The following is a 115343-nucleotide window of genomic DNA, read 5'->3' as shown; positions in this document are numbered from 1 at the left end:
CGTGGCGTGGCGGGTTTACGTCGGTCAGGGAAACCTGCATTTTGCCACCAGCGTCAACGGCGCTAGGGAAAGATTGGCCTATCATTTAACCTGGTACGACCCCCAGTTAGAAGGGGTCATCCCGAAAGGCTTAGAATCGGACTATCAATTAATTTGCCATTATTGGAAAACGGGATATTTCTCCTTACAAGAAACGCGAAAACTTTTATTTTTCCTCACCCAAGAAGCCTTAATGCACGTCTTGAGTTTGCCCAAGGCGATCGTCGAATTTGAAAAATTGGTCGGTTTAGACCCAATTTTGATCTCCGTTCCCTTCAAATCCGTTATTTTACCGATGCGCGGTTATCTCGGTTGCTGGGGAAAAATCGCGCAAGATATTCCCTCGCCGTTTCAGCGCTTCGTCATTGAAGATTTAGAGAAATTTGCGAAAACCCTGTGGAAAAGCGTGCAGAATCTCGACTTTATCCGAGAATTGGCTAAAGGGATTCGCAAACACTATTGTTTGTACGATCTCGCCCGCTACCTGAAAACCGATACCTTGGCGCTGGCGAACTTACTGGTTCCGGTGATTCGGGCGGGGATCGTGGAGATCGCCCCGTATCGGGAGGTGGAAAAACAACCCGGACCGCTTGTAGCGTGCATTGACGACAGCAAAACCACTCAACGTCACGTCAAATTAATTTTAGAAGCGGCGGGCTATCGGTATTTGAAATTAACCGAACCGGCGAAAGCGCTCTCTGTCTTAGCCAGACACAAGCCGGATTTAATTCTGCTCGATATTAATATGCCCGCGATCGACGGTTACGAACTTTGTCGGATGCTGAGACAGTCGCAACTGTTCGAGTCGATTCCGATCGTGATGTTAACGGGACGCGACGGGGCGATCGATCGGATGCGATCGCGCATGGTGGGGGCGAACAATTACCTGACCAAACCGTGCGAACCGCAAAAATTAATCGAAACCATCGAAAAAGAACGATTGGGAACCTCCGAAGGTACCGGGACTCCTCCGGTGGGAACGGAAGTGGCGATCCGGGGGGGCCGTCGCTTCGCGAACGCCGGATAGGGAAAATGTCGCATCCCCTCGCGAAGTGTCGCGTACAATTGAAACCGCAGGTTTTACGCTGGCGATCGCGACTCGAATTTCATGGGAGTTCCCTCAACGGAGTACGTCGAAATCCGACTGTCTACCCAGGTTCGCTTGGGAATTCCCCAAGACCACCTGGTAGAGATGACTACATTGAACCGCAAACAAATTTGTCCGATTCCGGGGGTGCTTCCGTCGCTGTTCGGCGTGGTCAAGCAATCGGGAAAGTTATTGTGGATCCTCGATTTAGCGCAATTTTTGAGCGATCGCCTCGGCGTCTCTCCGGCGAGTTGTCCCATTGGCGAGACCTTCCCGGTAGCGATTGTCGGCGATACTCCCCAGGAGAAGCGCCGCCCCGCCTCAGACGCCAGCGATAACGATTTAGACCGCTTCAACTGTCGTTATCTCGCCTGCGTCGTCGCCGGAATCGGCGCCACCCATTGTTTGAACCGCGACGAGATCCGCCCGTTGACTTCCCCGGAGTTCTCTCAAGTGTTAGACCCCACTCAGATCGGTGTTTTCAAGACCTTATTTTCCGGGATCGCGTGGGTCGAAGCGGGGGACGGCGAACCCGTCGCTTCGCGATCGCCCCTCGCCTTGCTCGATGTCGGCGCCCTCCTCGATGCGTTACAACCAGTCTGAACCATTCCCTCTCATCTCAAACTCCTCCTATGGCGACCAATCGGGTTCTCGATCGAGATAGTTTGAGCGCGATCGCCCAAGAAGCGCGCAACTGCTTTATTTACGAAGAAGCGCCGGAATACTTGCACGTCTTGCAAGGCGGAATCGCCCAGTTTCAAACTCAGGTGACCCGCGCCGATTTGGCCGATCCCATTTATCCGGAACTGATCCGGGCGGCCCATTCCCTCAAAGGGGGGGCGGCGATCGCCGGACTGACGGCCCTGAGCCGCTTGGCGCATAAATTAGAAGATTTACTCATTGCCCTGCACGAACGGCGCACGGTTCCGGGAAACGCCGCCCTCGAACTGATGGGACTCGGGTGCGACTTGCTCGACGATCTGCTTCTGGATGCGTTGCGCGGAAGCGAGACGGAGCAAGGGGAGACTCCTGGGGAGACCCTACGCGAACGCCGCATCGGTAACTTACTCGCCAGTCTCGATCGCTTTTTGCGAGATTTACCGCCGTCGCTTCCGCCGTCGCCGGACGCCGAGGACGCTACGAGTTCCGGCGCCAAACCCCTGACGGCGTTTGCCAAAACTGCGTTAACCGTCGATCTCGAAGACTGTTTGCAACGGTTGCAAGGTCATCTCGTTCGCGCAGGTTCGACCTTCGGGAAGCCACTCCAAACGAGTCAGGAGAATCCCCCGGTCTCTAAGGACGGCGCCGCTCTCGACAAGCCGCTCAATTTATTTTTAGAAGAATGTACCTTACTCGGGCAAACCTTGGGATTGACAGCGTTAACCGATCTCGCCGCTGAAATCGAGCAGTTGCGCGGTAAAAAAGAACCGATCGCCCTCGCCAAAGCGGCGATCGCCCGGGTTCGCGCCTGGAGAGACCAAATTTTAGCCCCTGCGACCCCCGCCGCCCCTCAAAAGGGGGAAAATCGGCCAACGCGCCAGCCGGACTCGAAAGAGCTCGCCGGGATTCCCGAACCGTTTTTAAAATATCTGGTGTTCAATCCCGGACGCTACACCGACGTGGCGAGTTTGAATTTGCGCGTTCCCGTCGCCCGCTTGGACCGCATGAGTCACACCGTGGGCGAACTGCTGATGACTTACGAACGTCTCGCCCTTTACCAACAACAGTTAGATCTGACCGGGGAAAATTTGCAACGGCGCACGGAAGATCTCGGCGCCATTCCACCGGGTCCGGTGCGGGAATTAACTAAAGAGTTGCAAGAATTGACCGTCCAGATCCACGAAAGTCGCGCCGACGTGGAGGCGATCGCCCGGGAACTGGATCGCACCCTGACCGATTTGCGCGGTTCCCTCGATCGCCTCCACCACGATTTAACCGAATCGCGTTTAATGCCGTTTGCGGCGATCGCCGAACGCTTTATCACCCCCTTGGAACAACTGAAAAAGCAATATCGCAAAGCGATTAAGTTGGTGGTCGAAGGTGGCGAAACGGCAGTCGATCGCGTCATTTTAGAACAGTTACAAGCTCCCCTCAACCACCTCTTTCGCAATGCTTTCGACCACGGCATCGAGTTGCCGGAAGAACGCCAACGCCTCGGCAAAGCCCCCGTCGCCACCATCACTCTCTCGGCGAAGGTGGAAGGGTCGCAAATGGCGATCGCCGTCGCCGACGACGGACGCGGGATCGACCCGCAAAAGGTGTACGATCGCGCCCTAGCAATGGGCTTGATTCCCCGCGATCGGGCCACGGGCGCCCTCGCCGAACTCAGTCAGGGGGAAATTTTGCAATTTCTCTTCAGTCCCGGCTTTTCCACCGCCGCCCAAGTCACCGATTTATCCGGTCGGGGGGTCGGCTTGGATATCGTCCGCCATCAGGTCGAACATATTGGCGGTACGTTACAAGTAGAAACGGCGATCGGTAGGGGAACAAAGTTCACTCTCAGCGTTTCGCTCACTTTAAGTGTAATCCCCGTCTGTTTGTGTCGCTGCGGTTCCCAAATTGTCGCCTTTCCCGCCGATAAGGTGGTCGGTACGATCGCCCGTTGGGAAGATGCAAGCGATACGCCAAACGCCAAAGCGTTTCCCTTAACCGAATTACTCCCCTATCGCGGGCGCTGTGCCGTGGCAGCACCCAAACCGCCCGCCGTCGGCTTGTGGTTGCAGGTCGAAGGCGACACGGTGGCGATCGGCGTTGACGAACTGCTCGGCACGCGCAAGGTGGCGATCGAGCCGTTAGATCCCTTGGTTCCCGTGCCGCCTTACGTGGCGGGCTGCACCGTTCTCGGTACCGGGGAAGTGGTGGCGATTCTATCGCCGTCTCACTTAAAGACGGCGATCCGCCGTTCTCCTTTGGAGACGCCGACCGAACGGAGTCGCCTCGCGGACGCCCCTGGATCTGACGATCGCGAAAGCGCCCCCAACGCCGATGCCACTCCCCCGGTATCCGCCCCCAGAACGCCGACGATTCTGGTCGCCGACGATTCGATCGCCGTGCGCCGCGCCTTAGAAACATTGTTTACTCGCGTCGGTTATCGCGCGGTTACTTGTGCGAACGGCGCAGAAGCCTTGGAGCAACTCCAGCGTTCGCGCGACCCGTTCGATCTGGTACTGTCCGATATTGAAATGCCGCAACTCAACGGTTTGCAACTGCTCAAAGCGATTCGCGGCGATCGCCGTTGGGACGCCTTACCCGTAGTCATGCTCACCTCGCGCGACGGTCGCGAACATTTTCACAAAGCCATGGAATTGGGGGCGAATGCTTATTTGACAAAACCCTTTCAACCGCAACCGTTATTAGAGGCGATCGAGAATGTTTTAGCCGGGGTGAAAACATCATAATCTTCGAGCAAAGATAAACCGCAATTAACGATCGCCGTGCAGAATTGAGCCAAACCGATCCGAAGATTGCCTCGGATCAATTTTGCCGCCTTGCATCGAGAGCCCAGCCTGTTTTCTCCGGAGTGCTTATTTCTATGAAACGCCGCCCCTTTCTCGGATACCTACTTTTATTCCTCGCAGGGTGTACCGGAGTCCAGACCGCGAACGGCGATCGCCTCGACCGCCAAAAATTACCCGATCCCGAACAATTACGTTTTGCCGTGACCGACGTGCGCGGCTTGGAAAAATTAACCGAAAATTACGATAACTTTCGCCAAAGTTTGGCAACCGTTTTAGGCGTTCCCATCACTTTTATTCCCGTCGAGAACATGTCCGATGCGGTGTTAGCCCTCCAGTCCAATCGCGTCGATCTCGTCTTAGCCGGACCGTCGGAATACGTCGCCATTCGCAGCCGTACCAATGCGATTCCGGCGATCGCCATTACCCGTCCCAACTACTACTCCACGATCGCCGTTCCCGGCAGCAGCCCCATCCGATCCTTAAGCGATTTAAAAGGTAAAACCCTCGCCCTGTCCGACATCGGTTCCACAAGCGGTCACCTCGGCCCGACCAAAATGCTCATCGATGCGGGACTCGACCCCAAAACCGATGTCACCCTGCTCATGTTAGGTGACGAAGGCAGCGTCGCCGCACTGAAAAACGGCGAAGTCGATGCCTGGGGTGGTTCGGCGGTCGATTACGAAACCTTTTTCGCCGCCGACAGCGCCACGGCGCCCCAGTTCCGACAAATCGCCAAAGGTCCGCCGCTTCCGAGTGATTTATTCGTCCTCAGCAGCCGTTTTTCCCCGGAATTGGTGGCCCAACTGCGCGATTTGATGTCAACCCATCAAGACCGTCTCGTTGAAGCCCTCGCCCTCGGCGAAAGTACGAGTAAATATCGCGGTTCCCAACTCGTCCCCACTCAAGATAGCGATTACGATCCCATTCGCGAAGTCTATCAGGCGATCGGACAAGGGGATTTTATTCGATAAATCGATCGGAAAAACCATCAAAATACAACCCAAAATGGCTCTTCCGAAGTTAATATGCAAAATCAATCTGAAAAAATCATAGAAAGCTGACTCCTAAGTTCAAAATTGCAGCAATTAGGAAACCCATAAGCCTTGTGCTCGATCGGGCTTTCAGAGGTCTATACTGACTTTTCTATCTGACTCAAAACCTCTTCAACCCAGGGTTTAGATGGTCTGTAATTTCTTTTTATGTGAGTTTTTTTAGCAAACCAATTAAATTTCCAGTATCCAGATTTACGAACACTGCGTAATGATTTCCTTGTCCTTTGACGACGGCAATTTCATCACTCTCCAACCGTTTCAGACCTTGAGGCTTTTTTTTTGAATCTTCGAGGATTAGTCATTTTTCGTTTCAATCCCTCAAAGGGATTTTAGGGAATTTCGAGGTTCGTTTAATAGGTCGGATATCGAGTATCTATACGTTTCAATCCCTCAAAGGGATTTTAGGGAATTTCGAGGCTCCGTGACTCAGGGAATGACGCTACCTCAGCTCGTCAACGTTTCAATCCCTCAAAGGGATTTTAGGGAATTTCGAGGCAATGGGTCGAGAAGTTGAAAGATCGCGCCAAGATTTTGTTTCAATCCCTCAAAGGGATTTTAGGGAATTTCGAGAAAAGAAAATATCATGTCACGAACTTACAGAGTGTTTCAATCCCTCAAAGGGATTTTAGGGAATTTCGAGGGATTTTTAGCCATGTCGTACCCCAAAAAGACTGTAGTTTCAATCCCTCAAAGGGATTTTAGGGAATTTCGAGGGGTGGAAGTAATTTATTTCCCTTGTAAAGGTTGATCTCTTCGTTTCAATCCCTCAAAGGGATTTTAGGGAATTTCGAGTTGCGCTCCTAAGCGCAATGATCAAAACCAGCCTGTTTCAATCCCTCAAAGGGATTTTAGGGAATTTCGAGTCGCCTCCAACCAAAAGGGGGTCTCACTGGGTTACAAGTTTCAATCCCTCAAAGGGATTTTAGGGAATTTCGAGTTTAGTTCGGTGGGATTCGGTAGTCAGAAAAGCTGCCGTTTCAATCCCTCAAAGGGATTTTAGGGAATTTCGAGCTTATGGATATAAACGAAGTGAGCCGATTTGTCGGTTTCAATCCCTCAAAGGGATTTTAGGGAATTTCGAGGCTGTTGTGAGATAGCGAGTTGCGCTTGTGCGGTTTCAATCCCTCAAAGGGATTTTAGGGAATTTCGAGTACATCTTGCTGCGCCTTATACGCATCGTTCCCTGTTTCAATCCCTCAAAGGGATTTTAGGGAATTTCGAGTGTAAGTCGCTGGCGCGACCCCCGCCGTACCAGGTTTCAATCCCTCAAAGGGATTTTAGGGAATTTCGAGTTCGACGCTCCCCCGAGCGTTTTGCTGTCCTTGAAGGTTTCAATCCCTCAAAGGGATTTTAGGGAATTTCGAGTACCGAGTCGTATGTGAGGGCTTCGTAAAATGTTGTTTCAATCCCTCAAAGGGATTTTAGGGAATTTCGAGATGAAAGTCCTTCGGGTCGAGTGCGTCGAATACCCGGCGTGTTTCAATCCCTCAAAGGGATTTTAGGGAATTTCGAGTTTCCTCACAGCAAGGTTATCTTTGTCCCGTATGGGTTTCAATCCCTCAAAGGGATTTTAGGGAATTTCGAGAAGCCCCTGGTCCCGGCATAGTTGCCGAAGTCCCGGGTTTCAATCCCTCAAAGGGATTTTAGGGAATTTCGAGGTGGTTCCTACCCCAAGAGTGCGGGTCGGATACTAACCTGTTTCAATCCCTCAAAGGGATTTTAGGGAATTTCGAGGAACAGTTCGCCGGGCAGGAGGCGCTTATTCTGCTCGTTTCAATCCCTCAAAGGGATTTTAGGGAATTTCGAGGGCCTCGAATGCTACAACAAAATCCTAAACCTGCCGGTTTCAATCCCTCAAAGGGATTTTAGGGAATTTCGAGTGGTCGCAGCGACCAACAAAAATCCCCAGGAGGTAAGCGTTTCAATCCCTCAAAGGGATTTTAGGGAATTTCGAGAGGGTGGCTGGCAGTGTTTCGGGCGGGGGATGACGGTTTCAATCCCTCAAAGGGATTTTAGGGAATTTCGAGCGAGGCCGACCTCACAGGCGCTGATATTAGCGGCGCCGTTTCAATCCCTCAAAGGGATTTTAGGGAATTTCGAGTTTCGCCCATCAACCAATCGAGCGCCGTCGGTTTGTTTCAATCCCTCAAAGGGATTTTAGGGAATTTCGAGTAAAAGAGTCTGTGGTGAAAATCCCTTGTGAGGTGTTTCAATCCCTCAAAGGGATTTTAGGGAATTTCGAGTCCAGATAAGTTCCTCTTTTTAGAAAAGAAGATTCCTCCTTAGTTTCAATCCCTCAAAGGGATTTTAGGGAATTTCGAGCAGATTCGACGGCAGCAAGTAATGAATCAAGATCGAGTTTCAATCCCTCAAAGGGATTTTAGGGAATTTCGAGGGCTGCTCCCTAGAGGGCGCCGATCTTGAGGGCGCTGTTTCAATCCCTCAAAGGGATTTTAGGGAATTTCGAGTTGAGCGCTTCTCGTCGAATCTTCCAGTCGGTCGAGTGGTTTCAATCCCTCAAAGGGATTTTAGGGAATTTCGAGCTACCGAGGCCAATGTCGGCGATCCGTCCGCTACAGCCCGTTTCAATCCCTCAAAGGGATTTTAGGGAATTTCGAGACAACACTAATGGATTACTACGGAATTCTTCAAGGTTTCAATCCCTCAAAGGGATTTTAGGGAATTTCGAGTGATTCTGTCTCGGGATATGTTTGCACCAAACAGGAGGTTTCAATCCCTCAAAGGGATTTTAGGGAATTTCGAGGAGGAGTGGGCGATCGAGTACGAAAAGTTCGAGTCCGGTTTCAATCCCTCAAAGGGATTTTAGGGAATTTCGAGGGGGGAAGAAGGGTACGCCGCCATACAAATACAAATCATCAATGTTTCAATCCCTCAAAGGGATTTTAGGGAATTTCGAGTAGAAGCGATTGTCGCTTCCTATGGGTGGTACGTACTCGTTTCAATCCCTCAAAGGGATTTTAGGGAATTTCGAGGTTACATATAGCACCCCCGAAGGGGTTTCTGCCCGCTTGTTTCAATCCCTCAAAGGGATTTTAGGGAATTTCGAGGAGGCGATCGCCGAAGGGTTGGCCGATAGCCGATAGTTTCAATCCCTCAAAGGGATTTTAGGGAATTTCGAGTTTCGAGGAAGGTCTCCCCGTTCTATTCCAGCATCAGCTTGAAGTTTCAATCCCTCAAAGGGATTTTAGGGAATTTCGAGGCAAGAGGCCGATCGAAATCGGCGCGGGCTAATTTGGGGAAGCCCGGTTTCAATCCCTCAAAGGGATTTTAGGGAATTTCGAGCAGTAGGGGAGTATGACCCGTACTATTACGTAGAGTTTCAATCCCTCAAAGGGATTTTAGGGAATTTCGAGATCTGGCAATTAGATCTCTGGCTCGGATCTCAGCAAGCAGTTTCAATCCCTCAAAGGGATTTTAGGGAATTTCGAGCATCGATACCTGCAGATCCCTCGGGAAGGTTGGAGGGGGGTTTCAATCCCTCAAAGGGATTTTAGGGAATTTCGAGTCAACCTGCCCGCCACTTGAGAATTGCTGAAGGATTGTTTCAATCCCTCAAAGGGATTTTAGGGAATTTCGAGGTACAAAGCGAGTACGCTTTCCGTACTTTTTAGGTGTTTCAATCCCTCAAAGGGATTTTAGGGAATTTCGAGGCGATCGGTTCCTCGTGGGAATGGCGCTAGGATTCGTTTCAATCCCTCAAAGGGATTTTAGGGAATTTCGAGAATTTGGATGGGCGAAAATGGCTCTCCCTGCCGCCAGTTTCAATCCCTCAAAGGGATTTTAGGGAATTTCGAGACATTATGCGCGGCAAGCTACACCGTTGGGCTACGTTTCAATCCCTCAAAGGGATTTTAGGGAATTTCGAGGGGAATTTTCTGCGGCCTGCCCGCAAAAGGTCGTGTGGTTTCAATCCCTCAAAGGGATTTTAGGGAATTTCGAGAATTTTGATAAACCAGAATTTCGGCGCCCTGGACAAACGTTTCAATCCCTCAAAGGGATTTTAGGGAATTTCGAGGGGTGATGGATGCGGGGAACTCCTTAAGAGTCCCGTTTCAATCCCTCAAAGGGATTTTAGGGAATTTCGAGCTTGCAGGGAGTTTGCGGAAGGCTGCTCGATCACCGAGTTTCAATCCCTCAAAGGGATTTTAGGGAATTTCGAGAGGTTTTGGAGCGGTAGCGCCAAAAATAAGTTCGGGGTTTCAATCCCTCAAAGGGATTTTAGGGAATTTCGAGTTTAGATTGTGAAAACTTTCCACAAAAAAGCCCCAGTTTCAATCCCTCAAAGGGATTTTAGGGAATTTCGAGCCAAAGTAAAAAAAATTGTGGAGGCTGGGATAGATGGCAGCGTTTCAATCCCTCAAAGGGATTTTAGGGAATTTCGAGAAAAGAGTTCCTAGCTTCCTTGGCTCCAGATCTGGTTTCAATCCCTCAAAGGGATTTTAGGGAATTTCGAGGGATCGCTAGCCCTGATCTTCAGCAAGATCCACGTTTCAATCCCTCAAAGGGATTTTAGGGAATTTCGAGCCGTTCCCGCTAGTCAGGTGACAGGAAATTTTCGGGTTTCAATCCCTCAAAGGGATTTTAGGGAATTTCGAGTTCCGAGAGCTTCCGCGCTTATGGCGGAAGCCTCGGGTTTCAATCCCTCAAAGGGATTTTAGGGAATTTCGAGAGCTGGAGAGAAGCGTGACGCCACGCCGGCCCTCAAAGGTTTCAATCCCTCAAAGGGATTTTAGGGAATTTCGAGGCCCCCCTTCTAGAACCTTGACAGTATGCAGTTTTCAAGGTGCATTTGCGCGAGACCTCCCAAGAATAACACCGATCGCCCAAAACGCACAACCCCCACCCCAAACCGAAAACCCCGAAACCCAGACTCCATAAGTATTACAGAGTTTGCGCGAGACCCCCCAAGCCGTAAAATACCCGAAACCGCGACTCCATCAGCCATCCCGCCCATTTTCAGTCGTGCCTCGTTCATACAACTACCCTCTCGCGCAAATCGCAACATTCCTTAACAAAAGAAGACCGTCGTATCCATCGGTGGCGGACAGCCAATCCGTTCGACTGTCCCCTGATGCTTCCCCCGGAGAAAATAGAAGAGGATATTGTCCGTCTCCGGCTGAATCAACCTCTCCAGTCGTCCCCGTAACCGGGCATACTGCATCTCCGTTAAATCACACTCAAAGACACTGAACTGCATCCACTCCCCATAAGACTTGAGAATCTTATGAATCTTCGTCCGGCGCTTGTTCTCAGAAATATCGTAGCAAACCACCACGTGCATAGCCCCAGTTTCCCCCTAACGCAACACCAACGGTGGATAAGACTCAATCTCTCCCATCAAGAACTTGGCCAACAGTCGTCCCTGAATCTCAAACGCCTCCTGATAGGTACATTTGCGCCCCATCACCGGATGCTTAAACGTACTCTGCTTTTTCTCCTCATAGGCCCGCAAAAATCGCTTCAACCCATCTCCCGTCAACGAAACTGCCCCATTGAGCGGTTCTTGCTCAAAATCCTCTAAACTTAAGCCATTGGGCTTCTTCAGCAGACTCAACACCATCGCATCGACCACCAGGGGACGAAACTCCTCCATCACATCCAACGCCAACGAAGGACGACCATAGCGTTCTGTGTGCAGATAGCCCAAATAGGGGTCAAAGCCAACAATGTTCAAGGCACTCTGAACGTCATGGCGCAACAGGGCATAGCCTAAACTAAGTAAGGAGTTGACTGGGTCTTTGGGAGGACGGCGGTTGCGATGAGTGAACTCAAACGGTGTTCCTTGCAATAACTCATTAAACACGCCGAAATAAGCGGCACTTCCAGCCCCCTCATAGCCTCGTAACTGGTCAATGGTGGGGGTTTTGGGTAAGGCGGCGATCGCCCCGTGCAACTGGTCAATGGCCCCGGTCACATCCAAACCATTACAATCGCGCTGCTTCCGTTGCAACAGACTACGATAGTTCTTCAACTTCCCACGCACAAACCCCCGAACCGCCACCACCGAGGTTGGGGTTTCCCCCGCCGCATTCCACTGTCCCCGACGCACAAAGATATTGCGCGTCACCTCCGGTTCTAACCGTCCCCGGTACTTCCCATAGCGAGTCAAAAAACTCAACGGGATATTGCGTTCGAGTAGCTCATCCACCACATAGGGGGACACTGTGGCACGTCCCAAAAGAACCACCCCATCCAACTTCAACAGAGGAACATCCGCAAGTCGTTTCCCCTGATGCTTAATCTGCAAGCGTTCATCCAACTTACCCAAAAACACATCTTCGTGGACTACATACATCGTACCCATGACTCCTTCTCCTTATGTATACAAATCTATTAGGCTTCGCGATATCGCGCCATTTTTGTCGCCGCCTGGGGAAGACAGCGATCGAACAAACTACAGCCGCGACAGGGTTTTTCATAGACGGCTGGAGGACAGTTCCCCGTAGTGAGAAGTTCTCGCACTGCCTCCAGAGTGGCGATCGCCGTCTGACGCAACTGAGGCGACAACTCCACCTCCCGCCGCCGTCGAGACTGCAAGGAATACACATAGCCCTTCGCCACTGGCGTTCCCGTCATCTCCTCCAAACACAACCCTTGCGCACAGACTTGTAAATCATCGTTTTCCCAAGGATTCTGTTTCCCCCGCTTATACTCCACGGGATAAAACTCCCCACTCTCTGACTCCACTAAATCCGCCTTTCCCACCAAGCCATAGCGTTGGGAACTCAGCCAAATACCACGAACTTGCCAAGCCTCCTCACGAAATCCCTCACCCACAGTATGGATGCGTTGATGTCCCGTGGTTCCCTCCACCGTATAAACATTGTCCACAAACTCCCCAGCACAAAACATTCGCCAGCAGCGATGGGGACAGTAGGCATAGTGATTCAACGCTGCAATGGGAATTTCTAACATCATGACCTCCGAAGTTAAATAGCGAGTGCCATGCCCATTCCCATGGTAGTTTTGCGACCAATTCCACAGTAAAGGGCATAGTGACTTAGGGTGTTTAAAGCTTTAATAGTGGCAGAGTTCACATCTCCTAAAATGCGAAAATCAATGCGCCCCACTGCCCCAATAAACTTACTCGATTTCCCCTTTTTACGAAAATCAAAGTCCAACATCTCAGTCCGAATATTGAAGTAAGAAGGAAAGACATTTTCCGTGGCAAAGTTCAACTCGATGTCGCTATACTTTTTCCAGGAATTATGTAAACTGCGAAACACGGAGTCCGGCGTGGGTAAAGCACTATCATATTTTTGCTGCCGGAAGGCCACCGGAGTCGCCAACTGAAACTGCAAGCGGCGATTGGAGTCAGACGCAGTTTCGTAGAGTTCTTCATAGGAACAAGCATTAGCCCAAGGCTGAGTCGATTGAGGGGTTCCTAAGATACTGGTAATATGTAGATTGGCCGCCCCCAAATGCCAAGGTTGACGAGGGTTGAGATTGAGCCATAATTGACTCAGTCGTCCAAAAAGTTGCTCGTCGAGTAGAGAAACACGCCACCAGCAAGGAGTTTTTGCTGGAATGGGAAGCTGATGTTGTGCTTGTAGAATTTCTGGAACCCGAGGGGGAAAGTCACGACGAGTGCGAGGCAATTTTTGCAGGGGAGAAATGGTAAAAGCTTTGGTTGTTTTTTGTTCGTGGAGAGTTGTGGCCAAGTCTGGATCGACGGAGTTCATGGCAGTAATAAATAGGGCGTTGAGATGTCTTCCAGTGGCATATTCAGGGGGTATTAAGGTTTCCGGAATGAAATTAAATACAAGACTATAGGGCATGGGTTAAATACACCAAAATTCTTCATTGTCTGGACATTTTAAGGCAAACCCGGCGGCGGCGATCGCCAAAATACCATCTAAACTGGGGAAGAAGGTATAGGTTGCCGTCTCGCCAAAGTCATCTTCAACGGTGATGGGATACGACCCCAATCCCTGTTTTTGCAGCTTACAAATTGCCCAACGATTACGACGATTTTCCTGGACAATTACCCCAGGCATTAAAGGCGGTGTGAGTTGAGAAAGAACCGCCGTTGGACGGGTCTGTTCGCCAAGAGTGCGAGCAATTTCACAGTTAGGAAATGCTGATAATTTGGCGAGTTGAGTACTTTTGAACTCCTCTAAATTCTCAACTTGGAGGTTGAAACTGAGCTGATAAGTTTCTTTGGATCGTTTTGTTAATACACAGCGATCGGCCTCACTGGCAAATTCATAAAATCGAAGCAAATGTAGGGGATCTAACTGGGTTTCTCCACAACTATCTAACAGAAATCCTTGGGGATCTTCAACCGTCACATTTTCCAACAGGCTATCCCGAAATCGAAACAGGGGAGCATAGCTAGTTTTTAGAACAATGGCATAGTCTTTAAGTTTTTGGATAACTCGTGGAGTTGCCAGGATTTGCTTTTCAACAACCTCTAAAGATCGATCGCCTCGTTTAACGTCCTCCCAATCTTCGGGATAATATGCCTGCAAAAAGCTCTTGACAAAATTGCGACCACCTTTGATGTATTTCCAATCTTTGGCAATTTTACCCGTCTCAGTTCGGGCGATATTTTCTGCCCCTTGCAAGATTTTCATCCGCCGACGATAATACTGCCAATCTCGACTCCCCCCGAAGACAACCTGAAGGGTTTCGTACAAGACAACAATTAAGTCAGCCCCCGGTGTCTTCTCTAAACTGGTTTCGAGTTCCAGAAGGGGACGGGCAATTTCTAAAAATGCCTCGGAACGCCAATAAATATCGAGAAAGGGTCGCTGTAAACAGTCGAGTTCTTCCAGAGTTTCTGTTAGCGGTTGCCGTCCAGCGAGAGAATCTATCTCATTTAAACCTTGGGACCAAGCCTCTTCTGGTAAGTAGGCGATCGCCTCTGAGGGAATCTCCGTTTGAGGCTTGCCTAAAACTCGTCCGACTCGTCCTAAGCGTTGCCAAAAGGAAAAGCGATCGCGCGCCGAAAAAATGAGCCAATCGAGGTTTTGGCGATCGCCCTCAATCTCCCGTTCAAAGTTAAAGCCAACATCCACGGTACTGGTGGCTAAAATTAGCGGTTTTTGTGCCTGTTCATGACGCATCTCCTTAGGAGTATCTCCCGTGATTTTTCCACAATCCTCCTGATAGCCTCGCGCCTTTAATCCATCATGAATGCGGTTGAGAGTATCCTTAGAATCCAGAATGACCGCCCCCTGTTGCTGAGGAAGATGTTGACGGCGATCGCATAGGTATTGAACCAGCGTCTCAATCATTTCCTCCTTCTCTAAATAGGGACGAATCTGCAACGCCACAGCGGTTTGAGAGGGGATTAACGACCCCCCATTTTTCTGGCCATCAACCCGATACACCCGAACCCCTGACTGCTGCAAAACCTTCAACGCTTCATCACAAGCGGGTTCCGGGGTCGCCGTCAGCAAAACCACTTTGCGGTTATGTTGGAAATAGCCAAATACCTGGGATACCACCAAATAAAACAGCAAACTCACCAACTGTTTGGCATCATACAGATGAAACTCATCAAAAATTACCGTGGCAAAACTGCTATAAAACACACTAGCAAGATTGCTGCGATCGAGAGGATTGTACTGAAAAAATGCCGCGTAATAAAAAATATCAGGATTCGTCACCAACAACAGCGGCCGACCCCCACCACATTCAGGAAACAAAATCGACGGTTCCCGCAACACATTGTAGAGTTTTTCCCCCGATCGTTTTCCCACACGATCATCCCGCCAACGACGAATCTGTTGGGCTGAGGCAGACTTTACCACATGGGGAAGTCCAGCCGCCGCCACAAATGCTTCCGCAGCGGCCGTTTGTTGGTCAATCAGGGCATTGGTGGGGGCAATATAGACCACATTGCCTTGAGGATTTTCTAAAATAACACTGAACGAAGCGTTGGTTTTTCCCGTTCCCGTGGGGGCTAAATCCAACAAAAGATCATGGCTTTTAGCCGCCTCATATAAATCCTGTTGATGCTGTAAGACCTTGCCCCCAAACACCCGTTTCAAGGCTTCAGGAAATGCAGCATCAGTTCCTACGGCAATTTGGGCCGGTTCGAGGGTGACATTAAGGGGTTTCATGGGAATTTCCTCCGCAAAAAGCTACATTAGCCGGACAAATCCAGTCCCCCACCTGCCAAGCCGGCCCGCGAAATTGCAGATGTTTGAGAAGGGGGGCCGGCGGAATCGACATCACATCAAACCGTAAGAGATCGAGATATCTGGGTAAGTCCGCTGAATTGAGATAGGTGTTACAGCAGTAGGTGTCCGTTGGTAGAACTTGGACGGGTAAGGGTTGACTGATATTCAGGCGAACTTTACTCATAAACTTACCCACCCGGATATACTCAGGTAACTCCACCTCGCCAAAAACCAGGGTTTGCAAGCGATTTCCCCGTTCCAACATCCGCAAACGCCCGGTTTGGGGAAAATTACTGGGACGATAGGTGTTGGGTTTCTTCCCCGTCCGTTTCAGGGGCAGATCTTCTCGGGCCGTGGCGACTCGGTTGTTGGTCATGGCATACCAGTAGGAGTCGGAGAGGGCGTTAAACCGTTCAAAACGGAAGCTGGGACGATGATCCAGAGGCCAGGCGGGTAGGATATACCGCTGTCCGTTGAGAGGGGTTAAATCCTCGATATAGCGGGGTCGTCCCGTGTCTTTACCCTGGAGGCGATAGGGCGATCGCGCCCAACCGAGGGCGTAGGCCAGGGCATAATTGCCAATAACTCCTTCGGTGTAGTAAGTATCCGAGAGTTCCCGGGAGGCGAAAAAGATGGGTTCGGCACACCAGAGTTCCACTAAACGGGCCTGGGAAAACGGGGAAACCTGGGGTGGAGGATTGGCTAAACTGTTGTCAACTTGGGTCATGATGGCAGTTTCCTTGAGTCTCGTTTCATCTCCGTTTAGGATTTAGCGTTGCGTCCTTTGTTGCTGGCCTTGGCTTTGGCTTTAATCTGACGATAGGGTTCGTAGGACTCATCGAGGCGTTGGAGAAAGTTGGCTTGTTCCTCTAAAGACCAATGGCGATCGATATCCTCAATCAAGTTATTGAGTTCGTCGGAGGAGAGTTTCATGGAAATACCGCGTTTCTGAGTCCAGGTGTCGAGAATTGCCTCGGTCGCCTGAGTTAAAATCTTGCTATCCAAGGGATGTTCTAGGGTGGCGTTTTTTGCGACGAGATGGTCATAGACCCCTTGCACAAGTTCCAGGGAACTCGGGAGTTCCACCATACCGCCAAAGACTCCCAACATCTGGTTATCCATCCGTCCTACACGGCTAGAAACTGCCCCGTAGCGAGTGGTGAGAAGGAGGTTGCCTAGGGCGTAGCGCAACTCATCGGCGGTGACATCTTTTAGGGTCAAAATGTCAAGAAAATGGGTTCCCGGCTTGATATATTCACTGGTGTTGAGGGCGGTAGAGGCTTTGTTTTGTTCGTCGCGCATGGTGCCATTTTCAAAAATAGCGTTGATGGTGCGATCGCTCACTAAGTCCGTCGCCGGTAAAACCGTAAAGGCATCTTCCGTCCAAACGCGACTTTTTTGCGCTCCTTCTCCCCCAGCGGCAAAGCCATAGAGAAAACAATCGATACACAATTCACAAGGGGCGTTGGTATTCAAAGAACAAATTGTGTTTCCTTTGGGTGCCGTCTTCAACAAGTCATGGTTACGCAAAAACTCCCGTCCCCGCCGCCGTTCTGGGGCGACTTGTTTACGCTTTGTCATCAACAAGCGCGGAATGGAAGTGGTGTCTTCTAAACCTGCTTGAACATACTCACTACACATGGGTTCTCCAGTGCCTTCGGTGCGAAAAATGGTCTCAGATTTGGTGGTTCGTAAGACCACAACACCGATAGTGCGTCCTTTGGGGAAGTTTTCGTACTCTTGAGCTAGAAATGGGGTTAAACGTTCGATAGACATGATGAAATCTCCAATTTTGAAGTTAATTGTTCTTATGCCATGGCTCTGCCGTGGCACAGTTTAGGGCGGCTCTGCCGCCAGTTCACGGGAGCAGGGGGAAGGAGGCAGAGCCTCCGGTAGAGCATTACTTGGCAGAGCCAAGTAACGAGGGAGATGAGGGAGTAATGAGGGAAATGAGGGAAATGAGGGTATCATTTTCTTAGGTTGAAACAGATTCAGAGGACTCTTTTGGGGAGTTTTTGTCTCGTTCTGCCTTAATCTGCTGACGCGCCTCTTGCAAGAAGAAAAGATAGGCGGCTTCCAAGGTTTTGCCATCAGTTAATAATCGTTCAGGACGGCAATCATAGACATCTTCAAACATCTGCTTAAGGACATCGTAAAAAGCCTTAACTTGCTCATACTTCGTTGCACCCACTTGATACTCACGAATCCGATCGAGACGATTAAAGTATTGCTGAACTAAGGCAGCAAACATGGTTTCCCAGTCCATGTGTGATTTTTTAGACCGCACTGCTTTGAGGAAATCGCTAAAGGGTTCGGTTTGGGCAGTGCGGCGAAAGGAACTGCCCCGTAGGGTGGCTGACTCCGCCAGATAAGCAGCTCGTTTTAGGTAGTCAGAAACCTGTTGATGTTCTTCGGACATAAGGCTCTCCAATAATTGATTGAGGGGGGTCGAAATTTTCTGCCATAGATGCTCTAAATGGGGGTCATCCTGTTCTCGTAAAATCCAGCGAAGGAGGACATGATAGAGCGTTAGGGGTCGGGCAGTAGCTCGGGCAAGCTGATAGAGACAGTCATCTTTTTTGCGTAAACTGGCCACGGCGATCGCCAACTCTCCTAAACAGCGCAAGCGCAGCAAAACCGTTTCAGCCGTTAGGTGTTGATGGTCTTCAGACTTTAACAACTGTCCCTGGCGATAATACTGCCCATCTCCTAACAACGGACGTAGAGAAGAGGGAATCCCATCCACGCTGGCAAAATAGTTCCAACTGGGTTTAAGTTCCAAGTTAGAACTAACTACAATGGGAAACCCCATATCAAACGCCAAACTCAGTTCCAACCCTAAGCGGAGGGACTTCAATAAAGCCAGAGAAGAATTCACTTCTCCCCAAAGAATGGGAATCGTCACCGTTCCATGGATAAATTGGGGACGTTTGGGAACCGCAAGACCAACAACGTTATGGGCTTGAAAAACTACTGCATTATCGCGATACAGTTGCAGTTCATCGACGCTAACGGTTCCATCTTCATTGATTTCGGCTCTCCGTTTCAGAAACTTCCGCCAAATTTGCCGCAGTGCCAGACTCGATCCTGGAGGGAGGGCAATATGCAGATAGAGGGGATCTTGTTTCACCGTTTTGGGAAAATTTGACCCTACCGCCATCAGTTGGTAACTCAAGGCCGAGAGGGCATCGGCCCGCCGTTTGGGGTCGCCACTCATACCGCCGGGCAAGCGATTGGAAAAGGATTGAACCTTTGTGCCTGGAGGCATTTGCGGAGATTTGAGTTCACCAATGTCGCCAGTCATGCTGCCCAGGGAACAGCGTTGGCGGGGGTTGGCTTGGATATAGGCGTTAAGTTGGTCGAATCCCCTGAACGGCTGAACCTGGGGCAAATTGAGTAGTTGTCTCACGGCTTGGATAAGATCCTCGGAGACGGTTTCCTCTCCCTGACTGCGACGCCGTTGAAAAGAATCTTCAATGGCACTGTAAATGGTATCTAAACCCCCAGTAACGGCCTTGGCGGCAAATAAACAACGTCCATATTGGGCGTTGAACGGTTCTAGGGCCTGACGCTGTTCGGGGGAAAGTCCCACGTTGGCGGCGATGCAATCCCAGGCGTCTTTGGGAGGGACACGAGCCTGGCGATAACTGAGATAGGCGCACTTCAAAGCTTCGGACTGGGCAAACTCTTCGGCGTTGGAGACAGGCTGTAATCCCAGGTTGGCGGCGGCGCTGACGGCTTCGGCATCGCTGCTATATTTATTGATATCTTGGGCGACTTTCTCGGCTTTGTAGCCTTTGGCTTTTTTCACCAAGAGGGCATCGATGTGTTCCAGGGCCGCTTCTGGGTTTTGTTGAACGGCCTGGTCGTCGATTTTGATACCGTCTTTGCTCGGTTTAACCAGTTGTTCGACGTTGGCGCCAAAGACAGCATCGATTTGACGTTGCCATTGGCGGGCAATGGCCGGGGCGAGATCCTCCTCGGGGAAGGTTTCCCCTAAAAACAGTTGACCATCGGGGTTAATGGCCAGGGGGATGAGGTGGCGATCGCACAAGACTTGTTCGCAAGCCCCCAACAACAGGGCGGTGAAGTAGCCGCGATCTTCGGTGAGTCTGATTTGGAACAAACGATAGGGCCGTTGCAGGGCGACGGTTAATTCGGTTTCGACTTTGCGAATCCGTTTCTCTTCTTCAATGCCCAAGTCAAACAAGTCTCCCGCCACCAACAGGGCGGCCTGGCGGTTAATGTCGGGGTCTTCGGGTAAAAACCGCATCCCATCGCTGACGCTATGGCCCGAATGCCGTTCAATCAGGCGACGGACGAGTTCTAAGTCGTCATCGCTGCGGATGAACTCAGCGACACAGGCGCGATCGAGTTGTTCTCTGAGAAAGGGGCGATCGCGGGCTAAGGTTTTGACGTTACGCCCCTGGTTATCGAGTTTGTTGAGGTCGTGAACGGCGGTGGCTGCCAGAATGAGCGATCGCGTCTCTTCAGTCCACCCTGCTAGTTTGCTGACGCTGAGAACCAACTGACAGGCGGAATCGAGATGTTCGGCCAGACTGCGCCGGGCGCGACTGCCATATTGGGCGTGTTTGCCGTGGTTTTCATAGAGTCGGGGGCGGATTTCCCTGAAATATCGCTCCTCCAAGTTGGGCGATCGCCCCTCAATGTCGTCACATAAACGTGCCATCGGTTTAGGTCTCCCTAGACTGCAAGTTTCAGTACAATTTTTTAAAAATCCTTGGTCTGTAACTGCACTTGATTTATAATGGCATATAAGACCCAAACTGTCAATACTGCACGTACAAATTAGTGAATGTCACGGAAAAAAGAGACAATTACACTGTCAATTTCCCCAGGAACCAAGGCAAAACTAGAGGCGATCGCCCGTCGCCTCGGGATTATGTGGGGCAAATCCCCCAGTATTTCAGGACTCATCGTGGCGATCGCCGAAGAAGACTACGAACTCGGCGAAAAATTTACACTCACACCCGAGCAAGTGGATGTGTTAGACCATGCCACCCAACTCCTGACTGACAAGGGATTCATCCACAAAGCCGAAACCCTACTACAACTGATGCTCGATCGCGGCAATCTCGATTCCCCCAGCCGTCAGGATTTAATGCGCAAAATCGGCAAAACGGGGCAAGCCTGGCGCAATCTTGTCGAAGACTATCGCCAAAAACGTCAACCGTTTCGGGTTCTCTATCGCAATGCCCAGGGAGAGGAGAACACGTACACCGCCCGTTACGTCCAGTTCGACTTTCACGAAAAACGCTACTATCTGCAAATTTGGTGTGACGAAACTGAGGATGTGCAAGGGAGTGATTTCCCGGAATTAAATCACAACCGATGTCTAAGGCTCGATCGCATTCAGTCCATCGTTCCCACCGATGTTCCTTGGCGAGATGAAGGCTTAGACCTCATCAAAGTACACTTACACTTTTATGGTGGACTGCTTAAAGCCTATGAACCCCGTAATGCGGTTGACATTGAGGATGAGGTGATTGGTGATGTTCGCCGGGTGGTGCGTCAAGTGGCCAATCCTTTCTGGTTGATGCGAGAGATTCGCCGCTATGGCAAGGACTGTGAAATTGTTTCACCGCCTCGCTTACGGGAGTTGCTGGCCCAAGATTATCGCCAGATGTGCGATCGCTACTCCAATCCCCCGCCGTCCGTTCCCTAATCCAAGATGGCATCCTACTCATCGCCGGGATACCAAAAATGAAGACGGTCTTCGATCTCTCTCATCGATCGCATTCGAGTTGTAGGTAAAGCGAACCTCATACCGATGCTTCAGTTCTGTCACAATGGTGGAGTCTAACGGTCTAAAACCATCGAACCAAGCTTTGAGTCGATCGATTTGTTCCAGCTTAGACCGATGATTCATCGCTAGATCGCTTCTGAACTCCAATGGATATTCTCGATATTCTCAAACAAGATTACCAAAACTTCCCCGAAGATCAGACCTACGAGATTTACGCCGAAGACGTTTACTTCCAAGACCCGATGAATCGTTTTCGGGGGCGCGATCGCTACCGCCAGACCATTAATTTTATCCGAACTTGGTTTAAAGACGTGCAGCTCGACATGCACCAGATCGATCGCCGGGGAAACACCATCACCACCCGATGGACCTTGCATTGGACTACCCCCTTACCCTGGAAACCGCGTATTTCCATCCCCGGATGGAGCGAACTCCAAGTGAACCCAGACGGTGCGATCGCCTCCCATATCGATTATTGGGACTGTTCCCGCCTCGATGTCCTCAAACAACACCTGTTCCCCAAGAAAAACCGCTAAAGTAAAGAGATGTAAACAATTCTCAGCCAGAGGACGATTTGCCATATGCGTTTGATCTTAATGACAGGTAAAGGCGGCGTCGGGAAAACCTCCGTTGCGGCTGCAACCGGGTTGCGCTGTGCCGAACTCGGTTATAAAACCCTCGTCCTCAGCACCGACCCGGCGCACTCCCTCGCCGACAGCTTCGATCTCGAACTCGGACACGACCCGCGTCCGGTTCGCGAAAACTTGTGGGGGGCCGAACTCGATGCCTTAGTCGAACTCGAATCGAACTGGGGTTCCGTCAAGCGTTACATCACCGAAGTCCTGCAAGCACGAGGTTTAGAAGGGGTACAAGCCGAAGAACTGGCGATTTTACCCGGAATGGACGAAATTTTCGGACTCGTCCGCATGAAGCGCCATTACGACGAAGGCGAATATGACGTTTTGATTATCGACTCGGCGCCGACCGGAACCGCCTTGCGGCTGTTGAGTTTGCCGGAGGTCAGTGGCTGGTACATGCGCCGCTTTTACAAACCGTTGCAAGGAATTTCCGTAGCGTTGCGTCCCTTAGTCGAACCGATTTTTAAACCGATCGCCGGATTTTCTCTCCCCGATAAAGAGGTGATGGACGCACCTTACGAGTTTTACGAACAAATCGAAGCGCTCGAAAAAATTTTAACGGATAATGTCGTCACTTCGGTGCGTTTGGTCACCAATCCCGAAAAAATGGTGATTAAGGAATCGTTGCGCGCTCATGCTTATTTGAGTTTGTACAATGTCGCGACAGATTTAGTGATCGCCAACCGGATTATCCCCGATGAAGTGACCGATGCCTTTTTCCAACGCTGGAAAGAGAATCAGCAAGAATATCGGCACGAAATTCACGAAAATTTCCGTCCTTTACCTGTAAAAGAGGTGCCGCTTTATTCTCAAGAAATGTGCGGGTTAGAGGCTTTGGAAACCCTCAAGCAGACGTTATATCAAGACGAAGACCCGACCCAAGTGTATTACAAAGAAACGACGGTCAGGGTATTACAAGAAAACAATCATTATAGTTTGGAACTCTACTTGCCGGGAATTCCTAAAGACGATATCAAATTAAGTAAAACGGCGGACGAGTTGAATATTCGCATCGGCAATCACCGCCGCAATTTAGTGTTGCCGCAAGCACTGGCGGCGTTGCAGCCTGCGGGGGCGAAGATGGAGGAAGATTATCTAAAAATTCGCTTTGCAGAAGCGGCCAAAGTCTAAGGTTTTGAGTCGGAAAGCAAGGCGATCGCGAAGCGTCTCCCAAGGAGAATCGCCGAGGGAGGTTCAATTCGATCGCCAAAGGAAAAGGTGCGTGAGGATCGTGGTTCTCAATGCACCTTTTCAATCTATTCCCCAGCGATCGCGAAAGCGTCTCCAAGGAAGAATCGCCGTACATTCTCGCAACTTCTAGCCTCTAAGTTGCTCTTGCCTCAAGCACCCTCGCGCAACTTATCTAAAACGCTACGGTCTTGCAACGTCGAAGTATCGCCGGAAATTTCTTCGCCGGAGGCGAGCGATCGCAACAAACGGCGCATAATCTTACCCGATCGCGTCTTCGGTAAATCGTCGGTAAAGCGAATTTCCGCCGGACGAGCCAGGGCGCCAATTTCACTGACGACATGTTCTTTAAGCTGGTTTTCCAAATCTTCGCTACCTTGGTAACCATCTTCCAAACTCACGAAAGCGACCACCGCTTCCCCTCGTAACTCATCCGGTTTGCCGACGACTGCCGCTTCCGCCACAGAGGGGTGAGACACCAACGCCGACTCGATTTCCATCGTTCCCAAACGGTGACCAGACACGCTAATTACATCATCGACACGACCCATTACCCAATAATATCCGGTTTCGTCCCGTCGGGCACCGTCCCCAGCAAAATAAAGGTATTGGCCGTCTTTCGGGGGAATGTGTTCCCAATAGGTCCGGCGGAAGCGATCGGGGTCGCCGTAAACCGTCCGCATCATCCCGGGCCAGGGATGTTTCACCACCAAATAACCCCCTTGATTTTCGCCGACAGAATTGCCGTCCAAATCGACGACATCGGCGAGAATTCCGGGAAAGGGCATCGTCGCGGAACCGGGTTTAGTCGGGGTCGCGCCGGGTAACGGGGTAATCATGAAACCGCCCGTTTCCGTCTGCCACCAAGTATCGACAATCGGACAGCGTTCGCCACCGATGACGCGGTGGTACCAGATCCAAGCTTCGGGGTTGATCGGTTCGCCGACAGTTCCCAACAGGCGCAGGGAGGACAGATCTCGGGCCTTGGGATGGTGTTCGCCCATTTTAATAAAAGCGCGGATCGCGGTGGGGGCGGTGTAGAAGATCGTGACGCCGTATTTTTCGACCACATCCCAGAAACAGCCGGGATTGGACGATCGCGGCGCGCCTTCGTACATCACCGTCGTGGCGCCGTTGGAGAGCGGACCGTAGACGATGTAACTATGTCCGGTAATCCAGCCGACATCGGCGGTACACCAATAAACATCCGTATCTTGGAGGTCGAAAGCCCATTTGTTAGTGACGTGGGTGTAGAGGTTATAACCGCCCGTGGTGTGGACGACCCCTTTCGGTTTGCCCGTGGTACCGGAGGTGTAGAGGATGAAGAGCATGTCTTCACTGTCCATCACTTCCGCATCGCAGTGACCGGAGACCCCCGCTTGCAGGTCGTGCCACCAGTGGTCCCGTCCGGGTTCCATGTGAGTTTTTTCGCCCGTGCGTTTGACGACGAGGACGTTATCGACGCTGGAGACGCCGTGTTCGAGGGCTTTATCGACTTGAATTTTGAGGGGAATGGCGGCATCTTTGCGGAAGCCCCCGTCGGCGGTAATCACCAGTTTAGCTTCCGCATCGACGAGACGATCGCGCAGGGCTTCGGCACTGAAGCCGCCGAAAACGACGGTATGGGGGGCGCCGATCCGGGCGCAGGCGAGCATGGCGATCGCCGCTTCGGGAATCATGGGCATGTAGATGCCGACGCGATCGCCTTTTTGCACCCCGAGTTGTTTGATGACGTTCGCCATCTGGCAGACTTCCCGGTGCAGTTGGGCGTAGGTGAGGGTGCGCGAGTCGCCGGGTTCTCCTTCCCAAATCAAGGCCGCTTTATTTTTGCGCCAGGTCGTTAAGTGGCGATCGAGACAATTGTAAGAAATGTTGAGCTGTCCGCCGAGGAACCACTGAGCGTTCGGCGGCTGCCAGTCGAGGACGCGATCCCATTTTTTGAACCAATGCAGTTCGCTTTCGGCGAGCTCGGCCCAGAATTGTTCGGGGTCGGCGGCAGCGCGTTCGTACAGCTTCTGGTATTCGTCTAAATGTTTGATATGGGCGGTTTGGGAAAATTCCGCCGAGGGGGGAAACAGGCGTTTTTCTTTGAGGATGGATTCGATCGTCGGTTGTGACATTGTTTTGAGATTTGGTAACTTCGGTTACGGAATTCCTTGTTTACTGTACTTCATTGGGTTGTTTGAACCCTAGAGGGACAGCCGAGTGTTTTTGTCCCCTTGGGGAGTTAGAACGAGGGGGCGATCGCGCGAGTTATGAGAGTCCCCGGAGGTCGGATTTAAAAGCGTCGAAAAAATGTCAACAAATCGCTAAAAAATAAGGAGTGAATCGCTTTAATTGCGATGGTTCGCATGGTAGCTGGCTCGCAACCCCCGTATCGCTGGCATCGATAGCGTCAAACCGAGAAGGCGTGCGGCGATCTCCAGGGGTCAAGAGGCATCCCAGGGCAAAAATAAGGCAATGGCTAGTCAGGAATCCGTCGCAAGTGCGACACTAGAAGCGAGTAGAGGCTCGCGCGATCGCCTCGACCCCGATGGAGTCGCGACCCCCCACTCGCACCCGTGGGACGCACCGCGCGATCGCGCCCGTCGAGTGACCGCCATTGTGTTAAGGAGTTGCGAAAATGGCAACCAACTTAGAAAAACTACAGCCCGCCGACAATCGCGAAGTGGGCGTTTACATGCCTTATTACCAAGGCAACAAACGGGCCGTTTTACCTCGGGCGATCGGCCTGTATCGTCAGGGAAGTCTCGAAGGCGAGCGCAAAATCGAAAATGGCGAAGACGTTCCCTTCGTCGCCAGTTGGCACGTCTCCACCCTCCCGGCAGACCTGACGCGCTGCCGCCTCCAGTTCGACGGGAATGCGGAACTCAGCTATGAAATTACGATGGCCAATTTCGAGTTTATCGATTTCTTGATCGACGTGATTATCGGCTTCAAGCGCTATCAAATTGTCGATTTTTCCAAACCTTTCTACCGCAAACTGTTACAGATGGATGCTTAGAATAGAGACTCGCCCGAGTTGACCGAATCGCCGCACGGTTTTTTGTCGAAAGCGAGTGGCTTCGGACGGTTCTAGGGCGATCGCAGTACCCGCAGGCGGGGAAATCCGGTTCTCGAACGGCGAACCTCGTTTCCCCGTAACTTGCGAATAACTTCTAAATTGATGCAATAGCTCGTAGTTGATGGAGTCACGGCGTGCCAACATTGGGTGAACAAACCGGATACAGTCGGCCAAAATATCTGATCGTCGGGTCGAGCGAACCGTATAGCGGCAAGACCTCGACGATTTTGGGTTTGGCTGAAAAATTACAGACGAGAGGGTTAAACATTGGCTATAGCAAACCTCTGGGAACCTGTCTCAATGCAACAGAAAAAGATGGAATTGATGAAGATGTTCGTTTTTTAGGCAAAACCTTAGATTTGCCACACAATAACCTGGGAGAAACGCTTTTATTTCTCGAACCCGACACGATCGCCAAGCAACTCCAAGGAGACGACCGACGCGATTACCCCGAGAGCTTTTTGCAATCGCTGCAGGGTTTGCAAGGGGATCTGGTGTTAGTCGAGGGACCGTCTACCCTCGATCGCGGGCGGTTGTTCGATCTGTCGGTCCCGCAAATGAGCGCCTTGCTCGAATCTCCGGTTTTACTGGTCACTCGCTTTCATTCGGTTCTCGATACCGCCGCTCTGATCTGCGTCAAAGAACGTCTCGGCGATCGCCTCTTGGGCATCGTTTTGACCGACATTCCCGCAGACGAGTGGGAACGGGCCTCTCATGTGGTCGCTCCCTTTCTCGAAGGTCGGGGAATCCCGGTGTTCGGCTTGTTACCGATGAGCAATCTGCTCCATAGCGTCTCGGTAGAACAATTGGTGCGCCGTCTCAAGGCTGAGGTGCTCTGCTGTCACGATCGCCTCGATTTGATGGTCGAAACCCTCCGCATCGGCGCGATGAACGTCAATTCGGCGTTGAAATATTTCTCCGCCGCCGACAATATGGCCGTGATCACCGGGGGCGATCGGACCGACATCCAACTCGCCGCCTTGGAAACCGCCACCAACTGCCTGATCCTCACCGGACATCTACCGCCAACCCCGATGATTATCAGCCGCGCCGAAGAACTCGAAATCCCCGTGTTGTCCGTGGATCTCGATACCTTGACGACGGTGGAAATTATCGAACAAACCCTCGGACACGTCCGCCTGTACGAACCGATTAAGGTCGAATACATCAAACACGCGATCGCCGAGCATTTCGCCCTCGATCGCCTCTTGGATGCCCTCGGTTTGGATCCCGTCGCGGTCTGAGTGACTCGCTCGATCTCGACCGCCCGCGATCGCCCCCGTTCCTGAATTCGGGGGCGATCGTCGTCTGGTTTCCCCGACTCGCCAGAGGGTCACCCCCCAACGATGAGATGTTTCAGCCGCTCTCAAATTCCCCCGCTCCTGTGCGAAAATCTCAAAAAATCTGTACCCTTATCGCTCAAATACAGATTTAAGGGGGATCGGGTTTGGTAGAATAGCTGGGTTGTCCTGTTTAGCTCTATAGCCTCTTTGACTCAATCGGTAGACATCTCCATAGATACGTTGGCGCAAGAACTGGCGACGATCCAGCAAACGGGCTCTAAGAGAATCGCTCTCTTGGGGTCGCGTCACGTTCCCATTACCCATCAGATCCTGATCGAGATGATGAGTTACGCGCTCGTCCTCTCGGGAAATCGTCTGATCACCTCCGGTGCGACGGGTACGAATTCGGCAGCAATTCGAGGTGCCATGCGGGCGGATCCCAACATGCTCACCGTTATTCTGCCGCAAAGCCTGGATCGTCAACCTCGCGAATCTCGCGAGCAACTCAGTAACGTGATGCATTTGGTGGAAAATCACAACAATAACCACCTGTCGCTGGCAGAAGCCAGTGCGATTTGCAACCGGGAAATTGTATCTCGATGCCAGCAGTTAATCTGCTTCGCGTTCCACGACAGTCATACTCTGCTCGAAACTTGTCGGGATGCAGAAGAACAACGCCGTGTGGTGACGTTGTTTTATTTTGATTGATTCGGTACTCGTCTCGATCGCCTCTGTGCGTTCGCGAAGGAGTGCGAGTCAAGTTCGGCGAATGCCGAGTGTCGTCGCGCCATTCACCTGCTCGAATCTAGCTGTTACCGGGAGGGTGGACTAGTGGCCCGACGCCTGTGGAAACCGTCGATCTTCGGTGTAGTAGACCCGGATTTGTTCTCAGCCTCACTGGCAGTAGTCGCTCGGACACCACTTAACCAAGGATTCATGGCTTCTACCTATTCTTTTGATATCGTCAGCGATTTCGACCGTCAAGAATTAGTCAACGCGATCGATCAAACCCAACGGGAAGTTAAAACCCGTTACGATTTGAAGACGACCGACACCGAAATCGAACTCGGTGAAGACAATATCACCATCAATACCGATAGTGAATTTACGTTGCAAACAGTTCATACGGTTCTGCAACAAAAAGCCGTCAAGCGCAATTTATCCCTCAAGATTTTCGACTACGGCAAAATTGAATCGGCGAGTGGTTCTCGGGTCCGTCAAGTCATTACCTTGAAAAAAGGGATTAGCAAAGAAATCGGCAAGGACATTACTAAGTTATTGCGCGACGAACTCAAAAAAGTTCAAGGGTCCATTCAAGGCGATGCGGTGCGCGTGTCGAGTAAGTCTAAAGATGACTTGCAAGAGGCGATCGCCCTGATTAAAAGCCAAGATTGGCCCGTCGCCCTCCAATTTACCAACTATCGCTGAGGACGATCGCCGCAACGATCGCCCGGAGTCCCGATTGAGTGCGAGTCCGCTTCCGATGGGGGCGGACTTCTGCTGTTGGGGGGTTGCGATCGCCTTTACTCCTGCATTCCAGACTCTCTTTCTCGTTCCAAATCCTCTCGCTGTCGGCGGATCTGGCGATCGTCGGGATCGAGTTCTAAAGCGCGGTCGTAAGCGGCGATCGCCTCGTCAAACCGTTCGAGATCGCGCAGGATATCCCCACGCAACCCCCACATCAGTGCGTCGTTCGGTCGCCGTCCGACCACGCGATCGAACGCCGCCAACGCCCCGTTTAAATCTCCCTTTAAATACAAATCCGTTCCCTCGCGTCCCCACTGTTGCGCTTCTAAGATTTCGATTAACTCCTGCGGATTTGTACGGTCAACTTGCAAGCGATCGGCAATTTGACGCACTAAGTCCGGATCTTGCTGCATCAAATCCCATAATTCCTCCAAACTGACCGTTTTAACCCCCGGATTGTCCGGCAATTCCAACCCTTCAAACACGGGTAAGCCTGTAGGGGGACTCGTGGGGGTAGGGCTTTGGGCGTTCGCGTCGCCACTCGGTCGGAGCATCGCCGCGTCCGAATCCGGCTCCGTGGGGGGATGGGTGGCCCTTTGGCGCACGCCGTCGGCCATTCGATCCAGGCGATCGGACCATTCCCCCTCGGTCAACTCACTCAACCGCTTCAGCGCCTCGCTGACCTCTCCTTCTCCCTCACTCGCCGTCAACCACTCCTCTCCCGTCCGGTCCAACCAGGCGATCCAATCGCCAACGGTTCCCCGCGATACCAACCCTTGGAAGAATTGGCGGACTTGCGGTTGTTCCCAACCGAGATTGACTTTTTCTAAAAGATATTCCCATAAAATTTGATAATCGCGATCGCTCAACGGTTGTGAGGAGCGATCGCGCAACTGCACCGCAATCCCCGCAGCAATTTCGCCCAGCTTCCCGCCCTGGATCTGCCCGAATCGTTCTAATTTCACGGTTAATTCCGGTTGCGGTAAGGGCGAATCGATCGACTTTTGACCGAAACGACGCAACCACGAATGGAAAAAGCGATCGTCCGCACGCCGTTCTAATAATGTGGATAACTCCTCTGGCGAAGCCCCCGCCGCCGCGCGATCGAGCAATCGCATGAAGAGGGATTCGTAACTGGCATCGCTGAGGGGTTTGACGGTCGGTGCTGGGGGTTGGGCCATCGGGTCGCGACTCCGTCGGAGGATCGCCGTGTCCCGATTGGCAAACCAACGTCTCACCCACTGCCATATTTTGGCCAACCATTGTTTAAGTAAAACCGAATCAGCCTCAACTCAACCTACAATAAAAGTTTAGACGACTTTCCTGCAAATCCAGTCAATCGGTGAGATGGTTTTCGATCTCGGTTTTGATTTTGGCACGTCCGGAGCCCGCGCGATCGCGATCGATCGTTCGGGGACGATCGTTGCAGGCGCCCAAACCCCGTTAAGCGCCCAAACTCCCGAAGGTTGGCGGGATGCTTTATTTTTTCTACTGGAACAAATACCGATCGCCGTGCGGTCTCAAGTCCGCGCGGTCGCGATCGATGGCACGTCTTCGACCTGTTTGGCGTGCGATCGCGCCGGAACGACGATCGCGCCGCCGATTTTATACAACGACCGTCGAGCTGCAGCGATCTTAGATCGATTGCGGGCGATCGCGCCGCCGAACCATCTCACGATCTCCGCCAGTTCCAGTTTGGCCAAACTGTTATGGGCCTGCGATTCGGGCTATTTTGCACAAAATACGCCGCTTTATTTCCTCCATCAAGCCGATTGGATTGCCTTTCTCCTCCACGGGCAACTGGCGATCGGCGACTATCACAATGCCTTAAAACTCGGCTACGACCCGGAAACCCTATGTTATCCCGATTGGCTGTTAGATGCGGTTCCTGGCACCATCCAGTTACCGGAGACCGTAGCCCCGGGGACAAAAATTGCAAAAATTCGCAAAAAGATCGGCGATCGCTTCCGCTTGCCGCCGGATTGCGCGATCGTGGCGGGAACCACCGACAGTATCGCCGCCTTTCTCGCCAGTCCCGCGCGCCAACCCGGGGAAGCGGTGACCTCTCTCGGGTCTACCCTCGTGCTCAAATTACTCAGCCGTACCCGCATCGACGACGCCCGTTTCGGGATTTACAGCCACCGTTTCGGGGATTTATGGCTGGCGGGAGGAGCCTCGAATGCCGGGGGCGCCGTGTTGCGGCAGTTTTTCGGCGATCGCCAACTCACCGAACTCAGCGAACGAATCGACCCGAATAGGGCCAGTCCTCTCGACTACTACCCCCTCCTCGAACCGGGGGAACGCTTTCCGGTCAACGACCCCGAGTTAGCGCCGCGACTGGCGCCGCGTCCCGAGAGTGACGTTGAATTTCTGCACGGGTTGCTCGAAAGTCTCGCCCGGATCGAAGCGCGAGGTTACCAGTGCTTGCAAACCTCTGGCGCCACGCCCCTCGCCCGGGTTTACAGCGCCGGGGGTGGCGCCCAAAACCCGACCTGGAGCGCGATTCGTCGGCGTTGTCTCGGCGTCGAGGTGGTGACGTCCCCGCAGACGGAAGCGGCTTACGGGACGGCGTTATTAGCCGCGAGTGGCGCGGGTTCCTAACCGCCGCTAATTTTGGCTTGATAGCCCAATTTGGTGAGGATTTCGAGGATTTTTTGTTGGTGTTCGCCTTGAATTTCGATCGTACTTTCTTTGACCGTTCCTCCGGTACCGCATTGTGCTTTTAACTGTTTGCTGATGCTGGCGAGGGTGTCGGGTTTACACTGAAAGCCCGTAATTTCGGTGACGGTTTTACCTTTACGCCCTTTACGAGAGGCTTGGATGCGGATTTGTTGCTGGTTGGGGGGCAGTTCTTGAATCGGGCGTGCGGTGGCGTCTGCATTGGGCGAGTTACCAAATTCTCGGTAAACGACGCCGTCGCCCTTGGATTTGCGTTTGGAAGCGGCCATCGGTTGTCTGTGGGGTGAGCTGCAAAGGGATATGGAGAATCATCGGAGGGTAAGGGCGAGGGGCGATTTTCCTGACTCCTTTGGAGTCGCTTCGCGGAGGTTGACGCTACGCGAATCGCTTCGACGCGCGCGATCGCCCATCGCTGTCTAGGTTAACAATTTTTGAACTTTTTTGATGAAATTTTTCACAATTTTGAGGAATTCTAGATAAAAAGGATCGATTTAAACGCTCGATCGATCTCAATTTGACAAGTACGAACTGAAGGATTCTAGATGCATGAGAAAGATTCACTGCCCGAATCCTGGAAAAACTGAAGAACGTTAGTTTGAAAGGGAATTGTATTGAAATGACCGTCAATTTCTTGAAATTTTTGGCAAATTTAACCTCGATTTTGCCTCTTAATGTTACTATTTTGAGGTTCCGAGCCAGTCCCTCGACGACAATGACTCAATGAAGGTAAAAATTAGGGGAATTTTTACGACCAGGCAGGCTTGGGGAACCTACGGCGATCGCCTGAAGGGGAGTCAGGAGATCTCACGGAACAGAATAACGATGAGGACGATCCCCGCCGCCAGCCGTCCCCTAGGGGGCGATCGCCATACCCGGCTCGTTCTGGACGGCGATCGCAATCAAAGATAACTTTCTCTGTAGAAATTCGATCGTCAAGTTAGAATAGATTTAGGAAATGGCACGAGAATTTCGCACAAATTGGGTTTTCTAAGAAGTGGTAAAAGCCATAGATTGGGCAATGGAGTGAGTCTCCCTTGTCCGATGCTTTAACCCCGGATTTGTAGGCTGAATCAACAAATTCATCTCGGATTCGTCCGATCTATCAAAGCGATTGAGAGAAGAGTTTGATTGAGAGAAGAGTCAGCCACCGTACCCTAAATAGAGGACACAGCTTGTAGGAGGCGATCTGACAACGCCAGTGCTGACTCGACCATCGAGATCCAGTTTGGCACGGACTTCCGGATGCTTCCCCAGTCCGGATTATCTCCAAGCTGGGAAGCCGCAAGGGCTTTGGGAAAGGACATCTTAATTGCATTGGCCGAGGGGACTAAAACTCCGAAAGGAGAACGATCTTATGCAAGTACCTGTCGTTTCAAAAGTAGGAAAGCCACTGATGCCAACTAAGCCGAGTCGAGCCAGACGTTGGCTTAAAGAAGGTAAAGCAGTTAAGCGGCGATCGAATGTTGGTATGTTCTACAGTCAGTTAATCGTAGAGATAGGAAAAGCTACCCAACCGATCGCTGTCCGAGTTGACCCCGGAAAAAAGTGTTCGGGGATAGCTATTCGATCGACAAGGGCAAGTCTATTTCAACTCCACCTCGTTTTACCTTTCGACACGGTTCGCTTTTCGATGAAACAGCGCCAGATAATACACAGATGGGGTCAGTTTTCGGCGGGTAAGGTCTCTTTGATGGCAAGAAACACGGGTTTGCTGGTTTCGGACTCAAGACCCCGCCTCATCTGTACCGAGGTGGGGCTGTCTTGGAGGTGATTTGATGAAAAACGTGCGACTTTTGCTCGTCGCTTCCGAACTGAGTACGTACAATGCAATCCGCCAGTTACTACCGAAGATCGAACTCTTTTCCGTGGAACTGGCGTGGGTTCGTAGCGATCGCGCCATGAGGGAAAAGTTGGTCGGTCGAGAGGCGATCGATCTCTACCTGATCGCGGCACCTCTCGGAGAAGCGCACGATTACTGGAATTTACTATCGCTCCCTAACAATGAGGGCGCGAATGCCTCGGCAGTGGTGGTGGTGGTAGAGACCGCCGCTCAGGGACGGGCATTGTTGAGCCGAGGTGCCGCCGATTATTTAGTGCCCGACGAACTGAGTGCGCCTGTTTTAGAACGATCGCTGCGTTTGGGAATGAGCGCTCGCGCCACGGGCGATCGGCGATCGCGAACCACGGTCGTGCGGGAACGTTCCTCGGTGGACGTTCGCGAAGCGTCTTCCCAGGAGAATCGCACTCTGCGTCCCATTTCAGCCAGAGTCGGCGACGGGCGATCGCCGAGCGAGGGCAAAGCCCTATCGAAGTTAAAACAGAGTTGGCCCCCCCTGCACTGGTTCAAACCCCGCGATCGCGAACGATACCATCTCAGCCAGCAGAGTGCTTCGCAATTGCTGCGCGAGCATTCGCTGACCGAAGATCTGTTCGATCGCGCCGCCTTCGGGCTGTTTATTTTAGATGCCAGTTTTCGCGTCGTTTGGATGAATCGAACCCTCGAACAGTTTTTCGGATTACCCCGGGAAGCGGCGATCGGGCGGGATAAGCGACGCTTAATCCGCGATCGCATCGCCCACATTGTGGAAAGTGGCGCCGCATTTGCCGAAAAAGTGTTCAAAACCTATAACGACAATACCTATATCGAACAATTTGAATGTCACGTGCTTCCCGGGGACAACCGAGCCGAACGCTGGCTGCAACATTGGAGTCAACCGATCGCAGAAGGATCGTATGCCGGAGGTCGGATCGAATACTATACCGACATCACCCCTTACAAGCGGGCCGAAGCACAGTTACGCGCCAGTCAGTGCTTTGTCGATCGCATGACCCAAGCGCTGCCCAACATTATCTATATTTACGACCTCGATACTCGTCGCAATATCTACAGCAATCACCGCATTTTGGATGTTTTAGGCTATACCCCCGAGCAAATACAAGAAGGCGGGGAGCAGTGGATTTTGGACACCGTTCATCCCGAAGATCTCCCGATGTTGCTCGACTTGCACCAGCGTTGTCTTCAACTCAAAGATGGAGAAATTTTAGAAAACGAAATCCGCCACAAACACGCCAACGGTCAATATCGAAGCCTGATCTGTCGCAGCGTCGTTTTTGCGCGCGACGAGAACGGACGACCGACCCAAGTGCTCGGAAGTGCCGAGGATATTACCGAACAGCAATCGATCGCCACTCAGCTTTGGGAAAGTGAAAGCCGCTTGCAGACGATCGTCAACAATACCTCGGATGGGATCGCGATCGTCGATTTGCGCGGGAAAATTCGGTTTATCAATCCGGCAGCCGCGCGCTTGTTCGGGCGAGCATTAGATGAAATGGTCGATCTCGAATTCGGGATTCCGATTTCCGAAGGTGTCTGCGAAATCGGCATTCTGCGCGATCGCGGCGAAGTCTGCATGACCGAAATGACCGTGGCGCGCACGGAATGGTCCGGAGAACCCGTCTCTATTGTTTGCTTGCGCGATATCAGCGAACGCCATCGCGCCGAAACGGCCTTGCGCGAGAGTGAGGAACGCTTCCGTCAGCTCGCCGACAATTTGCAAAGTGTTTTTTGGCTGATGTCCCCCAATTGGGAGACCCTGTTTTACGTCAGTCCCGCTTACGAGAAGATTTGGGGGCGATCGCTGGCGGCGCTCTACGAACGACCGGAACGATGGGTCGAAAGCGTGCATCCCGACGATCGCCACTTGTTGTCCGACCTGATTGCAGAGCATTGGTTGGGGCGATCGACCATCCACGAATATCGCATCGTCCGTCCCGATGGTGAAATACGCTGGATTTTGGCGCGTACCGTGCCGATTGCCGACGAACGCGGCGAAATTACCCAAGTGGCGGGAATTGCCGAAGATATTACCGATCGCAAACAAGCGGAACAACAGCTTAAATATCGGCTGTCTTTAGAAACCGTCTTGGCGGACATCTCCCGAGAGTTGGCGACCAGCGAAGCCGTGGATTTCGTCGATCTGTTCCGGCGCTTGGGCGAAGTCATGGGCGCCGATCGCGTCGAATTGCAGCAGTTGGCACGGCAGGGGGACGAGTCCCACTGCGTCGCTTCCTGGCAAAATGGAGCGACCTGCGAGGACGAGTCCGCTCTCGCCGAACCCACGACCCGGGCGGTTGGAAGGGAGGAAATGAGGGACAAACTGCTCGTTCCCATCCGCGATCGCCTCGGTCGGATCTGGGGCGAAATTGCCGTTTACCACCGTCGGAACCATTGGCAAGCTTGGTCTGAAGAAGACAGTCAGTTATTGCGCGTGTTAGGCGATACGATTTATACTTACTACGCCCGTCGCCAAACCCAAGAACAGTTACGCGCCAGTGAGGAACTTTATGCGGGGATTTTCCAGCATTCGGCGGCCCGTATTTTCCTGTTAAAACTCAGTACCCAAGGCCAGTGGGTTTACGAAATGGTCAATGGGGTGGATGAAAAAGCAATTGGCTTGAGTGTCAAAGCGTTGCAGGGAAAACGCCCCCGCGCAGTTTTGCCGACAGATGTGGCTCTGATTTTGGAACGCAACTGCCGGGTTTGTCTGGAACGCGGAACCCCGACGACCTACGAAGAAACGTTGACGACCAGTGGCAAATTACAAATGTGGCGCACGACCTTAGTGCCGATTCGCGATCGCACCGGGGCGATCGTTCAGGTGCAAGGGTCGTCCTACGACGTGACCGAAGAGAAACAGGCGATCGCCGAACAACTGCGCCAAACCCGCTACTATCACCTCCTCAGTTCCCTCAGTCTCAAAATTCGCCAGTCGTTGCAAATTGAGGAAATTTTGGCGATCGCCGTGCGCGAATTGCACCAAACCCTACACAGCGATCGCGTGGTCTTCTACCGGATCGAAGAAGACGAAAGCGCTAGCGTCCTTCACGAAGCGATTCGCCCCGGGTGGCCCCCCATGTTGGGCAACGCCAAGCTCACCCCCCAGTGGATTTCTCAATACTTGCGTCGTGCCAGCGATCGCGGGATTTATGCCTGTTCCGATATCGCTACAGTTCCCTTCTTACCCGCCCATCGCAACTTGTTGCACCAATATCGGATCCGCGCCCATATCGTCGTCCCCATCCTGCTCAATCCCTTACCTGGTAGAGAAAGCGAAGTTTCGGAAGATTCCGGCCCGACTACTTATTTATGGGGGCTACTGTGCGTCCATCAGTGCGAGCAAACCCGGGAGTGGACGACCTTTGAAATTGAGTTACTGCAACAGTTAGCCAACCAACTGAGTATTGCCTTATATCAAGCGCAGTTACTCGCCCACGAGATCCGACAGCGACAAGAATTAACCCGGTCGAATAGCGAACTCGAACAATTTGCCTATATCGCCTCTCACGACTTGCAAGAACCTTTGCGAACGATCGCCAGTTTTACCCAGCTACTGGCGCGTCGCTATCACGACCGCCTCGACGCTAAAGCCGAACGGTATATCAATCACATCGTCGATGGGAGTTTGCGAATGCAAACGTTAATCGAGGATTTATTGCAATATTCCCGGGTGAGAACTCGCGCCAAAGCGTTTGAGGAGATCGAGACCGACAAGGTTTTAGAAATTGCTTTGGCGAATCTGCAAAGCGCGATTGAAAGCAATCAGGCGACGATTTCCACCTCGACGTTACCTGTGGTTAAAGGCGATCGCGCCCAATTAGTGCAGTTATTCCAAAATTTAATTGGCAATGCGATTAAATATCGCCGTCAAGATCCCCCGGAGATAGCGATCGACGCTAAACGCGAAGGCGATCGCTATCGATTTTGCATTGAAGATAATGGCATCGGGATCGATCCGAAACACCGCGATCGCATTTTCCAGATCTTTCAGCGTCTCCACACGATCCAAGAATATCCCGGAACGGGCATCGGTCTGGCGGTCTGTCAGAAAATCGTTCAGCGTCACGGCGGTCGCATTTGGGTCGAGTCCGAACTCGGTCGCGGGTCGAAGTTCTATTTCACGTTAGCGGTTCCCTCAATCTAAATAGGTTCGATGTTGACCCAGTTTTTTCACGGCAATCACTAACGGAACGATATCTTGTTTCGTGACATATTTAAAATCGGTTCCTTTTAAGGAGGCGATCGCCGTTCTCAATTCTTCGATTTGTTGTTGCAAACTGGGATGAGATTCCGAGGGGAGTTCGCCAATTTGGGTTTGCAATTGCATGACCGTATCGCTGACTTGTCCCAGTTCTAGTTCTAAATGTTTGACTTTCGTTGCGGGGGGTAAATGTTCGAGGCGATCGCGCAAATTGAGGACGGACGCCAACAGACTGTCGTACAAATCTTGCAAGGTCGAAATGGTGGTAGAATTCATTTCTAGACCTCGATTGAGACGGGTGAGATCGACGTCTTGCAAGGTATTGAAACGGCGCTGCATTTGACTGTTGAGTAACGTCACTTCTTTAGACAGTTTCTCGATTTCGGCTTCGAGAGCCCGATCGTGCGCCGGATCGATGGGGGTTGCCCCACTGTCCAATCGTCGTTCCAGTTCGTTGAGTTGAGTCCGTAGGGCGTCTAATTCGTTGCGGACGGAGGCGATCGCCTCGTCGGACAAGGGGATGTTGACGTCTTGATTGAGTCGGTTGAGTTTGGCTTTTAAACTGGCAAGGGATTCACTTTTTTCTAATTTTTTGAGAGACTGACTCAAGCGTTTTAAATAGGGTTTGACAATGTCTTTGTTTTGCTGTTCGAGGTTTTTAATCCGTTGAAATAAGGGTTGGTTGTGCGCGACGATCGTCCGAATTTCGGTTTGCATTTTGATGAAATCCGCAGAGATCGAAGCGACTTCTCGCTGCCATTCATCTTCGGTCGATTCTGGAAGGGTATCGTCTCCTTCATTGTCGCGATCGATGGTATCTTCCAAACGGGCGATCGCCTCGTTCATTAACGACAAGCGGACGTTGAGAACCCCCCAATCTTCCTCGGTCAAGGCCGTGCGATTGAGGCGATCGGTCACGTGTTGTAATTGAGCTAGAGCAGTTTTAATCGCTTCGATATCGACGGTGTTGGGATGGCGTTCTTGTTGTTGGAAAGACCCATACAGGGTTTCGACGACTTGGCGGACGTCGGCGATCGCGGCTTGAGCTTGCTGGCGGGTTTGGCGGTCGAAGCGGCTGCGATTGGCGAGGTTGAGGGACAGGGCCACGGTTAACGGGGCTGCCGCATAAAGCAACTGACCGGAGAAAGCGGCGGCAACGGTCCCGACAGCCGATCCGGCGACGCTGGCGTATTCGGCCCATTCGCGCCAGGGGAACTGTTTGAGGATGGGGGTGACCCGTTCGCGTCTCGGTTCGATAGTTTCCATGATTTTTGGTAAAATGCCCTTCGATTGACGACAGAAACCCTTAGCAGCGCTCTGGCCGCTTTTGGGGAGCGTTTGGCGATCGATGGTTAAAAGTTAAGCCTGTTATGAGATCGGGGCGATCGCACGGACAAGCAGTCGTTTTTATGGTTAAATTCGCTTATTTTTACTGTAAATTAGCACGGGCGATCGCGGTCTGGACTCGGGGGCGATCGCTCGGGGGAAATTCCCGCAGATCTTGCCCCTCGATCTTTAAAAAAAGGGCGACCGACGGCTGATGAGAATTGCAGTTACATTCTATCCTATTTTTAACTTCAAAAGTGAAAATTGAGGCGATCGCGATCGCGCTTTCAATGGCGATGGAATCGGTATAATTCAAGTCAGGGAAACTTGGCAGAATATCGAAGATCGGCCATCGGGGAAACGAGCGGCGATCGCCCCCGATCCGTCGGGGTTCGGCGCGTCCGGGTCAAGAACTGCCGATAAAAATCTGCAAGAGGGACGGCACAAAAGAATTGAAATTCTTCGAGTTTTTTCCTCTTGCAGATAGAAATCCCGGGCAAAACCCGGGAGAAATTGAACAATTTAGAAGCAATTTAGACAGTGCCAACGACGCGACTTTAATTGTTGGTACTTCTAAGTTTGTGCAGGGCTTCTAAAGCTTGACGTTCGTTCGAGCGATCGCCTTGAGTGGCAAACAGTTCGGCAGCGCGTTGCAAGTCGGCGATCGCCCCTTGCAAGTCGCCAATTTCCGACCGGGCCAAACCGCGATTGTTATAGGCGCCCGCATAGTCGGGATGGACGCTCAAGGCGCGATCGAAATCTTCGATCGCCGCGCGGTAGTCGGAAATCGCCGAACGCGCCACCCCGCGATTGGAGTACGCCACCGCATCGTCCGGGTTGAGGCGGATCGCCTGAGTGTAATCGTCGATCGCCCCGTGATAGTCCCCTTGGTTGTAGCGGGCCAGTCCTCGGTTGTTGTACGCCACCGCGTCGGTCGGCGCCAGACGGATCGCCTCGCTGTAGTCGGCGATCGCCCGTTGGTGTTCCCCGAGTTGGTTGTACGCTTCGCCTCGGTAGAAATAAGCCCCCGTGACTTCCGGCGCCAAGCGCAAGGCATTGTTATAATCGGCGATCGCCGCTTCGTACTCGCCGCGATTGAAATAGGCAAACCCCCGATTGAAATAAACCACCGACTCGTTGGGATTGAGTTCGAGAGAGGCGCTGTAATCGGCGATCGCCCCGTCCAACTCCCCGAGGTGGAAGTGAGCCAAACCGCGATTGTTATACGCCGTCGCCTGTTGGGGGTCGAGTTCGAGCGCCTCGGTGTAATCCTCCACGGCGCCGCGATAATCCCCCATATCCAAGCGCTCGAAACCGCGATTGTAATAAGCTTGGGAGTTCCCCGGCGCCAGGATCGGCTCGTAGAAGCGCTCCACCAGTCCTTCGAGGATTTCCGGATCGGTGGTTTTCAAACCCACTTCCCGTTCGGGAACTTCGGCGCTGGCGCTGAGAAAATGATCGCTCGCCAACAGTGCAAAGCCTTGGGGTTCGTCGCTTCCCTCCGGCGATCCGTCGCAGACCAAGAAATTCTCGTGAGTCCCGAGAATCTTTAACTCGAACTGTTCCGGATAGCGGCGTCGCAGGGCTTCGAGGTCGTTGAGGGCGTCGTACAAACTGCGTTTGTCCGTCGGATCGCTTTGCCATTGCTGGTTGACGTGGACGGGGAATTCGCCGCGATCGATGTCGCGCAAGTGACCCCACCCGATGCAGATTTTGACGCCGCGATCGAGGGCCGCCTCGAATTTTTGCAGTAAGGACGCATCCAAACTGGCGCGACTGACCCAGGGACAGACTAAGATCAGACGATCGCGGGCCGTATCGAGGGCTTCTTCTACCGTCGCGCGGATGTTGGGGCGATCGAACACCAACTGATAGCGATAGGGTTGAATCGCTTGCAGGCGCTGGTTGATTTCGCCGACGTGACGTTCGATACTTTCGGCGATTAACTGCTGCACGTCGAGTTCTTCCCCGGTCGCGATCGCCGCCCCCTCGTTGCGGGCCAGCATTAAGATCTCCCGGGACAGGTGTTCGATTTGACCTTGAACCGCCGCGCGATCGCGCCCTTTGGCGACTTCGTCGAGTTTCGCTTGCACCTGCACTAACGCCCCTTCCAGGCGATCGACCCGACCCGGCGAGTTCGCCGATAGGGTTTCGACGCGATCGCTCAACTCCGCCACCGTCGAATGCAGTTCGGCGATCTGCGATCGCATCGGATCGAGCTGTTCGCCGGAGAACGATTCCCCTTGCAACTGATTCAACCGGGCTTCCACCGCCGCCACGCTCACCGAGAGGCTTTCGAGGGCCGCATCGATGCCGCCGCGTTCCGGGGGATCGCCGTCCGGGTCGCTTCCCCGCTCTAAGGTCGCAATTTCCAGGCGTTGGTGTACTTCGCTAATGCTCTGCATCAGCCCCTGGATTTGGTCGAGTTCCGGGCGGCTGTCGAACTTCTGAGCGATCTCGCCGATCTCACTTTCGAGAGCTTGGAGATGCTGCGGGTTCGGCAAGCTGCGGGCGAGGGTTTCGAGATGTTCGCGCAAGGTATGAACTTCTTCGACCACGGGCCGTCCGCCATTGCCGAGGGCTTTTTGGGTCCCTTCCCGAACCTCGACACTCAGGGCTCGTAATTCGGCGAGTTTTTCGTAAACTTCCTGTTTGGGGGCGAGGGTTTGGGTGGCCGCTTCCAAGGCGGCGACGGCTTCGGCAACTTGAGATAACTCTTGTTGGAGTTGTTCGATTCTCGCTTCCGAAACCACGGCGGTGGGGGTCGTTTCTCCCTCCTCGGGGGTCGTCCCGGATGGCGCCATCAGCCGTTCTTGGATGTGTACGATCGCCGTTTCCATGCGATCGAGGGTGGCGGGAGACAAATCGATCGCCCAATCTTCCAGGGTGTCATCGACCACGGCGAGGGATTGGCGCAACTGCACGCATTGTTCGCGCAATTCGGCGATCGCCGCCCCTTGACCGGAGAGTTGTTCGCGGACTGCCGCCAGATCGACCGCTTCCAACGGACTCAAGCGGCGGTTCATTTCCGCCAGCACTTCGCCCACGGATTCGGAGATCTTGGCCAAAGCCCGGTCTACGCCTTGCAGGTCTTCGATTTCGGAGAACGCCGCCTCGCCAGTCTCGTCCCCCGCCGGGGCGGCAAACTCGCCGCGTTCGAGACGCTGGTTGATGTCGGCGATCGCCCCGAGGGCGTCGGCGAGGGAGCTTCTCAGTTCTTCGATTTGCGCCCGTTCCGGCTGCCGTTCCCACTGCTGTGAGATCGCTTCGATCTGCGGGGCGACGGCTAGGAGCGGCGCCAGACGGCGATCGAGTTCGCCTTGCTGGCGTTGGAGGTCTTCGATCTGGGCGTCGAGGGTACTGAGATCCCCTCCGCCCCCTTGCGGCGCGCGATCGCGCAACTGCTCGAATCCGGCGCGCAGTTCGTCGAGTTGCCGCTCGAAACTCTCGGCAGACGGCGTTTCAATGCTTTGCAAGCGTCTTTCGAGCTGTTCGATTTGGGCGCTCAGCGCCGCGCGATCGCCGTTTTCCGGCACGCTGTCGAGTTTTTGCAGTTTCGCTTGCACTTGCGCGATTTTGCCCTGAACTTGGGCGATCGCACTTTCCAAGCGTTCCACTTTCGCCGGGGCGACGGCGACGCCCCCTTCACCCTCGACGAGATCGAGCCGTCGGCCCAACTGGGCGAGGGCATCTTGGAACGTCGTGCAATGCTCGCGCAAAACTGAAAGATCTTGCCGGATCGGATTGAGTTCGACGCCCTGCACCAGCGATTGGGCGTTTTGAACTTGATGCTGTACTCTCGCCAACTCTTCCGACAGTTTCGCCACCGATGCCAGAACTTGATTTAATTCCGTATCGTCGGGCATTCCCTGAATTCGCTCGCGCAAGGCGGCCAATTCGTCGGTCATTTGTTGTTTGAGTTGCACGATTTCCGTGGCGGCAGCAGGTTGCGAAAGCTGCAGTCTGCGCCGATTGGCCAGATTGAGAATCAGCGAAAGCGAGATCGGGGCTGCTGCCGCGAAGAGGACGGTTTGCTGTGACGCCACAGCGACGCCGGAACCGACGACGGATCCGGCTACAGATAAATATTCTGCAATGTCTAGCCAACTTCGCTTATTCAAGGTTTTAACTCTTCTAGATATTCAGATGGCTGTTTCTGTTTGCGTTGCTCCACCCAAAGGGTAGGACAACTGGGTTCTCCCGGCAATCCAAACGGTTGAGGACTGCACTGGGATCGGGGTATTTTTTCTATGGAAATGTAGCTCTGACTTGACTAAGGGAGTGGGTTCAATTTTAGCGTGGGTTTCCGACAATCGGATTGACTGTTCGGATTGACTGTATTGACCCGATCGCGAAGCGACGGTTGCCGACTCTCCCCCAGGTTTCCCCCTTACCACTCGACGAAAATCACGATCGATAATAAAAACGATGATAAAATAAAAGATAAAACAATCGTCAATCCCCCTAAAAAAAGCACCTAGAGCATCGTTCGATCCTCCAGGCGAATTTCGATGGGACGCGGCGAGCGATCGCGATCGCTCGCCGATCTTATTTTCCGATAACATCAGATCGATCGATCCGGTACGGGGGACTCGGGGCGATCGCTCGCCGCTCTTTTATAAACTCGAAGAACTATCCGGGGCAATTTCAATCCCCGCCCCTTTTTTAATTTGTTGGCGATCGGTGATTAAATCTCCCAAACTGTCAATTTCAATGCCAATTTTTTGACAAGCTTTTATCAATTCTGCCTCGAACGCTTCCGTATTCTCTCCATAACCGCATTGGCGTGCGGCAGTGGCCAGACCTTGATTGGCGCTAGCTTTCGCACAATCAATCAGTTCGAGTCCTTCTAATTTTTGAGGTAAAGTCATATCATTCCACCCGATTGTTTTGGTTGGACCTGCTCCCACTCTAGCAAATTGGCGGATTGACGCCGATTTTCTCCCTGAAAAACCGTGGCGATCCTCCTGCACAGTCGCGACCCGATCGCCCGGTTCGATCGCCGAGCAATGTTCGCCAACCGATCTCGTCAATCTTCATCGGCGAGGGTTTGCCAATACTTGTACGCCGCACTCGCCAGGGTCACCACCCCAGTGACGATCGCCGACTCGTCGATCTCGAATTGGGGATGATGTAAGGGATAGTTGGTTCGATCTGGATGACCGACCCCGAGACGGAACATGGTTCCCGGCGCCTGTTCCAGATACACCGAGAAATCCTCCGCCCCTAACGACGGTTCCGTCAAGTAGACGACGCGATCGCTCCCCAAACTTTCCTGGGCCGCCAATTCGACAATTTGGGTCAGCATCGGGTCATTGTGTACCGAAGGCACCCCCCGTTCGTAATCGATCTCGTAGCGGGCGCCGTAAGTCGCACAAATATGGGCGACAATATTTTCGATCCACTGGGGCAGATTGGCGTGAGTGTCGGGATAGAGCGATCGCACCGTTCCCACTAACTTGACGCAATCGGCGATCGCGTTGGGCGCCCGTCCCCCACTAATTTGCCCGATCGTCAACACCACCGGATGCAGGGGATTGTGGGTCCGCGCGATCGCCTGTTGCAAACTCGTCACCACTTGCGCCGCCACCCAAATCGCATCGATCGCCTCGTGAGGGCGCGCCCCGTGACCGGATTCGCCTAAAATCGTAATTTCCAAGCGATCCGCCGCCGCCGTCAATACCCCGTGGCGGATCCCCACCGATCCGGCGGGAATCGTCGGGAACACGTGAACCCCCAAAATCCCCGTGACCCCCTCCATCACCCCGTCCGCGACCATCCAACCCGCCCCCTGGGCGATTTCTTCCGCAGGTTGGAACAAAAAGCGCACCGTTCCGGGCAATTTTTCACTCAATCCCGACAACACCATCGCCGTACCCAAACCCAGGGTCGCGTGCAAGTCGTGACCGCAAGCGTGCATCACCCCGTCATTGCGCGAGGCGTATTCCAATCCCGTCCGTTCCGGAATCGGTAAGGCGTCCATATCCGTGCGAATGGCTAACAGGTGGCGATCGCCGCCCTCCCCGGGCAGATCCCCCACGACCCCCGTTTTCCCGATCCCTTCGCGAACCTGTAGCCCGCAAGAGGAGAGCACCCCCGCAATATAAGCCGCCGTCTGATACTCCTCGCCACTGAGTTCGGGATGGGCGTGAAAATGACGGCGAATTTCGATCAAACGCGGTGCTAATTTATCGGCTAATTCTCGGATCTCGCAGAGCATATTTTGGATCGCTGTTACTTGGATAGTCGCGCTTTCATTATCGCGTTTTCATTATAAAGAGCGGCGATCGCGCACCAGTCCGTAAAAACCGACTCTCGATCGCCATTTCCCCAATTCCTCTAACTCGTCAACCTAGGATCGAAGCCCTCGAATTGCTAAAGTAAATAGGCAATCGGGTTTCTCTGCCCTTCTTATCGGTCGGTTGACTTCTTCTGTATGAAAGCTACTATCGAACAACTCAAAAAGCGCGTCAGTGCTGCATTAGTCGCAGCCTTTGGTGACGAGTTAGCCGAAACCGACCCGTTGTTGGTTCCGGCGAGTAATCCTAAATTTGGCGATTATCAAGCCAACGTGGCGATGTCCCTGGCGAAACCCCTCAAGCAACAACCCCGGGCGATCGCCGAGCAAATTGTCGCCAACTTGGATGTCTCCGACTTTTGCGAAGCGCCCCAAATTGCCGGACCGGGCTTTATTAACTTCACCCTGACCAACGCTTACATCGAATCCCAACTCAGTTCCATTATCGGTTTCGCCCGTCTCGGCGTCGAAAAAATCGACAATCCCCAGCGTGTCGTCGTGGACTTCTCCAGTCCCAACATTGCTAAAGAAATGCACGTCGGACACCTGCGATCGACCATCATCGGCGACTCGATCGCCCGCATCCTCGAATTCCTCGGTCACGACGTCCTCCGACTCAACCACGTCGGCGACTGGGGAACCCAATTCGGGATGTTAATTACCTACCTGCGCGAAGCCTACCCCGACGCCCTCACCACCGCCGACGCCCTCGATATCGGCGATTTAGTCGCATTTTACAAAAAAGCCAAACAGCGTTTCGACGAAGACGAGCAATTTCGCGAAGCCTCTCGCCAAGAAGTCGTCCAACTGCAAGCGAAATCTGAGGATACCCTTCAAGCGTGGCAACTGCTGTGCGAACAATCCCGACGGGAGTTTCAGAAAATTTACGACCTGCTCGACATTCACCTCAACGAACGGGGCGAATCGTTCTACAATGCTTATCTGCCCGAAGTCGTCGCCGATCTCGATAAGTTAGGCTTACTCGAAGAAGACCAAGGGGCGCAATGTGTCTTTTTAGAAGGATTTACCAATAAATCCGGCGACCCCCAACCGCTTATCGTCCAGAAGTCCGACGGCGGTTATAATTACGCCACCACCGATTTAGCGGCCCTGCGCTACCGGATCGACAAAGATCGGGCCGATCGCATTATCTACGTCACCGATATGGGTCAGGCGACTCACTTCGCCCAAGTCTTTCAAGTGGCGACCCGCGCCGGATGGATTCCGGAAACAGTCGAAGTGGTTCACGTTCCCTTCGGTTTGGTGCAAGGGGAAGACGGGAAAAAGCTCAAAACCCGTTCTGGCGAAACGGTCCGCCTGCGCGATTTACTCGACGAAGCCCTAGGACGGGCTCGCGCCGATTTAGAACAGCGCCTCCACGACGAAAGCCGTCACGAAAGTGAGGAATTTATCGATCGCGTCGCCGAAGTCGTCGGGATTGGCGCGGTCAAATATGCCGACCTCAGCCAAAATCGCACCAGCAGTTATATCTTCAGTTACGATAAAATGCTGGCCCTGCAAGGGAATACGGCCCCTTATTTGCTTTACGCTTACGTGCGCATTCAGGGAATCAGTCGCAAAGGGGATGTCGATTTCGGTCATATCGGCGCCGGGGCTCAACTCAAGTTCCGCGAAGAAACTGAGTTGGCGTTAGCGAAGCACATTCTCAGTTTGGGCGAAACCATCGGCGCGGTGGAAGCGGATTTACTGCCCAATCGCTTGTGTCAGTACCTGTTCGAACTCAGTCAGAAGTTCAACCAGTTTTACGATCGCTGCCCGGTCTTGCAAGCGAAGGAACCGGAACGCACGTCTCGCTTAGTGTTGTGCGACTTTACCGCTCGCACGTTAAAACTGGGTCTGTCCTTATTAGGGATTCCCGTTCTCGAACGGATGTAGTTTAAATGTGAGAAAATGCCGGAACTGACAACCGAATTCACCTTATTTTGCTTCGGTATTGTCATCGGCGCGATCGGCGCCATGTTCGGTCTCGGTGGCGGTTTTTTAATCGTTCCCCTGCTCTCTATTTGGGGAATTCCCGTGGTTGAAGCCGCCGCCACGAGTTTAGTGGGCGTGTTACTCACTTCGATTTCCGGGACGGTGCGAAATTGGTGGCAGGGGGACGTTGACGGGCGATCGTGCGTTCAATTGGCTCTTTTTGGCATTCCGACGGCACAATTGGGTGCTTGGTTGGGCGATCGCCTCCCGGATCGGATACTCAGTATCGGATTTGCTCTCTTTTTGTTCGTCGCTTTGTTTTTACTGCACTGGCGACAGCAAAAATTGGCCGGAGTGGAACTCCCGGAGGCGATCGCGACGGATCGAGAAGGGGAAATAAGCGACAGTTGGGGCGATCGCCTGGGTCAATTTGCCCAAATTGGCGCGATCGCGGGCATTCTCGCCGGATTGTTCGGCGTCGGTGGCGGCATCGTCATCGTTCCTTTATTGTTGCTGTTAACGCGGGCAACTCTGCGATCGGCGGCGGCTACCAGTTTGGGGGCGATCGTCCCTATTTCCGCCTCCGCCTTAACCCTGCACGCCTTCAACGGGAATATCTTGTGGCTTCCCGGCGTCTGTCTCGGACTTGGCGGCATTTTCGGCGCCCAATTCGGCATCGCATTAATGCCCTATTTACCCGCAAAACTGCTCGATCGCACTTTCCAATTCTTATTATTGGCCCTTGCTTTATATATGTCGAGACCCGTGTTAGAGATTAGATTTTAAAGATTAGATTTTAAAGATTAGATTTTAGATTAACCATCTCGAAGCCAGCCGGATGTCTATCCTCACCCTAACTCACTAAATCCAGTGTCTACCATCCCTCCCTTTGCCCTCATTTTCCTCGGAACCGTTACCGGAATTGCCTCCGGTATTTTGGGAATTGGCGGCGGATTGCTGATGGTTCCCGTGTTGACTCTCACTCACGCTACCGTTTTGCAAGCCACCGCCACCAGTTTAGTCGGCGTCTTCCTCAGCGCCATTTCCGGGAGTTTCCGCAACTGGCGCGCCAACCAACTCAATCTTTGGGAACCCCTCGGTTTAGCCCTCGGCGGGATTCCCACCGCACAATTGGGCGCCTGGTTAGGCGATCGCCTCCCCGATTCTCACTTAGGGATTGCTTTTGCCGTGCTTTTACTGGTTTCGATGTACCTAATCGGTTTGCGGCGTCAGTTACAACAGCCAGATTCTGCCCGATCGCCGGAAATTGGCTCGAATAGGCGATCGATCGCCCTTCCCCTACTCGGAATCGGCACGATCGCCGGATTCCTCTCCGGTTTATTCGGTGTCGGCGGTGGAGTCGTAATGGTTCCCTTGCAAATGGTCGGGTTGAAAACAGCGATCAAACCTGCGGTTCGTAATAGTTTAGGGGCGATCGCGCCCATTTCCGCATCCGCTTTATTTCGCCACGCCGACCAGGGTAACGTTCTCTGGGTCAGTGGTTTATCTTTGGGTCTCGGCTGTCTTCTCGGCGCCCAAATCGGTACTCGTCTGTTACACCGTTTGCCCTCTCAACTCGTCACCTTATTATTTAGAATCCTGTTAGTTTCTTTAGCCGCTTATATGTTGTGGGAAGCCCTCAATTCTTAGTTCGGGAAGCAAACCCCTACTGCTCTAGGGTTTGGGAACCAAACCCCTACAAGATTTTGTGATATTTTCTCAATTTTTCTCAATCGACAGTCTCTTAGGGTTATCCACCTGAAATCCTTGGGAGTTCTAGGGTTTGGGAAGCAAACCCCTACAAGATTTTGTGATATTTTCTCAATTTTTCTCAATCGACAGTCTCTTAGGGTTATCCACCTGAAATCCTTGGGAGGGGGAGCATCTTGCTCCCTACTTAGGTTACCAATCATTGAAGATCGCTATAGCAATCCTCAATGTTCTTGTAAAATTCATCAGTTTTAGGAACACGGCATTGCCGTGTCCTTACGGAGATTTGTATCATAAAATATCCTCAAATATCCTCAAATATCCTCCCTCCAACCCAAGCCGCGACCATGAATCCCAAGCAACTGCTGCGACTCAATCAAGGACTTCTCGCCGGAACTGCCCTCCTCGGCTTATGTTCCATCGTCACCGGAGGGTTAGCGGATTCGGCGGCGGGGTTAGCGGTTCCCGTGTTCGCCGGGTTTTCTAACTTTTTCGCCGGGATGACTGGCAATAATTTAGGCACAGTAATTGAGCGATTCCGCAACAGTAGCGAGGTCCTGCGGAATGAAGATATCGCCAAAGCCGCCGGGCGCACCGTAGCCAAAGCCTTGATGGAAAAAATCAGCCCCAACTATTCCGACAAGGAATCCTTAGACGATTTCGCTAATCAAATCGAGGCATATTGGGTGGAATGGGCGGAACAAGCCAAAACCCTCAACCTGTTTGAAACCCTCCAGGAAGAGCAACTCTATCAGATTTTCAGCCAACCACCGGAACAGTTTAGCGAGTATCAGGTGTTACCGGAAGCCGAATGGCGGGAAGTGGTCACCTGGTTATTTCAACAGGGATGCGAGGAAGGGGTTTTGGGGGATACCCTGGAGAATTATCAAGATGTCATCGGCGATTTGGCGGCGGAATTAGCCAGCAACTTTAATAAACACCTGCGCCAAGTTCTGAAAGATGATGCCAACAAAGGGGGTCAAGCCTTTGTGGGGATGTTATTTGACCTGCATGGGGCGACCTTGGCACAAATTGCCGAGATTCGGGACTATTTACCCGAAATCGCCACTCGTCAGGATATGCGCCGGATATTAGCCGCCATTTCCCAAATTCAAAACCCCAGCCAACCTGCACCCGCCCCCCCTTGGCACGGTTTAGGGGCTATTGATACCGTTGAAAAATTGCCAGACCATTTTCTCCCCCGTCCAGAAGATATTGCCGCCTTAAAAGAACGACTGTTGACCCCCAACCATCAAACCCTAGTGATGACCGGACAGACGCAGAAAGTGGGGTTACAGGGGATGGGAGGCTTAGGGAAAACCGTCTTAGCCGCAGCCTTAGCGCGGGATAACGAGGTGCGGCGACAGTTTCCCGATGGGATTATCTGGCTGACAGTGGGGATAAACCCGGACTGTATCGCCCTGTATCAACGCATTGCCACCACCTTGGGGGAACCCAACGCCTATCAGGAAGGCGAACCCCAGTGGAATGCCTATCTCTCCAATCTGTTGCGAGAGAAGCGCTGTTTATTGGTACTCGATGATGTCTGGTCACAAGCCGAAGCCGAGCGATTTGTAGAGGTGTTAGGGCCCGACTGTCGCCTATTGCTGACCACGCGGGATGCCCGGTTAATTGCGGGTTTGGGGGCGAATGGGTATCAAGTGGGGATGCTGGATGATAGCCAAGCGCGACAATTATTAGCGAATTGGGCGAGAGTCCATATCGAAATGTTACCGCCGGAAGCGGAGGCGGTGCAGAAACATTGCCGGAATTTGCCCTTAGCCTTGAAGTTGGCGGGGGCGCAAGTGGGCATGGGCAACAGTTGGGCGGATTTGGTCACGGCTTTGGATGCGGCAGATTTGCGCTTTCTCGACCATCCCGAGGGCAGTATTTATAAAGTCATCGAAACCAGTGTGGAGGAGTTAGACCCACTCTTGCAACAGGCTTATTTAGACTTAGGGATTGTGGCGCCGGACGTGGAAGTGTCGGAGGCGGCGTTAGTCAAGTTGTGGGGAGGGCGGGGGGATGTGCCGGACTATCGGTTGCGGCAGTGGTTGACGCAGTTGGCGCAACGGGCATTAGTGTTTGTGTCGGGGGAGTCGCCCTCGCGGTGGATGTCGTTGCATGACGTGCCGCAGAAGTATTTACGGGAACAGGTGCAGAATCCGGCGGCGCGGCATCGGGACTGGTTGCGCAGTTATGGCGGCGGTAAGTTTCCCTGGACGGGGGCGGAGGTGGCGGCAGAGGTTTATCTGTATCGGCAGGCGCTTTATCATTTCCGAGAAGCGGGGGAAATGGAGGTGTTTCGGCGGTTGTTAGGGGATTTTGATTGGTTGCAAGGGAAGTTAGAGGCAACGGATATTCGGGCGCTGTTAGCAGATTTTGAGGCGGCGACGGTTGGGGAACCTCCGGACAGTGTGCTGAAACGGGTGGAAGGGGCGTTGCGGTTATCGGCTCATGTGTTGGAGTCCGATAGCAACCAGTTTGCAGGGCAGTTATTGGGGCGGTTGTTGTCCTTTGTGGACTCTCCCCAACTCTATCGCTATTTTTGGGAAAGAATCCCCGTGGTAGGGAAATATTTACCGAAACATCAGAGGTCTGCCCGGGTTCAGAAGCGTCAGGGGGAATCTTCTCCTGAGCTTGAGCAGCTATTGCACCGAGCCGGACAAGCCCAGAACCAACCCTGGTTTCGTCCTCTAACCGCCAACCTTACCCCTCCAGGGGGGCCACTGATTCGCACCCTCTCCGGGCATAATGGCTCGGTAAGAGCCGTCGCCCTCAGCGCCGATGGCCAAATCGCCGTTTCCGGTTCGGGGGATAACACCCTGAAAGTGTGGGACTTGGCTCGGGGACGGGAATTGCACACCCTCTCCGGGCATCATCGCTCGGTAAGTGCCGTCGCCCTCAGCGCCGATGGCCAATTCGCCGTTTCCGGTTCGTACGATAACACCGTGAAAGTGTGGGACTTGGCGACGGGGAAAGCGTTAGCGACGTTTACTGGTGAGGGTGCGATGAATTCCTGTGCCGTTGCACCGGATGGGGTGACGGTGGTGGCGGGGGATAGTTTGGGGCGGGTAGATTTTCTGCGGTTGGAGGGGTTGAGGGGGTAAAAACAGAGTTTAACTTTCTCCCTAAAGTTTCCTAAACTTACTCATTTTTTATGCTGCAATAAGAATTGGAGTCAGTTTAGAATCGCCGAAGCCGCAAAAATCGCCGATTCACCCTCTCCATGGTTTTCTGCTAGTCTTTAGGGTAGCCGAAGTGAGCCGAACCCAAAGAGGGTTGAGGAGTTAAAAAGTGAGTGAAAAGCTTGAAGACCAAGCTAGACTTAAATAACCGATAACGAACGCTGATGGCGAAACACGCAGGAGTAACTCGACCCGCTTGGAATTGGGGACTGGCTACCTGTCAGGAAATATTAGAAGCCGGAGATAAACTCCCGAGTGCCATAGACTTACACAAAAGATGAGTCGCCGAGGTAAAACGTCAGAATCCTTGGTCCGATGAAGTCTCCAAATGTAGCCCTCAAGAAGCGTTGCGTCACCTCAATCAAGCGTTTAAGCGAGTTGGGCAAGTCAAAGGAACAGGTTTCCCCAAGTTTAAGAAAAAGAAGGTCAAAGATAGTTTTTACCTGGAAGGAAACATTAAAGTTTCTGGTTATTGGGTGAAGCTCCCTCGGATTGGTTGGGTAAAAAGCCACGAACAGCTACCGGAAGCCAGGGCTGTACCCCTGGCGGTCGGCGTCGGGAGGAAGTCGCAGCAGAACAGTTGCTCCCTACTTGAGTGACAAATCATTGAGAGCGGCTGTACAGCATTTTCCTCTGCTGTGCAAGACATTTAGATCCCCCTAAATCCCCCTCGCCAGGTAGGAGTTTGGTTACCAAACCCCTACTTTGCTCGTTCCCCCCGAAATCCCCCTTCGCCCCCTTTTGAAAGGGGGGCGAAGGGGGGATGTTGCGGACACAAAGCTGATGCGATGCCGTTGCAGGTCAGAGAGTGGACTTGTCCCAACTGTGGGACGGTTCGCGATCGCGACATCAACGCCGCACAGCCTCTTTTGGTGGTGGGAGACAGGGTTACAGTAGGGGGGGTTCGCGAACCCCCCCTACGGCGAAAAACCCCTGAGCGTAGTCGAAGGGGACAGAAGCTCCGAATCTAAATCGCGAGGTTTAGGAATCACCGTCCTTGCTTCGGCGGTGAGGATGTCAAGAAACGCAACGAGAAACGGTCTGGAAATCTTGAATTTGTCAGTGGTTTCGCGGAGAGGGCGATCGCCCCTCACCCCCGAATTCAGTAGAAGAACGATTGTTGCTGGCCGTGGCTGTAGACGAGAATTAATTAAGATTTCGTTAATCTTTTAGCAAATCTCCAAGCGATCGCCCCTAACTCACTCGGGGATGACCTAATTTGAGGATTTACAAGCATGGCAGATCGATCCTCTGTACGCTCTAGAGGGATGGAACTTTTAATCGCCTACCACCACAATCCCTCCATTCAAATTCGCAATCAAATCGTGCGGTTGAATGTCGGTTTGGTTAGAAAAATTGCCCACCGCGTCAGTCATCAATGCGCGGAACCTTACGAGGATCTCGAACAAATCGGCTATTTGGGCTTGATTCGGGCGATCGAACGCTTCGACCCCACCCAAGGATGTGCCTTTAGTTCGTTTGCCGTTCCCTACATTCGCGGCGAAATGCTGCATTTTCTGCGCGATAAAGCCTCTACCGTTAGAATTCCCCGTCGCTGGCGCGAATTGCAAGCTCAAGGGCAAAAAGTTCGCGAAAGTCTGACCGTCAGCCTCGGTCGTCCGCCCAAAGACATCGAAATCGCCCAAGCCCTCGACGTTTCCTTATGCGAGTGGCGCGAAAGTAAATTAGCCCATCAAAACCGCACTCCGTTGAGTTTGGATGCGACGGTCGCCCATCAAGTCGATAGTACGGTGACCCTCGGCGATACGTTGCTCGATACCCATTACCAAACGTTACAAAGTCTGGAAGAAGAACGCCAGCAGTTGCAAGGGGCTTTAAACAATTTAGAAGAAAAAACGCGCTGGGCGATCGAATCGGTGTTTTTCCAAGAAATCCCGCGCAAGGAAGTCGCCCAACAAATCGGCGTCAGTCCGATGACAGTCACCCGTCGCATCAAACGCGGATTGGGCGAGTTGATGACGTTGTTAAAACCGTCGTTGGCCCAGGTCGAATCTTAGGGGAATCTTAGGGAAATTTAGAGTCGCAACAACTCCGAAACTACCTGTCAGACGATCGCCCCTCCATCCAAGCGACGAACCGCAACGATCGCGGGTTTGGGGGGCTTGTGCGTACCGGGATCGGGCCAGTTGGAACCGATGGGAACCTCGCGGGTTTGGACGAATGAGGTGCCATCGGTCGTTTTGAGTGTAAATTTACGGGTTTCGGCGCGATCGCCCTCCCGGATGCCGTTCATTTCGCCGGGATGCTGGACCGCTAAAAATAAAGTGTCCCGATTTTGGGTTAAAAACGGACCGCAAATTTCGCACTCCATCGGTCCGGTGGCGAATAAATAAGCATTTCCCGCGTCTTCTCCTCGGGTGGGAATCAGCCACACGGAATTATTGCCAAAACAGCCGCGACGGTCGGCGCCATCGGTCTTATTCTGTTGGTCAGTGGAAATATCCGTGACCATCCAGACGTTGCGATCGCCGTCAATCAATACGTTATCGGGATTGGAGAACCCCGCCCCCCCGGCGTCCGGTTCGCCCCCCATCGCCAGCATTTCCCACTCAAAACTCGTCGCCGCCGGATCGTCGTCCGTTTCGCGCAGACGCATAATCCAGCCGTATTCCCACGGTTCGCCGTCGGGTCCGTGAAAAATCCGCAAGTCGGGGCCGCCTTGTCCGTCTGCCGATCCGGAAGTATAAGCAATATAAAGATTGCCCTCGCTGTCAGTTTCCAAGTCTTCCGGACGGGCGCAAGCGGTTCCCCCGACCGCATTGGCGGCATAATGGGCGTCGATCAGGATCGCCCCTTGTTTTTCGATCGCGTTACCCTCATACAGGTCGCCGAGGGTTTTAAACTGCTGTTTGAAGGCGATCGCCTCGCGATCGGACGCGACCTCGAAGGTTCCCCCATCCGGACGTTGCGGCAATCTCACCCTCGCCCCACCCAAGTGACTGGGTAACACCGGATCGATCGCCGTTTCCGCTTTCAGGGGAATCCAGCGCCCGCTTCCTCCCGGCTCAAAAATAGCAGTGTAGAGCATTCCCTCGGCGAGGAATTGGGAATTCGCTTTATCCTTGGGATCGCGAACCGTTCCCTTACTGACAAATTTGTATAAGTGACCGCCCCGGCGATCGCAGCCGGAATAGAGGGCGAGAGGTTTCCCCGCCACCACCTTAAAGCCGACCGCTTCGTGACGGTAGCGTCCCAACCACGTATGCTTCGTCCCGTAATCCTCCGGGTTACTCGGATCGACTTCGACCATGTAGCCGTATTTATTGCCCGCCAACCGAAACACGTTCCCCTGTCCGTACAACCCGCCGATATGAAACGGGAGGTCACTCGGGTCGAAGGAGGAACCGTCGGGGTAAACGGACTCGGGAACTTGGGCTTGAAAATTTTCTTCCGCACTGAAGACCGTTCCCCAGGGACTGGTTCCCCCAGCGCAATTGCCAAAGGTCCCGACGATGCGATCGCCCAATCCATCCTCAAATCCCCGTTTTTTGGCCTTTTTAAAAATAGCGACCCCGGGCCCGGTGGCGTTGAGATAGCGCCCTTTCAAGCCGGAAATACCCGAAATTCGGCGGTTGGCGGGAGAGTCGGCCAATTTCCACTCGCCATTGTTGCTTTTGCGAAGGCGGACGACGCCGATTCCTTGATCTTCGAGGGCAGCTTCGCAGATTTCGCGGATTTGGGCTTTGAGGGGAGCTCGATCCGGTAACTTCCCCGCATCGATCTTGCCCCCTCGGGATGTTAACGCCGTTGCAACTTCCTCGAAGGGGAGCGATCGCCCGATCGCGATCGGGTAGGTCTGCCGCCAGGTACCGCCACTAATATACTCGAAGTTGGCCGTCAGCCAGCCTTCGTTGTCGCCGACGGGAACAAATGAGAGGTAATCGTTGTTGTAGCCGAATCGCGAATCGCCCAAGGGATCGCCCCAGGCGGCGATCGTGTAGTAGCCGTACCCTTCCGGTAAAACGAGATCGTCCGCGACCCGATAACGGCTGTAGGCTTCGATTTGCGCTGCGCTACTGCGGGGGTCGCCGTCTAGAGGAAAGGGGCCTTGAAGGGGTTTAAATGCCGTGTTGAAGGTTGCCGTAGACGGCGATCGCGGGGTAGACTGCTGTTTTTGCGCGATCGAGGTGCAGGCGGCGACACCCAATCCGGCGCCGATAAACATGAGAAAATGTCTGCGCTTGAGGGTCATGGCCCTAGTGAGTTGCTGCTGTGGGTTCCGGTTCAGTTCGACGAGATTCGACGAGCAAGGCTGCGGCCTAAGCCGAGTGGTACCTTGCTATGAATATCACAACCTAGAGAACTTTCAGTTTAAGAAAAGGTAATTTTTCGATTAAATCCTCGGTACGCTAGGTGCAGGTCAACAGGGGCGATCGCCATCCTAGACGATTTGGCAAATAAACCGGGAACTTCTTGCCGTCGATCGCTTCTGGAAATCGGGACGCTTCGAGTGTCTAGACTCTGGAAAAATTATTCAATAATTTTATATAAAAGGGCGGTTATTTTTGTTTTTCAATCGCGCTTATTTTTCGAGAGAAAAAGCAAATTTATTGTTTTTAAAGATAGATTATTTTTTAGAAAAACTCAGTCTAGATAGGCAGTTCAACTTCTATCTATAAGATTTTGCGAGAGATTCACGCCGAGAATATTTCTGCTATAAATAACTCTAGATTGGTGTCAGTTTTTTTGAGGGAAGAGGAGTCAATTACATGGGTCAGACACTCGGGTGGGTGAAGCCGAAAGTCTGGGGAATTTTCGCGGGCGTAGCGGCGATCGCGACCCAACACGCCCCACTGGCGATCGCGCAAGCTTCAACCGCCCTCCCGTCGGGAGGATCGATCGCCCAGGAGAACGAAGCTGCAACGACCGACGACCCCTCGATCTTCTGTCGTCGGGTCGATCTGCCCGATGGGTTGCTGGTTCACGAAAAACCGAATAGCAGTTCGGTGATTTTAGGGGCCTTGCGATTTGACAGCGAATTGACTCTGGTCGAAGATTTCGAGGCGATCGAAACCTCCGAAGATGAGATTTGGATCGAAGTCGCCGCCCCAGTTCCGGGCTACGTCCTCCACGGGTTGCCCAGTGACAGCAATCTCGGGTTTTGCGGATCGGCAACGAGTAACGCCGCCCTGGACGCTACAGAAAGCCTCTGTCGCCAAGTCAACCGCCTGACGGCCCCGATTGGCTTAAAAATTCGGGCTGACGCTTCCGGGCGATCGCCGTCTCCAGGGGGATTGGATGCGGGCGATCGGGTGCTGTTACTGCCCGGTTACACCCTCGTTGACGATCGCGAGGGCGGGCGTCACCAATGGGTGCGTTTGGCGTATCCGAGGGATGGATACGTCCCAGTTGCCAATTTAATTTACTGTTTTTAGCCCAGTTTTGGCTATCTCGGCGCAGATCGCCTCCCAGGCAATGGCGAGGGCGGTCTTTTTTGCTATAACTACATCATTCAATCGAGACCGCACGCGGATCGCGAGGAGTCGAAAGGAGTCGAACCGATGTTTACCAAGAAGCCCTGGCGCTACAGTACAACTTTAGTGACCCTCGGGGCGATCGTTCTCGGGGTCGTACCCGTGAGGGCGACGATCGCCTCTCGAACCCCCGGGCGATCGGCGATCGCCCAAGCGGAAACGAGCTTGTGTCGTCGGGTCAACGTCCGCGAAGGGCTGATCGTCCGCCAACGCCCGGATCCGAACTCCCCGCGCATCGGTAGCGTCGAGTATAACAGCGCCGTCTATCTCGTCGAAGGCTATCGCGGTATTCCCGGACCGGACAATCGGGTATGGTTGGAAATCGTCGCCCCCTATCCGGGGTATGTTTCTAACGGAGAAGTGAATGGGGAGGGCAATTTAGGCCCGTGTTCCCCAGGGGAAGCGACGGCAACCCCGCCGCAACTGTCCACCTCGCCTCTGTGCCGCAAAGTCAACGGCGAAGTGGCCCCGCAAGGGATTGCGGTTTACTCCGATGCGTCCCGGTTTTCGACTCCCCGAGGGAATTTACCGCCCAATGGGCTGGTGTTACTGCGGGCGAACAGTTCCGCCATCCCGGATAAAAACGGGGAGTCGCGATCGTGGGTGGAAATTACCTCCCCCGTTGAAGGGTTTATTTCCACGGAAAACTTGATCCTGTGTAGCGGTAGTCCTCCCGCCACCGGACAAACGCCCCCTGTGGCGCGACCCCAAACCAGTAGTGTCCCTCGCGGTCCGCTTTGTCGCCAAGTCGAACCTCGGGTGGCCCCGCAAGGTCTGGCTATTCGCGCCCGTCCTTCGGAGTTTTCCGAATATGTCGGGGGGGTCGAACCGGGAGGACGGATGACTTTGGTGGAGAATTATCGGTTAATTCCCGATCCGAATGGGAATTCGCGCAATTGGGTCGAGATTTTGGCGCCCTATCGCGGTTTCGTGTCGGCGGATAATTTGATTATGTGTCCGTAGGCGATCGCTGTCCGTCGTCGGCGATCGTAAAGTCTTGTTTTTCCCGTTCGGAAATATATCCTTCTCGGACGGCGATCGCGAGGAGGCGATCGAGAAAGTCGGTTAAGGTTTGAACGGTGCGATCGCGATCGAACTCGAATCGTTCTCCCTGGGATCGAGGGCGATCGTATTCGTAGACTGTACAGGTTAGGCGATCGCCTTCGGGTATCAGGGCGATCGTCACCCAGCTTTCTGGAAAGTCCAACTCTACACGATCGCCTTGTTTGAGACTGGCAATTTTCTCGGGAAATCCATCTTCAAGCAACATGCAAATATCGGGATCGAGGGAGAACGATAACTCGCGATCTCCTAGGGCGATCGAAATGACTTGATTTTTCTCAAAACAAAACTTTCTCAATCCCCATTCAAAATGAGAAAGTTCGTTCAATGGATCTTTTGGTGGATCTGCATAATTCGTTTGCGGGTCGTGGAATTCAATGACAAAATTTTTCAATCCTTGCATACAGCGTTTCTTAGTCTGACGAGGTACAAATTTATGACTGAAGTCCTTATGTACTAAGGGTTATCTGTACTTCCCCGGTTAGGGAAACGCTGTAATATATAGTCATCGTCAATAAATTATAAAATTCATGGGTTGTAAAAACACGGCAATGCCGTGTCCCTAATAGAACGGCCATAAAATCAATAAAAACATCAAAAAAAAGGGCAGACGATCGCCTGCCCTTTCTGTTATATCTTGTCAGACTTTATAAATAGTCCGACATTATCTATTTAGACCTTAGTAGTCGAAGTCACCGCCCATTCCGGCACCTGCGGGAGCATTTTCCTTGGGTTCCGGTTTTTCGACGACGATGCACTCGGTGGTGAGAACCATTCCGGCGATCGAAGCGGCGTTTTGCAGCGCGGAGCGGGTCACCTTGGCGGGATCCACGATTCCGGCTTCAAACATATCGACAAATTCGTTGGTCGCGGCGTTGTAACCGACGTTGAAATCTTTCTCTTTGACGCGCTCGGCGATCACGGCGCCATTTTGTCCGGCGTTTTCGGCAATCCGCTTCAGGGGAGCCGCCAGGGCACGGGCGACGATGTTGGCGCCGATGAGGGCTTCACCCGTCAGGTTGCTGCCGGCCCATTCTTCCAGAGTCGGAATCAGGTGAGCGAGGGTGGTACCGCCACCGGGGACGATGCCTTCTTCAACCGCCGCTTTGGTGGCGTTGATCGCATCTTCCAGACGCAGTTTGCGGTCTTTCATTTCAGTTTCGGTCGCGGCGCCGACTTTGATCACGGCAACGCCACCCGCCAATTTCGCCAAGCGCTCTTGCAGTTTTTCCTTGTCGTAGGAAGAATCGGTTTCTTCCATTTGACGGCGGATTTGTTCGCAACGGGCTTTGACGGCTTGCTCGTTCCCTTCGGCGACGAGGGTGGTGCTGTCTTTGGTGATCGTGACGCGGCGAGCTTTACCGAGCATGTCGAGCTTGGTGTTTTCCAGTTTCAAGCCCGCATCTTCGGTGATCAGTTGACCCCCCGTGAGGACGGCAATATCTTCGAGCATGGCTTTGCGGCGATCGCCGAAACCGGGAGCCTTGACGGCGGCGACGTTGAGGACGCCACGCAGGCGGTTGACCACCAGGGTCGCGAGGGCTTCTTTCTCGATATCTTCGGCGAGAATCAGCAAGGGTTTGCCCGCGCGGGCGACTTGTTCGAGAACGGGAACTAAGTCTTGAACCAGGTTGATTTTCTTGTCGGTGATTAACAAGAAAGGTTCTTCGAGAACGGCTTCCATCCGCTCCATATCCGTAGCGAAGTAGGGGGAGATGTAGCCTTTATCGAAGCGCATCCCTTCGGTAATTTCGAGTTCGGTGGTCATCGATTTCCCTTCTTCGAGGGAGATGACGCCTTCTTTACCGACTTTATCCATTGCTTCGGCGATCATCTGGCCGACTTCTTCGTCGTTTCCGGCAGAGATCGTACCGACTTGGGCGATCGCTTTAGAATCTTCCACGGAACGGGCGTGTTCTTCGATCTTGCTGACCAAGAACGTGGTCGCTTTGTCGATGCCACGCTTGAGGGTGATCGCGTTGGCTCCGGCGGCGACGTTGCGCAGCCCTTCTTTAACCATCGCGTGGGCGAGGACGGTGGCGGTGGTGGTCCCGTCTCCGGCGGCGTCGTTGGTTTTGGAGGCGGCTTGACGGATCAGGGAAACGCCCGTGTTTTCGACGTGATCTTCGAGTTCGATTTCTTTGGCGATGGTCACGCCGTCATTGACGATTTGCGGAGCGCCGAATTTCTTTTCGAGAACGACGTTGCGACCTTTGGGGCCGAGGGTGACCGCGACGGATTCCGCTAAAATATCCATGCCCTTTTCGAGGGCGCGGCGGGCATTTTCGTTGTAGATGATACGCTTAGCCATAGGTTGAAATTCCAGTGAGTAACAGGACTACGATCTAGAAAAACCGTGTATTGAAGAAAACGAGAAATGGGTTTGAGGAGACTCGCCCTTAGCCGACAATGGCTAAGATGTCTTTCTCGGCGAGCAGGACGTATTCTTCGTTACCTAATTTGATGTCGGTGCCAGCGTACTTAGAGTAGAGGACTTTATCGCCGATTTTGACTTCGAGGTCTTGACGGGAGCCATCGTCGTTGCGTTTGCCCGGACCGACGGCGACGATTTCGCCGACTTGGGGCTTTTCTTTGGCGGTGTCGGGGAGCAGGATGCCTCCAGCCGTTTTTTCTTCCGAGGCGCTTACTTTAACAAAAACGCGATCGCCTAAAGGCTTGACGGTAGAAACGCTTAAAGATACAGCAGCCATGCTTAATCCTCCTTAATTCGATACAGTTCGCTTCGAGGGTTGGGTGACTATCGACAATCGGCTCGCATTCTTTTCAAGCGACCCGATCGCCGCTCGTTCGCTTGTGGCGATCTCGAATTAGCACTCTCAACTCCTGAGTGCTAATTTAGCGGACGAGATCTCTCAAAGGCAACAGATAGAACTGTACGGGTTCCCGAACTCGCTGGGGTGGGGATGCGGACCTGGCGCGATCGCCCCTGCTTTAGGGGCTTGAGTGCTCCGGACTGGGGGCGCGATCGGCACCGATCGCACGAGGGGACGGCTTGAGGGAAAATAAGGTTGGGCGATCGTCTTCAAGATCGCCGCAGCCATCGGGCGATCGCGCCCTTGATTTGAGGAGGTAACTCATGAACCAGCCATCGACTTCGACCGGGACGAACGACTGCACGACCTTAAGCCAATGCGTCGAAAGCTTGGGACTCGATCGCATCGAACGCCACGTTTTAATCTGCGCCGATCAAACCGTTCCCAAATGCTGCGATCGCACCGTCAGCCTCGAAGCGTGGGACTACCTCAAACGACGACTGAAAGAACTACAACTCGATCGCGCCATTGCCACGCGCCCCTCCTGCGTCTTTCGGACAAAAGCCAACTGTCTCCGGGTCTGTTGCAACGGACCGATTCTCGTGGTTTACCCCGATGGGGTCTGGTATCATTCCGCCACCCCAGAGGTCATCGAACGCATCATCCAGGAACACTTAATCGGCGATCGCGTAGTCCGAGAATATGCCTTTTTAGAACGACCGTTAACCTTAGACCGCCCCCCCGCGCCCAGTGACGACGCCCCGCAGCAAAACGTCCCAGGGCAACCGCAACCCGACGCGGACGGGGAAGAGAGTGCTACCGAGTCCCCCGCTTGAACGACTCCTCAGAGACAGGCGATCGCCAGCAAAGAAGGTTCCCCCTTTAGCCCCTTGGCTGCCTCGATTGGACTGAGTAGTTTTGCACCTTTTGAACTCGGACTTTTTCAATTGAAACGCTATAGTACCATAGTGATTTATAATAAGTTGTTTTCTCGTGCTTTATCTCTTAGCAATTGATGAAGCCACAAACGAGCTTGCCAACGAAAGAATCGACCCCTGCCATTGCCAATATTTCCACGAGGAACTTGCTAAAGTCGGATAACTGGTATCGGCGAATCGGTCGGAAGGAACACCGATCTCCTAGACTCTGGATTTATTCAAATGCACTGAGTAATTAAATATGACTGAAACCACGGTAGGAACTCAAAAGCGGCTGCTGCTGATCGATGACGACCCGAATTTAATCTTGCTCGTCAAAGATTATTTAGAATTTCGGGGTTATATGGTCGTTACGGCAGAAAACGGTCGAGAAGCCCTCGAAATTCTCGAACGGGAAATTCCCGACATGATTATCTGTGACGTGATGATGCCGGAAATGGACGGCTACTCGTTCGTACAACACGTTAGAAAAGATCCGCGTTTCGACTGGATCCCCATTTTGTTTCTTTCGGCGAAAGGGCAAAGCGAAGATCGCATTAAAGGGTTGACGAAGGGAGCCGATGTTTACATGGTCAAACCCTTCGAGCCGGAAGAACTCGTCGCTCAGGTCGAGTCCTCCCTCAAGCAAACCGGACGGGTTCTGAGCCATAAAACCAAGATTCCCGATGGGGGACCGAAAATGCAAGTACCGTTAGATGTCGAACTGACACCGACGGAACAGAAGGTGGTTCGTCTCGTTTCTCAGGGCATGGCCAACCGAGAAATTGCCAGTGAAATGAATGTCAGCCAGCGCACCGTCGAAAGCCACGTCTCGAACATGCTGGCGAAAACGGGTTTACACAACCGAACGGAGTTGGCGCGCTGGGCGATCGAAACGAACATGGCGTGAGTGTTGGGGGACGCCGATCTCGAAGAAGGACAATCGTTGGCAGCCCAGATCGGCAGTGGGGTACGACGGGTCTGGTGGACTGAATTCAGTGCTGCTGGGGGAGTCGAAAGATGTCGGGCGATCGCCTGGGGAAGCGATCGGCGGGTTCTGATTGCTCTTGAGGGGATCTCTGGGGATCCGGACGGGATGAGGGGGCGAGGGACCCGTCAGTGAGCCGGAAGACGGGCGGACGATCGCTCGGGATTCGCAAGAAGCGATCGATCCAGCCACAACCCCAGATTTAGCGGTAAAGTTGATAGGGAAGGGAGTTTATGCTCCTTTCCTGGGGAAGGCGACCGCTAGGAGAATCCCGGGGGAGCCTCAACCCGGCGATTGGGTTAATTGACTATAGACAATTCCTACTCATTATTTCATCATTTACTCTTAGTAGAATGACTTTCTTAAAATTGAAAACTATCCCGAAAAATCGTTTATTTTTACAGTTTAAAAGTTTCTTCCATCCGGACAACAGCAAACAACTAAATTGGGCGCTTTCCCCGAATTTGCGGGTAAATTGGGCTACTGTAGTTTTGTTGGAAATGCAACTACAGCAAGCGTTTTCCACTGGATCCGCTCGGCGATCGCGATCGCCTAAAAACCATCCGGCGAGCGAGCGGCTCGGATTGATTTTTGCCGCTCTCGAAAGAGAGAATACGCTAATTTTTTAAAAAAGTGATTCTCTTTTTCGATTCGTGCAGCTTTTGTAAGATGAATGTCAGTTTTACCGCATAGAGCTGGGCAGTTTTAGGTGAAATCATTGACTGTCCAAAAATAAATTTATTCTACTAATTTTAGGTATTAACTTCTATGACGTGTTCCATGAACCGTCTGTCTATTTTTGTAGACGGAAACAATATGTTCTACGCCCAACAAAAAAATGGGTGGTTTTTCGATCCGCGACGAGTTCTCGAATTTTTCACGAAAGAACCGGGCGTGATGCTGATTAATGCATTTTGGTACACCGGATTGAAAGATCCGCAAGATCAACGGGGATTTCGAGACGCACTGATCAGCTTGGGTTATACCGTTCGCACCAAAATTCTTAAAGAATATTACGACGACGTATCCGGTCGCTACTCTCAAAAAGCTAACTTAGATATTGAAATTGTCGTCGATATGTTTAACACCGTCGATCAATACGATCGCGTCGTTCTGTTTAGCGGCGATGGCGATTTCGAGCGGGCGATCGAACTGTTACGCTCTAAAAATACTCATATTACCGTCGTTTCTACCGAAGGCATGATCGCCCGAGAACTTCGCAACGCCACCGATCGCTACATCGACCTCAACGATATCCGCGATCGGATCGAAAAACTCGATTACTAAACGCGATTATTCACCCCTACCGGAAGCGATCGCTTCTCAGCCACGAACCCCTAAACTATTCGTTAAACTAGCAATTAGTCATTGACCATTCAAACTGATAGAACATCGAACCCAAGTCCGTAGCAGACAGGAGTAAAACCTACATGAGTCCATCCCAAGATCGCATTATTATTTTCGACACCACCCTCCGCGACGGCGAACAGTCTCCCGGGGCGAGTTTGAACCTCGATGAAAAATTGACGATCGCCCGTCAACTCGCCCGCCTCAACGTCGATATCATCGAAGCGGGATTTCCTTACGCCAGTCCCGGGGACTTTGAAGCGGTGCAGAAAATTGCGGAAATGGTGGGGGTCGAAGGCGGTCCGACGATTTGCGGTTTGGCCCGGGCGACGCGCAAGGATATCGAAACGGCAGCCGAAGCCCTCAAACCTGCGGTTAACAAGCGCATTCATACCTTTATCGCCACTTCGGACATTCATTTAGAGTACAAACTCAAAAAAACGCGGTCCGAGGTCATTGCGATCGCCGAAGAAATGGTCGCCCACGCCAAATCTTTCGTGGATGATATCGAATTCTCCCCGGAAGATGCGGGTCGGTCCGATCCGGAGTTTCTCTATCAGGTTCTCGAACGGGCGATCGCCGCCGGGGCGACGACGATCAACATTCCCGATACAGTCGGTTATACAACTCCCCAAGAATTCGGCGCCTTGATTCGCGGGATTAAAGAAAATGTCCCCAATATCGATCGCGCGATTATCTCCGTCCACGGTCACAACGACCTCGGCTTGGCGGTCGCCAACTTCCTCGAAGCGGTGAAAAATGGGGCGCGCCAACTCGAATGCACGATCAACGGCATCGGCGAACGGGCGGGAAATGCGGCCCTCGAAGAATTAGTGATGGCGTTGCACGTCCGGCGCCAGTATTTTAACCCGTTCCTCGGTCGTCCGGCGGAGTCGGAAGAACCGTTGACTCAGATCGACACGCGCCAGATCTATAAAACGTCGCGCTTGGTGTCGAACTTGACCGGGATGTTGGTGCAGCCGAATAAGGCGATCGTCGGCGCCAATGCGTTCGCCCACGAGTCCGGGATTCACCAAGATGGGGTGTTGAAAAACAAGCTCACCTACGAAATTATGGAGGCGCAAACGATCGGGTTGACGGACAATCAGATCGTGTTGGGCAAGTTGTCCGGACGTCATGCGTTCGCCAGTCGCCTCAAAGAGTTGGGTTTCGACCTCGGCGAGAACGAACTCAATAAGGCATTTCTCAAGTTTAAGGCGATCGCGGATAAGAAACGGGAGATCACGGATTGGGATCTCGAATCGATCGTCAATAACGAAATTCAGCAACCCCCGGAATTGTTCCGGTTGGAGTTAGTACAAGTGTCTTGCGGCGATCGCTCCCGACCCACGGCGACGGTGACTTTGCGGACGCCGAGTGGGGAAGAGCTCACCGACGCGGCGATCGGAACGGGCCCGGTGGATGCGGTGTATAAGGCGATCAATCGGGTGGTCAACGTTCCCAACCAGTTGATCGAGTTTTCGGTGCAGTCGGTGACGGCGGGGATCGACGCCCTCGGCGAAGTGACGATCCGCTTGAAGTACGGCGATCGCATTTTCTCCGGTCATGCGGCGAATACGGATATTATCGTGGCTTCGGCTCACGCTTACGTCAATGCCATGAACCGCCTTTATGCATGGTTGGAAACTCAAGGTCAGGAACAAGGAGAGGCGATCGCTTCTGTAGCTGGTTCCTAATTTTGAGCGAAAGCTACAACTGAACCAAAGGCGCGATCGTGACGATCGCGCCTTTTTTGATGGGAGGGAGGGCGATCGTCTTCCAAAAACGATCGCCCACCAAAAGCGATCGCCCCTAAAAAACGATCGCCCACCTAAAAAGCGATCGCCCCTAAAAAACGATCGCCCACCTAAAAAGCGATCGCCCACCAAAAGCGATCGCCCACCAAAAAAGCGATCGCCCCCCAAAAGCGATCGCCCCCCAAAAAGCCTCGTTCGTAGTAAGGACTTTAGTCTTACTACACCCTTGAACCCACTCAGAAGACCTAGAAACCGGGTTTGTTTTATTACTTCCACAGTTAACTGTTATATCCACAGAAGAAACCCGGTTTCTTTGCTTGGGGTAAAAATGCGATCGCCCACCCAAAAAACCTCGTTCGATCGTTCGGAATTTAGTCTGACAAACGCGATCGCCCCAAAAACAGCCATTCGGTAGGGTGCGTTAGCGGGGAATTAACTTAGGGGAAAGTCGAGTAAACTTTATTCCCCGCGTAACGCACCACCACAGAGTTTATTATTGGCGTATTTTGGTGCGTTACGGCGGTATTTTGGCGTGAGTAAATTATTTTGGTAAATCATAGCCGCCTAACGCACCCTACCACTACTACTATGGTGGGAATTAAAAGCCCTTGCGCCCTCCCAAAAACAGCCATTCGGTAGGGTGCGTTAGCGGGGAATTAACTTAGGGGAAAGTCGAGTAAACTTTATTCCCCGCGTAACGCACCATCACAGAGCGATTTCGGTGCGTTACGGCGGGCTTTTTAATTGACTGATTAAGTTCAAAATTTATGCCCGACTAACGCACCCTACCAGTTGAATTGCAAGATATTACCTTACTTTAACCCCAGGAACACGGATATAGCGATCGGGATTGCTTGCTGTATAATCAACGATTCGGTGTAAAGTTCCTGCGCCACCACCATCATAATTACTGCGGTAGTGTGACTCTGAAAGAATTACTCGCTTAACGCCATTTTGGTAGTAAACTTTTTCAACCACAGCAACGTGATTTTGCCCATTTCTTGTCCACTGAGCAATATCTCCTGGTTGGGGATCGCTAACGATATATGCGCCATTAGATAGTTGGGTATGCCATTGATTAGCATTACCCCCCATTGAGTTTAAAGCTGCAACATTACCTCCTAATTCCTTCACTCGACCATGTGCATACCAAGTACAGTTGCCTTCAGTATAACCACGACCACCAACTAGACTAGAACCATAAACACCCCCTTGAGCAAAAATGTTACCAGTCGTATAGAACTGAGGACGAGCATTAAAGTAGCTTGCATTTTGTCGAGTCAGGAGTGGATTAGTAACACTACCCCCACTACCACCATTATCTGGAGGTTTAACTGTCCGTTTCACCTCACCATTCAAAACCAAGTGATAATTGCCGAGATTACCTGAGTGAGCTTTAAGCCGGACATAGTATTCACTGTTTGCCTCTAAATCGTATTCGCCATAGATTGACTTCTTGTTAGCCGAATTAACTTTCTTCAACTCCTTGCCATTCTTGTCATACAAAACAAACTCAACATCTCCCTCCAGAGGTAACGATCCATTCCCGCTAGGATGACGAACGGCAAACCGTAAAAGACGCTGATTTGAGTCAGTGGAAAACTTGTAGTAATCCAAATCTTCGATTGGCATTCCCACATGATCGTTGACGGTAAGCCGTCCCTTTTGATCCGTGAGTTTACCTAGATTCCGAGCATCAGATCGAGTCTGCCCTGCCTGATCTAAATTGAATACCGTCTTGTAAGAGCCTCCATTTTTACTGGAGTTGGTGACATTGACCTGGACTTGGTAATTACCGGGTGGTAGATCTGTGAACTGCAAGGGTTCATTAATCTGAGGTTTGAGGGTGCTGCCCCATTGGCGTCCATCTTTGTAAAGGGTGAAGTTAAAATCACCTTGCTTCAAGGTCGTATTACGAATTGCCCAGTTTAGTGTTCCTGTATTCTCTAGCTTGAAGTTGTAGGAATTATGCAGTTTATTTCCTTGAACATCATGGGTACTGATGTTGACATTATATTCATGCCGTCCTGGGGGAACCTGTAAAGAAGATGATTGCGCCAGCAAATTCGTCACCAGTTGGTAATTAGTAGATACTCCCGGCTGGGCCGTCATCTTAATGTAGTATTGACTGTTGGGCTTTAAATTGGCTTCGATTATGCCATTGACGACTTTGTAAGAAACTGGGCTGTTGTTGGCATCAAATAACCCAACAGTCACCTTGCTATTGACCAGTTCAGCACCTTTTTGATCCCGCACCGCCAACATCAACTGACGGGGAACTCCATCGGTTGTGAACTTGTAGGCATCAATGTCACCATTAGGCTCCCCTAAATGATCGTTAAATGTGACCCGATTGCCGCCGATATTCCCAAAATTATAGGGTAACATTCCTATAGGATCGGGCTTCGAGAAATAACTTCCAGCTTGATCTAAATTCACGACCATCTCATAGGGAATGTTCGCTTTGGACTGCTCAACATCCACTTTGATTAGATATTTTCCAGCCGGTAAATCTTGGTAATTTGTATAATTGTCGTCAGAATTAATGTCAGTCAGGGGAACTTGTTGCAGCCGACCACCGCCGAGGTCACGATAGACTGTGGTGCGTAAGTCTGGGTGAGTCAGCACTGTATTCCGCGCCGCCAAATTTATCACGTTTTTACTACCCTTTAAATTCACCCGGTATTCGCTAGTACCCAGCATATTAGGATAGGTGTGACGACCATCGGGAACATCAATACGATTGGCTTTCGGAGTTGGCTGCCAAATCGGAGCAACGGTTTCAGGTAAGTCAATATTAGGAAGTTTATGCCCTGTCCCAGTGAAATAAGGAATGGCACTCACCCCGTTCCAGATAATATAACCACCATCAAAATATTGAACGGCAGGCACATTTTTTCCGTCAAATGCTTTCCAGTGAACTTGGATGTCTTCCAAAGCGTTACCCAACTTTCCTTTCTGGGCTTCATAAGCTTTGGTGATTGCATTCTTGGCTCGATTCTCTGCCAGTTGTTTAATGGCATCCGGAATTGTGATAGGTATGCCTTCGACGGGAGGTTGTGCTGGTTGGGGACTGGGAAGATAGTCAACGATCGGCATTTCTTGCCCTACACTACCTTCAAGAAAGTTCATTACCAAGCGATATTCATCAACTTTGGAATGATTTCCCCGATCGACTGTTAGAACATAGGAACCCGGATCGAGTTTTCCGTTTGAACCAGCGTAAAGCGGGTTGTTTCCATCAGGTTTACCCTCTAGGACGACTTGGCCATTCTTGCGAAGAACGGCACTTCCTAGAAAATCCAGCGAAAACTGTAGCGGAGTTGGTTCATCAATCGAGAATGAGAAAGTGTCACTGGGATTATTATCATTGAGCCAGCCGTAATACCACCGCCGCTGTTCTGGAGGCACCATCACATTCTGAACTGCCCGTTCATCTGGCGTAAAGACACCCTCACCACTCCAGGTTTCAGGACTCAAGATAGCTGGTGTACTATGCTCCTCTGGCTTCGTCACTTTCGCCAAATGAACCGCCGCCGTCATATTCAACAAACCAGCCCCGGTCTCAGCATCATTACCCGTGGCGCCCAAATCCGTCGCCGTATCGCGGATAATATCCACCACCTGGCGGTAATTCAACTCAGGATTGGCCGCCCAAACCTGGGACACTGCCCCTGTCACCTTGGCCGTAGCTACGGAAGTCCCCGCCATACCACTGGTTCCTTCCCCAGCTAAGGACAATTGGGGATTTTCCATCGTTCCCCCATAGGCCATCACATCCAAACCCTGACCATAGCTAGAATAATCGGTGCGGTCAGCCCCCTTCCAAGCCGACGTTTCCGGGTCAAACTGTTCCGCTGCACCGACGGTAATAATGTTGTCGAATTCTTGCGAAGATTGACCCAAAACGGACATGATGCCACCGTCATTTCCTGCTGCCACGACCAGCATCACATTATTTTGTCGGGCATACTCGATCGCCGCTCGTTCCATCGGCGTAAACTCATAACGAGTCGTCACATTCCCCTCAGCATCAATCTGAGTTAAATCTAAACTCAAATTCACTACCGCATTCGGTTTTCCAGACTCCCGCGCTGCATCGACAAACTCAACTAAAGATTCTGCCCATTTCCCGGATCCAACAGCCCGTCCCGCCCAAATTGGTGCAGTGTTGTTAATCCCATCAATGCCGATTCCATTATTTTGGGTGGCGGCAAGAATTCCTAAAATATGGGTGCCGTGTTCGTTGCCTTCTCCTGTCGCTAAAGTGGGGTCATCATCTCCATCAACGCGATCTTCGCCCCAGGTAATCCGCGAGTAATCGATATCGGGATTATCCCCACTAAATCCCGTATCAATAATACCGACTAAAGGCTGATTTTCTAAGGGAAAATTAGGCTCGATCGCCCGTCCGCTAACAATCGCCTCCGGTGCGGACTGGATCGCCCATTCTTCTAACCGCGAAATGGCTGTATTTGCTCGTTCTTCAATCGCTTCAGTCGGATTTTCTAGACCTTGAGAAATGACACCCAAACGGGCGATCGCCGTTTCAATACTAGCCGTATCTGTGAAGTCGGGATCTCGCGATCGCTGCTGCAAAACCTCAATTAAATTATCCAGGCGATCGCGCAATTCACTGCCACGATTTTCAACAGTTACCTCACGGATTGGTTCCAACGATTCCAAATTAGAAAGGTCGGCAGGCGCGATCGTTGGAGGAGTCGTTACACTTGGTGGCTGTACTGCCAAGGAAGGGGGTTCACTGGTGTTAACTTTCTCGTCTTGATTTTCCCGATCTACCGTTCGATTTTCATCCGAAGTTTTTGCGATCGCCTCCGAAGTTTCCGTCACCGAAATCGGAATGTAAATTTCATCTTCAACCCTCTCAATTTCAGGCTGATTTTCGTTAGAATAAGATAACTCTTCAGCGCTATCTAACTCTGGCTCGCTCTCATCAACGGTTTCTAGTACTTCACTCTCGGAAGCTTCAACAGAATTGCTATTTTCAGAAGATTCATCGTCCAGATCGTCAGTATTTTCTGCTCCAATCGGTTCGTCATCACTCAGACGAGTGGGTAATAACGGATCGGGATCTTCAGTTTCGGGATCTTGCTCGTCCGAGTCTGGAGAATCAATAATGTCTGTTGGTGTTGCAACCGTTTCCCCCTCGTTAGAACTAGAATCAGAAACATTCTCTTCAGATTCGCTATTCTCAGAAGTTATAGTTTCTTCTTCTACATTTTCATCGAAATCATTCTCAGTTGTTTCATCAGCTTCCAACTCATTGTTAACTTCTTCAGAACCCGATTCTTCATCGTTCGAGTCTTCTAAATCGGTCTCAAAATCTTCCTCAAAGGTTTCCGATTCCGATTCTCCAAATAAGTCTTCTAATTCGGCGATCGCCTCGTCCAGGTCGTCATAATTAACCGTCGGTTGTTCGGGAGTGATATACGGCTGGATATAGTCGATCAACGCTTGTCCCATATCGGTCGTGCGCCAATCTTTCTGCGGATCGACCACATCATTCATGTGAGCTGCAACGCCTTTCGCTCCTCGCACTTGGAAGATAATATCGTTGTAGTCGCGATCGGTACCCGCATCGACGCGCAAATCTTCCCAAGCAAAAGCACTTCCATCTCCCGTAATATCGGCAATTTGGCCGACATGATACTCGTCATCGGGATTGGCGGTGGCGAGGGAAAATAGGGGACGACTGGCACCACCGATCGCCGGATCGTTCGCCACGCGCTCGATCGCCCCATTCGGAACCATCATGAGAAAAAACTTGTCTCCGGGGCGCATCGCAAAGGTTTTCACCCCTTGATAATCCCCCTGATTCCACTGGCGTTCGCCGAGGGAACCCTCGAATTTTGCCCCTTGGCTGAGGTCGTCGATCGCGATGTGACCCAATTCCGACTCACTTAAAGCACGGCGAGCCGCCTCTTGTATAAATTCGACCGAACCCGGTTCGTACTCTTCCATTCCGGACAAACTGACGATCGCCACCTGTCCCTGATAGCGTCCGCCATCGAAGAGGTAGTCAATACCGACCTCACCGCTTTCATCCACGGTAAAAGTGCCTACGTCAAAATTAATATCGGACTCACTGATATTGGGATCGACAACGGGATCGCTCTCACTTTCTCCGGTTTCCTCCGTCGCAACGTCCTCGTCGGCATGATTTTCGGTCGTATCGGTCGATTCAGCTTCCGTCTCTTCGTCGCCGTTGTCCGAACTGTCCTCGGTGTTGACTTCCTCATCATTTTCAGTGAGAGTAGCTTCAGTCGGATCGTTTAATTCGGCTTGCGTGTCCTCGTTGCTGCTGTCGGAACCCTCGTCACTGCTAGCTTCTTGATGTTCTGCTACTGGGTCATCGGCGCCGGATTCGATAGACGAATCGGGTTCATTATTTTCTGTGCTATTATTTTCTGTATCGTCAGTTTTGGTGAGATCGCTTGTCTCCTCTCCTTCATCTTCGGCGATCGGCTCTTCTCCTTCGCCGCTCTCACTTTCTCCTTCTTCCGAGGACTCGCTAACCGTCTCTCCAGCCATTTCATCAGTTTCGCTGTCAGACTCGACAGAATTCTCGGACTGATTTACCGTTTCAGTGGGAGCATCATCGCTACTATTTTCATCCTCTTGTTCGTTCACCGTAGAATCGCTGGATTCCCCAGAGCGATCGTCTGCTTCCGCCTCGGAATCGACAACATCAGTTGAGTCTAAAATGCTGGTTTCCGACTCATTCTCGGCATCGGAACGATCGTTATTTTCTTCGTATTCGGCAGTGATTTCGCGATCGCCTTCCTCGATTGTATCTTCATTAGATAGCCCGGAGTCATTCTCTTGCTCCTCAGATTCTTCCGAACTATTTGACTCTATATTTTTATCCTTATTCTCGTTAGTAACAGAGGTTTCATTTACGGTATCTTCGTCAGATTCTCTGTCAATCCCCGGATTGGTAATGGGGTCGCTTTCCGCTTCTTCTGTAAAGCTTGATGTCTCTTCACCAAAAGGTTCTTGGGTCACCGGATCGCGATCGGAATCCCTCGTTTCTTCATCCGTATCTGTCCCAGAAGATGAACTAGTTTCCATTTCATCCCATGAGGTTGCCGTCGGATAGGGATTGAGATTCTTGTTAGATTCTCCATCAAATCCAGCGCTTTTAGTGAATTGGTCTTCCGGTTCACTCGATCCGCTACTGGTCGGTAAAGATGAGAGAGGATCTTTTGGCAATCCATCCAGTAAAGGATCGCCGCCAAAATTTTCTTGGATAACATTATTGGTAGATGTACTATCGAAAGTCATGAGAATAATCCTTTCTGTGGGAAACCATTCGGAAAGTGAATTGGCGCAAACCCTAGCGGTCTAACGATCTCGAAAGCTCGGTAACGCTCTTGTCATCTTTAGAGGGGTCGTCGCGGGTAAATTATGCAGTCACTAAAAAATAAATCAAAAAAATTCCCTGAATCTGAAGGGACTCTGACGGAGAGGTTGTTACAATATGTGACTATATGTGACTTTGCATCGATCGAAAGTGTCGAGAGTTCAAGGGAGTTCGGCTATTGACTTCCTTGAGATCGGGGTTAGGTTAGTGAGTGGGGAAGCTGATGGTGCAGTGATGTTGTGGAATTGGCAAGCGTCGTGGTTCGATCGCTCGATTGGGATAATTTGGGCGATCGCTTTGAGTCCAAACGGTCAAACGATCGCCAGTGGTGGTTCGCAACAACCGATTCAGTTATGGGACGTGCAAAGTGGAAAGTTGCTGCGAAGTTTGACGGAACACGAAGATTCTGTTTTGACCGTTGCGTTCAGTCCGGATGGAAAAACTCTTGCGAGTGGAGGAAGCGATTGTACGATTCGACTGTGGAAGATCGATACGGGAGAAACGATCGCCCAATTCAAACATTTAGGAAGTGTCAAGTCCCTGGCGTTTAGTCCGGACGGTCGAACTCTGGTCAGTGGGAGTTGGGATCGTACGGTGAAGGTTTGGTCTTTTTCAATTTAATTTTGGGTTGAGTTTCGGTTGATTCGACCGACTAAACGATTGGTAACAATCCGCTTGACGCCTAATTCTCCTAACTGGCGCACGATGTCCGGGTCGTCTACAGTCCAGGCAACGATTTCGACTCCGGCGCGATCGCTCGCTTCTACTAATTGAGGATTCGCCAATAAAATTTTATACAAACTAATCATAACGGTATTTCTAGCTGAGGCAGCTTTAGCTAACTCCTGTTGGTAGCTGTCGGCGTCGGCGACGATATAACCGAGGGTAAAATTATAATTCCGTTGGCGGACGCGATTGACGAAAGATTCGTTAAACGATGAAATAATGCAGCGCGTTTCCCATCCTTCTCGGAGGAGGAGGGCGAGTAAATCGTCGATTTGGCGATCGCTCCAGTCGCAGTGAGGTTTGACGTCGAGATAGAGATGTTTGGGAAGGGAGGCGATCGCGGCTAACACTTGTGAGAAGGTGGGAATCCGTTCTCCGGCGAAGCGATCGCCAAACCAGGCGCCGACATCTAACCCTTGCAAGACCGCGATCGGAGTTTCCCTCACTTTATCCGGTTTTCCCGCAATCCGTTCTAAACTTTCGTCGTGAATGACCACGGGTATGCCATCGGCGGACAGTTGCAAGTCTAACTCGATCGAATCGGCGCCTTCGCGGAGGGCGCTGGAAAAGGCGGCGAGGGTGTTTTCCGGGGCGATCGCGGAAAAACCGCGATGGGCGATGACTTCAAATTCCACAATTAAATCCCCTACAATAATCCCATTTATTGTACGTAGCGGGGGGTCAGATGTCGCCATCGGCTGCCGACGAATACGATCGCGTGCGCGCAAAATTGCGCGAAATTTGGGGATACGAGGATTTTCGACCGCCCCAAGGGGAAATCGTTCGCACGTTGTTAGAGGGACGGGATGCGGCGATCGTGCTGCCGACGGGAGGCGGTAAGTCGATTTGCTTCCAACTTCCGGCGCTGTTGCAAACGGGGTTAACCCTGGTCGTGTCGCCGTTGGTGGCGTTGATGGAGAATCAGGTGCAAGAATTGCGAGATCGCCGTCTTCCCGCCGCCTTATTGCACGGACAACTCGATCGCCGCGCCCGTCGGGATACGTTAACGGCTATAGAACGCAACCGCTTGCGCTTGTTATACTTATCCCCGGAAACCTTGCTCAGTCCTCCGGTTTGGGAACGCTTGTGTCAGCCCCAAGTCGGGATTAATGGTTTGATCCTCGACGAAGCCCATTGTCTGGTGCAGTGGGGCGATACCTTTCGTCCGGCGTATCGGCGGTTGGGGGCGGTTCGTCCGGCGCTGTCGAACAGTAAGGCGGCGGGAACGAAAATCGCGATCGCCGCGTTTACCGCGACCGCCGATCCCGAAGCCCAGCAAACGATCGCGACGGTGTTGGGATTACAACGCCCCCGTCAGTTCCTGTACAGTCCCTATCGAGAGAATTTATACTTAGCGCTAAAAGTGGCTTGGACGCCGCGCGATCGCCGTCAGAAGTTATTCAAATTTATTCGAGCTCAGGGGAAAACCTCGGGATTGGTCTACGTTCGCACGCGGGGAGACAGCGAGAAACTCGCCCGGGAGGCGATCGCGCGCGGTTATGCGGTGGCGGCGTATCACGCGGGGTTGAGTGGGGAGGAACGGCGGGCGATCGAACGGGGTTGGATCGAGAATCAGTTGCAATTTGTGGTCTGTACGTCGGCGTTCGGGATGGGGGTCAACAAGCCGGACGTGCGCTGGGTGGCTCACTTTCAGGCGCCCGCCTTACTCTCGGAGTACGTGCAGGAAGTGGGACGGGCGGGACGGGACGGGCGATCGGCGCGGGCGTTAACTTTAGTGAGTGAATGTACGGGGTTGCTCGATCCCGAGGACAAACAACGGCGAGAATTTGTCAGGCGCCAGCAGCGAGAGATCTTTAAGCGATCGCGACAGTTGGCGAAGCAGTTCCCGCAACAGGGGGAGGTCGAGGCGATCGCGCGGCAGTTTCCCGAGGGGGCGATCGCCCTGTCGGTGCTCCATTGTTGCGCAGAGTTACAATGGCGAGACCCGTTTCACTATCAGATCGTTCCCGGCGGTGGTTCCGGTCGCGGCGTACCCGCAATCGATGCTACGGGAACGATGGCGCGTTATGTCAAGTGGCGCGGTTGTCGCTGGCAGTTTTTACTCGCCGCCTTTGGTTTCAAGAGCGAATCGGCGGTTATGCATTGCGGACATTGCGATAATTGTTTTCCGCATAAATTCAACTCTAGCTAAAAACAACTGACGAATTTTGTGGCGATCGCCGAAGTCTGATTTCAAGGTTTCTCGATAATTTTAAAAAATATAAAAAAATCTAGATTCGATCGCCGTACCCTCGGTGCGATCGCCCTTAGAACTCATTTTTAGTACCGGAATGATAAGTTTTTGTCAAGATTTCAAACAAGTTTGTAACACTTTGAAGAAAAAATAAACTGGAGCGGGGTAAATTGAGGGTCAAGCTAGCTCAAAGAGGGATTTGATTTTGTGTAATTTGTTGCTGAAATCGTAGAAAAGATCGGCTTAAACTATTAACAAGCGGTTAAGAGTTGGATTCGTGTTAAACCAATCGGCAGCGCTTGGGCCATCCCACACCAATACCATGCAGCAAGTGGGGAGATACCGAGGGACTCACGCTCGCATCTGTCAAGCGGGAAGTGCCTTGTGGAGAGTGTTAGAAAGTTCGTCAGACGGGTTATTCGTCGTCAACTTGGAGTCGGAGAGCGCTTCAGTCTGGGTTGATTCTCGACACGGCGATCGCGACCCGTTCCGATTCGCTGTAGCCAATCGAGCCTGTCGCGAACTGCTCGGATGCCACGACCGCACGGGAGAGTTGACCCGCCTGGGGGACTGTTTGCCCCCGACGATCGCCCATCGACTGCAACAAGCCCTCACCCGGTGTCTGAAAGAACGCACCCGGGTCGAGTTCCAACTGGTCGGCCCTCGCCACCGCAGCCAACCGACCGAACCCCTGCACGTCCGCCTCGAACCCGAGATCGGCTCGGGGGGCAAAGTCGTGCGGATTTTCGGGTGGTGTCAGGCGATCGCCGCCCCGGGAAGGCGCCCGGGACTCGCCAGCGATACCGCCCTCGCCCACCAGATCGCCGTCGGCGTCGCAGCTGCCCAAACCTTGGACGATGGGTTTCACTTAGCCTTAGAACAAATCGGCAAAACCCTCGGCTGGGACTACGGCGAAATCTGGATGCCGAGGAGCGACGGCAGTCATTTAGAATGCGAGCGAGCCTGGTACCGCAGCACCCGGGCCCTGCTTCAATTTCGTCGCATCGGCGAAAAACTCACCTTTCCCCCCGCGATGGGATTGCCCGGACGCATCTGGGTTTCGCAGCAGCCGGAATGGCATCCCGATGTCTCTCAAGTGAGTACGGCAATTTTCCATCGCAGCCAATTGGCGAAACGAGTCAAATTAAAAGCGGCGGTCGGCTTGCCGATCGTCTTTGAGGGTCAAGTTCAAGCAGTGTTCGTATTTCTGGGGTACGAACGGCGCGAAGAAGACCCGCAAACCTTGCAAACGTTAAAGGCGATCGCCGCCGAATTGGGATCGGTCGTTCGTCAAAAACTGGCAGACGATGCCCTGCGTCAAGCCGAGCAAAAATATCGAAGTTTGTTCGAGAACGCCGTCGAGGGCATTTTTCAAACGACCCCAGAGGGAAAATACCTAACGGTCAACCCCATGTTAGCTAAAATTTATGGCTACGATTCTCAAAGCGAACTAATTGGCGAGATTGAAGATATCGAGGTGCAACTCTACGTCGATCCGAACCGTCGCAGCGAATTCAAACGGCTGTTGGAAAAACACGATGCGATCTGGGATTTTCAATCGCAGATTTACCGCCGCGACGGGAGTATTATTTGGATTTCCGAAAATGCGCGCACCCTCCGCGATGCCAACGGCAAAGCGATCGCCTACGAAGGCACGGTGAAAGATATCAGCGAACACAAACAAGCCGAAGAACGGTTTGCCGCCTTAGTCCAGAACTCCTCGGACATCATTATCGTTCTGGAGGAAGACGGAACGATTCAATATGGCAGTCCTTCTTTAGAACGCATTTTGGGCTACGCTCCCGAAACCCTCTGCGGTCAAAATCTGTTAGATTACGTCCATCCTCAAGATCGGGTCGCCCTCGACGCAGTACTCGACGATCGCCCCACCCCCTCCCCGTCCCCGGTCGAGGCGATCGAATATCGTCTGCGCCATGCGGACGGAAGCTGGGTTCATTTAGAATCCGCCATTAACAACCGCTTAAACGATCCCAACATTGGCGGCTGGATCGTCAACTCCCACGACATCAGCCACCGCATCGCCACGGAAAACGAAATCCGCCACCGCTTGAGCGCCCAAGAAGCGCTCTCGCGGATTTCCCGCTTGTTCGTGACCGCCCAAGACCCGGACTGGAAAGCCCTGCTCGCCATTTTGGGCAGCGCCCTCGGCGTCGATCGCGCCTACATTCTCCAACTCAACGCCCAAGGTCGTTTGATGGGCCACCCCCACTGCTGGCCGTACCGACAAACGGAGGGATCCCCCGCCAGTCCATCCCTGCTGCTGCCGGAGTCCTCCCCCTGGATTCTCGGTTGCCTGCACTCCGGTCGCCTGTTGCGGATCGGCGATCGCGATCGCCTCCCCGGAACCCGTCACCTGGAAAAAAGCTTACTCGAACGTCACCAGATCCGCGCCCTGATCCTGATCCCGATCCACTCCCAAGACGGCAACCTACTCGGCTGTCTGGGCGCCGATCGCATCGACAAGCACCACCCTTGGAGCGACACCGACGCCCACCTGCTCCAAGTCGTCTCGGAAATGCTTTCCGGGTACTACCAGCGCAAACAAGCGGAAATCGCCTTGCGCCAAGCAGAGCAGAAATATCGCAGTATTTTCGAGAATGCCGTCGAAGGCATCTTTCAAACCAGTCCCGACGGCCAATATCTCACCGTCAACCCGATGTTGGCCAAAATTTACGGCTACGACTCCCCTCAAGAGTTGATGGCGTCCCTGACCGATATCGAACACCAGCTCTACGTCGATCCCGACCGCCGCGCTTATTTCCAACTGCTGATGCAAGAACGGGACGCCGTGTGGAACTTCGAGTCGCAAATCTACCGCAAAGACGGCAGCACGATTTGGATTGCCGAAAGCGCCCGACCGATTCGCGACGAGGCGGGCAACTTGCTCGGCTACGAAGGCACCGTGGTCGATATCACCCAACGCAAGCAAGCCGAACTCGAAGTGCAACGGCGAGATCGCCTCCTGCAGGGGGTCGCCGAAGCCATGAACCACCTGCTCACCGAAACTCGCCACGAAGCCGCTATTTCTAAAGCCCTAGCTACCCTCGGCGAAGCGGTGGATGTCGATCGCGTCTATATCTGTCAGTTGAAAAACGGCATCCGCTCCTTTCCCCAACCGATCGCGATCGCCCACGGCAACGGACACGGCGCCTTTCCGCGACCGGACGCCGGGCCCTCAGAAAACCCCTTCAATACGATCGCCCAAGTCAACGCCGACGAGGCCCGCGATCGCGAGGGCTGGGAATTTTATACTCAGTTCGAGTGGACCCGAGAAGGTGGCTCGCGCCTGTGCGGCGATCGCTGTTCCCTGCTCGCCGAGCGCCGCGCCACCGCCGAAGCCCTATTCGCCGGAAACGCCGTCACCATCGCCGCCGACAACCCCCCCATTCGCGGAGATCGCCACTTCGACGACGATCCGGCCCGCTCGTTTCTGCTCGTGCCGATCGTCCTGAGCGATCGAGTCTGGGGCTATATCGGCTTTGACGATCGCGGCAACACCAACACCAGCGCCGCCGATCCGACCGTTCGCCGTTGGACCGAGAGCGAAGAATCGATCTTGCTGGCGATCGCCGGAAGCCTCGGAGGCGCCCTCAAACGGCACAGCTACGAAGAATTCATGCGCCACCAAGCCTATCACGACCTGCTCACGGGCTTGCCCAACCGCCAACTGCTCGACGATCGCCTCCCCCTGGCATTGGAAATCGCCCGCGAACGCGGTCACCAACTCGCCGTCATGTTTCTCGACCTCGACCGCTTTAAAATTATCAACGATACCCTCGGTCATGCCGTCGGCGACGAACTCCTCAAAAGCGCCGCCCAGCGCCTGCGCGGGTGTCTGCGCGAAGAAGATACCCTGGTACGCTGGGGCGGTGACGAGTTTATCCTCATCCTCGATTCCCTCGTCGGCGAACGCGATGCCATCCACGTCGCCGAACGCCTCTTAGAAGTGCTGCGCCCGCCCTTCGAGATCGACGGACACCAACTCTACATCACCAGCAGCATCGGGATCGCCCTCTACCCGCGCGACGGTGACGATGCCGAAACCCTGATTAAAAATGCCGACATCGCCCTCTATGAAGTCAAACAACGGGGACGCAATAATTACCACGTCTACACCTGTGCTACGAATGCGGAAACCCCCCAGTTTTTGATTCTCGACAACTACTTGCATCACGCGTTAGAACGGGAAGAATTTGCCCTCGAATACCAACCGATTTTCGACACGCGGTCCGGCAGTATTTGCGCGATCGAAGCCCTGCTGCGCTGGCACCATCCCGACCTCGGACTCGTTTCCCCTCAAACCTTCCTCCCCATTGCCGAAGAAAACGGGGCGATCGTCGAACTCGGTCAATGGGCCATTGGCGCCGCTTGCAGCCAAACCCGCGCGTGGCAAGACGCCGGACTTACCCGGGTTCCCCTCGTCGTCAACCTTTCCACCCGCCAGTTTCAGCAAAGCGATTTAGTCCCGATGTTAGTCGAGATTTTGCAAGAAACGGGATTAGACCCGCGCTGGTTGGAATTGGAAATTACCGAAATGACCGCCATGCAAGATGTGGAACTCACCGCCCAACTGTTGGTGAAACTCAAGCGCGCAGGGGTTTCCCTGTCGATCGACGATTTCGGGATCGGTTACGCCTCGCTCAACTATCTCAAACAATTTGCCTTTCAAACCCTCAAAATCGATCGCTCCTTCGTCGGTAATTTAACCGTCGATCCCGCCCAAAAAGCGATTGTCGCCGCCACGATCGCCCTCGCCGATGCCTTGAATATCAAAGTGGTCGCCGAAGGGGTCGAAACTGAAGCGCAACGGGAGAGCTTGCAAAGTCTCGGCTGCGATCGAATGCAGGGCTATCTTTTCAAACCTCCAGTCAGTGCGGAGGCGATCGCCCCTTTACTCGTCCCGCAACTCCCCCGACCGTCCCCCCGTTCGAGCTTCGAGCTTTGACCTGCCGACCCTAACCCGTCGCTCTCCCCGTCGAATGGCACGCCGTGGCGCCCACGGGGATCGCAATTTCAAACTCCGTTCCCCACCCCGGTTCGGACTTTAAATTGAGTTGTCCGCCGTGTTTGTCTTTGACAATTTCATTACTGATCGCCAACCCCAAACCCGTCCCTTTTCCGACGGGTTTGGTCGTGAAAAAATTCTGAAAAATACGCTGTTGGATCTCCTTGGGAATCCCCGGTCCGTTATCTCTGATACAGACCGACACCCACCCTCGATCGTTATTACACTCCAGGGTTTTCGTCTCAATTTCGATCCTCGGCTTCCAAGATGAATTTTCTGGAGATGCGGCTTGAGTGGCTTCTAACTGGTCTAACAGCGCGTCGATCGCGTTACTGATAATATTTGTAAAAACTTGAGACAACTGCCCGGAATAACACTCGACTAACGGCAATTCGTCGTACTGCTTGACCACTTCAATCTCGTATTTGAGACGGTTGTCCAGAATTAACAGGGTGCTGTCGAGGCATTCGTGAAGATCCGCAGGTTTGCGAGTGGTTTCGTCCATGTGGGAAAAGTTTTGCATCCCCCCGACCATTTTCGTCAGCCGTTCCGCCGCCACCCGCACCGTGCCGAGAATTTTGGGCAAATCTTGTTTTAAAAAGTCGAGATCGACTTCTTCTTTCTTTTCGACGATCGCCTCAGTTTCGCGATCGATTTCCCCTTCGTAAACTGCTAATAAATCGAGCAAGTCTTGGGAATAATTGGCTAAAAATCCCATGTTTCCCCAAATGCAATTAATGGGATTTTTAATTTCGTGAGCCAGTCCCGCCACCATTCGACCCAAACTCGCCATTTTTTCCGTTTGAATCATGTGGGAACGGGTTTGTTCGTGGAGCATTTTCGTCGTTAATTCGTGGATTTGCGATTGAGCGACGAGCAGTTGATGAACGTCGAGCAAGCGATAATCGGACGAGTTGAGTTGGACGACGATCGGTTCGTAGAGCAGTTCCGGCGATCGTTCCAGCGATCGCCGCGCCGCCATCACCACTAAGGTATTGCTCGGGAAAATTGATAGCTCGGTCTCGACAAAATGATATAACTTTTCAAGGGGTCTTCGGGAAAATAATTCGATCCCGTAAGGACGACTGAGGTGTTCTAAAAAACGACGCCGCGAAATCATTCCCACAAACTTTCCGCTATCTTTTAAAATCGCGCCGGGCATCAGAGGATTGTTGGTAAATGCTTTCGCCAGTTCCTGACCGGGTGCGCCAACGTCAATTTCAAACTCGTAAAGCGTCAGATCTTCTAGGGTCGATTCTAAGTGCAGGTTGCGATTGGACGAATCGTTCCCCCGTGCAGTTGATAGTCCTGAATGCTTGTCTGTCACGGCTAACATGACCCATTCCCCCTACTTTTTAAGTATAGACGACAACGTTCTAGTCTCGTAATAATTTTACAAGAATGTTAAAACTTCGAGCTTAAAAATATTTACTATAGAAAGATTTACGAGAAGATAATCTATTGTTAACCTAATATTAACCGAGCTATCTGTTCGCTAACATCTGGCTTCCAGCGTCGATCGTTATTGTTGGTTGCCCTTCCCCTTACAACAACGACGAAATACACCAGTATTTATTTAAAAGTAATTATGATTTTCTCTATTGTATGGGTTCTTTGCTTAAAAGAAAGTAAATTTTATGTTAAAACTTTATCAAGATTCTTAGCAACCAGTGGCATCAATTTCGCTACAAAATTTGTCGAACTATTGCCTGGTAAGGGTTCGATCGAGGTTGGTTCGATCGAAATTCTATATTGGGCGCGATCGCCGGATCGATGGCGATCGAAAATGAATTTAAAAAGTTCCGATATTTGAAAAATAGAGGGTTAAAATACCGGGAGACGGGCGATCGCCCCCTTGCATTGCCCCCTCGAACAGTTACGCCGGGTGGTGGTGCGATCGTCCAAAACCAGCGATCTGTCGCAACGCGGCGATCGCGCCGTGAGTGGGATCGAAGGATCGCGATCGCCCTGCGCCGACCGCCGCCGCAATCGGGACGATTTCCACGACGCTATTACTGTAGGCGATCGCCTCGAACTCGCTCACCCGTTGCGCCGTCCAGGGTAGCTCGCACACCTTTTGACGTTGAGCGTGCAAGGTTTCGAGGAGGTGCGATCGCATCACCCCCGGCAAAATTTCCGCCCCTAACGGCGGCGTATACCAGCATCGATCCCGCCATCCCCACAGATTCCCCGTTGCCGTTTCCAGCCAGTTTCCAGCCTCGTCAACGAGAATCGCTTCCGACACCCCCCGCCGTTTTGCTTCTTGCAACGCCAAATAACACGGCAGGTAGTTTCCCGTTTTATAATGAGCCAAACTGCGCCGATATTGCGATCCATCCGCAATCCAAGCGCCAATTCCCCGGCGTTGGCGTTCCTCCAAATCCGGCGGTAACTCCCGTCCGGTAATCCATTCCCGTCCGTCGGGAAAAATCGTAAGGCGCAGAACCGGATAAGCGGCGAGCATCGTCTCGGCGCCGAGGCGAACCCGTTCCCAATCCGGCTGCGACCAGTGAAAAGCGGCGACGGTTCGTTCTACCCGCCGACAATGGGCCTCCCACTGGGTCAATCCCCCATCGAGGGAGCGATGGTACACCCGCAAGGTCGTAAACGCCGTGGCGCCGTAGAGCAAACCGGGATCGGCGATCGACAACTTTAAGTTTTCTGAAGTATTTAACTTGCCGTCATACCAGAACATATTAATTACTTAAATAAGTATCTCCATTCAAAATATAATTTATGGAAAATAGCAATTTAACGAGTTACCTAGATTATCTCAATAAAATTACAGGTTCCCATATCGGTTTAGACTTATCCGATCGACTCAGTTACATTTTTGAAAATACCGATTGGGACGAACCTCATTCAGGTGCAGATTTTAATAACTTTGCCGTCATGGCCTTAGTCGAGGCAGAAGACTGTGAAAACTCTGGGATGCGGCAAATGTATTTAGAAATGGCGATCGAGGCATTGCAAGAAGGAATAGATACACATGACGATCTTCTCTGTCAGGCTCATTTTGCCCTCGTTTTAGTCATGACTGGGGAAAAACATCAAGCCATGCAAATGGCTTTTTCTCTGTGGGTAGCTAAAATTCATGATTTTTATGAAGATCGAACACAAACACATCCCGCTCTGATTTATCTTCCTTCTTCTAAATGTTTGCTGAATATCGATCGCAGCAATTCTATAATCCTCAAGCTGTTATCAGCTCAAAATTCTGAAACTCAAGGATTTTTGCTGTTAATCGAAATTATTTGCCAATCTCAGACCATTTTTTACAACGCCGCAGGATTGAGAATTCTGCATCTCGCCGCTCAAATTTTTCCCGATCTCGCTTCTGTCAATCTCAAGCTCGGTATCGCCAGCTTGATGAATGGTCAGCCAGAAGGAATATTGTATTTACACCGCGCTCAGAAAAGCCTTTCAAATAATCCATCAGTGTTGCAGGCATTATATTTAGCGTACCGAGATTTGAAAGATGTCGATAAAGCCAGTTTTTGGCTTGAATACGCACGAAAATTTTATCGGGACAATCCCCAACCTAAAGATTGTTTGTGGACAGATGTATCGATTAATAGTAATTTTACTTATGTTTTATTTGATGATTTTAATATCGCACTAGAGCCGAGTTTTAACAGCATTGCTACTAGTGTATTAATTGCTGAAAAAGATTGGTTTGAGTCAGAAATGGAGTTTTGGCGAACTTCGTTAAAACCGGGAATGACGGCGATCGATGTCGGTGCAAATGTTGGTGTTTATACCTTCAGTGCCGCTCAAAAAGTAGGATCTAAGGGTAAAGTTTTAGCAATTGAACCTTTTTCAGGTTGCGTGCAATGCTTACAGGAAACCTGTAGGATCGATCGGCTCGATTGGGTCAAAGTTGTTGCAGCAGCAGCGAGCGATCGCCCCGGAACGGCTCGCCTATCTCTGTACTCAGCTAGCGAACTCAATCAACTGGTTGCAGACGATTCTAGTGCTTTACAACCTGGTGATTTTGAAGAAGTCGAATGCTTGACTTTAGATAGTTTAATCGAAGCCGAACAGCTCCAGCAAGTAGATTTTCTCAAAATTGATGCAGAAGGTCACGAGTTATCTGTACTAAGAGGTGCAACTCGCATTTTATCTGAGTTTAAGCCAATAATTCTTTATGAAAATATTGCAGGAAGCAAAGGGAGTAATCTACCTGTGGCAAAGTATTTAAGAGAGCATGGCTATCATCTTTTTTATTATAAACCTTATGTAAATGATTTGGAGTCTATTGAATCTGCCGAAGAGTTCAATCACCAGTTAAATATTATTGCTATTGCCAATGAGAACAGTTAATTACAAGCAGTTTACAAAGGATTGATACAGTATTTCAAGTAGCAATTTCAGATAAAATCTCAATAATGAGGAGTTTTGCATGGCAGTCTTCTTGAAGAGTTTAAAAAAAAGTGGACATTTAGAAAGAGTATACATAACTATTTGTAATGTAGGCTCTCGCAAAGTCAATCAGCAAGATGACTATGCTACCCAAGGCTGGGAAATTTTTGCTCCTCGACTGAGCATTTATGGATTTGATGCAGATCTTGATGCTTGCGATCGCGCAAATGGTGATTTAGAACACAGACAAGTGAATTGGAAAGAGAAACATATTCCAATTGCTTTAAGTAACTCAGTTGGTTTATCTACGCTTTACGTAACCCAACATCCCATGTGCAGTTCACTCTATCCACCCAATGAAATTTATCTAGATAGATTTATTGGACTTCCAGAATTAGTAAACTTGGATTTCAGTATCGAAATTGAAACAACTAGTTTAGATAATGTTTGTATTACTGAAAAAATTAGCGAAATCGACTTTTTGCAAATCGACGTTCAAGGTGCAGATCTTCAGGTTTTAGAGGGGGCATCAAAAATTTTGTCTAAAAGCGTTCTTGGCATTCAAGTTGAAGTCGAATTCTCTGAAATATACTTAAATCAACCATTATTTGCTGATGTAGATATTTACTTGAGAAAACATGGTTTTACCCTCTTCGATTTGACCAAAGCCTATCGTAGACGCCGACATTCTCCAATTCATTCAAACGTTCATCCAGGACAACTGCTCTGGGGAGATGCATTTTATTTCCGCGATCTTATTGCAGAAAATCTCAATACAGACTTAAAAAATCCTGAGACTATTCTAAAACTTGCTTGTATTGCCGATGTTCTAGAGTTTTCTGATTATGCCTTGGAGTTATTAGAGTATTTAACCATAAACTATGGAGACGATCCAAATTATAATTTTGCTTCTGATATAATTCAAAGTTTATCCCAATTCCCAGAATTAGTAGATCGGGGGTTAAATTCATTACCAATCGTTCAAAGAATTTATAAACTTTCAAATCTTGATAGTATTGAATAAAACTACGAATAGTAAGAATTAATTGAATTTTTTAACTATTTCACTTTTGCAAAAAAATATCCCACATTTGTTCGTATGCTTGCTCCATATTCCGAGTAAATTTTTCTGCATTCCATAACGGTGCAGTTTGGCGCGATCGCAACAACCGACAGGAAATATTTTGTCGTAAATTTGGATCCTTACCCAACTTCACACCCCATTCTACATATTCTTCATCGGTCCAAGCAATCCCCTCCGTTATCCCGGCATTCACCATCATCGTATAGCTGTTACGCGCTGCAAATTGCTCGCCGACTCGCGTGACCAGAGGAACACCCATCCAAAGGGTTTCTAACGTCGTCGTCGCGCCATTGTAAGGATAAGTATCGAGTACCACATCGGCAATCCCCAAGTTAGCGCGATGAATTGCTTCCGCCGAATCTCGCGGGACAAAAATTAGGCGATCGCATGATACACCTTCTTCTTCTGCAAGCTGAATGAAGAAGCTTTTAATCAGTTCAGGATCGGCCAAACCTTTAATCAAAAAGTAGCTATTCCGAACTTCCTTGAGGATTTTCATTTGCAATCGGGCTATATGGGGATGTCGCTTATAGCCCCGTTGACCGCTATAATAAATGACTGCATCGTTGGGAATTCCCAGGCGATCGCGCCGCAATGTCGGTACGCCGATCTCAAACCCATCGACGGCAATATACGTTTGTGGTAATCGCCAAATAGTTTCGCTGTAATAGTCTTGCGCTGATTCCGGTAAAACATACGGATCGGCAATAAAGTAGTCAATCGCTGGAATTCCTGAAGCATCCCACCCTAACCAGGTTGCTTGAACTGGAGCAGGTTTTTGAGCCATGATGCCACAGCTAATATCGAGGGTAATACTATCAAGATCGACTAAAATATCGATTTCATCTTTAGCAATCTGCTCGGCCATTTTGAATTTATCAATCGTGTAATGCGCTTCGGCAACATGATTGAGATACCATTTCTCTAAAGGAGTATTTTGATAATCCTTATTGGTAAAATAACCAACAATATAAAAACGTTCGCGATCGTGATGGTGGAATAGCCATCTAGCTAACCAACCCACCGAATGCTCTTTAAAGCAAGCAGATAAATATCCAATTTTAAGAACTTTCTTGCTTTGGGGAGGATTGTTATAATAAAATTTTCGTTGTAAATGCTTGTACTGAAAATTCGTAGAGTGATTTTGAAAATCTATCAATATCCTCTTCTGACAAAAGTCAGAAATTTTATTTTGTATGACTCTATTAATTTTAGGGTTATCTTGGATGTAAGGAGCAAAGTAAAACGAATTAACTAACTCTAAGGTTAATGATGAATTCGTATTTTCTTGATTGGAGTTAAACCATTCCCTTAGTAAATCCTGCTGTTTTTCAAAGAAACTTAAAGTTTCTGGATTTGCTCCTCCAGCACTCATCAAGCACTTAATTACTAAATAAGTAACAAAAACTTTATCAGCCAAGCGATCTGTTAAATCAAAACATAATTGAGCTGTTTGTATTCCTTGAGCGTAACGTCCAGCTTTTTCACAAAAAGCCGCTAAAGCACGCAAAATCTCCAAATTGGAACGATCTGCTGTTAAGCACAGTTCTGCAAATTTTATAGCTATGTCTGGTCGGTGTTGCGTATATGCCAAATCTAAACTGCTAGTGAATAAAACCTGAACCAGAGGGTTTGGATTAGGCAGTAAAGACAAACTTATTTCTGCTAATTGAAATACAGCAGGATGAAATGGAATATAGTCTAAAAGTTGATTTAAAGTGCCAATTAAAAGATTAGTGTTTAATTCACTCAAATCATCGATAGTTATTGCTTTAGTAAGATCGATTACTCCCCATTCTTCCAGCTCGTCCCCGGTAAGTTGGTCTTGTTCAAGAGTCGCTTGAACAAGACCTAATAGATTGTTGAGATCGTTAGGGTTAATTTCTCGAATCTGCTGACGGATGAGCCAGACAGCACGGTATTCTTTCGTTTTTTCTCTCTGTCGTGCTTCAAATTCAAGGATTTCAAGGATTTCTTGAGTCCATTTTTCGATTTGTGCAGCGTCCCCCTCCATCATCCCGACAAGCCAAGTCGTATGAGCTTCTGAAACTTGTTCTGCTAATAAAAGAGATAAACCCAAATACCAGTAATTTGAGTGAATCTCCGGTCGATCGTTAATTAGTGTTTCATAAAAATTAATCGCTTGTTTATACTGCTTTTCTAGCAAATATTGATATCCTCGTCTTTGCAGCTCTTCAAAGTCACCTAGCGCTCGATCTGAAACCATTGTTATCCATTTAAGTAGACAACTGTAAGAAGGAAAAAAAGAAAAACAATGACTGTACCAAAGAATAAAGAGTGAGCAACTAGAGTACTCACTCTTTATTCAGCTAATCAAAACTCAGCGTAAAATTACTAACATAAACTAGATGTTATTCACCTAATTTAACGTCATCACCACAATCCCCCGTATCATCACCACCTTTGGTAGCCGTGATTCCAGCAGCATCTTGATCGGGTAATTGAGATTCACAAACAATTGCACGAGCGACAGTCTCAGTTACTCCATCTTGCTCTAGTTCAATGGTAAAAGTATAGCCTTTATAAGATTTCAGCTTGGTGTCTCTTCGGTTAGCGAGATTGTTAGCATCACTAGCTCCCGAACCACCACCATCAATGCTATACTCATAGTTTGTGGTCTGCGAAGGAATCCCCAAACCTAACTTACCAATCTGATCGGCAAAGCCAGGTTTTTCTAAGTTATAAGCTTGTTGGGCGCGGTTCATGGCACCAATGTTGTTACGGGCTTCAACCTGCTTGGCTTTATTGGCTTGGCTGAGCAACGAAGGTAACGCAACAGCTGCCAAAATACCGATAATGATAACAACAACGAGAAGTTCGATCAGGGTAAAGCCTTTCTCTTGCTTTTTGTTGTTGAGGTGTTGGAGGAACTTCGCTTGAAAGTCGCGCTTCATAATTAACGTCTCCTTGAGGTGTGGGATGGTCGATGTCTAACTCCTGGATATAACTTACCCACACCTTTTCCATTTGATATCACCCCCACGCAAAAATTTTTGGCTTCGACCTAAGCCGAATTCTCCAAAAGCACGTATAGAAACGGTTCTAAACTGCTCAAGAGTTCTTTGACTTGCTCGAAAGCACGGTTTTCGCTGGTTGGTTCGAGGTTAACGGGGTCGATGGGTCGGGTTTTGAGGGCGCGTTGTGCAAGATGAGAGACGGTTTGCGCTCCCTCCCAGAGAGGAAGCAGACAGGAAACGAGGGTGCTTTCCATGAAAAAAGTATTCCGGGTTTGAGTGTTGAGGTACTTGCTGCACTCAAACGGTCTTTGTTCCTCGATGCAGCGAACTAAGTCAGTGCGTACTTCTTCTCTTCTGAGTTGGGGGTGGAGGTGAACTTTCGCGCTTTTCCACTGAGCGTCCGTCCATTCCTCAATCGGAACAAACGGTTGTTTCCGATCTGGATGGGCACACCAAAAATCGAGTAAGCGAGAGGGACAATGCAGCAGTTCGACGAAGCGTAGCTTGTCTTCGATCCCCAATTCTGGCAAACTCATGGCCAGGAATGCAGGTAAGTCATCTGCATCTTGAAAGAGATCGAGGGGTTCCCAGTAGCGCCAGTTGACCATACTGACAAATTCCAGGTCGGTACCTTGGAGAGCTTGGAATAATTCAGGAATTGTGAACCCTTTATCTCTCTGGAAGAGATAATTCATGAAGAACCACTCTTCATTATGTTCGTGTTTTGTTTTCCAGGTCTGCGATTTGAGCTGAACGTTATCCTTGAGAGATTTCATCAAGTCGCGAACGATACCAACTTCCAATTCTCCCGGGTTTTCATCCATTAATCCCATCATTTTGAACAGTTCTTGAGCGCGGTAGAAGAACACGCGCTGTATGGAACTGTGGAGATTTCCACGAATTAAACCCTGTGGGTTGAGGACTGCTTTTAAACTCGATAAGCCCGAGACGAGATCGTCGAGTAAATATAAAACATCATCACAGTTGATGTAATCGAATGTCATGCCTAATGTGGGCAAATCCTCGATCGCCATCACGAAGAATTCGGCGCGATCGCCTTTCCCTTGAAATTCTAAACGCTTTTTAGCCAGCTCGATCGACTGTGCGGATAGATCGATGCCGACGATCTTTGCTTCCGGGTTGGCTTCTGCGAGAGCGAGCATTTTGTAACCACTGCCGCATCCGACATCTAAAATTACTTTATTCCTACGATCGATAACTTTTTGATTCCTGAGATAAAAAGGAGTCGTGATATCGTGTAGAAATAATAAGTTATAGTCTGATTTTGGACTTTTTTCTAAGGGCGTTCTTGGATAAGGCGAACCGTCGAATTGTTGTCTGATTTTTTCAAGGTTTTCTGGATCGAGCATTGGGTTTTAGAAAGTTGAAGGATAACAATCTGTCGATCGCGCGCGATCGACAGATTGTACAGTGCTGTTCGGCCCATAAACAGAGTAGGGACACGACATGTCGTGTCCCTACAATAAAGCTTATTTGGTGCGGTGAGTTGATTTTTTTTGAAACGGAACACAACCCAACGATCGCCGAACGTCATATCACTATCCGATTCAATTATTGGGCAGCAAGTCGGCTTCGGGAGTCGTCGTATCCCCACCCCCCTCACTCTCTGCTGGCGGGTCGGGGAGTTGCAAGTTATCCGGACTCGGGGGTAAACCGAGGGGATTGAGGCTATCCGGATCGGGATTTTCGGGGATTTCGCCGGAACTGGGGATGGTGGCGAGGGCCACACGATCGCCTCCCACTTCGCGCAACAAATCCAACACCTGCACCACGTCATTGTAACTGGCCATCTTCGACGCATACAGCACCAACAAGCCGTCCGGTCTGGCTTTCTTGTAGGCGCGCAACCACTGGCTGAGTTCCTGACGATCGCGCGGTTGGTCGTCGATGTAAGTCTGTCCGAAACGATCCACGCTGACAATCAGCATTTCGCGCATTTGGGCGCTTCCCGTTTCCGCCTGGGGCAAATCGACGTTAATCGCTTGCTGGCGGGTAAGCTGCAAGGCGGCGAGCAAGAAAAAGGTCAGAATGCAGAAAATGACATCAATCAGGGGAATCAGTTCGATGCGAACTTCTTCGTCGGGGGAATCGAAGTTAATCTTCATCAGGTCAACGAGTCGGGAGGGAAGTGGAAACGAACACTAGGGTCACAGGCGATCGCACCCGATCGCCATCCGTACTACTCTGGACTATTGGAGCGATCGACTTTACCCGTTTCCTCAGCATCGGGAGGCGGGGGAGGCGGTTCGCTCGGGCCGAGATCGCGATCGCCTCCCATTTTATAAGATCCCTGGGCGATCGGTTCCGGCGTCCAGGGCGCTACCGTCGGCGCCGTTTCCGGCGAAGAATGAAGAACTTGAGACCAGTGCTGGCGGTAGAGCAATTCTAATTCACTGCCGCACTTGCGAAACACCTTCATCTGAGAAAACAAGAACGCCTGAAACACCCGATAAAACGCTAAAGTAAAAATCGCGACCGCCAGACCCGTCGCCGTACTGATCAGCGCTTCCCCAATCCCGAGGGTCACCCCTTGGGTGGAAGCCGTACCGATATCGCCGATGCGGATCGATCCGAGGGAATTAATCAACCCCCACACCGTCCCGAACAATCCCAACAACGGGGATAACGCGATCACCGCTTCTAAGACTTTATCTCCCCGGCGCATGGAAGCCAACTCGTCATCGGCACTGGCTTCGAGGGCCAGGCGAAACACTTCCGGGTCGGGCGTTTCCAGCTTTAACGGCGCGTAGAGAAACCGTCCTACTGGGGTTTTGCGCGCTTGTCGGGCAATTTCGTGGGCGATACGCCAATCGTAGCGCGCCGCTTCCAAAATTCGGTTGACCAGTTCTTTTTCTCTGCTCAGAACCGATCCCCAAAACCACAGGCGTTCGATAATCGTCCCGAGCGATAAGATCGACAGAAATAGCAACGGCCACATGGACACGCCGCCTTTCTGAAAAATCTCTTCAACATTCACGCGCTTCACCCTCCTCTATCAAGACGGTTCCCTTCTGTGACAATCGGATCTCTTTAACCCATCTATCCTAGGGTATTTTGATTCCATTCGTTCACAATGCTTTACAAGGGTAGCGCCACGATTCCGAAAATTCACAGGAGTCGATCGCGCCGTTCGCATTTGCCCACTCTGTCTAAAGGATCCATAAGGATCCATACAAAAACGGAGCAGTGTCTCTCTCGTCAAGTCAGACACTGCTCCGATCGAACCTAGAACTACGATTCCCTCGTCGAAGGGCGAACGACCGGAATCGAACCGGCGAATGGTGGAACCACAATCCACTGCCTTAACCACTTGGCTACGCTCGCCATCGCATTAGCTACTATAACATACCGATCCCCATCGATCTACCCTTTTTTCGGAAAAAACGAAATTTTTCCCAAGGCGGCAGGAATAGGGTTAAAAACAGGATTTAAATTTCTACCTAAAGTTTCTTAAACTTACTCACTTTTTGTGCTCAAATAAAGATTTGAGTAAGTTTAGAAGGACTAAAGCCGCAAACATCGCGGATTTCACCATCTCCATTGTTTTCTGCTAGTCTTTATGGTAGCTGAAGTTAGCCGAACAAAAAGATGGTTGAGGAGTTAAAAAAAGTCAGTGAAAGGCTTGAAGACCAAACTAGACTTAAATAACCGACAACGAACGCTGATGGCGAAACACGCAGGAGTAGCTCGACACGCTTGGAATTGGGGACTGGCTACCTGTAAGGAAACATTAGAAGCCGGAGGTAAACTCCCGAGTGCTATAGACTTACACAAAAGATTAGTCGCCGAGGTAAAAAGTCAGAATCCTTGGTACTATGAAGTCTCCAAATGTAGCCCTCAAGAAGCGTTGCGTCACCTCAATAAAGCGTTTAAGCGAGTTGGGCAAGTCAAAGGAACAGGTTTCCCAAATTTTAAAAAAAAGAATGTCAAAGATAGTTTTTACCTGGAAGGAAGCATTAAAATTTCCGGCGATCGGGTGAAGCTACCTCGGATCGGTTGGGTAAAAAGCCACGAACAATTACCGCCAGTTCATCCTAAAAACGTCACGATAAGTAAACGAGCAGGGGACTGGTATATTGCCTTCAAAATTGATTTTGAACCCCAGGTCACTTTAAAAGCAAGAGAGCGGATTGGGGTAGATGTAGGAATCAAAACTCTCGCCACCCTGAGCGATAGTAAAATCTATCCCAATCCGAAAGCTTATCGCCAGGCCAAGAAAAAACTGGCCAAACTCCAGAAAGAACTAAGCCGCCGTCAAAAAGGAGGTAAAAACCGAGAAAAAACTAAACTCAAGTTAGCTAAAGCCCACCGACGCATCGCGGATATTAGAGCCGACCATTTACACAAGTTAACAACTTACTTAGCCAAGAACCACGGCGAAGTAAAAATTGAAGACTTAAATGTGTCAGGAATGCTCAAAAATCACAAGCTGGCTGGTGCGATTGCGGATGGTGGGTTTTATGAGTTCCGTCGTCAGCTTGAGTATAAATGCGAGTGGTACGGGAGCAAATTAACATTGATTGACCCGTGGTATCCCAGTTCGCAGATCTGTTCTAACTGCGGACACCGACAAAAAATGCCCCTGGACAAAAGACAGTATGATTGTCCGAACTGTCACGCCTCCATAGATCGTGACTTAAATGCGTCAATTAATTTGGAAAACGCGGAGAGCTCAGCCGTGTAAGCCTAGTGATGGAAAGGTCTCGGAAGATCCAAGCTAGGAACTAAACATCAAATGATTAAGTTTGAGTAAGTTTTAGAGAGCGGCAGAATGGTTACCCTGGAAAGGATTGGTTCGCTAACTTGGCAAAAATCGTGTTGCTATGAAATACGTGCATGGGATAGCCTTACTCGGGGGGGTGGCCACGATCGCCCTAGGCGCCGCGATGGCGATCTCCAATCCGGGACTGGATCGCTACAACGAATACGCCACGGACGAAATTACCGGATATCTTCGAGAACAAGGCTGCGATCGCGTTCCCATCGCCCGCGATCGTTGCGAGTCCCTCCTCGATTCGGCGCGCCCGCAAATTGGCGAAATCGTCGAAGAACATACGGAACGAGCCAACTTTTTCGTTTTCAGTCTTTACAAAACTGAGTTTTCTCCCCAATTTTTGCCCTTTATTCCCTCTTACGAATTAGAAACCGTTGGCGCTTTCAATCGGTTTTACACTTATCGCGCCGGATCGGGTAATTAGACCAAAATTGTTCGGTTCATTCAATGGAGGCGGGGCGATCGCGCGTTCCTTTCACGAGTGTTCTTTCCCTTCCATGAAGACCCCTCTATAAAGAAATATTGCACAGCCGAGGGCAGCCCTTGGCGATCGCCCCTGGCCTACTATAATGCGAATAGATAAAAAGCCATAAAAATAAGCCATGCAACGACCGAGACCCCAGACGCCAATTCACTCTAAACTGACTAATATTCCTCGAAATAATACTGAGGCGGGTGAGCAATTGGAACTTTATAAACTGCTCACGCAACGCCAGCGCATCGAGCAAGAAATGAAGGTAATGCAGCAGCGCCTTCAGGTCTTAGAAGAACAATTAAAAGTCATCGATCGCCACATCGAAAATAGCGAACAGAAAGCTCGACAGTTGCGCCAGTCCTCCTCTTTAAAGTCGGGAAAACTCTCAGGTTCTCAACGGTCTACGTCTTCTCAACCCGGCCAACCTCAACCAGCCCCTATCTCTAGACCCCCAGGATCGCATTCTGGCGATCGCTCCCGTAATTTTGAAACCTTTTATCTGGACTATTGATCGCTGGATACACCATCGCCGATCGCCCTCAAATCGAGTTAAATTAGGCGGGAGAATCCGGGGGTGCTTCGCCGGGGGATGGTTCCGACGAGGGGCGATCGTCCGTGCTGAGTTCGACGGGGTTGGTCGTCAGCGATCGCAACGATCGCACTTCTGCTTCCAACTGGTTCAAGCGGTCTTGTAATTGTTGATTTTCCGAGATTAATGCTTGGGCTTTACTGCTGAGATAGGGGTCATTTTCCCACCAATTAATCCCCATTTCTTTCGCTTTATCGACGGAAGAGATTAACAGGCGAATGCGGATGTGCAGCAGTTCCGTGGTGGCGATCGAAATTGAAATATCCCCTGCAATCACGATCCCTTTATCTAAAACTCGTTCGAGAATATCGGCGAGGGAGGAACTTTGGGTAGAAGTCGAGATCGCGCGATGGGAGGAAGAGGGATAATTTTTGGGTTGGATGGGGGTAGAAGACACGATAAGTTAGAACGGGTAAAATGGACAAAACAATTGTCGGATTTGCTAAAATTTAACAAATTGTTTGCGATAATCTTTCAAGGCTGACCGAGGCAGTGAATTCGGGGAGGTTATCGATCGCCGTTCGGGTTTCGGCGACGGGTTTCGAGAGAACGGACTTGGCGATCCTCTCCTTGGTTTTATTCTTGTTTTACTATAGATCGGGTTCGGCTTTTTTGAAATGGAGAATCGCTCAATGAGCAAGGGAGTAGAAACACGGACGATCGCTCGAAATACACCGTTTTTTGGATAGGGGAGCGATCGTCGGTCGGTCGATCCAAAATCTCTAGAAAATTGCCAAAAGATCGGCGAAGCCGTACCGAAGACACCGGGGATTTGGGCGATCGCTACTGCACGAAATCACCGAGCGATCGCCACAATTGTTAATGTTTGTAATGTTTTAGCTAATGTTTATAGACAGGTGCAGCCAGTAGAGCTACGATGACAAAGAATAGACTGACTCGCCAGCTTCCAAATCTTATCAGTCAAATTCACATTTATAAATAGAGTGGCGATCGCGTTTGAGCGGCTTCGTTCGGGCGGTTCGCAGTTACAATTACGGGATCGAAATAACCGAAATTTGCCAAAATAGAGTAGAATGAGAGCTTGAGTGTTTGGGGGAGCGATCGTCAAGAAAACTCAAAAACGGGGATCGATTATGCCCCGCGTCGATTGTACGATAATGGCAAAAGAAACCGGGCAAAATCCCTAAAAACGATCGCCCCAAATGCCAAAGATCTATCCGCTCGAACCGATTCGATCGTATTGGACGGGTCGAGCTATATAGACTGGGTTTAGCAGATCGGGGGAAGCAATCGAAGCACTGAACCACGAGGATTTTTCTTCAAAACGTAGAAAAACCTCAAATCGAGCTTGTGAGCGAATTGATAAGGAGCAACTATCATGGCTGTTGAAAAAGTTAACTCATCTTCCAGTTTGGCCGAAGTGGTCGATCGCATTTTGGATAAAGGCGTCGTGATCGACGTGTGGGCGCGGGTTTCCTTGGTGGGGATCGAGCTGCTGGCGGTGGAAGCGAGAATCGTCGTGGCCTCGGTGGAAACCTATTTGAAATATGCTGAAGCCGTAGGCTTGACCGCACAGGCGGCGGTTCCTGCAGTGTAGGGATCGAGACCGGGGGGCGATCGAACCTGCGGGGTGCTTGAGGACCGCCGCAGGTCTTTGCCCCGATCGCCGTGGAAAAAAAATTGGCAACAACAACCCTAGCAACGATCGTGTAATTATTAAGTAGATCGGGAGGACTCAGGCGTGTCTTTGCGAGAAGAATGGTACGCAGCCCGAGAGCGGCGTCAAGAAGAAGTCCAGTTACGCCAGCAGCAAGTTGCAGACGAGTTATCCGAGTTAACGGCGCAACGGTCGGCGATGGGGGCGAGTTTGAGACAGTCCCTCAGCGAGTTTCACGGGAATTTACAAACCGAGGTCGCCACGTTTCTAGAGGAGACGCGATCGCGGCAGCAGGAGATCTGGCTCGAAGAACGCGATCGGCGCCGGGCCTACGCAATCGGCCTCAAAGAGTACGTTTGGGGAAGTTCTGCACCGCCTGCACCGAAAGCCACGGCCCGTCCCCCTGCGATCGCCAAACCCACCCCCAAGCGTTAGGGTCGGGCCGTTTGATGCGCAGAATTTTAGAAGAGACCGATTGAATCGTGACCACTATTTTGCAAGCTAACTCGCAAAATTTTGTCGATACCCCCAGCATTCAGCGACTGAGCAGGCGCGCCTTACGCTACCTGCAAGCCGGATTTTCCGTTCACCTGCGCGGTCCGGCAGGAACCGGAAAAACGACCTTGGCGGTTCATCTGGCCAATCTGTTAGCCCGTCCGATCGTCTTGATCTTCGGGGATGACGAATACAAATCGTCCGATCTCGTCGGCAACCAACGGGGCTACAACCGCAAGAAAGTCGTCGATAACTTTATCCATACCGTGGTTAAAGTCGAAGACGAATTTCGTCAATCCTGGGTCGATGCACGGCTGACGACCGCTTGTCGCGAAGGATTTACCCTAATTTACGACGAGTTCAACCGATCGCGACCGGAAGTAAATAACGTGCTGCTGTCGGTGTTGGAAGAAAAACTGTTAGTTTTGCCTGCCAGTGTCCGACAACAAGAGTACATCCACGCTCATCCCGAATTTCGAGCGATTTTCACCTCCAATCCCGAGGAATATTGCGGCATTCACGAAACCCAGGACGCCTTGATGGATCGGCTGATCACGATCGACATTCCCGAACCGGACGAACTGACGCAACAGGAGATCGTCGTTCAAAAATCGGGATTGAGTCGCCCTCATGCTGGGACGATCGTCAAATTGGTGAAAGGATTTCGCGATCGCACCCCCACCCCGGAAAACTCCTCCGGATTGCGCGCTTGTCTGATCGTCGCGACGGTCTGCGAGCGCAACGAGATCGCCGTAGACCCCGCCCACCAGGACTTTCGGGAGATTTGTACCGACGTGTTGCTGTCGCGGTCTAAGGGGTCGGCGAGCCAAGGACGGGCAATTCTCGACGAACTCCTCGACGAGGCGATCGCCGCCGAACAACTGTCTGCCTGACATGGGCCAACCTTCCCCACCGAGTAGCGAACTAGGGACAGCGATGGTTTTCCAATCCCCTCCCCTCGGGCCCGAACCCAAAACAATCGACCTCGGGGCGACGCCGCCGGGGATTGTCTACTTTAATGGCAGTAGTGACGAGATCCAACGCCATCACTCTCAGGATTTCAATCCCGCCAGTTTTACCGTCGAGGTCTGGGTAGAATTCCACGGGGGACTCGGCTATCGAGCACTGTTGACCTCCGTAAGCGGATCCGCTGCCGAAGGCAGACGGGGCTATCTGTTCTGTGTCAGTGCCTCCGGACATTGGCAATTTTGGCTCGGTGGCGGTCAGAAAAACGCGCCTTGGGTGACCCTCTCCGGACCGACGGCCCCGGCGAAGACCTGGACCCATTTAGTCGGGACTTACGATCGCGCCTCCCGAACTGCCGTATTTTACGTCAACGGGGCGATCGCCGCCCGCCTCAACGACGTGGACTTTCAGCCCAACGATCGCCATCCCCTCCATGTCGGAGCAGGAGCCACCCACCAAGCCGGAGCCAATCCGTGCTTTTTCCACGGTCGGATCGCTCGAGTGCGGATCTGGAAACGGGCCTTAGCCGAAACCGAAGTCGAGACCCTGAGCCGATCGCGAACCCCCGAGACGCCACCGACCGACAGCGCCCCATCGGGCTCTATTCCCGAACTAGACGGCGAACGCCCCCCCGCCGTCCTCCAGTCCGTGTTAGCCTTCGACGGCATCGACAATCGCCTCGAAATCGCCTATCCGTTTAAAAACAACACCACCTTTACCCTGTCCCTGTGGGTCAAACCGTCCCAGCTTGATGATGGCTGGCGGCTCCTCTTCGGCGAAGCCGGGGACGAACGCGGCGACGACACCCCCCACGGGCCGGGACTGTGGATCGCCCCGAGGGAACGGGGTTTATACTACGATTCCTTTCGTGCGGACGGCAGCGCGCGCCACGCGGGGAGCCTGGATCGCTTCTTTCCGACGGGCGATCGCTGGGTTCAAATCGCCTGGGTGAAAGACGGCAGCGAATATCGCTTTTATCGTAACGGCGAACGGTTCGCCACGGAAGCCGCCCCGGAAAATTTTTATGGCAATCCGCAGATTTTATACAACATCGGCGGAAACGATACCTTCTTTCGCGGCGCGATCGCCCATCTGAGCCTCTGGACCGTCGCCCTCAACCCGAACGAAATTCGAGACCGCGTCACTCGCCCGCCCCACGGTGACGAACCGGGATTGTGCTATTACTGGCCCTTGGACGAAGGCCGTGGGGCGATCGCCCACAACCGCGCCCGTCGCCACAACCCGGCCACGATCTACGGCGCGACCTGGGGGGAATCCGACCTGGCGATCGCCGCAGACGACAGCGACGAAAAGCCCTTGCAGACAGTCTTGTGCTTCGACGGACAAGACGACTATCTCGAAATCGACGACCCCTTCGACAATCCGGAGAACTTCACGATATCCCTGTGGGTCAAGCCCGTCCTCGACCGTTCCGGCTACTCCTACGTGATGGGGAAACGCTGGTGGGCGTCGGCGTTAAAACCGGAATTGTTTATCGCCAAACGGATTAAATCGCTCTTATCGTATAGTAGCGCCGTTCGCGGCGATTCTCCTGGGGAGACGCTGGACGAATGCCGTCCCCAAGCGGTCATTTTATCTAACTTTTTTGACGGACTCGAACAGCAATGGGTTCACATTGCCTGGGTCAAAGACGGGGAAGAATATAGATACTATCGCAACGGCGAACTCGTTCGCACTCAACCCGCCCCGGAGCGAATTTATACAGAAAAAACTACCTATTGGTTCGGCAAAATCGGCGGCGGCCAACCCCTCGAACCGCCCAATATTGGCTACTTTGAAGGCCAAATGAGCGAGATTCGCATCTGGAGCGTCGCGCGCACCGAGGCCGAAATTCGCGGCGATCGCGAGCGGCGCTTGACCGGGAACGAGCCGGGATTGGCCTATTATTGGCCGTTAAATGACGGTGACGGCGATCGCGCCGACGACTGCGCCAACCCGCCCAACGACGCCAAAATAATCGGGGCAAGCTGGCAGCAAAGCGAAGGCCCGTTTTCAGAGCGTCTGCCCAGGGGAATCGCATCCCCGGACGCCGGAGGTGAGATCGAGGACGAGATCCAAGCGGCGGTCAGTTTGGACGGGGAAGACGACGCGATCGCCATCGACAACCCCTTTGAGGACGATCGCCAGTTTACGATCGCCCTGTGGCTGAAACCGTCGGCGATCGAGGACGAAACGTGGCACGGCATTTTAGGCGATCGTCGCTACGGCGATCGGTGTCAACCCGGCTTGTCCCTCTGTCCCTACGACGGCACCTTGTTATATCATTCCCGCGCCGCCGAGAGTCACAGCGATAGCAGCGATCTGTTATGCAACTTCTTGGAAACGGGCGATCGCTGGGTGCATCTGACCTGGGTGAAAGACGGCAGCGAATACCGCTTTTATCGCAACGGCGAGCCGTTCGCCACCCGTCGAGCGCCGGAGCGCGTGTATATCCGAGGATCGGTTTATTACTTGGGGAAAGTCGCCATTTCCGAAACCCTCAATACCTTCTTTCGCGGTCAACTCGCCGATGTGAGATTTTGGAGCGTCCCGCGCACCGACGCCGAAATTAGGGCCGACCTGCACCGACGCTTGCGAGGAACCGAACCGGGATTGAGCTATTATTGGCCGTTGAACGAAGGACGGGGAACGGAGATCGGCGATCGCGGACCGCAGCGATCGCGCGGGGAATTGTGCGGCGCCACCTGGCAACAGCTCCCGATCCCGATTGCCAGGGCGATCGCCCCTGCAAAAGCCCTCAACCAGTGGGTTTTACGCTTTGACGGTCGCGACGATTATCTCGCCGTTCCCGACTGTCCCGGCTTGCAGGTCGAGGCGTACACCGTCGAAGTCTGGCTCAACGCCGACGGGAAACCCGAGGAACCCGCAACGGGAATCGTCGGCAAACCCGGACGCAATTTTAATATTTGGTTGCACGATAACGGCGCGATCGCCCACCGCTTCCACAACGGCGCCGCCACCGACGCAGGCATCCCGGACACCCCGCCGGGGGCGATCGCCTGGAACCAATGGCATCACGTCGCCATCACCAACGATGGAACGACGGCTAAAACCTATATCGACGGTCAATTGATGGCCGAAGGCGCCAGTGACGGGCCTTTAATTGTGGATCGAACCCCGCTTTATATCGGTCGCCATTTAGACGGAGAACCGCGCGGTTATTTGAACGGTCAAATGAGCGAAATTCGGATTTGGAATCGCGCCAGAACGGCTGTAGAAATTGAAGCGGAAATGTCCTCGCGCTTGACCGGGGAAGAAGAGGGATTAATCGCCTATTGGCCATTAGATGAAGGCAGTGGCGTCCTGTTGCGCGATCGCACCGGGCGCAGTGCCTTCGCTCAGGCGATCGGAGGAACTTGGGAAGAAGTCGAGTTACCGATTGTTTGAACGAAGTCCGGGTTTTAAATCCTGTGAACGAAACGGTAAAATCTTGGAAAAAGAGAAGCCGGAGGGCGGATGAATTCGACTGCCAAACTGTTTGAGACCCTCGAAATTTACGATAACATTCACTTGGTTTTGTTGAGCGGCAAAGGGGGCGTGGGCAAAACCACCCTTGCTTGTGCCTTTGCCAGAGAGTGGGCGAAACGTTTCCCCGACGAACGAATTTTATTAATTTCGACCGATCCGGCTCATTCCCTCGCCGACGTGCTGCAAACTCCAGTAACGGATACGGGTTTGCCGTTAGCCGACTTGCCCAATTTGAGCGCGCGATCGCTCTGTGCGAAAACATTACTGTCAGAATTTAAAGCCAAATACGGCAACTTTTTAGAAATCTTGGTCGAACGGGGGAGTTTTGTTGAGGGAGAAGATTTAACTCCCGTTTGGGATTTAGAATGGCCCGGATTGGACGAAATTATGGGACTGCTCGAAATCCAACGGTTGTTAACTGAAGGAGAAGCCGATCGCATCGTCGTCGATATGGCGCCTTCCGGTCATACGTTAAATTTATTGGCGATTAAAGACTTTTTAGATGTTGTTTTAAATTCTTTGGAATTATTCCAAGAAAAACATCGCGCGATCTCCCACAGTTTTCGCAAAACTTATACCCCGGATGAGATCGATCGCTTTTTAGTGGAGATGAAAGCGGACTTAAATCGCGGGCGAGAATTATTACAAGATCCGACCTTCACCACTTGCTCGGTGGTGGCGATCGCCGAACCGATGAGCTGGTTGGAAACGCGCCGATTTGTAGAAAATTTGCACCAACTTTCAATTCCCTTTTCTGGATTGTTTGTCAATCAAATTGTCCCAAAAAACGAACTCGATCCCGATCGCTATAGCGAACAGCAGCAATTACTCGCCAAATTTCTCGATTTAAGCGCACAAAAAACGATGTTCGCGATTCCCGAATGGCAGTCCGAACCCGTGGGAGGGGACGCTTTAGATGCACTGTTTTCACAAATTAGACCGATCGAGCGCGTGGCGATCGCCCCCGAGGCGATCGTGGAATGGCCCGAACCCGTCCCGCCTCAGTTCGACGATTTCATCGCTGAAGGTCGCCAACTCATTTTAATTGGCGGAAAAGGAGGGGTCGGAAAAACCACCGTAGCGGCGGCGATCGGTTGGGCGTTAGCCAATCGATATCCCGATAAAAAGATTCGTATCATTTCCATCGATCCGGCTCATTCTTTGGGGGATGCATTCGGTCGAGAAATGGGTCACGAAGCCCGGGAAATTCTGCCGAATTTAAGCGGTCAAGAAATCGACGCCCAAATGATGCTCGAACAATTTAGAAATGATTATTTGTGGGAATTGGCGGCGATGATAAGCGGCGAACCAGCCGAACCGGGAGCGGTACAGTTAGCTTATACGCCGCAAGCTTGGCGGCAAATTGTGGCGCAAGCCTTGCCGGGAATTGATGAAATGCTGTCTCTGATTGCGACGATCGACTTATTAGAAGAACATCGGCAGGATTTAATTATTTTAGATACGGCACCGACAGGTCATTTACTGCGGTTTTTGGAAATGCCTTCGGCGTTGGCGGATTGGTTGGCTTGGATTTTTAAACTGTGGATGAAATATCAAAATGTTTTGGGTCGGGTGGAATTGATGGGACGGTTGCGAACCTTACGTCAAAAGGTGGTGAAAGCCCAGAAAAAATTAACCGATCCGAGTCATACGGAGTTTATCGGCGTGACCCAGGGGAGATCGGCGATCGTGTCCGAACATTTACGCTTGAGCGAAGCGTTAAAAACAATGGGGGTTTGTCAACGCTATCTCGTTCACAATCGCTATAGCGATTTGGGGGAAATTAATGCTAATTTATTTCCAGAACAAAAGATTATTCGGCTTCCGGTTTTACCGCGATCGGTCGAACCGATCGCCCGCGTTCGAGGGGCGGCAAAATTGTTGTTTTAAAAAGGGGCTGGAGGGCAGATCCATCGGGGGCGATCGCACGCCGATTGATACAGAGGGATATTCGGGGGAGTGAAAAAATTCTCTACGAACTGAGCGTGATGCTACTCGATTGAGCCTCACCAATCATTGACAATGCAAGATGGAGTACAACCCCGAATGCTCGATATCACCTTTTGTCCCGGCGAAGACTGTCCGATTAAAGAGCAATGCTATCGCTTCACCGCCGAACATTGGGGACGAGTCGATTATTTTGCGATCGCTCCTTACAACTTCCAGCGTCAAAGCTGCGATTATTTCATGACTCCCTACAGGCCGAGTGACGCAGATCTTCGCACGAGAGCGTATCATATTTGGCAAAGCTGGGGCTGTCCCGACCACAAGGCCGATGAGTGCTGGTTCGAGGCCCAACGGCAACTGCGCCGCCAATAATGGGGCGATCGCCTCTCACGCTCAACTTCACAAGATCCAATGGTTTATTGTATCAAACCCGGGTGTTCCGATCCCGATCGCAATCCAGACGGGGCGATCGTCTGCCAGTGTTGCGGTTCTCCCCTGTATTTGCAAGATCGCTATCGCGCGATCGCCCCCTTGGGACAAGGCGGTATGGGTCGCACTTTTCTGGCGATCGACACCCAACGCCCCTCACAACCCCAATGCGTCATCAAACAACTCTACCTCCCCCAAGCCGATCCCGCCCAACTCCAAAAAGCAGTAGAACTGTTTGAACGAGAAGCCCTACGCCTCGACACCCTCGGCGTTCATCCCCAAATTCCCCAATTACTCGCCCATTTCGAGCAAGATCGACAACTCTATCTCGTCCAAGAGTTTATCGAAGGCTTGCCCCTCGATCGCGAACTCCAGCAACAAAAATTCTATTCAGCCGCCGAAATCTGCCAACTCCTGCGCGACCTGTTACCCGTTTTAAGCTTTATCCACGATCGCAACATCATCCACCGCGACCTCAAACCCGCCAACCTGATCCGACGCGGCGACGGTCAACTGATGTTAATCGATTTTGGCATTGCCAAAACCATTTCCACCGTCACCGTCATGCAAACGGGGACGATTGTCGGTACCCCGGAATATATGCCCCCGGAACAAATACGCGGCAAAGTCGTTCCCGCCAGCGACCTCTACAGTTTGGGCGTCACCTGCATCGAATTACTCACCGGAGTCCCCCCCCGCCAACTGTTCGATGCGGATGAGGATCGCTGGATCTGGCGCCAGTTTTTACCCCCTCAAAATCCCGTGGGCGATCGCCTCGGCGCCCTCCTCGATCGACTGTTGCAAAATGCCCCCAAGCGTCGCTATCCATCCGCCGCCGCAGTCCTGCACGATCTCGATCGCGCCACAGTTCGACCCGTCCCGTCGCCTCCCGTCCCCACCCCAGTCATCGCGCCCCGGAAACCGTCTCTCATCCAAGCCATTTGGCGATGGCTGACCGGGGCGCCCTCGCCGACCGACGGCGATCGCCTCGATTCCGCCGTCGGCGTAGACTATACTCGTTTACGCGATCTACTGGCCAAACAACAGTGGCAAGAAGCCGACCGCGAAACCCGGGTTTTACTGTGCCAAGTCGTCGGAAAACCGCCCCTAGGCTATCTCGACGCGAACGACTGGCAGAAATTCCCCTGTCCCGACTTAAAAACCCTCGATCGCCTCTGGGTGAAATACAGTGGCGGACGCTTTGGCTTCAGCGTACAAGCGCGCATTTTCTACACTCTCGGCGAAGATTACGGCAAATTTTGCGATCGCGTCGGTTGGCAAAGTTACAATAGCGTGCGTCCTTACACGGGGGTCGATTTCTCGCGAACGGCCCGGGTCGGACATCTCCCCTATCGCACCTGGGCTAGTGGGATCCATTGGTGGCGTCATTTAAGTGCGTTGTGCGATCGCTGGTATCGATGCGAAGGAGGGTGGGAACCGGGAATGGGAAGTGGGGAATGGGAAGTGGGGAGTAGGGAGTAGGAAAGAAGAAGAAAAGCATCTCCATCTAAAATCTAAAATTCATCGGCTTCAGATGCGGGTAAATATCATTTTTCAAAAATAACGAGAGAGATCGAGGGTAGGGACACGGGACTGCCGTGTCCTTACAGGCGATCCATCTAAAATTAAAATGGGCTAAAATGACGATCGCTTGTGATTTTAGCCGCAGTTTATCTCAGGGTATCCGTGCCATCGATCGCTCCAACAATTCCTCTCCATTGCCTCGATCGTGCCTATCTCTTAGTCATGCATGGCAGTCGCGATCCGCGTCCGCGACAGGCGATCGATCGCCTCGCCGACCGCTTGCGCGATCGCCTCGCGGACTCGCTCAATTCTTCTACCCCCAATCTACCGAAAACCGATCGCCGACCCTATATCGAAACGGCTCAATTAGAATTACATCCCTTACCTTTATCCGAGCAAATTTGTCAGGTTGCCGATCGCGCGATCGCACGGGGTTATCGGCGGATTCAACTCATTCCCCTGTTTCTTTTAGAAGGAGTTCACGTTCGCGAAGATATTCCCGAACAAGTTAAAAAAGCGCGCGCCCTTGTCGGCGATCGCCTCGCGATCGAAATGAGTCCGGCGATCGGCTCTCGTCTCGATTCCATGTATCATTTATTAGCGGCAAAAATTGACCGTTTTGCTTCTCGGCAATGGATTCTTTTATCCCACGGCAGTCGTCGGGAAGGGGGCAACCGACAGGTTGAAGAACTCGGCAAGAAATTAGGGGTTTTTACAGCTTATTGGTCCGTATCGCCGAGTTTAGAAGAAACCATCGCCCAATTGCGCGATACGCCTCCGGCGTCGCTAGGCGATCGCGGCGCGCGCGAAATCGCCATTTTTCCTTATTTTTTATTCGTCGGGGGCATTACCGACGCGATCGCCGATTTAATCGGCGAATTATCGCTCAAATTTAGCGATTTACAGTTCCATTTAGCCGACCCTCTCGGAGACAGTGACGACCTCGCCCAAATCATTTTCGAGTTGATGGCAACCTGCGCCGCTTAAGGACTGAAAAACTGGCTCGGTCGTGCAGATTTTGTTTTTATTTGTCTCTACATTCAAGCTCAATCATTAATCTTGAGGATAGGGAGGAATGGAAATAACGAACTCCGTTCCTTTCCCTTGTTCCGAGATACATTCGAGTTGTCCTCCGTGTCTTTCGACGACAATTTGATAGCTAATTGCCAAGCCCAATCCGGTACCTTTTCCGGGGGGTTTCGTGGTAAAGAACGGGTCGAATAATTTATTTTTAGTTTTCTCGTCAATCCCGCCAGCATTATCGGCAATCCGAATTTCAAGCCGATTATCGTCGAGCATTTGAGTACGAATCCAAATCTTAAAGGAATGCCGTTCGCTGTCGAATTCGGCTAACTCTTCCAAGGCATCGATCGCGTTGCCCAAAATATTCATAAATACTTGGTTCATCTGTCCGGCGTAGCATTCCACCAGAGGCAATTTGCCGTATTCTTTGATAATTTCGATCTTGCACGAATTCCCTTTAGATTTGAAGCGATGTTTCAACAACAGTAAGGTGTTTTCAATTCCTTCATGGAGATCGACCACTTGGCATTCGGCGCGATCGGAACGGGAAAAGTTGCGTAAACTTCTGACAATTTCGCGAATTCGCTCGGCGCCAACTTGCATGGAAGCGAGCATTTTCGGTAAATCTTTTAAAATAAAGTGGAGGTCGATATCATCGGCGAGTTCCTCAATTTCTGCGATCGGTTCCGGGTAATACTTTTGATAGAGTTCGATGGTTTTGAGCAAATCTTCCATATATTGTTTGGTATGGTTGAGATTGCCGTAAATGAAATTAACCGGATTGTTAATTTCGTGGGCGACTCCGGCCACCAGTTGACCCAAACTCGACATTTTTTCGGTTTGAATTAACTGAGCTTGAGTATTTTTCAACTCTTCCAAGGTATGTTTTAACTGTCGGTTTTTTTCGCGCAAACGGGCTTCGGATTCGCGCAAGGCGGCTTCGGCGTCTTTGCGATCGCTGATATCGTGATTAATTTCTAAAATAGCGCTCGGATTGCCGTCGTCGTCGTATTGCAAAGTCCAGCGACTTTCGACGACGATGCGGCTTCCATCGCGTTTGCTGTGAACTAATTCCCCCTGCCAGTAGCCGCGATCGAGTAAAGTGCGCTTAATCTGTTCGGGAGGGTAGGGAAATTCCGTTTTCAAGAAATCGTGAACGGGTTGAGAGAGGGCTTCCGTGCGCGTCCATTTATACAAGCGTTCGGCTCCGTGGTTCCAATAAACGATGCGATAATTCAAATCGAGAATCATAATCGTATCGTTTGCCAGATCTAGCATTTGGGCGTGTCGCCGTAAGGCGATCTGGTCTTGTTCGTGGGCGCGGATTTCGTCGTGCAGTCGGCTGTTCGTCTGTTGCAGTTGGCGATTGCGCTCTTGAAAGCGCTTGTCCAACTCTTTATACAAACGTAACAAGGAAGAATAGGCGGCGTTGGCATTGTCGCGGAAACTCGGCAAGGCACAGCGATCGCCCATCCCCGGATTCAACACCTCGCGATAGACCACCACCCCTCTCACGTTTCCCCGTTCGTCGAACCAGGGCTGCATTTGCCAGCGAACCCAATTGGTTGTCTCTTCATCGTGCTGGTCGGGAATCAGCTCGCATTGTTCCTGACCCGATTCGAGACAAGATTTATACATACCCTGCCATTGCGCGCCGAAATCGGGCAAGTCCTCCTCGTCGTCCCTCGTGGGAGCTCCCTCATCCCCGGATTCCCTAAGATAAAGATCTCTCGTCCAGGAACGAGACACCGCTAAATAACTCATTTGCTCGTCGAGTAAGGCGGCGGGAATCGGCAGCGATCGGACAAAGCGACAGAATTGCTCGCGACAGCTACATCGGGAATCTGCATTGGCTTGAATGGACTCCACTGATGCCGAGAACCCGATAAGATGTTCGGAGCTTTTGTCGATTTTGGGGTTAGGATTTTGCATGATCGATCGAAAAAAACGGGGGTGAATCTTCGAGCCTATTTCTTCAAAAAGCTATTTTCTAAGTTAACCGATAAGCTTTATTTTTTATGAGATGATTCTCGATGTTGTCTGAGTTCTCAAACAGTCATCTCAATTCTTTTTCCTCCAAAAGTAGAATAAATCAGGGGATCGAGTCCAGTTGAGATCGGTAAGGGTTTTTAACCGCAAACAAACGGGCGATCGCCAAAGTTTACCCGTTTTTTTCGTTCGATTTTTGCATTAAACTCAAATGCGTAGACCCGATGGCTGAGGAACGATCCCGGCGGCGGCTCTACGGCTTCTTCCCGGCGAGATCCCGTCGGAGACGGATGACCCAGTTGGGTTGGACTCGCCTCAGCCGCCGTGCTTTAACGCTCCGGGATCCGATCTCATTCTAGTTTAAATGAAAAAATCGTGTTTCGAGATTCTAGAAAAAGTTTTAAACGCGATCGCGAAGCGCTTCTCGAATTAGTTGCTCGCCCTGGGTTTATTCGTTTCATTTTACCTGAAATCTGCGGACAGCCTAGATTTATGATACACATAAGAAAGCCTGACCATTTTGCCCGATTTCATCCTAATTTTCTCGAAAATGGCCTAAAAGCGATCGCCCCAACCGATCGAGTTCCGGTGAAATTCTCAAACAGAAGGGGTTAAACCTTAGACCGCTTTTAACGAGGGCTTGACCCCCACGGGAGCGACAAAAATCGCAGTAGCACTTGATGACAATCGTCACGATCGGATTTTAGATTTTAGATTGTAGATTTTAGATTGTAGATCGGGAGTCGGGAGTCGCAAGAAAAATCGATGAGAATCTGGAAAACTTTAGGAGTGCTAGCCCTCATACTGAGTGCGATCGCCTCTGGCGGTTGCGGATCCGACGCGCGAGGGGATCTCGGGGCACAAACCGAGACCCTGCAAGGGCTGCGCGATCGCAGTATCGACCTCGATCGCCGTCCCGAACTCCCGTGGCAAGACCCCTCTGAAGCGGGCTTTCGCCGTCGCAGTCGAGCCATCCGGGAAAAACTCGCCCGCGCCGATTTGAGCGAACTCGATCGCTGGTGGCGACGGGAACAGATCGGCGACCCTCACAAATACCTCCTTCCGGCGATCGTCGCCCGTTTGAGCTTGAGCGATCTCTACGGTCGCGGAGAGTCTCTCCAGGAGAATCGCCCCTCCCCTTGGGAAGCCCTTCTCACCTTAGAGCGCGATCGCCCGGACCTCTATCACTTTCGCAGCATTTTCGACATCCGCCTCTTTTTTCTCCACCGTGAAACCATGCCGCCAGCCGTGCGGGAGTCCTATCGCACCATGACCGTCAAACCCCGCGTCGAAGAATGGCTCGAAGGCGGCACCGAAAACCATCTGTTCATGCAGTACGCCTCCGGATTGGCCTTTCTCAAAGGCAGTCAGTGGCCCCCGGATTTGCCCCACATTCAAGCCGTCCAGGAAGGCTGGTTGCGATTGCAGCTCAAAAAATTTCTCACGATCGGACAAGGAGAATTTCACTCCTCCACCTATTACGGTTACAGTATCGCCGGACTGCTCAATCTCTACGACTTCGCCCCGACCCCGGAACTGCGATCGCTCGCCACCGCCCTGTTAGATTGGTATGCGGCGAATATGGCCGTGCGCTTCAGTTGGGGAACCGCCGGAGGGGCCGAAAGTCGCAAGTTCGATCGCGGTACCTGGGACAGTGGGTTGAGTTGGATCGCGTGGCTGTGGTGGGGAGACGAGGACGACCCGCGCGCCAACGTCGAAGAGGGGATCGACAATTACCTGCGCGTCGCCTTATTGCCCGCCCTGAGCGACTATCGACCGCCGCCGCACTTGCGCGCGATCGCCCGCAAAGAAATTCCCCTCCCGTTCGAGTTGCGCGCCAGCCATCCGGCTTATTACAGTTATTCCGAAGATAACCACCTGTGGGAGAACTTTTACGCCACCGAAGACTATACCCTCGGTACGTTACTCGAACCATCCCGCTCCTATCAAGTCGAAGGCACGATCCGCGCCCAATACGCGACCTACAAACTCGTCATTCGCGATCGCAACGGTGGCGATAACGCGATCGTCAGTCTCGCCGGAACCTACCACACCCCAATGGCGACCGGGCGATCGCCTGCGGACCAATACCTGCAAGATCGCGGTACCGTCCTCTACCAGCAAGTGCTTAACGCCGCCGATCGCGCCGCCGGAGTTCCCGCCCGGTCTCACCTAGTGCTGCCCCGCCGCTACGGCGAACCCCGATCCTGGCAAGGATGGCAAATTTGGAAGATCGAGAACGTCTGGCTGGTGGCCCGTCCCTGGGGCGATCTCCTCTGGTGGAACCCCTCGATCTCCGAAACCGATCCCGAGTACGCCGCCTTCGTCGCCGAAGGGGAACGGACCGCCTGGATCGCCGAAGTCGCCCGAGTGGCGGATTACCCGACCTGGGAAGCCCTCACCCGGGCTTTGGCAAAAACCGAGATCGACGATCGCGCCTGGAACGACGAGCATACTTTGATGTATACCAACTTGGCCGGACGATCCTTGCAGATGACCTACAACCGCCACGGGGCGATCGCCGCCGCCCAAATCGACGGTCGCGATCGCGTTCTCGACGACTGGCCCGTGTTGGAGAGCCCTTACCTGCGCGTTCCCCTCGATAGCGGTCTGCTCGAAATCGACCATCCGACCTTGGGACGCTGGCAGTTGAGCACGATCGGCAGCCGACCCGAATGGAAGGCGATCGCCGAATAAGAAGCGATCGGATAGGATGGGAGGGGCGGAGAATTCCTTCCCGATGGCGAATGGGTTATCTTGTCTCAAAGCTGTGGAGGCGATCCAAACATGAGCCGAATTCATCCCAACTTCGAGGGCAATCCTCCCTCAGTTCTCCTGGTTCACGAAGACGAGGCAGTGAGAGCGCAGTTGCGCCAACCGATCGACAATCGGGGCTATTTGACCGTCGAAGCGGCCACCGACACACAATGTTTACAATTGTGCGAACAGGTGACCCCGGATCTGATCGTCCTTCCGGCGAAGGGAGCCGGGATCGACGGATTCGCCTGTTGCGAGCAGTTACAGCAATTGTTAGGCGATCGCCGTCCCCCGATTTTAATGGCGATCTCCGCCGCCGACGACGCAACCGTGCGGCGGGCTCTTGCCGTCGGCGCCAGCGAGTGCATCTGCCAACCGATCTCCCCAGTCCTTCTAGAACGGCGCGTCCATCATTTACTCACACTCGGTTGGGCCGCCAGACAACTCGACGATCTCCGCCGCCGGGAACGACAACTCAACGATGCTTTAACGGACCTTCAAGAAGAGTTGGAACTGTTCGTCATCGACCCCTCTACTCAAATTCCCCATCGCCGTTATTTTGACGAGTATTTGGAGCGGGAATGGAAACGTTTGGCGCGGGATTTAGAACCGTTATCTTTAATTTTAGGGGCGATCGATTGCTTCCAACTTTATAACGAAGTTTACGGCACAGAGGCGGGAGATGAATGCTTGCAACAAATTGCCCGGGCGATCGCCGCTACGGTCAAACGTCCGGCGGATTTAGTCGCCCGTTATGGCGGCGATTCTTTTGCCGCAATTTTGCCAAAAACGGATGGCAAAGGTGCCACCGATGTTGCTGGGAAAATGCGCCGACAAATTAAGGATTTAGCGATCGCCCACGAACGCTCTCCGGTGAGTTCTTTGGTCACCGTAAGTTTTGGGGTGGCTAGTGTTATTCCCCGTCCGGCGTTATCGAGCGATCTCGATCGCGACGAGCCCCGAGAAGGACAACTGATCGAGGCGGCAGAAAATGCCTTACAAGAGGCGAAAGAACAGGGGCGCGATCGCATTATCTTTCAGCAAGTTCACCTCAGCCCCAGGGACTAATTATCATTCGCTTATTGTTCAGCTCAATATCATTAAAGTGGGGGGCGAGATCGTTAAATCACGATAGCCTTCCTCAATTGAGTCGGGGTAGTTTACCTGAATCCTTTCATCCCTTCTCTGCAAGCGAGGAAGGGGAATTCACGCTCGTGTTAGTTAAATCAATGTTCACTTTTAGAAAAGCCGATGTTCTGCTCTCTCTGGCGCTGAGGCGAGTGATTTTACTCCTCCACGGCGCGATCGCCGCCAGTGTATGCTACGGCGTGCTACCCACAGCCGCTCAAATCATTCCCGATAGTACCTTGCCGAACCCTTCCCGGGTCGTTACCGGCGATCGCGCCGTCGAGATTGAAGGGGGAACCCAGCGCGGCGGCAATTTATTTCACAGTTTCGCAGAGTTTTCCATACCGACCAACGGCGAAGCCATATTTAGCAACCCGGAAACCGTCAACCAGATCGTCACGCGGGTGACCGGGGGGAAACGGTCTGATATTGACGGCGTGTTACGGGCGAACGGAAGCGCGGATTTAATTTTCATCAATCCGGCGGGGATTCATTTCGGTGTCAACGCTCGCTTGGAGATTGGCGGCGCCTTCCTGGGAACCACGGCGCGATCGCTGGAGTTTGCCGACGGGACGAGCTTCGACGCCGTCAACCCGCAAGAGCGACCGTTATTGACCGTCAACGCGCCGATCGGACTCAATCTGGGAGTCGAGTCCGGAAACATCGAGATTGACGGCTCCGGACACCAGCTCGCGCGGGTCGTACCGGGGATGTCCCCCGCGATCGAAGGAGCGGTAACCGAGGGGGGATTGAGGGCGCGATCGCTCGCCTTCGTTGGGAGTGAAATTGCCTTGTCCGGGGGAATCGTCCGATCGTCGGGAGGGGCGATCGAATTGGCGAGCGTTCGCCGAGGGACGATCGCCTTAAACCCCGATGCTACGGGCTGGAATTTAGGCACGGGGGCGATCGCCGACTACGGAGACGTCACCTTAACCCGGCGGGCCTTAGTCGATAGCAGTGGGGCGCCGTCCGGGTCGATTCGAGTCGTAGCGCGTCGGCTCAATGCGGAAGACGGCTCGGTATTTTTAGCCCAGAATCGAGGCAGTGAGGCGAGTGGGGCGATCGCCTTACACGCCGCCGAAGCGATCCGACTGTCGGGATCTATTGCCGGAGATAACATCGGCAGTGGGGCGATCTCCGAAACCTTCGCTACAGGTTCCGGGGCCGACATTTCCCTATCCAGTCCGATCGTGCAGTTGGTCGATGGCGGTAAAATTGAGAGCTTTAGCTTCGGTTCGGGGAGTGGCGGGGCGATCGAGATCGTAGCCTCGCAACAGATCGACTTGTTTGGTACCTCACCCTTGAATCCGTTGGCCACTAGCCGAGTGATGACGATAAGTGCGGACATGGGAATCGCCGGAGCCATCGATCTGATTAGTCCTCGCTTGAGTTTGTCGGATGGAGCGGTCATTTCCTCCATCGCCAGGGGATCGGCCTCTTCAGGAGCCTTACGAATCCATGCCTCTGAAAAGATCTCTATTAATGGGTTCAGTGGTTTCAATCGCAACAATTTCCAGCCGAGCATCCTCGGGTCTTCTACCTTTGGAGAATTCCCAGAGAGTGATTAACTGACTTTGCGTTAACCTAGCGGTAGCAGGGCTAACCGACAATCAAGACCCGCGAGGGTCTTTTTGTCGCTACCTACTACCCCGGTGGG

81 protein-coding genes, 1 tRNA gene and 1 CRISPR repeat array (1 of these 83 running past the window's edge) are annotated in these 115343 nt (G+C 51.9%); of the genes, 48 read left to right on the top strand and 34 right to left on the bottom strand.

What is annotated here, in order from left to right:
* The 4 genes from JJD41_RS20325 to JJD41_RS20310 all read left to right on the top strand — a co-directional run.
* Positions 1-1066, top strand: partial view of a response regulator gene (locus tag JJD41_RS20325; protein WP_200669355.1) — the 3' portion only. The gene continues 173 nt to the left of window position 1, outside the view; the window shows 1066 of its 1239 coding nt (coding positions 174-1239); its start codon lies beyond the left edge, outside the window; the stop codon is at positions 1064-1066.
* A gap of 81 nt (positions 1067-1147) precedes the next feature.
* On the top strand, positions 1148-1729 hold the full coding sequence (locus tag JJD41_RS20320) for a chemotaxis protein CheW (RefSeq protein ID WP_200669354.1): 582 nt from the start codon (positions 1148-1150) through the stop codon (positions 1727-1729).
* A gap of 29 nt (positions 1730-1758) precedes the next feature.
* Complete coding sequence (locus JJD41_RS20315; RefSeq protein WP_200669353.1) at positions 1759-4524, top strand: hybrid sensor histidine kinase/response regulator; 2766 nt, start codon at positions 1759-1761, stop codon at positions 4522-4524.
* Positions 4525-4658: 134 nt separating this feature from the next.
* Entirely contained in the window at positions 4659-5555 is an 897-nt protein-coding gene (locus JJD41_RS20310) for a phosphate/phosphite/phosphonate ABC transporter substrate-binding protein (RefSeq protein ID WP_200669352.1), read from the top strand.
* Positions 5556-5943: 388 nt separating this feature from the next.
* A CRISPR array of direct repeats spans positions 5944-10401; the repeat unit is 37 nt; unit sequence GTTTCAATCCCTCAAAGGGATTTTAGGGAATTTCGAG.
* Between the two features lie 264 nt (positions 10402-10665).
* Here JJD41_RS20310 and cas2 read toward each other — a convergent pair.
* From cas2 to JJD41_RS20270, 8 genes are all read right to left on the bottom strand, one after another.
* Positions 10666-10938, bottom strand: a complete 273-nt coding sequence (gene cas2 / locus JJD41_RS20305) for a CRISPR-associated endonuclease Cas2 (protein ID WP_159790247.1) — start codon at positions 10936-10938, stop codon at positions 10666-10668.
* Positions 10939-10953: 15 nt separating this feature from the next.
* Positions 10954-11961 carry a type I-D CRISPR-associated endonuclease Cas1d gene (gene cas1d, locus JJD41_RS20300; protein ID WP_200669351.1) on the bottom strand — a complete coding sequence of 336 codons (1008 nt, stop codon included), beginning with the start codon at positions 11959-11961 and terminating at the stop codon, positions 10954-10956.
* Positions 11962-11990: 29 nt separating this feature from the next.
* Positions 11991-12575, bottom strand: a complete 585-nt coding sequence (gene cas4, locus JJD41_RS20295) for a CRISPR-associated protein Cas4 (RefSeq protein ID WP_370583907.1) — start codon at positions 12573-12575, stop codon at positions 11991-11993.
* An 11-nt stretch (positions 12576-12586) separates the two neighbouring features.
* Entirely contained in the window at positions 12587-13435 is an 849-nt protein-coding gene (gene cas6 / locus JJD41_RS20290; protein ID WP_200669349.1) for a CRISPR-associated endoribonuclease Cas6, read from the bottom strand.
* 3 nt (positions 13436-13438) lie between these two features.
* On the bottom strand, positions 13439-15727 hold the full coding sequence (cas3, locus tag JJD41_RS20285) for a type I-D CRISPR-associated helicase Cas3' (RefSeq protein WP_200669348.1): 2289 nt from the start codon (positions 15725-15727) through the stop codon (positions 13439-13441).
* On the bottom strand, positions 15714-16514 hold the full coding sequence (gene cas5d / locus JJD41_RS20280) for a type I-D CRISPR-associated protein Cas5/Csc1 (RefSeq protein ID WP_200669347.1): 801 nt from the start codon (positions 16512-16514) through the stop codon (positions 15714-15716). The genes cas3 and cas5d overlap by 14 nt, the downstream gene beginning before the upstream one ends.
* Before the next feature lie 35 nt (positions 16515-16549).
* Entirely contained in the window at positions 16550-17563 is a 1014-nt protein-coding gene (cas7d, locus tag JJD41_RS20275; protein WP_200669346.1) for a type I-D CRISPR-associated protein Cas7/Csc2, read from the bottom strand.
* A 199-nt stretch (positions 17564-17762) separates the two neighbouring features.
* On the bottom strand, positions 17763-20477 hold the full coding sequence (locus JJD41_RS20270; RefSeq protein ID WP_200669345.1) for a CRISPR-associated protein Csc3: 2715 nt from the start codon (positions 20475-20477) through the stop codon (positions 17763-17765).
* Positions 20478-20603: 126 nt separating this feature from the next.
* Here JJD41_RS20270 and JJD41_RS20265 point away from each other — a divergent pair, with 126 nt between their 5' ends.
* From JJD41_RS20265 to JJD41_RS20255, 3 genes are all read left to right on the top strand, one after another.
* On the top strand, positions 20604-21473 hold the full coding sequence (locus JJD41_RS20265; RefSeq protein WP_200669344.1) for a helix-turn-helix transcriptional regulator: 870 nt from the start codon (positions 20604-20606) through the stop codon (positions 21471-21473).
* 227 nt (positions 21474-21700) lie between these two features.
* On the top strand, positions 21701-22090 hold the full coding sequence (locus JJD41_RS20260) for a DUF2358 domain-containing protein (protein WP_200669343.1): 390 nt from the start codon (positions 21701-21703) through the stop codon (positions 22088-22090).
* Between the two features lie 45 nt (positions 22091-22135).
* Positions 22136-23323 carry a TRC40/GET3/ArsA family transport-energizing ATPase gene (locus JJD41_RS20255; protein ID WP_200669342.1) on the top strand — a complete coding sequence of 396 codons (1188 nt, stop codon included), beginning with the start codon at positions 22136-22138 and terminating at the stop codon, positions 23321-23323.
* 209 nt (positions 23324-23532) lie between these two features.
* Here JJD41_RS20255 and acs read toward each other — a convergent pair whose 3' ends face one another.
* Positions 23533-25500, bottom strand: a complete 1968-nt coding sequence (gene acs, locus JJD41_RS20250) for an acetate--CoA ligase (RefSeq protein ID WP_200669341.1) — start codon at positions 25498-25500, stop codon at positions 23533-23535.
* Positions 25501-26003: 503 nt separating this feature from the next.
* On the opposite strand from acs, the gene ebsA reads away from it, so the two are divergent.
* From ebsA to JJD41_RS20230, 4 genes are all read left to right on the top strand, one after another.
* The gene (ebsA, locus tag JJD41_RS20245) at positions 26004-26384 is read left to right on the top strand and encodes a type IV pilus biogenesis protein EbsA (RefSeq protein ID WP_200669340.1); all 381 of its coding nucleotides are present in this window, start codon (positions 26004-26006) and stop codon (positions 26382-26384) included.
* Between the two features lie 194 nt (positions 26385-26578).
* On the top strand, positions 26579-27688 hold the full coding sequence (locus JJD41_RS20240; protein ID WP_370583906.1) for a phosphotransacetylase family protein: 1110 nt from the start codon (positions 26579-26581) through the stop codon (positions 27686-27688).
* 246 nt (positions 27689-27934) lie between these two features.
* Positions 27935-28435 carry a DNA recombination-mediator protein A gene (locus tag JJD41_RS20235; protein WP_168570590.1) on the top strand — a complete coding sequence of 167 codons (501 nt, stop codon included), beginning with the start codon at positions 27935-27937 and terminating at the stop codon, positions 28433-28435.
* Positions 28436-28663: 228 nt separating this feature from the next.
* A complete protein-coding gene (locus JJD41_RS20230) occupies positions 28664-29155 on the top strand; it encodes a YajQ family cyclic di-GMP-binding protein (protein WP_200669339.1) in 492 nt (163 codons plus the stop codon).
* 95 nt (positions 29156-29250) lie between these two features.
* On the opposite strand, the gene JJD41_RS25805 is transcribed toward JJD41_RS20230, so the two are convergent.
* Complete coding sequence (locus JJD41_RS25805) at positions 29251-30432, bottom strand: tetratricopeptide repeat protein (protein WP_200669338.1); 1182 nt, start codon at positions 30430-30432, stop codon at positions 29251-29253.
* Between the two features lie 109 nt (positions 30433-30541).
* On the opposite strand from JJD41_RS25805, the gene JJD41_RS20220 reads away from it, so the two are divergent.
* The gene (locus tag JJD41_RS20220; RefSeq protein ID WP_200669337.1) at positions 30542-31795 is read left to right on the top strand and encodes an FGGY-family carbohydrate kinase; all 1254 of its coding nucleotides are present in this window, start codon (positions 30542-30544) and stop codon (positions 31793-31795) included.
* Here the strand turns inward: JJD41_RS20220 and JJD41_RS20215 are convergent.
* The gene (locus tag JJD41_RS20215; protein ID WP_200669336.1) at positions 31792-32142 is read right to left on the bottom strand and encodes a translation initiation factor; all 351 of its coding nucleotides are present in this window, start codon (positions 32140-32142) and stop codon (positions 31792-31794) included. The genes JJD41_RS20220 and JJD41_RS20215 overlap by 4 nt on opposite strands.
* Positions 32143-32593: 451 nt before the next feature.
* On the opposite strand from JJD41_RS20215, the gene JJD41_RS25025 reads away from it, so the two are divergent.
* The 3 genes from JJD41_RS25025 to JJD41_RS20205 all read left to right on the top strand — a co-directional run bounded on the left by JJD41_RS25025 (position 32594) and on the right by JJD41_RS20205 (position 37854).
* Positions 32594-32782, top strand: coding sequence for a hypothetical protein (locus JJD41_RS25025; RefSeq protein WP_234489025.1), 189 nt, complete (start codon positions 32594-32596; stop codon positions 32780-32782).
* Positions 32783-33227: 445 nt separating this feature from the next.
* The gene (locus JJD41_RS20210) at positions 33228-33644 is read left to right on the top strand and encodes an RRXRR domain-containing protein (protein ID WP_200669335.1); all 417 of its coding nucleotides are present in this window, start codon (positions 33228-33230) and stop codon (positions 33642-33644) included.
* Positions 33645-33648: 4 nt separating this feature from the next.
* Entirely contained in the window at positions 33649-37854 is a 4206-nt protein-coding gene (locus tag JJD41_RS20205; RefSeq protein ID WP_200669334.1) for a PAS domain S-box protein, read from the top strand.
* Here JJD41_RS20205 and JJD41_RS20200 read toward each other — a convergent pair.
* From JJD41_RS20200 to JJD41_RS20180, 5 genes are all read right to left on the bottom strand, one after another.
* Positions 37846-39177 carry a coiled-coil domain-containing protein gene (locus JJD41_RS20200; RefSeq protein ID WP_200669333.1) on the bottom strand — a complete coding sequence of 444 codons (1332 nt, stop codon included), beginning with the start codon at positions 39175-39177 and terminating at the stop codon, positions 37846-37848. The two genes, JJD41_RS20205 and JJD41_RS20200, sit on opposite strands and share 9 nt — an antisense overlap.
* Positions 39178-39340: 163 nt before the next feature.
* Positions 39341-39553, bottom strand: a complete 213-nt coding sequence (locus tag JJD41_RS20195) for a hypothetical protein (RefSeq protein WP_200669332.1) — start codon at positions 39551-39553, stop codon at positions 39341-39343.
* 241 nt (positions 39554-39794) lie between these two features.
* Complete coding sequence (locus tag JJD41_RS20190) at positions 39795-43358, bottom strand: tetratricopeptide repeat protein (RefSeq protein WP_200669331.1); 3564 nt, start codon at positions 43356-43358, stop codon at positions 39795-39797.
* 495 nt (positions 43359-43853) lie between these two features.
* Positions 43854-44108, bottom strand: coding sequence for a hypothetical protein (locus tag JJD41_RS20185; protein ID WP_200669330.1), 255 nt, complete (start codon positions 44106-44108; stop codon positions 43854-43856).
* Between the two features lie 158 nt (positions 44109-44266).
* The gene (locus tag JJD41_RS20180; RefSeq protein ID WP_200669329.1) at positions 44267-45457 is read right to left on the bottom strand and encodes a M20 family metallopeptidase; all 1191 of its coding nucleotides are present in this window, start codon (positions 45455-45457) and stop codon (positions 44267-44269) included.
* A gap of 216 nt (positions 45458-45673) precedes the next feature.
* Between JJD41_RS20180 and argS the strand changes: the two genes are divergently transcribed.
* The 7 genes from argS (at position 45674) to JJD41_RS20145 (ending at position 54386) form a co-directional block, all read left to right on the top strand.
* Positions 45674-47431 carry an arginine--tRNA ligase gene (gene argS / locus JJD41_RS20175; protein WP_200669328.1) on the top strand — a complete coding sequence of 586 codons (1758 nt, stop codon included), beginning with the start codon at positions 45674-45676 and terminating at the stop codon, positions 47429-47431.
* A gap of 15 nt (positions 47432-47446) precedes the next feature.
* Entirely contained in the window at positions 47447-48256 is an 810-nt protein-coding gene (locus JJD41_RS20170; RefSeq protein ID WP_200669327.1) for a sulfite exporter TauE/SafE family protein, read from the top strand.
* Between the two features lie 84 nt (positions 48257-48340).
* Positions 48341-49120, top strand: coding sequence for a sulfite exporter TauE/SafE family protein (locus tag JJD41_RS20165; protein WP_200669326.1), 780 nt, complete (start codon positions 48341-48343; stop codon positions 49118-49120).
* Positions 49121-49527: 407 nt separating this feature from the next.
* Positions 49528-52290 (top strand): NB-ARC domain-containing protein, encoded by a 2763-nt coding sequence (locus JJD41_RS20160; RefSeq protein WP_200669325.1) that lies wholly within the window; start codon positions 49528-49530, stop codon positions 52288-52290.
* Between the two features lie 242 nt (positions 52291-52532).
* The gene (locus JJD41_RS25020; protein ID WP_234489024.1) at positions 52533-52649 is read left to right on the top strand and encodes a helix-turn-helix domain-containing protein; all 117 of its coding nucleotides are present in this window, start codon (positions 52533-52535) and stop codon (positions 52647-52649) included.
* 507 nt (positions 52650-53156) lie between these two features.
* Complete coding sequence (locus JJD41_RS25015; protein ID WP_234489023.1) at positions 53157-53339, top strand: transposase; 183 nt, start codon at positions 53157-53159, stop codon at positions 53337-53339.
* 264 nt (positions 53340-53603) lie between these two features.
* On the top strand, positions 53604-54386 hold the full coding sequence (locus JJD41_RS20145; RefSeq protein ID WP_200669324.1) for an RNA polymerase sigma factor SigF: 783 nt from the start codon (positions 53604-53606) through the stop codon (positions 54384-54386).
* Between the two features lie 47 nt (positions 54387-54433).
* Here JJD41_RS20145 and JJD41_RS20140 read toward each other — a convergent pair whose 3' ends face one another.
* Entirely contained in the window at positions 54434-56581 is a 2148-nt protein-coding gene (locus JJD41_RS20140; protein ID WP_200669323.1) for a PhoX family protein, read from the bottom strand.
* A 517-nt stretch (positions 56582-57098) separates the two neighbouring features.
* Here JJD41_RS20140 and JJD41_RS20135 point away from each other — a divergent pair.
* Together JJD41_RS20135 and JJD41_RS20130 are read left to right on the top strand one after the other, a co-directional pair.
* Positions 57099-57764, top strand: a complete 666-nt coding sequence (locus JJD41_RS20135) for a hypothetical protein (RefSeq protein WP_200669322.1) — start codon at positions 57099-57101, stop codon at positions 57762-57764.
* A 126-nt stretch (positions 57765-57890) separates the two neighbouring features.
* Entirely contained in the window at positions 57891-58826 is a 936-nt protein-coding gene (locus tag JJD41_RS20130; protein WP_200669321.1) for an SH3 domain-containing protein, read from the top strand.
* Here the strand turns inward: JJD41_RS20130 and JJD41_RS20125 are convergent.
* From JJD41_RS20125 to JJD41_RS20110, 4 genes are all read right to left on the bottom strand, one after another.
* Positions 58813-59328, bottom strand: coding sequence for a hypothetical protein (locus tag JJD41_RS20125; protein WP_200669320.1), 516 nt, complete (start codon positions 59326-59328; stop codon positions 58813-58815). The two genes, JJD41_RS20130 and JJD41_RS20125, sit on opposite strands and share 14 nt — an antisense overlap.
* A gap of 276 nt (positions 59329-59604) precedes the next feature.
* Positions 59605-61236, bottom strand: coding sequence for a chaperonin GroEL (gene groL, locus JJD41_RS20120; RefSeq protein WP_200669319.1), 1632 nt, complete (start codon positions 61234-61236; stop codon positions 59605-59607).
* An 88-nt stretch (positions 61237-61324) separates the two neighbouring features.
* The gene (groES, locus tag JJD41_RS20115) at positions 61325-61636 is read right to left on the bottom strand and encodes a co-chaperone GroES (protein WP_168568770.1); all 312 of its coding nucleotides are present in this window, start codon (positions 61634-61636) and stop codon (positions 61325-61327) included.
* 241 nt (positions 61637-61877) lie between these two features.
* Positions 61878-62024 carry a hypothetical protein gene (locus JJD41_RS20110; RefSeq protein ID WP_200669318.1) on the bottom strand — a complete coding sequence of 49 codons (147 nt, stop codon included), beginning with the start codon at positions 62022-62024 and terminating at the stop codon, positions 61878-61880.
* Between JJD41_RS20110 and JJD41_RS20105 the strand changes: the two genes are divergently transcribed.
* The 5 genes from JJD41_RS20105 to JJD41_RS20080 all read left to right on the top strand — a co-directional run bounded on the left by JJD41_RS20105 (position 62023) and on the right by JJD41_RS20080 (position 66648).
* A complete protein-coding gene (locus JJD41_RS20105) occupies positions 62023-62535 on the top strand; it encodes a (2Fe-2S) ferredoxin domain-containing protein (RefSeq protein ID WP_234489021.1) in 513 nt (170 codons plus the stop codon). The two genes, JJD41_RS20110 and JJD41_RS20105, sit on opposite strands and share 2 nt — an antisense overlap.
* Positions 62536-62878: 343 nt before the next feature.
* Positions 62879-63526, top strand: coding sequence for a response regulator transcription factor (locus JJD41_RS20100; RefSeq protein WP_200669317.1), 648 nt, complete (start codon positions 62879-62881; stop codon positions 63524-63526).
* The gene (locus JJD41_RS20095; RefSeq protein ID WP_200669316.1) at positions 63527-63739 is read left to right on the top strand and encodes a hypothetical protein; all 213 of its coding nucleotides are present in this window, start codon (positions 63527-63529) and stop codon (positions 63737-63739) included. It begins immediately after the preceding gene.
* Positions 63740-64372: 633 nt separating this feature from the next.
* A complete protein-coding gene (locus JJD41_RS20085; RefSeq protein WP_168568766.1) occupies positions 64373-64891 on the top strand; it encodes a LabA-like NYN domain-containing protein in 519 nt (172 codons plus the stop codon).
* A gap of 143 nt (positions 64892-65034) precedes the next feature.
* The gene (locus JJD41_RS20080) at positions 65035-66648 is read left to right on the top strand and encodes a 2-isopropylmalate synthase (RefSeq protein ID WP_200669314.1); all 1614 of its coding nucleotides are present in this window, start codon (positions 65035-65037) and stop codon (positions 66646-66648) included.
* Here JJD41_RS20080 and JJD41_RS20075 read toward each other — a convergent pair.
* Positions 66645-66782: a hypothetical protein gene (locus JJD41_RS20075; protein WP_200669313.1), complete on the bottom strand. Its 138-nt coding sequence runs from the start codon at positions 66780-66782 to the stop codon at positions 66645-66647. The two genes, JJD41_RS20080 and JJD41_RS20075, sit on opposite strands and share 4 nt — an antisense overlap.
* A gap of 733 nt (positions 66783-67515) precedes the next feature.
* Positions 67516-74013, bottom strand: coding sequence for a S8 family serine peptidase (locus JJD41_RS25010; RefSeq protein WP_234489020.1), 6498 nt, complete (start codon positions 74011-74013; stop codon positions 67516-67518).
* Positions 74014-74299: 286 nt separating this feature from the next.
* On the opposite strand from JJD41_RS25010, the gene JJD41_RS20055 reads away from it, so the two are divergent.
* Complete coding sequence (locus tag JJD41_RS20055; protein ID WP_200669312.1) at positions 74300-74713, top strand: WD40 repeat domain-containing protein; 414 nt, start codon at positions 74300-74302, stop codon at positions 74711-74713.
* Here the strand turns inward: JJD41_RS20055 and JJD41_RS20050 are convergent.
* Complete coding sequence (locus JJD41_RS20050) at positions 74710-75453, bottom strand: glycerophosphodiester phosphodiesterase (protein ID WP_200669311.1); 744 nt, start codon at positions 75451-75453, stop codon at positions 74710-74712. The two genes, JJD41_RS20055 and JJD41_RS20050, sit on opposite strands and share 4 nt — an antisense overlap.
* Before the next feature lie 50 nt (positions 75454-75503).
* On the opposite strand from JJD41_RS20050, the gene JJD41_RS20045 reads away from it, so the two are divergent.
* Together JJD41_RS20045 and JJD41_RS20040 are read left to right on the top strand one after the other, a co-directional pair.
* Positions 75504-76970 carry a RecQ family ATP-dependent DNA helicase gene (locus JJD41_RS20045; protein ID WP_200669310.1) on the top strand — a complete coding sequence of 489 codons (1467 nt, stop codon included), beginning with the start codon at positions 75504-75506 and terminating at the stop codon, positions 76968-76970.
* Positions 76971-77289: 319 nt separating this feature from the next.
* Positions 77290-81978 (top strand): EAL domain-containing protein, encoded by a 4689-nt coding sequence (locus JJD41_RS20040; protein WP_370583905.1) that lies wholly within the window; start codon positions 77290-77292, stop codon positions 81976-81978.
* A gap of 10 nt (positions 81979-81988) precedes the next feature.
* On the opposite strand, the gene JJD41_RS20035 is transcribed toward JJD41_RS20040, so the two are convergent.
* Complete coding sequence (locus tag JJD41_RS20035; RefSeq protein ID WP_200669308.1) at positions 81989-83374, bottom strand: ATP-binding protein; 1386 nt, start codon at positions 83372-83374, stop codon at positions 81989-81991.
* A 540-nt stretch (positions 83375-83914) separates the two neighbouring features.
* A complete protein-coding gene (locus JJD41_RS20030) occupies positions 83915-84733 on the bottom strand; it encodes an aminotransferase class IV (RefSeq protein WP_200669307.1) in 819 nt (272 codons plus the stop codon).
* A gap of 41 nt (positions 84734-84774) precedes the next feature.
* Here JJD41_RS20030 and JJD41_RS20025 point away from each other — a divergent pair, with 41 nt between their 5' ends.
* Both JJD41_RS20025 and JJD41_RS20020 read left to right on the top strand, forming a co-directional pair.
* The gene (locus JJD41_RS20025) at positions 84775-86361 is read left to right on the top strand and encodes an FkbM family methyltransferase (protein ID WP_200669306.1); all 1587 of its coding nucleotides are present in this window, start codon (positions 84775-84777) and stop codon (positions 86359-86361) included.
* Between the two features lie 79 nt (positions 86362-86440).
* Entirely contained in the window at positions 86441-87424 is a 984-nt protein-coding gene (locus JJD41_RS20020; RefSeq protein WP_200669305.1) for an FkbM family methyltransferase, read from the top strand.
* Positions 87425-87464: 40 nt separating this feature from the next.
* Here the strand turns inward: JJD41_RS20020 and JJD41_RS20015 are convergent, their stop codons facing one another.
* From JJD41_RS20015 to JJD41_RS19990, 6 genes are all read right to left on the bottom strand, one after another.
* Positions 87465-89711 carry an O-linked N-acetylglucosamine transferase, SPINDLY family protein gene (locus tag JJD41_RS20015; protein ID WP_200669304.1) on the bottom strand — a complete coding sequence of 749 codons (2247 nt, stop codon included), beginning with the start codon at positions 89709-89711 and terminating at the stop codon, positions 87465-87467.
* Between the two features lie 145 nt (positions 89712-89856).
* On the bottom strand, positions 89857-90399 hold the full coding sequence (locus JJD41_RS20010; RefSeq protein ID WP_200669303.1) for a type IV pilin-like G/H family protein: 543 nt from the start codon (positions 90397-90399) through the stop codon (positions 89857-89859).
* A gap of 110 nt (positions 90400-90509) precedes the next feature.
* The gene (locus tag JJD41_RS20005; protein WP_200669302.1) at positions 90510-91832 is read right to left on the bottom strand and encodes a class I SAM-dependent methyltransferase; all 1323 of its coding nucleotides are present in this window, start codon (positions 91830-91832) and stop codon (positions 90510-90512) included.
* Between the two features lie 198 nt (positions 91833-92030).
* Positions 92031-92588, bottom strand: a complete 558-nt coding sequence (locus JJD41_RS20000; RefSeq protein ID WP_200669301.1) for an ExbD/TolR family protein — start codon at positions 92586-92588, stop codon at positions 92031-92033.
* Between the two features lie 74 nt (positions 92589-92662).
* Positions 92663-93460: a MotA/TolQ/ExbB proton channel family protein gene (locus tag JJD41_RS19995; RefSeq protein WP_200669300.1), complete on the bottom strand. Its 798-nt coding sequence runs from the start codon at positions 93458-93460 to the stop codon at positions 92663-92665.
* Between the two features lie 274 nt (positions 93461-93734).
* Positions 93735-93807, bottom strand: a tRNA-His gene (locus JJD41_RS19990).
* 289 nt (positions 93808-94096) lie between these two features.
* Between JJD41_RS19990 and JJD41_RS19985 the strand changes: the two genes are divergently transcribed.
* From JJD41_RS19985 to JJD41_RS19975, 3 genes are all read left to right on the top strand, one after another.
* Complete coding sequence (locus JJD41_RS19985; RefSeq protein ID WP_200669299.1) at positions 94097-95167, top strand: RNA-guided endonuclease InsQ/TnpB family protein; 1071 nt, start codon at positions 94097-94099, stop codon at positions 95165-95167.
* 139 nt (positions 95168-95306) lie between these two features.
* The gene (locus JJD41_RS19980; protein WP_168569942.1) at positions 95307-95681 is read left to right on the top strand and encodes a DUF4359 domain-containing protein; all 375 of its coding nucleotides are present in this window, start codon (positions 95307-95309) and stop codon (positions 95679-95681) included.
* Positions 95682-95859: 178 nt separating this feature from the next.
* Entirely contained in the window at positions 95860-96243 is a 384-nt protein-coding gene (locus JJD41_RS19975; protein ID WP_200669298.1) for a hypothetical protein, read from the top strand.
* 43 nt (positions 96244-96286) lie between these two features.
* On the opposite strand, the gene gvpJ is transcribed toward JJD41_RS19975, so the two are convergent.
* Positions 96287-96718, bottom strand: a complete 432-nt coding sequence (gene gvpJ, locus JJD41_RS19970) for a gas vesicle protein GvpJ (protein WP_200669297.1) — start codon at positions 96716-96718, stop codon at positions 96287-96289.
* Positions 96719-97660: 942 nt separating this feature from the next.
* On the opposite strand from gvpJ, the gene gvpA reads away from it, so the two are divergent.
* The 8 genes from gvpA to JJD41_RS19930 all read left to right on the top strand — a co-directional run bounded on the left by gvpA (position 97661) and on the right by JJD41_RS19930 (position 107776).
* A complete protein-coding gene (gene gvpA, locus JJD41_RS19965; RefSeq protein ID WP_168569945.1) occupies positions 97661-97879 on the top strand; it encodes a gas vesicle structural protein GvpA in 219 nt (72 codons plus the stop codon).
* A 144-nt stretch (positions 97880-98023) separates the two neighbouring features.
* Positions 98024-98374: a gas vesicle protein GvpC gene (gvpC, locus tag JJD41_RS19960; protein ID WP_200669296.1), complete on the top strand. Its 351-nt coding sequence runs from the start codon at positions 98024-98026 to the stop codon at positions 98372-98374.
* Between the two features lie 47 nt (positions 98375-98421).
* Positions 98422-99327, top strand: coding sequence for a gas vesicle protein GvpN (gene gvpN, locus JJD41_RS19955; protein ID WP_168569947.1), 906 nt, complete (start codon positions 98422-98424; stop codon positions 99325-99327).
* Between the two features lie 43 nt (positions 99328-99370).
* A complete protein-coding gene (locus tag JJD41_RS19950) occupies positions 99371-102808 on the top strand; it encodes a LamG domain-containing protein (RefSeq protein WP_200669295.1) in 3438 nt (1145 codons plus the stop codon).
* 69 nt (positions 102809-102877) lie between these two features.
* Positions 102878-104779, top strand: a complete 1902-nt coding sequence (locus JJD41_RS19945) for an ArsA family ATPase (RefSeq protein WP_200669294.1) — start codon at positions 102878-102880, stop codon at positions 104777-104779.
* A 132-nt stretch (positions 104780-104911) separates the two neighbouring features.
* Entirely contained in the window at positions 104912-105208 is a 297-nt protein-coding gene (locus tag JJD41_RS19940) for a DUF2934 domain-containing protein (protein WP_200669293.1), read from the top strand.
* A 39-nt stretch (positions 105209-105247) separates the two neighbouring features.
* Positions 105248-106747: a serine/threonine-protein kinase gene (locus JJD41_RS19935; RefSeq protein WP_200669292.1), complete on the top strand. Its 1500-nt coding sequence runs from the start codon at positions 105248-105250 to the stop codon at positions 106745-106747.
* Between the two features lie 171 nt (positions 106748-106918).
* Positions 106919-107776: a sirohydrochlorin chelatase gene (locus JJD41_RS19930; RefSeq protein ID WP_370583904.1), complete on the top strand. Its 858-nt coding sequence runs from the start codon at positions 106919-106921 to the stop codon at positions 107774-107776.
* Between the two features lie 66 nt (positions 107777-107842).
* On the opposite strand, the gene JJD41_RS19925 is transcribed toward JJD41_RS19930, so the two are convergent.
* On the bottom strand, positions 107843-109681 hold the full coding sequence (locus JJD41_RS19925; RefSeq protein WP_200669291.1) for a PAS domain-containing sensor histidine kinase: 1839 nt from the start codon (positions 109679-109681) through the stop codon (positions 107843-107845).
* Positions 109682-110566: 885 nt separating this feature from the next.
* Here JJD41_RS19925 and JJD41_RS19920 point away from each other — a divergent pair.
* The 3 genes from JJD41_RS19920 to JJD41_RS19910 all read left to right on the top strand — a co-directional run bounded on the left by JJD41_RS19920 (position 110567) and on the right by JJD41_RS19910 (position 115254).
* The gene (locus JJD41_RS19920) at positions 110567-112498 is read left to right on the top strand and encodes a hypothetical protein (protein ID WP_200669290.1); all 1932 of its coding nucleotides are present in this window, start codon (positions 110567-110569) and stop codon (positions 112496-112498) included.
* 90 nt (positions 112499-112588) lie between these two features.
* Positions 112589-113626 (top strand): diguanylate cyclase domain-containing protein, encoded by a 1038-nt coding sequence (locus JJD41_RS19915; RefSeq protein ID WP_200669289.1) that lies wholly within the window; start codon positions 112589-112591, stop codon positions 113624-113626.
* A 161-nt stretch (positions 113627-113787) separates the two neighbouring features.
* Complete coding sequence (locus JJD41_RS19910; protein ID WP_200669288.1) at positions 113788-115254, top strand: filamentous hemagglutinin N-terminal domain-containing protein; 1467 nt, start codon at positions 113788-113790, stop codon at positions 115252-115254.
* Positions 115255-115343 lie beyond the last annotated feature (89 nt).

The sequence above is a fragment of the Oxynema mangrovii CENA135 genome (assembly GCF_016632315.1).
GTDB lineage: Bacteria > Cyanobacteriota > Cyanobacteriia > Cyanobacteriales > Laspinemataceae > Oxynema > Oxynema aestuarii.
The sequence above is the reverse complement of the archived record's forward strand: the minus strand, read 5'-3'. Positions and strand labels throughout refer to the sequence as shown.

What these genes read in the sequence shown, in the direction of transcription:
- JJD41_RS25025 (WP_234489025.1), top strand. Translation starts at nt 32,594, where the DNA reads ATGAAGGTAAAAATTAGGGGAATTTTTACGACCAGGCAGGCTTGGGGA.
- JJD41_RS25020 (WP_234489024.1), top strand. Translation starts at nt 52,533, where the DNA reads ATGGCGAAACACGCAGGAGTAACTCGACCCGCTTGGAATTGGGGACTG.
- JJD41_RS20020 (WP_200669305.1), top strand. Translation starts at nt 86,441, where the DNA reads ATGGCAGTCTTCTTGAAGAGTTTAAAAAAAAGTGGACATTTAGAAAGA.
- JJD41_RS20045 (WP_200669310.1), top strand. Translation starts at nt 75,504, where the DNA reads ATGTCGCCATCGGCTGCCGACGAATACGATCGCGTGCGCGCAAAATTG.
- JJD41_RS20210 (WP_200669335.1), top strand. Translation starts at nt 33,228, where the DNA reads ATGCAAGTACCTGTCGTTTCAAAAGTAGGAAAGCCACTGATGCCAACT.
- JJD41_RS19945 (WP_200669294.1), top strand. Translation starts at nt 102,878, where the DNA reads ATGAATTCGACTGCCAAACTGTTTGAGACCCTCGAAATTTACGATAAC.
- cas3 (WP_200669348.1), bottom strand. Translation starts at nt 15,727, where the DNA reads ATGAAACCCCTTAATGTCACCCTCGAACCGGCCCAAATTGCCGTAGGA.
- gvpA (WP_168569945.1), top strand. Translation starts at nt 97,661, where the DNA reads ATGGCTGTTGAAAAAGTTAACTCATCTTCCAGTTTGGCCGAAGTGGTC.
- JJD41_RS20130 (WP_200669321.1), top strand. Translation starts at nt 57,891, where the DNA reads ATGTTTACCAAGAAGCCCTGGCGCTACAGTACAACTTTAGTGACCCTC.
- JJD41_RS20080 (WP_200669314.1), top strand. Translation starts at nt 65,035, where the DNA reads ATGAGTCCATCCCAAGATCGCATTATTATTTTCGACACCACCCTCCGC.
- JJD41_RS19915 (WP_200669289.1), top strand. Translation starts at nt 112,589, where the DNA reads ATGAGCCGAATTCATCCCAACTTCGAGGGCAATCCTCCCTCAGTTCTC.
- JJD41_RS20015 (WP_200669304.1), bottom strand. Translation starts at nt 89,711, where the DNA reads ATGGTTTCAGATCGAGCGCTAGGTGACTTTGAAGAGCTGCAAAGACGA.
- ebsA (WP_200669340.1), top strand. Translation starts at nt 26,004, where the DNA reads ATGGCAACCAACTTAGAAAAACTACAGCCCGCCGACAATCGCGAAGTG.
- JJD41_RS20085 (WP_168568766.1), top strand. Translation starts at nt 64,373, where the DNA reads ATGACGTGTTCCATGAACCGTCTGTCTATTTTTGTAGACGGAAACAAT.
- JJD41_RS19950 (WP_200669295.1), top strand. Translation starts at nt 99,371, where the DNA reads ATGGTTTTCCAATCCCCTCCCCTCGGGCCCGAACCCAAAACAATCGAC.
- JJD41_RS20180 (WP_200669329.1), bottom strand. Translation starts at nt 45,457, where the DNA reads ATGCTCTGCGAGATCCGAGAATTAGCCGATAAATTAGCACCGCGTTTG.
- JJD41_RS20025 (WP_200669306.1), top strand. Translation starts at nt 84,775, where the DNA reads ATGGAAAATAGCAATTTAACGAGTTACCTAGATTATCTCAATAAAATT.
- JJD41_RS19920 (WP_200669290.1), top strand. Translation starts at nt 110,567, where the DNA reads ATGAGAATCTGGAAAACTTTAGGAGTGCTAGCCCTCATACTGAGTGCG.
- JJD41_RS19975 (WP_200669298.1), top strand. Translation starts at nt 95,860, where the DNA reads ATGCAACGACCGAGACCCCAGACGCCAATTCACTCTAAACTGACTAAT.
- JJD41_RS20140 (WP_200669323.1), bottom strand. Translation starts at nt 56,581, where the DNA reads ATGACCCTCAAGCGCAGACATTTTCTCATGTTTATCGGCGCCGGATTG.
- JJD41_RS20035 (WP_200669308.1), bottom strand. Translation starts at nt 83,374, where the DNA reads ATGTTAGCCGTGACAGACAAGCATTCAGGACTATCAACTGCACGGGGG.
- groES (WP_168568770.1), bottom strand. Translation starts at nt 61,636, where the DNA reads ATGGCTGCTGTATCTTTAAGCGTTTCTACCGTCAAGCCTTTAGGCGAT.
- JJD41_RS20030 (WP_200669307.1), bottom strand. Translation starts at nt 84,733, where the DNA reads ATGTTCTGGTATGACGGCAAGTTAAATACTTCAGAAAACTTAAAGTTG.
- JJD41_RS20265 (WP_200669344.1), top strand. Translation starts at nt 20,604, where the DNA reads ATGTCACGGAAAAAAGAGACAATTACACTGTCAATTTCCCCAGGAACC.
- JJD41_RS20310 (WP_200669352.1), top strand. Translation starts at nt 4,659, where the DNA reads ATGAAACGCCGCCCCTTTCTCGGATACCTACTTTTATTCCTCGCAGGG.
- acs (WP_200669341.1), bottom strand. Translation starts at nt 25,500, where the DNA reads ATGTCACAACCGACGATCGAATCCATCCTCAAAGAAAAACGCCTGTTT.
- JJD41_RS20270 (WP_200669345.1), bottom strand. Translation starts at nt 20,477, where the DNA reads ATGGCACGTTTATGTGACGACATTGAGGGGCGATCGCCCAACTTGGAG.
- JJD41_RS20215 (WP_200669336.1), bottom strand. Translation starts at nt 32,142, where the DNA reads ATGGCCGCTTCCAAACGCAAATCCAAGGGCGACGGCGTCGTTTACCGA.
- JJD41_RS20145 (WP_200669324.1), top strand. Translation starts at nt 53,604, where the DNA reads ATGGCAGATCGATCCTCTGTACGCTCTAGAGGGATGGAACTTTTAATC.
- JJD41_RS20185 (WP_200669330.1), bottom strand. Translation starts at nt 44,108, where the DNA reads ATGACTTTACCTCAAAAATTAGAAGGACTCGAACTGATTGATTGTGCG.
- JJD41_RS20255 (WP_200669342.1), top strand. Translation starts at nt 22,136, where the DNA reads ATGCGTTTGATCTTAATGACAGGTAAAGGCGGCGTCGGGAAAACCTCC.
- JJD41_RS20205 (WP_200669334.1), top strand. Translation starts at nt 33,649, where the DNA reads ATGAAAAACGTGCGACTTTTGCTCGTCGCTTCCGAACTGAGTACGTAC.
- JJD41_RS20160 (WP_200669325.1), top strand. Translation starts at nt 49,528, where the DNA reads ATGAATCCCAAGCAACTGCTGCGACTCAATCAAGGACTTCTCGCCGGA.
- JJD41_RS20010 (WP_200669303.1), bottom strand. Translation starts at nt 90,399, where the DNA reads ATGAAGCGCGACTTTCAAGCGAAGTTCCTCCAACACCTCAACAACAAA.
- JJD41_RS19935 (WP_200669292.1), top strand. Translation starts at nt 105,248, where the DNA reads ATGGTTTATTGTATCAAACCCGGGTGTTCCGATCCCGATCGCAATCCA.
- cas5d (WP_200669347.1), bottom strand. Translation starts at nt 16,514, where the DNA reads ATGACCCAAGTTGACAACAGTTTAGCCAATCCTCCACCCCAGGTTTCC.
- JJD41_RS20315 (WP_200669353.1), top strand. Translation starts at nt 1,759, where the DNA reads ATGGCGACCAATCGGGTTCTCGATCGAGATAGTTTGAGCGCGATCGCC.
- JJD41_RS20230 (WP_200669339.1), top strand. Translation starts at nt 28,664, where the DNA reads ATGGCTTCTACCTATTCTTTTGATATCGTCAGCGATTTCGACCGTCAA.
- JJD41_RS20100 (WP_200669317.1), top strand. Translation starts at nt 62,879, where the DNA reads ATGACTGAAACCACGGTAGGAACTCAAAAGCGGCTGCTGCTGATCGAT.
- JJD41_RS20005 (WP_200669302.1), bottom strand. Translation starts at nt 91,832, where the DNA reads ATGCTCGATCCAGAAAACCTTGAAAAAATCAGACAACAATTCGACGGT.
- JJD41_RS20000 (WP_200669301.1), bottom strand. Translation starts at nt 92,588, where the DNA reads ATGAAGATTAACTTCGATTCCCCCGACGAAGAAGTTCGCATCGAACTG.
- JJD41_RS20220 (WP_200669337.1), top strand. Translation starts at nt 30,542, where the DNA reads ATGGTTTTCGATCTCGGTTTTGATTTTGGCACGTCCGGAGCCCGCGCG.
- JJD41_RS19980 (WP_168569942.1), top strand. Translation starts at nt 95,307, where the DNA reads ATGAAATACGTGCATGGGATAGCCTTACTCGGGGGGGTGGCCACGATC.
- JJD41_RS20320 (WP_200669354.1), top strand. Translation starts at nt 1,148, where the DNA reads ATGGGAGTTCCCTCAACGGAGTACGTCGAAATCCGACTGTCTACCCAG.
- JJD41_RS19940 (WP_200669293.1), top strand. Translation starts at nt 104,912, where the DNA reads ATGCAAGATGGAGTACAACCCCGAATGCTCGATATCACCTTTTGTCCC.
- JJD41_RS25015 (WP_234489023.1), top strand. Translation starts at nt 53,157, where the DNA reads ATGCCGTTGCAGGTCAGAGAGTGGACTTGTCCCAACTGTGGGACGGTT.
- JJD41_RS20110 (WP_200669318.1), bottom strand. Translation starts at nt 62,024, where the DNA reads ATGAGTTACCTCCTCAAATCAAGGGCGCGATCGCCCGATGGCTGCGGC.
- JJD41_RS25010 (WP_234489020.1), bottom strand. Translation starts at nt 74,013, where the DNA reads ATGACTTTCGATAGTACATCTACCAATAATGTTATCCAAGAAAATTTT.
- cas7d (WP_200669346.1), bottom strand. Translation starts at nt 17,563, where the DNA reads ATGTCTATCGAACGTTTAACCCCATTTCTAGCTCAAGAGTACGAAAAC.
- JJD41_RS20125 (WP_200669320.1), bottom strand. Translation starts at nt 59,328, where the DNA reads ATGCAAGGATTGAAAAATTTTGTCATTGAATTCCACGACCCGCAAACG.
- JJD41_RS20170 (WP_200669327.1), top strand. Translation starts at nt 47,447, where the DNA reads ATGCCGGAACTGACAACCGAATTCACCTTATTTTGCTTCGGTATTGTC.
- cas1d (WP_200669351.1), bottom strand. Translation starts at nt 11,961, where the DNA reads ATGGGTACGATGTATGTAGTCCACGAAGATGTGTTTTTGGGTAAGTTG.
- groL (WP_200669319.1), bottom strand. Translation starts at nt 61,236, where the DNA reads ATGGCTAAGCGTATCATCTACAACGAAAATGCCCGCCGCGCCCTCGAA.
- JJD41_RS19910 (WP_200669288.1), top strand. Translation starts at nt 113,788, where the DNA reads ATGTTCACTTTTAGAAAAGCCGATGTTCTGCTCTCTCTGGCGCTGAGG.
- JJD41_RS20135 (WP_200669322.1), top strand. Translation starts at nt 57,099, where the DNA reads ATGGGTCAGACACTCGGGTGGGTGAAGCCGAAAGTCTGGGGAATTTTC.
- argS (WP_200669328.1), top strand. Translation starts at nt 45,674, where the DNA reads ATGAAAGCTACTATCGAACAACTCAAAAAGCGCGTCAGTGCTGCATTA.
- JJD41_RS20260 (WP_200669343.1), top strand. Translation starts at nt 21,701, where the DNA reads ATGGATATTCTCGATATTCTCAAACAAGATTACCAAAACTTCCCCGAA.
- cas4 (WP_370583907.1), bottom strand. Translation starts at nt 12,575, where the DNA reads ATGATGTTAGAAATTCCCATTGCAGCGTTGAATCACTATGCCTACTGT.
- cas2 (WP_159790247.1), bottom strand. Translation starts at nt 10,938, where the DNA reads ATGCACGTGGTGGTTTGCTACGATATTTCTGAGAACAAGCGCCGGACG.
- JJD41_RS20200 (WP_200669333.1), bottom strand. Translation starts at nt 39,177, where the DNA reads ATGGAAACTATCGAACCGAGACGCGAACGGGTCACCCCCATCCTCAAA.
- cas6 (WP_200669349.1), bottom strand. Translation starts at nt 13,435, where the DNA reads ATGCCCTATAGTCTTGTATTTAATTTCATTCCGGAAACCTTAATACCC.
- JJD41_RS20105 (WP_234489021.1), top strand. Translation starts at nt 62,023, where the DNA reads ATGAACCAGCCATCGACTTCGACCGGGACGAACGACTGCACGACCTTA.